Annotated in this window: 79 protein-coding genes and 1 tRNA gene; 55 read left to right on the plus strand and 25 right to left on the minus strand. The window is 60.9% G+C overall.

Annotated elements, in window-relative coordinates:
- Positions 1 to 98: 98 nt before the first annotated feature.
- The 4 genes from HX821_RS30455 to HX821_RS30470 all read right to left on the minus strand — a co-directional run bounded on the left by HX821_RS30455 (position 99) and on the right by HX821_RS30470 (position 5,424).
- Entirely contained in the window at positions 99 to 1,274 is a 1,176-nt protein-coding gene (locus HX821_RS30455) for a PepSY domain-containing protein (RefSeq protein ID WP_177037312.1), read from the minus strand.
- Between the two features lie 71 nt (positions 1,275 to 1,345).
- A complete protein-coding gene (locus HX821_RS30460) occupies positions 1,346 to 3,838 on the minus strand; it encodes a TonB-dependent siderophore receptor (RefSeq protein WP_008433611.1) in 2,493 nt (830 codons plus the stop codon).
- A 105-nt stretch (positions 3,839 to 3,943) separates the two neighbouring features.
- The gene (locus HX821_RS30465) at positions 3,944 to 4,927 is read right to left on the minus strand and encodes a FecR domain-containing protein (RefSeq protein WP_177037314.1); all 984 of its coding nucleotides are present in this window, start codon (positions 4,925 to 4,927) and stop codon (positions 3,944 to 3,946) included.
- The gene (locus HX821_RS30470) at positions 4,924 to 5,424 is read right to left on the minus strand and encodes a sigma-70 family RNA polymerase sigma factor (RefSeq protein ID WP_008433614.1); all 501 of its coding nucleotides are present in this window, start codon (positions 5,422 to 5,424) and stop codon (positions 4,924 to 4,926) included. The genes HX821_RS30465 and HX821_RS30470 overlap by 4 nt, the downstream gene beginning before the upstream one ends.
- Positions 5,425 to 5,703: 279 nt before the next feature.
- On the opposite strand from HX821_RS30470, the gene HX821_RS30475 reads away from it, so the two are divergent.
- Entirely contained in the window at positions 5,704 to 7,584 is a 1,881-nt protein-coding gene (locus HX821_RS30475) for a methyl-accepting chemotaxis protein (RefSeq protein ID WP_177037316.1), read from the plus strand.
- Between the two features lie 42 nt (positions 7,585 to 7,626).
- Here the strand turns inward: HX821_RS30475 and HX821_RS30480 are convergent, their stop codons facing one another.
- The 5 genes from HX821_RS30480 to HX821_RS30500 all read right to left on the minus strand — a co-directional run bounded on the left by HX821_RS30480 (position 7,627) and on the right by HX821_RS30500 (position 14,355).
- Positions 7,627 to 8,076 (minus strand): SRPBCC family protein, encoded by a 450-nt coding sequence (locus HX821_RS30480; RefSeq protein ID WP_177037318.1) that lies wholly within the window; start codon positions 8,074 to 8,076, stop codon positions 7,627 to 7,629.
- Positions 8,077 to 8,103: 27 nt separating this feature from the next.
- A complete protein-coding gene (locus HX821_RS30485) occupies positions 8,104 to 11,487 on the minus strand; it encodes an amino acid adenylation domain-containing protein (RefSeq protein WP_177037320.1) in 3,384 nt (1,127 codons plus the stop codon).
- Positions 11,484 to 12,431, minus strand: a complete 948-nt coding sequence (locus HX821_RS30490; RefSeq protein WP_177037321.1) for a diiron oxygenase — start codon at positions 12,429 to 12,431, stop codon at positions 11,484 to 11,486. Before HX821_RS30490 ends, HX821_RS30485 begins: the two co-directional genes overlap by 4 nt.
- Positions 12,428 to 13,192, minus strand: coding sequence for a DUF3050 domain-containing protein (locus HX821_RS30495; protein WP_177037323.1), 765 nt, complete (start codon positions 13,190 to 13,192; stop codon positions 12,428 to 12,430). Before HX821_RS30495 ends, HX821_RS30490 begins: the two co-directional genes overlap by 4 nt.
- 452 nt (positions 13,193 to 13,644) lie before the next feature.
- Positions 13,645 to 14,355: a GntR family transcriptional regulator gene (locus tag HX821_RS30500; RefSeq protein WP_134325512.1), complete on the minus strand. Its 711-nt coding sequence runs from the start codon at positions 14,353 to 14,355 to the stop codon at positions 13,645 to 13,647.
- Positions 14,356 to 14,653: 298 nt separating this feature from the next.
- On the opposite strand from HX821_RS30500, the gene HX821_RS30505 reads away from it, so the two are divergent.
- The 11 genes from HX821_RS30505 (at position 14,654) to HX821_RS30555 (ending at position 27,791) form a co-directional block, all read left to right on the plus strand.
- A complete protein-coding gene (locus HX821_RS30505) occupies positions 14,654 to 15,547 on the plus strand; it encodes a TauD/TfdA family dioxygenase (RefSeq protein WP_177037324.1) in 894 nt (297 codons plus the stop codon).
- 14 nt (positions 15,548 to 15,561) lie between these two features.
- Positions 15,562 to 16,587 (plus strand): ABC transporter substrate-binding protein, encoded by a 1,026-nt coding sequence (locus HX821_RS30510; RefSeq protein WP_003218229.1) that lies wholly within the window; start codon positions 15,562 to 15,564, stop codon positions 16,585 to 16,587.
- Position 16,588: 1 nt separating this feature from the next.
- Positions 16,589 to 17,440, plus strand: coding sequence for an ABC transporter ATP-binding protein (locus tag HX821_RS30515; RefSeq protein ID WP_177037325.1), 852 nt, complete (start codon positions 16,589 to 16,591; stop codon positions 17,438 to 17,440).
- Positions 17,441 to 17,452: 12 nt separating this feature from the next.
- Complete coding sequence (locus HX821_RS30520; RefSeq protein WP_003218225.1) at positions 17,453 to 18,301, plus strand: ABC transporter permease; 849 nt, start codon at positions 17,453 to 17,455, stop codon at positions 18,299 to 18,301.
- Positions 18,302 to 18,498: 197 nt separating this feature from the next.
- Entirely contained in the window at positions 18,499 to 19,419 is a 921-nt protein-coding gene (locus tag HX821_RS30525) for a LysR family transcriptional regulator (RefSeq protein ID WP_003218223.1), read from the plus strand.
- 229 nt (positions 19,420 to 19,648) lie between these two features.
- Entirely contained in the window at positions 19,649 to 21,184 is a 1,536-nt protein-coding gene (locus HX821_RS30530) for an MFS transporter (RefSeq protein WP_177037326.1), read from the plus strand.
- Positions 21,185 to 21,210: 26 nt separating this feature from the next.
- Positions 21,211 to 22,269, plus strand: a complete 1,059-nt coding sequence (locus tag HX821_RS30535; protein ID WP_003218219.1) for an HlyD family secretion protein — start codon at positions 21,211 to 21,213, stop codon at positions 22,267 to 22,269.
- Entirely contained in the window at positions 22,266 to 23,708 is a 1,443-nt protein-coding gene (locus HX821_RS30540; RefSeq protein WP_177020630.1) for an efflux transporter outer membrane subunit, read from the plus strand. Before HX821_RS30535 ends, HX821_RS30540 begins: the two co-directional genes overlap by 4 nt.
- A gap of 73 nt (positions 23,709 to 23,781) precedes the next feature.
- Positions 23,782 to 24,291: a sigma-70 family RNA polymerase sigma factor gene (locus HX821_RS30545; RefSeq protein ID WP_008433639.1), complete on the plus strand. Its 510-nt coding sequence runs from the start codon at positions 23,782 to 23,784 to the stop codon at positions 24,289 to 24,291.
- Entirely contained in the window at positions 24,288 to 25,244 is a 957-nt protein-coding gene (locus tag HX821_RS30550; protein WP_008433641.1) for a FecR domain-containing protein, read from the plus strand. The genes HX821_RS30545 and HX821_RS30550 overlap by 4 nt, the downstream gene beginning before the upstream one ends.
- Positions 25,245 to 25,337: 93 nt before the next feature.
- The gene (locus tag HX821_RS30555) at positions 25,338 to 27,791 is read left to right on the plus strand and encodes a TonB-dependent siderophore receptor (RefSeq protein WP_177037327.1); all 2,454 of its coding nucleotides are present in this window, start codon (positions 25,338 to 25,340) and stop codon (positions 27,789 to 27,791) included.
- Between the two features lie 62 nt (positions 27,792 to 27,853).
- On the opposite strand, the gene HX821_RS30560 is transcribed toward HX821_RS30555, so the two are convergent.
- Positions 27,854 to 28,558 (minus strand): DUF3142 domain-containing protein, encoded by a 705-nt coding sequence (locus HX821_RS30560; RefSeq protein WP_008433644.1) that lies wholly within the window; start codon positions 28,556 to 28,558, stop codon positions 27,854 to 27,856.
- Between the two features lie 3 nt (positions 28,559 to 28,561).
- Positions 28,562 to 30,724 (minus strand): outer membrane assembly lipoprotein YfiO, encoded by a 2,163-nt coding sequence (locus HX821_RS30565; RefSeq protein ID WP_177037328.1) that lies wholly within the window; start codon positions 30,722 to 30,724, stop codon positions 28,562 to 28,564.
- A gap of 222 nt (positions 30,725 to 30,946) precedes the next feature.
- On the opposite strand from HX821_RS30565, the gene HX821_RS30570 reads away from it, so the two are divergent.
- A complete protein-coding gene (locus HX821_RS30570; protein WP_177037329.1) occupies positions 30,947 to 32,542 on the plus strand; it encodes a glycosyltransferase family 39 protein in 1,596 nt (531 codons plus the stop codon).
- A 75-nt stretch (positions 32,543 to 32,617) separates the two neighbouring features.
- The gene (locus HX821_RS30575) at positions 32,618 to 32,863 is read left to right on the plus strand and encodes a DUF2789 domain-containing protein (protein WP_003218203.1); all 246 of its coding nucleotides are present in this window, start codon (positions 32,618 to 32,620) and stop codon (positions 32,861 to 32,863) included.
- A 4-nt stretch (positions 32,864 to 32,867) separates the two neighbouring features.
- On the opposite strand, the gene HX821_RS30580 is transcribed toward HX821_RS30575, so the two are convergent.
- Together HX821_RS30580 and HX821_RS30585 are read right to left on the minus strand one after the other, a co-directional pair.
- Positions 32,868 to 33,161 (minus strand): type II toxin-antitoxin system RelE/ParE family toxin, encoded by a 294-nt coding sequence (locus tag HX821_RS30580; RefSeq protein WP_177027844.1) that lies wholly within the window; start codon positions 33,159 to 33,161, stop codon positions 32,868 to 32,870.
- A complete protein-coding gene (locus tag HX821_RS30585) occupies positions 33,158 to 33,436 on the minus strand; it encodes an antitoxin of toxin-antitoxin stability system (protein ID WP_177037330.1) in 279 nt (92 codons plus the stop codon). The genes HX821_RS30580 and HX821_RS30585 overlap by 4 nt, the downstream gene beginning before the upstream one ends.
- Positions 33,437 to 33,696: 260 nt before the next feature.
- On the opposite strand from HX821_RS30585, the gene HX821_RS30590 reads away from it, so the two are divergent.
- From HX821_RS30590 to HX821_RS30680, 19 genes are all read left to right on the plus strand, one after another.
- Positions 33,697 to 34,128 (plus strand): MarR family winged helix-turn-helix transcriptional regulator, encoded by a 432-nt coding sequence (locus HX821_RS30590; protein WP_177009336.1) that lies wholly within the window; start codon positions 33,697 to 33,699, stop codon positions 34,126 to 34,128.
- On the plus strand, positions 34,125 to 36,203 hold the full coding sequence (locus HX821_RS30595; RefSeq protein ID WP_102367858.1) for an FUSC family protein: 2,079 nt from the start codon (positions 34,125 to 34,127) through the stop codon (positions 36,201 to 36,203). Before HX821_RS30590 ends, HX821_RS30595 begins: the two co-directional genes overlap by 4 nt.
- Complete coding sequence (locus tag HX821_RS30600) at positions 36,200 to 36,409, plus strand: DUF1656 domain-containing protein (RefSeq protein ID WP_003218193.1); 210 nt, start codon at positions 36,200 to 36,202, stop codon at positions 36,407 to 36,409. The genes HX821_RS30595 and HX821_RS30600 overlap by 4 nt, the downstream gene beginning before the upstream one ends.
- Positions 36,406 to 37,296 (plus strand): efflux RND transporter periplasmic adaptor subunit, encoded by an 891-nt coding sequence (locus HX821_RS30605; protein ID WP_177037331.1) that lies wholly within the window; start codon positions 36,406 to 36,408, stop codon positions 37,294 to 37,296. The genes HX821_RS30600 and HX821_RS30605 overlap by 4 nt, the downstream gene beginning before the upstream one ends.
- Positions 37,293 to 38,735: an efflux transporter outer membrane subunit gene (locus tag HX821_RS30610; protein ID WP_008433656.1), complete on the plus strand. Its 1,443-nt coding sequence runs from the start codon at positions 37,293 to 37,295 to the stop codon at positions 38,733 to 38,735. The genes HX821_RS30605 and HX821_RS30610 overlap by 4 nt, the downstream gene beginning before the upstream one ends.
- An 81-nt stretch (positions 38,736 to 38,816) precedes the next feature.
- Positions 38,817 to 39,449, plus strand: coding sequence for a hypothetical protein (locus HX821_RS30615; protein WP_003218188.1), 633 nt, complete (start codon positions 38,817 to 38,819; stop codon positions 39,447 to 39,449).
- 266 nt (positions 39,450 to 39,715) lie between these two features.
- Entirely contained in the window at positions 39,716 to 41,212 is a 1,497-nt protein-coding gene (locus HX821_RS30620) for a YdgA family protein (RefSeq protein ID WP_177037332.1), read from the plus strand.
- Between the two features lie 181 nt (positions 41,213 to 41,393).
- On the plus strand, positions 41,394 to 43,847 hold the full coding sequence (gene pgaA / locus HX821_RS30625; RefSeq protein WP_177037333.1) for a poly-beta-1,6 N-acetyl-D-glucosamine export porin PgaA: 2,454 nt from the start codon (positions 41,394 to 41,396) through the stop codon (positions 43,845 to 43,847).
- A 12-nt stretch (positions 43,848 to 43,859) separates the two neighbouring features.
- Positions 43,860 to 45,857 carry a poly-beta-1,6-N-acetyl-D-glucosamine N-deacetylase PgaB gene (pgaB, locus tag HX821_RS30630; protein ID WP_008433662.1) on the plus strand — a complete coding sequence of 666 codons (1,998 nt, stop codon included), beginning with the start codon at positions 43,860 to 43,862 and terminating at the stop codon, positions 45,855 to 45,857.
- A 3-nt stretch (positions 45,858 to 45,860) separates the two neighbouring features.
- A complete protein-coding gene (gene pgaC, locus HX821_RS30635) occupies positions 45,861 to 47,207 on the plus strand; it encodes a poly-beta-1,6-N-acetyl-D-glucosamine synthase (RefSeq protein ID WP_003218180.1) in 1,347 nt (448 codons plus the stop codon).
- On the plus strand, positions 47,204 to 47,686 hold the full coding sequence (gene pgaD / locus HX821_RS30640; RefSeq protein ID WP_003218178.1) for a poly-beta-1,6-N-acetyl-D-glucosamine biosynthesis protein PgaD: 483 nt from the start codon (positions 47,204 to 47,206) through the stop codon (positions 47,684 to 47,686). Before pgaC ends, pgaD begins: the two co-directional genes overlap by 4 nt.
- Before the next feature lie 321 nt (positions 47,687 to 48,007).
- The gene (locus HX821_RS30645) at positions 48,008 to 49,729 is read left to right on the plus strand and encodes a ShlB/FhaC/HecB family hemolysin secretion/activation protein (RefSeq protein ID WP_256344278.1); all 1,722 of its coding nucleotides are present in this window, start codon (positions 48,008 to 48,010) and stop codon (positions 49,727 to 49,729) included.
- A 31-nt stretch (positions 49,730 to 49,760) separates the two neighbouring features.
- Positions 49,761 to 58,145, plus strand: coding sequence for a DUF637 domain-containing protein (locus HX821_RS30650; protein WP_177037334.1), 8,385 nt, complete (start codon positions 49,761 to 49,763; stop codon positions 58,143 to 58,145).
- Between the two features lie 6 nt (positions 58,146 to 58,151).
- Positions 58,152 to 58,610 (plus strand): SMI1/KNR4 family protein, encoded by a 459-nt coding sequence (locus HX821_RS30655; RefSeq protein WP_008433668.1) that lies wholly within the window; start codon positions 58,152 to 58,154, stop codon positions 58,608 to 58,610.
- A 135-nt stretch (positions 58,611 to 58,745) separates the two neighbouring features.
- Positions 58,746 to 58,982, plus strand: a complete 237-nt coding sequence (locus HX821_RS30660; RefSeq protein ID WP_256579544.1) for a methyltransferase domain-containing protein — start codon at positions 58,746 to 58,748, stop codon at positions 58,980 to 58,982.
- 136 nt (positions 58,983 to 59,118) lie between these two features.
- Positions 59,119 to 59,280 (plus strand): hypothetical protein, encoded by a 162-nt coding sequence (locus HX821_RS30665; protein ID WP_008433669.1) that lies wholly within the window; start codon positions 59,119 to 59,121, stop codon positions 59,278 to 59,280.
- Between the two features lie 4 nt (positions 59,281 to 59,284).
- The gene (locus tag HX821_RS30670; RefSeq protein ID WP_008433670.1) at positions 59,285 to 60,010 is read left to right on the plus strand and encodes a hypothetical protein; all 726 of its coding nucleotides are present in this window, start codon (positions 59,285 to 59,287) and stop codon (positions 60,008 to 60,010) included.
- 358 nt (positions 60,011 to 60,368) lie between these two features.
- On the plus strand, positions 60,369 to 60,857 hold the full coding sequence (locus HX821_RS30675) for an Imm6 family immunity protein (protein WP_008433671.1): 489 nt from the start codon (positions 60,369 to 60,371) through the stop codon (positions 60,855 to 60,857).
- Positions 60,858 to 61,001: 144 nt separating this feature from the next.
- Positions 61,002 to 61,391 (plus strand): hypothetical protein, encoded by a 390-nt coding sequence (locus HX821_RS30680; RefSeq protein WP_008433672.1) that lies wholly within the window; start codon positions 61,002 to 61,004, stop codon positions 61,389 to 61,391.
- 50 nt (positions 61,392 to 61,441) lie between these two features.
- Here HX821_RS30680 and HX821_RS30685 read toward each other — a convergent pair whose 3' ends face one another.
- Positions 61,442 to 61,699, minus strand: a complete 258-nt coding sequence (locus HX821_RS30685; RefSeq protein WP_008433674.1) for a hypothetical protein — start codon at positions 61,697 to 61,699, stop codon at positions 61,442 to 61,444.
- Positions 61,700 to 62,089: 390 nt separating this feature from the next.
- Here HX821_RS30685 and HX821_RS30690 point away from each other — a divergent pair, with 390 nt between their 5' ends.
- From HX821_RS30690 to HX821_RS30715, 6 genes are all read left to right on the plus strand, one after another.
- Positions 62,090 to 62,782, plus strand: coding sequence for a hypothetical protein (locus HX821_RS30690; protein ID WP_102367864.1), 693 nt, complete (start codon positions 62,090 to 62,092; stop codon positions 62,780 to 62,782).
- A 349-nt stretch (positions 62,783 to 63,131) separates the two neighbouring features.
- Positions 63,132 to 65,720: an autotransporter outer membrane beta-barrel domain-containing protein gene (locus HX821_RS30695; RefSeq protein ID WP_177037335.1), complete on the plus strand. Its 2,589-nt coding sequence runs from the start codon at positions 63,132 to 63,134 to the stop codon at positions 65,718 to 65,720.
- Positions 65,721 to 65,808: 88 nt separating this feature from the next.
- Positions 65,809 to 66,402, plus strand: a complete 594-nt coding sequence (locus HX821_RS30700; protein ID WP_008433680.1) for a hypothetical protein — start codon at positions 65,809 to 65,811, stop codon at positions 66,400 to 66,402.
- 74 nt (positions 66,403 to 66,476) lie between these two features.
- On the plus strand, positions 66,477 to 68,138 hold the full coding sequence (locus tag HX821_RS30705; RefSeq protein WP_177037336.1) for a VWA domain-containing protein: 1,662 nt from the start codon (positions 66,477 to 66,479) through the stop codon (positions 68,136 to 68,138).
- 26 nt (positions 68,139 to 68,164) lie between these two features.
- Positions 68,165 to 68,725: an RNA polymerase sigma factor gene (locus HX821_RS30710; RefSeq protein WP_003218160.1), complete on the plus strand. Its 561-nt coding sequence runs from the start codon at positions 68,165 to 68,167 to the stop codon at positions 68,723 to 68,725.
- On the plus strand, positions 68,722 to 69,321 hold the full coding sequence (locus HX821_RS30715) for a hypothetical protein (protein ID WP_177037337.1): 600 nt from the start codon (positions 68,722 to 68,724) through the stop codon (positions 69,319 to 69,321). The genes HX821_RS30710 and HX821_RS30715 overlap by 4 nt, the downstream gene beginning before the upstream one ends.
- Positions 69,322 to 69,378: 57 nt before the next feature.
- Here the strand turns inward: HX821_RS30715 and HX821_RS30720 are convergent.
- Positions 69,379 to 69,455, minus strand: a tRNA-Arg gene (locus tag HX821_RS30720).
- A gap of 395 nt (positions 69,456 to 69,850) precedes the next feature.
- Here HX821_RS30720 and gabD point away from each other — a divergent pair.
- The 3 genes from gabD (at position 69,851) to HX821_RS30735 (ending at position 74,097) form a co-directional block, all read left to right on the plus strand.
- Positions 69,851 to 71,293, plus strand: coding sequence for an NADP-dependent succinate-semialdehyde dehydrogenase (gabD, locus tag HX821_RS30725; RefSeq protein ID WP_003218155.1), 1,443 nt, complete (start codon positions 69,851 to 69,853; stop codon positions 71,291 to 71,293).
- Positions 71,294 to 71,474: 181 nt separating this feature from the next.
- Positions 71,475 to 72,752 carry a 4-aminobutyrate--2-oxoglutarate transaminase gene (gene gabT, locus HX821_RS30730; protein ID WP_003218153.1) on the plus strand — a complete coding sequence of 426 codons (1,278 nt, stop codon included), beginning with the start codon at positions 71,475 to 71,477 and terminating at the stop codon, positions 72,750 to 72,752.
- A 136-nt stretch (positions 72,753 to 72,888) separates the two neighbouring features.
- Positions 72,889 to 74,097 carry an HDOD domain-containing protein gene (locus tag HX821_RS30735; RefSeq protein ID WP_177037338.1) on the plus strand — a complete coding sequence of 403 codons (1,209 nt, stop codon included), beginning with the start codon at positions 72,889 to 72,891 and terminating at the stop codon, positions 74,095 to 74,097.
- Between the two features lie 120 nt (positions 74,098 to 74,217).
- Here HX821_RS30735 and HX821_RS30740 read toward each other — a convergent pair whose 3' ends face one another.
- Entirely contained in the window at positions 74,218 to 75,216 is a 999-nt protein-coding gene (locus tag HX821_RS30740) for a sensor domain-containing diguanylate cyclase (protein ID WP_003218149.1), read from the minus strand.
- A 441-nt stretch (positions 75,217 to 75,657) separates the two neighbouring features.
- The gene (gene desA, locus HX821_RS30745; RefSeq protein WP_087693634.1) at positions 75,658 to 76,842 is read right to left on the minus strand and encodes a delta-9 fatty acid desaturase DesA; all 1,185 of its coding nucleotides are present in this window, start codon (positions 76,840 to 76,842) and stop codon (positions 75,658 to 75,660) included.
- Positions 76,843 to 77,008: 166 nt separating this feature from the next.
- Between desA and dibA the strand changes: the two genes are divergently transcribed.
- From dibA to HX821_RS30775, 6 genes are all read left to right on the plus strand, one after another.
- Entirely contained in the window at positions 77,009 to 78,919 is a 1,911-nt protein-coding gene (gene dibA / locus HX821_RS30750) for a phosphodiesterase DibA (protein ID WP_008433689.1), read from the plus strand.
- Positions 78,920 to 79,240: 321 nt separating this feature from the next.
- Complete coding sequence (gene oscA / locus HX821_RS30755) at positions 79,241 to 79,423, plus strand: sulfur starvation response protein OscA (protein WP_003170956.1); 183 nt, start codon at positions 79,241 to 79,243, stop codon at positions 79,421 to 79,423.
- Positions 79,424 to 79,499: 76 nt separating this feature from the next.
- Positions 79,500 to 80,510, plus strand: coding sequence for a sulfate ABC transporter substrate-binding protein (locus HX821_RS30760; RefSeq protein ID WP_003218143.1), 1,011 nt, complete (start codon positions 79,500 to 79,502; stop codon positions 80,508 to 80,510).
- 163 nt (positions 80,511 to 80,673) lie between these two features.
- Positions 80,674 to 81,492: a sulfate ABC transporter permease subunit CysT gene (gene cysT / locus HX821_RS30765; protein ID WP_003218141.1), complete on the plus strand. Its 819-nt coding sequence runs from the start codon at positions 80,674 to 80,676 to the stop codon at positions 81,490 to 81,492.
- Between the two features lie 13 nt (positions 81,493 to 81,505).
- Positions 81,506 to 82,378: a sulfate ABC transporter permease subunit CysW gene (gene cysW, locus HX821_RS30770; protein WP_003218139.1), complete on the plus strand. Its 873-nt coding sequence runs from the start codon at positions 81,506 to 81,508 to the stop codon at positions 82,376 to 82,378.
- 3 nt (positions 82,379 to 82,381) lie between these two features.
- Positions 82,382 to 83,362 carry a sulfate/molybdate ABC transporter ATP-binding protein gene (locus HX821_RS30775; RefSeq protein WP_003218138.1) on the plus strand — a complete coding sequence of 327 codons (981 nt, stop codon included), beginning with the start codon at positions 82,382 to 82,384 and terminating at the stop codon, positions 83,360 to 83,362.
- 126 nt (positions 83,363 to 83,488) lie between these two features.
- On the opposite strand, the gene HX821_RS30780 is transcribed toward HX821_RS30775, so the two are convergent.
- Positions 83,489 to 84,013 (minus strand): DUF962 domain-containing protein, encoded by a 525-nt coding sequence (locus HX821_RS30780; RefSeq protein WP_177037339.1) that lies wholly within the window; start codon positions 84,011 to 84,013, stop codon positions 83,489 to 83,491.
- An 83-nt stretch (positions 84,014 to 84,096) separates the two neighbouring features.
- Between HX821_RS30780 and HX821_RS30785 the strand changes: the two genes are divergently transcribed.
- Together HX821_RS30785 and HX821_RS30790 are read left to right on the plus strand one after the other, a co-directional pair.
- Complete coding sequence (locus HX821_RS30785) at positions 84,097 to 84,783, plus strand: Crp/Fnr family transcriptional regulator (RefSeq protein WP_003218134.1); 687 nt, start codon at positions 84,097 to 84,099, stop codon at positions 84,781 to 84,783.
- A gap of 38 nt (positions 84,784 to 84,821) precedes the next feature.
- Positions 84,822 to 85,187, plus strand: a complete 366-nt coding sequence (locus HX821_RS30790) for a response regulator (protein ID WP_003218132.1) — start codon at positions 84,822 to 84,824, stop codon at positions 85,185 to 85,187.
- 73 nt (positions 85,188 to 85,260) lie between these two features.
- On the opposite strand, the gene HX821_RS30795 is transcribed toward HX821_RS30790, so the two are convergent.
- Positions 85,261 to 86,265 carry an AraC family transcriptional regulator gene (locus tag HX821_RS30795; protein ID WP_087693638.1) on the minus strand — a complete coding sequence of 335 codons (1,005 nt, stop codon included), beginning with the start codon at positions 86,263 to 86,265 and terminating at the stop codon, positions 85,261 to 85,263.
- Between the two features lie 101 nt (positions 86,266 to 86,366).
- Between HX821_RS30795 and HX821_RS30800 the strand changes: the two genes are divergently transcribed.
- Complete coding sequence (locus HX821_RS30800) at positions 86,367 to 87,446, plus strand: fatty acid desaturase (protein WP_102367874.1); 1,080 nt, start codon at positions 86,367 to 86,369, stop codon at positions 87,444 to 87,446.
- Between the two features lie 38 nt (positions 87,447 to 87,484).
- On the opposite strand, the gene HX821_RS30805 is transcribed toward HX821_RS30800, so the two are convergent.
- The 6 genes from HX821_RS30805 to HX821_RS30830 form a co-directional block, all read right to left on the minus strand.
- Complete coding sequence (locus HX821_RS30805; RefSeq protein ID WP_003218128.1) at positions 87,485 to 87,796, minus strand: putative quinol monooxygenase; 312 nt, start codon at positions 87,794 to 87,796, stop codon at positions 87,485 to 87,487.
- 292 nt (positions 87,797 to 88,088) lie between these two features.
- Positions 88,089 to 88,970, minus strand: a complete 882-nt coding sequence (locus tag HX821_RS30810; RefSeq protein ID WP_177037340.1) for a LysR family transcriptional regulator — start codon at positions 88,968 to 88,970, stop codon at positions 88,089 to 88,091.
- Positions 88,971 to 88,982: 12 nt separating this feature from the next.
- The gene (locus HX821_RS30815; RefSeq protein WP_177037341.1) at positions 88,983 to 90,155 is read right to left on the minus strand and encodes an L-dopachrome tautomerase-related protein; all 1,173 of its coding nucleotides are present in this window, start codon (positions 90,153 to 90,155) and stop codon (positions 88,983 to 88,985) included.
- A 131-nt stretch (positions 90,156 to 90,286) separates the two neighbouring features.
- On the minus strand, positions 90,287 to 91,219 hold the full coding sequence (locus tag HX821_RS30820) for a LysR family transcriptional regulator (RefSeq protein ID WP_003218124.1): 933 nt from the start codon (positions 91,217 to 91,219) through the stop codon (positions 90,287 to 90,289).
- A gap of 74 nt (positions 91,220 to 91,293) precedes the next feature.
- Positions 91,294 to 92,493, minus strand: coding sequence for a CynX/NimT family MFS transporter (locus HX821_RS30825; protein WP_134325532.1), 1,200 nt, complete (start codon positions 92,491 to 92,493; stop codon positions 91,294 to 91,296).
- Positions 92,480 to 92,941, minus strand: a complete 462-nt coding sequence (locus HX821_RS30830) for a nucleoside deaminase (protein WP_177037342.1) — start codon at positions 92,939 to 92,941, stop codon at positions 92,480 to 92,482. The genes HX821_RS30825 and HX821_RS30830 overlap by 14 nt, the downstream gene beginning before the upstream one ends.
- 105 nt (positions 92,942 to 93,046) lie before the next feature.
- On the opposite strand from HX821_RS30830, the gene HX821_RS30835 reads away from it, so the two are divergent.
- The 4 genes from HX821_RS30835 (at position 93,047) to HX821_RS30850 (ending at position 96,130) form a co-directional block, all read left to right on the plus strand.
- Positions 93,047 to 93,898, plus strand: a complete 852-nt coding sequence (locus HX821_RS30835; RefSeq protein ID WP_008433713.1) for a LysR family transcriptional regulator — start codon at positions 93,047 to 93,049, stop codon at positions 93,896 to 93,898.
- A gap of 240 nt (positions 93,899 to 94,138) precedes the next feature.
- On the plus strand, positions 94,139 to 94,951 hold the full coding sequence (locus tag HX821_RS30840; protein ID WP_003218120.1) for an energy transducer TonB: 813 nt from the start codon (positions 94,139 to 94,141) through the stop codon (positions 94,949 to 94,951).
- 50 nt (positions 94,952 to 95,001) lie between these two features.
- Positions 95,002 to 95,727 carry a MotA/TolQ/ExbB proton channel family protein gene (locus tag HX821_RS30845; RefSeq protein ID WP_085984637.1) on the plus strand — a complete coding sequence of 242 codons (726 nt, stop codon included), beginning with the start codon at positions 95,002 to 95,004 and terminating at the stop codon, positions 95,725 to 95,727.
- A 1-nt stretch (position 95,728) separates the two neighbouring features.
- Positions 95,729 to 96,130 (plus strand): biopolymer transporter ExbD, encoded by a 402-nt coding sequence (locus tag HX821_RS30850; RefSeq protein ID WP_017478080.1) that lies wholly within the window; start codon positions 95,729 to 95,731, stop codon positions 96,128 to 96,130.
- Positions 96,131 to 96,220 lie beyond the last annotated feature (90 nt).

Genomic DNA, 96,220 nt, shown 5'->3' on the forward strand with positions numbered 1-96,220 from the left:
AGAGTAGGTCATCGTCAAGATTGAATTCCGAAACCCCTGTCTGCTAGCGCAGACAGGGGTTTTGTCGTTTAAGGGCTGGGCAAACAACTAGAACCGGCTCACCCTTTGCGTGCCTTACTGCTTCGCCTGGCCATTAACTTGCGCCACCATATATAGATCCCGGTAGCAGACAACATCGCGATCACAGCTCCCAGCAGCGCAATCAGCACCTGACCCGCCACCCCGATGATCCTGCCCCCATGGATCGGCAGTTGCAGCCGATAAAAGCGCTCTCCCAACGTACCTTGCCCTGCTATTTCCTGCCCCAGTAAACGCCCATCCGTCCCGTGGAAAAACATCCAGGATTTCCCATGGGCCTCGGTATCATGTTGTCCAAAACCCGCCCCATAAAAGTTGTACTCAAAGCTGTAGTAAAGCTCTCCAATCGCCGCCGTCAGTCCCAGCCGCGTGCCTTCCTCCAGCGCCCGCTCATAGGCCTGTTGATAACTCAGTTGTGTCACGCCCAATTGCTCGGCGGGTAACCCGCCACGGGCCTCATAGACGCTAGGCTCAACCGGTGAGAACAGCGAGACAGCAGGCTTGAACACCTGGCTCGGCAAATTCATCGCGACGCTGCTGACTGCAATCGGCAGCAACAACAGCCAAAGCCATAACCCGCCTGCACGATGCAGGTCGAAGTTCAGCCGGTAAGCGTGGCCGCCCTTGATCTTCCACGCCTTGGACCACTTCTTCCAGAACGGTTTACCTCTCGGCAGGGTCAGCCACAGCGCGATAAAACAATCGAACACCCATGCTATCGCCACCAGTCCCATCAGCCACAAACCCCAATTACCCGGCAGTGTCAGGTTGTAGTGAAATTCCAGAATGAACGGAATGAAGTTCTCGCGCTGAAAGCAGCAAGCCCCCCAAACACGCCGGCCCATTTCTTCGCCGCTGACCGGATCCAGGTAAAAGACCTGGTTGGGCTCCTCAAAGGGTTTGCCCGTCGCCGGATCGTTTCTCGCAACTGCCGCCAGCATCGCGGTATGACCGGCCTCTTGTGGATACTCCATGTACCAGACTTGCAGTTTGGGATGCTGCCCCTGCAACGTGTCCACCAGTTCACCTGGCGGCAATGCCGAACCTTTGGCCGTTGCTCCATAAAAGCCGGGATTGAGCCATTCATCCAACTCATGGTTAAACGCCAGAAGGCTGCCCGTGAGTCCCGCCATCATCAGAAACAACGCCGTTGCCAACCCGATGTAGCGATGAAGTAAAACCAGCAATGCGCGCATAAAAATTTCCTGCAAAGACGACAAAGCCAGCGCCTGGAATCAGGAACTGGCTTTGTATGAATCGAGAGGGATCAGAACTGGTAGCTCACCGTCGCACTGACGTTGCGCTCTTCACCCAGGTAGCAGAAGTTCAAACTGGCACACGACGCCACGTACGACTCGTTCGTCAGGTTGTTGGCATTCAGGCGTACATCCACACCCTTCAGTCCAACCTTGCCAAGGTCATAACCCATCGAGGCATCAAACAGCGTGTAGGCGGGCACCTTCATGGTGTTCTCCGCATCTGCCCAGCTGTAGCCGACATAACGAACACCGCCACCGAGTCGCAGGCCATCCAGTGCGCCGCTATCGAACTTGTAGTCTGCCCATACCGACGCCATATGACGCGGCGCCTGCGTCGGCGAGTTCCCCTTGTTCTCGATCACGTTGTCTGCGGTACTCAGCGTGCTGACCATCGACTTCGAATACTCGATATCGGTGAAGGTATAGCTGCCCAACAATTTGAGATGGTCGGTCAACTGCATATGCGCCTCCAGCTCCAGGCCCTGGGAGCGCACAGCGCCGACCGCGCGATAGAAGTTTTCCTGCGGCAGTTTGGTCGCCAGGTTTTCCTGGTCGATGCGGAACAGCGAGGCCGTGAACAAATTGTCGGTACCCGGCGGCTGATACTTCAAGCCGACTTCCCACTGGGTGCCGTCGGTAGGTGCAAGGGGATTGCCGGCACTATCCGAATAGGAGTTCGGGTTGAAGGATTCGGAATAGCTGACGTAGGGCGCGAGACCGTTATCAAACAAGTAGAGCGCTCCGGCCCGGCCGGTCAGTTTGGTACGTTTATCACTGATCTCTGTGCCCAGCGGTCGTCCCGCTTCGGCAATGCGATTTTCATCGGAGGTCTCAACCCAGTCCTGACGCAGCCCGAGGGAGAACCGCCACTTGTCCATCTCAATCAGGTCTTGCAGGTAAACGCCGGTCTGCTCGAGCCGGCGCAGATAACTGGTTGGGCTGTAATAGCTGATCTCGGAATTGCCATACACCGGGTTGAACGCATTGATTGGCGCAAGAGAGCCGCTGCTCCAGTCCACGACGGTTTTGCGCCGCTGATAGTCCGCCCCCATCAACACCGTATGCTTGGTCGCGCCGGTAAAAAATTCAGCCTGCAGCATGTTGTCGATGATGAACGCATGCAGCTTTTCGTCACCGCCTGAGTAGTAGCGATTCAGCTCATTACTGGTGGGCGTGGTCCAGCCATAGGCATACACCTGGTCCAGCCGGACCTTGGAGTCCAGATACCGAAAGTTCTGCCGCGCCGTGAAAACATCATTGAAGCGATGCTCGAACTGATAGCCGAACGACTGTTGATCACGCTTGTACCCATCAATGCCCGGTTCGCCTTCGAAGAAGTGATTGGAGATCCGCTGGCCGTTGCGCTGATGCAGCGCGCCATCTGCCGGCATGCCTCCGTGGTAGCCACCGTCGGGGTCATGCTGCAGGTAAGCCTGGAGTGTGAGGGACGTGTCATCGGTAAAGTCGATGCTCAAGGTGGGTGCCAGCGCGTAGCGTTTTTCCTTGGCATGGTCGAATTGCGTGTCGGACTTGTCTGCAAGCCCGGTCAGTCGGTAAGCAATGCGCTTGTCGTCATCCACCGGGCCGCTGAAGTCGAAACCCATGCCTCGCTGCCCTTGGGAACCTATCGTGGCCTGGACCTGATGGTATGGCTCAAACAATGGCTTCTTGCTGGTCAACGCCACCAGCCCACCCGGCGAGCTGCGCCCGTAGAGCACCGATGACGGTCCTTTGAGGATATCTACGCGCTCGAGGAAATACGGGTCCACCTGCATGGTGCTGTAGGTTCCGCTGTCACCCATGGATTTCAAACCGTCCAGGTAGATGTTATCCACCGAACCGTCGTTGAAACCACGCATCGCCACATAGTCATAGCGGTGAGTGGCGCCATAAGGGTTGGTCAGCACGCCAGGGGTGTAACGCATGGCCTGGGCAACGGTTTGCGAGCCTTGGTCGTCCATCTGCTCGCGGGTCACCACTGAAACCGTCTGAGACGTTTCCAGCAGCGCGGTACTGGTCTTGGTGGCGATCTGGCTGTGGGTCGCGTTGTAGCCTTCCATGCTGCCCAGGGCATTACCCAGGGCGAAGCCTTTGATGTCGGTGGTCGGCAAGGTCAGCGCCTCGCTCTCGGGCTGGACCTGCAACACGAAACTCACGTCGTCCTGGGCCTGCGCCTGCAAGCCTGAGCCGTTGAGCAATTGGCTCAGGCCCTGTTCGGCCGAGTACTCCCCGTGCAGCCCGGGAGACTGTCGGCCCTGAGTCTGCGCAGGCGTGCTGGAAAGGGTGATGCCTGCCTGACGGGCAAACTGATTGAGCACATCGCTCAGCGCGCCTGCCGGGATGTCATAGCGCTGGCTGATACGTTCGACCCCGCTATCAGCCGCGACACCGGCCACTGGCAGCAAGCCGATGCCCATCGTGGTCGACAGCAATGCTGCGCGTACGGCTTTGCCGAGCAAAGGGTAGGAAGAGGGAGAGTTGCTGAAAAAACGCACAGTCATTATCGAGATCCGTAGAGGTCGCTGAAGGCAGATTGAATTGCTTACTGTCTAAGCCGGACTCACGGAAAAAAGCCGCCAAAAATAAATCAGGCACGCCAAAAATAATCAGGCCTGATGCTCCAGGCTCACCCACCAGCGGGTGCGATAGCGCAGGCGCACAGGCAGCGTCTGCGGAAGGATCGCCAATAGTTTCTCGGTGTCCTCCAGGCGAAAAACACCAGACAAGCGCAAATCTGCGATATCGCTCGAGCAGCCCAGATAACCATGGCGATAGCGCCCCACCTCCGCCAGGAAGTCGGCAAGACGCATGTTGCGGGTGACGATCAATCCGTCGGCCCAGGCCCCTGTATCCATATCCGAAGGCGGTGCCAGAGCGGCCGCATTCTGACGCACCAGGTAGCTTTCTCCTGCATGCACTTGAGTAAAAAGCCCGTCGGCGGTATGCGGTGAATGAATCGCCACGTTGCCTGACGCGACGCTCAGGCGTGTGCAATCGCTGTCCTGGCGCACCACAAATCGCCCGTCTATTCCTTCGAACAAACCATGGCGGGTGCGAACCAGCAGGGGGGCGGTCGCCGCGGCGCCGCAGGTCACCAGGATTTCCCCGCGCACCAATGTGATCAAGCGTTGTTGCGGGTTGAAGTCGAGGTCCACTGCGCTATCGGTATTGAGCTGCAGGCGCGTGCCATCCGGTAGTTGCACGCTACGGCGTTCGCCAGTGGTGGTAGCCAGGTCAGAGGTCCAACGCTGCCAGCCGGTGAGGTCTCGGCTGACCCAGGCCGCCGAACCCATCAACAGCACGCCGGACAATACCTTCAATGCCTGCCGGCGCCCAAGGCGCTGGGCACTGTTCTCCAGCGCCACATGGGCCCCGGGAATCGCCGCCAACTGGCTGCTTAATTCATGCTGCAGTGCCTGCACGCGTTGCCAGGCCAACTCGTGTTCATGATGAGCCTCGCGCCAGTGCTCGCACTGCGCCTTCAGGCGGACATTGGCGCGATTGTTACGCAGGCGCAGCATCCAACTGATGGCCTGCTTGACCACCTGCGGGTCGATTCCTGCGCGCGCGGTGTTATCCATCGAGGTCATGCCTCATACCGCAGCACATAACAGTGATAAAGCGCCTCGGCGACATAGCGTTCCACCGAACGCAGTGATACACCCATCTGCTGCGCAATCTGCTTGTAAGTCAGGCCGTCGCATTGAGCCAGTAGAAACGCCTTGCGTACCTTGGGCTTGAGTCCGTCCAGAAGCCGGGCGATGGACTCCAGCAATTCCAGAATCAACGCACGTTCTTCAGCACTCGGCGCCAAGGCTTCGGGCAAATGCGCGATGGACTCCAGGTAGGCGCGCTCGATTTCTTCGCGACGCCAATGATCGATCACCAGGCCCCGCGCGATAGTGCGCAGGAAAGCGCGAGGGGCCTTGAGTTCGAAACGTTCGGTTTTTTGCAGCAGCCGCACGAACGTGTCCTGGGCCAGGTCCGCCGCATCCGCTGCGTTACCCAGACGGCTGCGCAGCCAAGTGTTCAGCCAGCCATGATGGTTGCTGTAAAGCGTCTGTACTGCGTACTCGGATGAGGGCATTCACACGGCCTGGCAAAGCGTCACAAATGATAATTAGTCGCATTGTCGACAAGCCTGAAAAATTTTGCAACTCCTGACGTTAGAGCGCTACCACTGGTCGGTTTCTGACATTAAAAGCAGATGCTTCTCACAAATTCCTAAGATTTATCCTGCCTTGGCCGAAAGCCTGACGAGCCATGCGTGCACCGAAATAGAGCAGTCGCAGAGTCTGCCTATACCGTTACATGGAATGTTGCATCCGGCACGCTCACCCCCTTTTGGCAAAAAGAAGTCAATGAAATGAATCTCAAGTTCAGTCATAAAATTCTGTTGGCCGCGTCAGGCGTAGTGGTTCTGGCCTTCGCGTTATTCACGTTCTACAACGACTACTTGCAGCGCAATACCATCCGGCAAAACCTGGAGTCGTCCATTCAGCAATCCGGTGAACTCACCGCCAGCAGCGTGCAGAACTGGCTCAGCGGGCGGGTGCTGGTACTGGAAAGCCTCGCGCAAAACGTGGCCCATCAAGGCAGCTCTGCCGATCTTCCGGGGTTGGTCGACCAGTCGGCATTTACCTCCAACTTCCAGTTCACCTACGTCGGTTCCACCAACGGCGTGTTCACCCAGCGTCCCGACGCCAAAATGCCCGATGGCTACGATCCGCGTCAGCGTCCCTGGTACAAGCAAGCTGTCGCAGCCGACAATACCATGCTCACACCGCCCTACATGGCTGCGGTAGGCGGGCTGATCGTGACCATCGCGATGCCGGTGAAAAAGAATGGCGAACTGCTTGGCGTGGTCGGCGGTGACCTGAGCCTGCAAACCCTGGTGAAGATCATCAACTCGGTGGATTTCGGCGGCATCGGCCATGCATTCCTGGTCAGCGGTGATGGTCAGGTGATTGTCAGCCCGGACCAGGACCAGGTGATGAAGAACCTCAAGGACATCTATCCCGGCACCAACGTGCGCATCGAGAAGCTCAGCCAGGAAGTGGTCTTGAATGGCCAGGAACGGATTTTGTCCTTCACCCCGATCAGCGGGTTGCCGAATGCCGACTGGTACATCGGCCTGTCGATCGACAAAGACAAAGCCTACGCACCGCTGGGTAAGTTCCGTACCTCGGCATTGATCGCCATGTTCATTGCGGTTGCCGCCATTGCCGTGTTCCTGAGCGTCCTGATCCAGGTCTTGATGCGCCCGCTGACCACCATGGGCCGCGCCATGCAGGACATCGCCCAGGGCGAGGGTGACCTGACCCGCCGCCTGACAGTGGAAAGCAAGGACGAGTTCGGTGATTTGGGCAGTGCCTTCAACCAATTCGTCGAGCGTATTCACGCGTCGATTTCCGAAGTTTCCTCGGCGACGCGCCAGGTGCACGACCTGTCCCAGCGAGTAATGGCCTCGTCCAACGCGTCGATCATCGGTTCTGACGAACAAAGCGCGCGCACCAACAGCGTGGCCGCAGCGATCAACGAACTGGGGGCCGCCACGCAGGAAATCGCGCGCAACGCCGCTGATGCTTCGCAACACGCCAGTGGTGCCAGTGAGCAGGCCGATGATGGGCGCAAGGTGGTCGAGAAAACCATCCTGGCGATGTCGGAGCTTTCGCAAAAAATCAGCCTGTCCTGCACGCAGATTGAAACCCTGAACGCCAGCACCGACAACATCGGCCACATCCTGGACGTGATCAAAGGCATCTCCCAGCAAACCAACCTGTTGGCCCTCAACGCCGCGATTGAAGCGGCACGTGCCGGTGAGGCCGGGCGTGGGTTTGCCGTTGTGGCGGATGAAGTACGCAACCTGGCGCACCGCACCCAGGAGTCGGCAGAAGAGATCCACAAAATGATCACCTCGCTGCAGATTGGCTCGCGTGAGGCCGTGACCACGATGAACGCCAGCCAGACCTCCAGCGAAGAAAGCGTCGAGGTCGCCAACCAGGCCGGTGAACGCCTGGTCAGCGTGACGCAGCGGATCGTCGAGATCGACGGGATGAACCAGTCGGTAGCGGCCGCCACCGAGGAACAGACCGCCGTGGTGGAAACTCTCAACGTCGACATCAACCAGATCAACCTGCTGAACCAGCAGGGCGTGGCCAACCTCAACGAAACCTTGAAGGATTGCGACGCCTTGTCTCAACAGGCCAACCGGCTGAAGCAGTTGGTCGACAGTTTCAAAATCTGATCGATGAACACACAGGAGCGAGCCTGCTCGCTCCTGTCTCCTTTAGCCAAACATCGCTCGCACATTCGCCAGCGCACCGTCGGCGAATGCCTGCACAAACGGCTCAAATCCCTCCACGCCAGGTTCAACCGGCTCGGCGATGATCGTCCAGGTCACCCGTGAGGATCCTGCTCCCAACGGTTCGACATCCATGGCGGCCCACAACCGTGCTACGCCCAAGGTGTTGTAGATCGTGGTCCAGGTCATGCGCATGGCCTGCTCGTCGCGGCTGTTGAGTTGCTCCACCACCAGGTGTCCATCGTGGAAGAACTTCTTGCGCAGCGATCCCGCGCCCGCACCAGTGATTTCGATGTGGGACAAGGCGGGGATGAATCGATCAAATCCGCCAAAGTCACCGACCACCGCCCACGCACCGGCGGCATCACAGGCAACCACAACTGAGGACACCACAGGTTTGGCGCAAGGGTTGCGAATCAACGTATCGGGTTTCATAAGGTCTTCCTTCAATTGAGAGCCTGGTCACAGGAAACCGGTGCTGCGCAGGTACTCGCAGCCCTTGCGTAACAGCGCCGGATTTTTTTCGGGGTAGCGTCCGCCCATCTGCTCGACGCCGCGTCGTGCGTTGTCATGGCGGATCATCGAGGTATCGCCGATGTCCTCGCCCACCCCGTTGAGGTAGAAGCCCAGTACGCCGAACAGCGCATTGCGGCTGTCCACTGTGTGCAGGTGACGTTGCCAGTGAGCCACGCTCACCAGCTCGAATGCGTGGCCTGCCTGGCGAAAGGCGTCGACGTAGGTTTCCCAGCTCAGGGGCTGCGGGTTATGCAGGTTGAACACCGTCCCTCCAGCACGGCAGCGGCTGCTGTGGAACGCAATAAACCGGGCGAGAAAGTCCACCGGCATCAGGTCGAAATTCAACTCAAGGTGCGGCACCAGGCCCAGTTGGAGTGAACCTTTGAGCATCAACATCAGGCGATTCTTCTGTGGCTCGCAGACTCCGCTGCGGCTGTTGAAGCTGATGTTCCCCGGGCGATGGATATTGACCCAGGCACCTTGCGCTGCGGCGCGTCCCAGCAAGCGTTCGGCAACCCATTTGGACAGGTTGTAGCCATTCTGGATGTAGAGCGGCGGGGTGGCCGCGGCGGGGTTTTCGAGTACCTGGCCATGTGCGTCGATAGTGCTGGCGGCCGACAGCGTCGAGATAAAATTGAAGACCTTCTTGCACCGGGTTTCACACAGGCGCAGGCATTCCAGCACCGGTTCGACGTTGTCCTTGGCCAGGGTGGCGTAATCCATCACATGATTGACGTGGGCGGCGTTGTGCACCAACACGCCGAACTCCCCGGCGAGGTAGTCATACACCTCACTCGACAGGCCAAGACGCGGCTGGCTGATGTCGGCGGCATACACCTGCACCCGGCTCAGGTCCAGGTGTTCCAGACGGTACTCTCGCAGGGCCTCGGCAAACCTCGCGGTCGCCGAATGTCCGGGCCGTTCGCGCACCAGGCACGCCACTTCAAGTGCACCCTCGGCCAACAGTGCCTCGACGATATGCACCCCGAGAAAACTGTTGGCCCCGGTCACGATCACCCGGCGACGTTCGCCCGCCTGTTCAGCCGGCAATGTCTGCACATGCAGCTCACGCAGCGCATCCCGGGTAGCCTGGCCGGTCGGTGCTTCGGGTGGTGCGTCGTCCCCCATCAGCGTAGCGAGGGTACGAACCGTGGGGGTTTCAAAAAACCGGCTGAGGGAGAGGCTGCGCCCGAACTGCTCGCGGATACGCAGCAGCATCGTCGACAGCAGGATGGAATGGCCGCCAAGATTGAAGAAGCTCTCGTCGGCCGACAGCTGCGTGACCGGCATGCCCAGCAACTCGCTCCACAGGTTGAGCAACTGCACTTGCATGGGCGTGTGCGGTTCGCCGTGAATGATGGCCGGCAGCGTTGGAGTCGGTAACGCCAGCAATGCCTGGCGGTCGACCTTTCCGTTGGGGGTGCACGGCATGCTCGCAAGTTCCGTGCACAGGGTTGGCCGCAAATAGTCCGGCAGTGTTTGCCGGGCATGCTGCGTCAGTGCAGGCAGGGCGTCTTGTGTTTCGGGCTGAGCAACAAAAGCCAGGATTCGCCGCTCACGGTCAATCACCACCGCCACTTGGCGAAACAGCTGACTGCTGCGCAGGCAATGTTCGATCTCTTGCGGTTCGACCCGGAACCCACGGATCTTCACCTGCTGATCCCGGCGCCCGACCAACTCGATGCCGGCAGCGGTCCACTTCGCCAGGTCGCCTGTGCGGTAGGCCCGCAAGGTCTGGCCGTCGGGCAACTCCAGGGGGACGAAATGCTCGGCGGTCTGACGCGGCTGGTTGAGGTAACCCAGGCTGACGCCGGGACCGGCGATGTACAGTTCGCCCAACACCTGCTCATCCACCGGTTGCAGGTGCTCGTCGAGGATCAGTACCTGGCTGTTGGCGATGGGCGTGCCGAGGTTGCGATTGCTGTCGCCCGGCTGCAATGTGTGGCTGGTCACCAGCACGGTGGCTTCGGTGGGCCCGTAGAAATTGTGCAGGCGACACTGGCCTGCCAACTGCTCGATGACATAGGGCTCGCACACGTCGCCTCCGGTCATCAGGTGCGCCAGGCCCAGGGGTTGATCCAGCGGCAGGATGCTCAGCAGCGCCGGCGGCAGGAAGGCGTGGGTGACGCGCTGTTGTCGGATCAACTCCACCAGTTGCTGCGGGTCGCGTCGCTGGTCCTCACTGGGCACGATCAGCTCGGCGCCCGCGATCAGGCTCGGGAAGATATCGATCAGGGACGAGTCAAAACTCAAGGGCGAAAACTGCAAGACCCGGCTGTGTTCGCTCAGCTGCACATGACCCCCGAACCAGGCGCTGAAATGGGCCAGGTTGTGCTGGCTGAGCAGCACGCCCTTGGGGTGGCCGGTAGTGCCCGAGGTGTGGAGCACCATGCAAGGGTCGTCCATGGCGGGGCGCTGGCGCATTGGCAGCGAGGTGTCGGGAGTGTCGACGGCACTCACATCCAATGCACAGAACCCGTCCCGCAGTGGATGCTTGCCATCATCCAGCAGCACCGAGACGCCGGCGTTTTCCAGCATCGCTTGCTGGCGTTGCAGCGGGTGGCCCGGCTCCAGGGGCAGGTACACCGCACCGCAGGCGAGTACCGCGAGAATGCTGGCGTACAGCTCCAGGGATTTGTCCAGGCAGACGCCGATTACCGGCGGTGTGTCGTGGGGCCCAAGCAGAGGTCGCAGACGGTGCTGGATAGCCAGGCTCTGGCGATGCAACTGTCGGTAAGTCAGCCCGCTGCCGGCAATGTTCAACGCCAGCCGGTCGGCGAAGGTTTGCAGACTGTTTTCCAATCGTTCGATCAGGGGTACCTGGGCTTGCTGCTGCAGAACCAAATCGGCCGTCAGGTTAAAACGATGCAGGTACGCCAGGGATGCGAGCGCTTGCAGGCCGTGTTCCGGATCATCAGAGGCGACGGCCGCCTGCGAGAAATAGCCCGGGTCCCGGGAGAACCCACTCACCTGTTGGGCTACCCACTCCACCAGGCTGCTTACTGCGTGTTGACGCAGCCGTTGACCATTGCCACAGGCTTCTCCGGCAACCTCCAGGGTTGTCAGGAGTCGCCGTGAGTGGGCGTAACACCTGAGCTGCAGGGCCGGCAATCCACAGCCGGTCAACGCTCCCATACCCACGCGCAGGCTCATCAAGGCTGTGCACGTCACGCCGGGCGGAACCTCCTCGCTACCGTCATCAATCAGCAGGTCTACTAGGTGGGTGACATCCTGTGCTCGCAGCACCCCATGACCGTATTGCGCCAATGTCTCACCCAGTTCATTCAGCGCCGCGCTGAAGCCCGCCAGCCCAATCTTCAGGTGCCTCATGGGTGCCCTCCTGGTGCCGCAAGAAAGGCATCCAGCGCCCCAACCACACTCGGCGTTTGCAGCAGGCCGCTGTGGTTCAGGAAGCCCATGATATTGCCGATCAACGGGTGCTGGCGGGTAATGGGAAAGCCTATCGCCTGCACTTCAGTGCGCAGCGCAGAGCGCGTGCCGTCACTGACATCCAGGTGCTCGATCAAGTGCAGGTCGAAGTTTTTCTGCAGGTCGTGGGTCAGGTAATGCTGGAGAAAAACCGGCAGGATCCGGGCGATACAGTCGCGGTCCGCGGCGTCTGCAGACTGCCAATAAATACGCACCAGGCGCGTCCAGAAAAGCGCGTGGCGGCCCTCGTCAAACAGGTGGTCGGCCATCAACCCACGGATGGACTGCTTGACACTGTCGTCCTTGGAAAACGCTGCCACGTCATGGGTCACGGTGTTCTCGGCGATGGCCACGGCAATCAGTTCCACGGCATCGCGCAGGTGTTCGGGCGCCAGCGCCAGTGCGGCAGGCAAGGCGCGGCTCAGCTCGATTTGCGCGGGTAGTTCAAGGGGTGGGATCCCGGTCATCTCGATGGTCTGTTGCATGAAATCGAGGGCGACGAGGGCGTGGTAATCCTCGTCTACCACCACGGTCATGGCGTCGTAGCGACAGGCAAGCGGGAAGGGCACCGAAAAGCGATTCTTGGCGATGCTGCGGGCGGTCTTGTCGACGATCTCGGTTTCAAAGATCACCACGTCGTTGATGAACTTGTAGAACGTCTGCAGCAAGACAAAATCACGGCACTGCGGGCATTGGTCGATAAAGGTCGCGCTCAGCACCAGGGGCTGTCGGCTCAGGGGGTAGATCAGTTTCTGATCGTTTTCCAGCCGCCGCCGCGGGCGTGTGCGGATGGTCGCGCGGCGCTCCCAGTCGTCGGCAAATGAGCGGTAGTCGGCAGGGTTCATGCGCTCATCTCCGGCAGGCACCTATGCAACCCATCCCATAAGGCCAGGCGGCTTTCCACGGCGCCGAGGGCGCAACTGTCGGCTTGCTGCTCGCGGCTTGGGTCGCCGAGGGTAAGGCGTTGCAGCAATTGCGTTGCCGCCGGTCCATGCTCCTGGGCGTCGATCTCCATGTGGCGCTTGAGGTAGTAGCAGAAGGTGGGCGCCTGGCGATGGAGCACCTCGCACTCCTCCAGGATGCGCTTGAACATCGCCGGGATGACGCTCTCGCGCCCGTGGAGAAAGGCAGCCGCCACGCAGTGCGTCGGGGCGTCCAGGGCAACCTGCAGGGTACTTCTGACGAACCGGGCCACGGACGGGTGGATATCGATTTTTTGCAGGGCCGTTTCTGCATCGTTGCCGTCACGCTGCAGGCTGACGAACCGCTCGATGTTCGCCGTGCTCGCGCCGACTTCACGCATGGCTTCCAGGTACAACTCGAAGTGGCTGCCGTGCCCATGGCCGGGATACGCGTCCGACTCTTCGCCCAATACGATCTCATTGATCAGGCGAGCCGCTTGCGGGTCCGTTGGCGGTAACCAGGGCAGGCGCATACCGGTGAGGTCATGTTGCAGGCGTTTGGTGAGTGTCATGAAGTCCCACACGGCGAATACGTGGTTTTCCATAAAGTACTGCAACTTTGGAAGAGTATTTATTTGTTTGAATATTGGATGGAGATGTAACTTCTGCTTTTTTTGTTTAAGCAGGTGTGAGTGCTGGAACATGTTGATGCCTATAAGTCGTTGTCTCTTCCCTGATAAAAGCGTTGTGCTTTAGCGACAAATAAACATTGGTTTTCACGGATGCGCGGGTGCCTTGATAACAGGCAGCCCTGTACGAGGCTGACACTGTTACTGGCGAGCAGCATGCTGTGACAAAATACCAAGGCTTTATTTAAAGGAACGCCACGCGCAGTGACGCACCGAGCATGGATTCACGCTGTCGATTGGGAGAATTGGAGTGTTGATAATAATCTGATTAAGTATTCAGGTGTTTTTAGTTTTATAAGTTTTTCGAGTTGGAATATTGCGGTAGTTGGATCGCTCTGCGGAGTGTGTGAAGTTTTCTTTGGGCTTAATGGTTTAACGGGATTAATGGTGGTGCACTGGCCTCCGTCGGCCAGCGTCACTTTGCAGCGCTTTGTGGTCGAGGGAGGCGTTTCAGTTCCACGCGGAATTTACAGCGCAGCGTTCTGTTCAGTCTCTTCAAGACTTTTGAGGTAACCCGTAATTACCTCCATGCCGCGGGTAAGGTGGTTACGCAGGGTCAGGATGCTTTCGTCGACCTTCTTTTGCGCAACGAGGTCGAGCAGTTCGCGGTGATCTTCCTGGGACGTCTTGCCCAGGCCCATGGCCTCGAGGTTGAAGCGCAGGAAACGTTCCTCTTCGTTCAAGCCGTGTTCAACCAGCTTGAGCAACCGCTGATTGCCCGCCTTGCCATACAGCGCCATGTGGAACAGGCGGTTGAGGCGGCCGATTTCGGTGTAGTCGCTTTCCCGTTCCAGCGCGTCGATAAAGGCGCCGGCCTGGGCGATGTCATCGGGCGTGAGCAGGGGAATCGACAAGCGCAGCGCTTCGGATTCGAGGAGTATGCGCAGGGCGTAGGTTTCCGCCGAGTGGTCCTCGATCAGTGGCGCCACCACCGCGCCTTTGTGGGTGACCACATGCAGCAGCGATTGGGCTTCCAGTTGACGCAATGCCTCGCGCACCGGCATCCGGCTGACCCCGAACAAGCTGGCCAGCTCCTGTTGACGCATGGCGGTGCCACAGGGCAAGCGGCCATCCAGGATGGCGTTGCGCAATGTTTCTTCAATCACGGAGCGGGCGAGATGGGCGGGGATAGGCCCGCTGATCTGGATGCTGCTCAAAGGGTTCGGCTTCTGCGTCACGACTACGCTATCCTCCTTTTCAAGGTGAGGTGGCTAATTGGATCCAATGCACACTAGAGATTGTCCACAAGCTTGTCAAACGGGCAAGGTTTCGGCTTGTAAGCGACTCAACAGCGTGTTCTTCGGGCCCACAGCTCCCATTTGTCAGGTCTTACAGGCTAAAGGTCCGTCGTGCACATTTTATTCCCGGGAGTCGGGCCAACAGCGGTATTGCTGCATATCGATATTCACTAACGGTATTTAAAATGCGGTTCTTATGACTATAAAGTCACTCTCCTGACTGCACGGGAGTGAACTCATGTCTGCCACCTCTACTGTTCCAACAGCGACCGACACCACACAAACCTTCGAGATCCGTCCATTTCCCGGCAGCGTCGGCGCCGAAATCATAGGCCTGGACCTGGCCCGCCCGGTCAGCGACCGGGACTTCGCACGCATTCACCGCGCGCATCTGGACCATCACGTCGTGGTCTTCCGCGACCAACGTATCACCCCCGAGCAACAGATCGCCTTCAGCCGCCGTTTCGGCGTGCTGCAAATCCATGTGCTCAAACAATTCCTGCTGGCCAACCACCCGGAAATCCTGATCGTCTCCAACATCATCGAAAACGGCCAATCCATCGGCCTGGGAGACGCCGGCAAGTTCTGGCACTCGGACCTCTCCTATAAGGAGCTGCCGAGCCTGGGCTCGATGCTCCATGCCCAGGAGCTGCCGTCCGAGGGTGGCGACACGTTGTTCGCCGACATGCATAAAGCCTGGGACAACCTGCCCGAGCCCTTGCGCAAGGCGGTCGAAGGCCGCAGCGCCGCGCACTCCTACACCGCACGCTACAGCGAAACCAAATTCGAAGGCAATTGGCGCCCGACCCTCACGCCCGAGCAACTCGCTCAAGTGGCGCAAGTGGTACACCCGATTGTGCGCACCCACCCGGAAAACGGCCGCAAGGCGCTGTTCGTCAGCGAGGGCTTCACCACCCGTATCGTCGGCCTGCCTGAGGATGAAAGCCGCGACCTGCTGGCCCAGCTGTACGCCCACAGCGTGCTGCCGGAAAACATCTACCGCCATCAGTGGCAGCCCCACGACATGGTGTTCTGGGACAACCGCTCGCTGATCCACCTGGCGGCCGGCTGCCCCAGCCACCTGCGGCGCAAGTTGTACCGCACCACCATCCAGGGCGACGCGCCTTTCTGACCCGGAGCATGACCATGTCCAAGAAAACCCCATTTGCGCGCCTGGCCGCGACGGTTGGCCTGGGCGTCAGCCTGCTGGCCGGCAGTCTTGTGGCGCCTGCCGCCGCCCAGGCCGAAGGCGAAATTCGCATCGCCGAGCAGTTTGGCATCGTCTACCTGTTGCTCAACGTGGTGCGCGACCAGAACCTGATCGAAAAATACGGCAAGCAGGAAGGCATCGACATCAAGGTCGACTGGACGCAACTGTCCGGCGGCGCAGCCGTCAATGATGCGCTGCTCTCCGGTTCCATCGACATCGCCGGGGCCGGCGTTGGCCCGCTGCTGACTATCTGGGACCGCACCCACGGCAAGCAGAACGTGAAAGCCGTCGCCTCCCTGGGCAACTTCCCCTACTACCTGGTGAGCAACAATCCCAAGGTCAAGACCATTGCCGACTTCACCGAAAAAGACCGCATTGCCGTACCGGCAGTGGGCGTTTCCGTGCAGTCGCGTTTCCTGCAATACGCTGCCGCCAAGCAATGGGGCGACAAGGAATTCAATCGCCTCGACAAGTACACCGTCGCCGTCCCGCACCCGGATGCCACGGCTGCGCTGATTGCCGGTGGCACCGAGCTGACCGGGCACTTCTCCAACCCGCCGTTCCAGGAGCAGGCCCTGACCAACCCGAACGTGCATGTGGTGCTCAACTCCTATGACATCCTCGGGCCTAACTCGCCGACCGTGCTGTTCGCCACCGAGAAATTCCGCAACGACAACCCGAAAACCTACAAGGCGTTCGTCGAGGCACTGACCGAAGCGGCGCAGTTCGCCCAGAACGACAAAGGCGCCGCCGCCGATACCTACATCCGCGTGACCAAGGCCAAGATCGACCGCGCCGAGCTGCTGAAAATCATCGAAAACCCGCAGTTCGAATTCAGCGTCACACCGAAAAACACCTACCCGCTGGCGGAATTCCTCTACCGCGTCGGCGCGATCAAAAACAAACCCGAATCGTGGAAGGATTACTTCTTCCAGGACGCCAAACCGCTGCAAGGGAGCTGACATGAACGCGCCCTTGCAAGGCCACACGGCCAGCAACCCGACCACCACCGAAGCACTGCTTTCGGTGGATAAAGTCAGCCTTGAATACCGCACGCCCGAACGGGTGGTGCGCGCCACTCACCAGGTCAGTTTCGAGATCGACCCGGCGGACCGCTTTGTCCTGTTGGGGCCTTCGGGCTGCGGCAAATCCACGCTGCTGAAATCCATCGCCGGCTTTATCAAGCCGTGTGAGGGCGAGATCCGTCTGCTCGGGCAAAAAGTCGAGCAGCCAGGGCCGGACCGTATCGTGGTGTTCCAGGAGTTCGACCAACTGCCACCGTGGAAAACCGTCAAGCAGAACGTCATGTTCCCGCTGCTGGCGTCCAAAACCCTCAAGCGTCGCGAGGCCGAAGAGCGGGCGCTGTACTACCTGGAAAAAGTCGGCCTTACGGCCTTTGCCGACGCCTACCCGCACACCCTGTCCGGCGGCATGAAAGCCCGCGTGGCAATCGCCCGGGCGTTGGCCATGCAGCCGAAAATCCTGCTGATGGATGAGCCCTTCGCCGCCCTCGACGCCCTGACCCGGCGCAAGATGCAGGAAGAACTATTGCTGCTCTGGGAAGAGGTGCGTTTCACCCTGCTGTTCGTCACCCACTCCATCGAGGAAGCGCTGGTGGTGGGCAACCGCATCCTGTTGCTGTCGCCGCACCCGGGGCGGGTGCGGGCGGAAATCCACAGCCATCAATACGACCTGCACAGCCTCGGCGGTGTGGAGTTCCAGGCTTCGGCGCGGCGCATTCATCGGCTGTTGTTTGATGAAGCGCCCGAGGTGGAAACCGAACTGGGTTTCGCCGATATCCGCATCGCTTATTGAAGGGCTTGCACCATGCGCCAGGAATATGAAATCACTCTCGAACCGTTGCCCGGTGTACGCGTAGAGCGCGAGTTGCCGTGGCGCCAGCGCCTGTGGCAACAAGGCTGGCTGCGTAAAAGCCTGATCCTGATCGTGCTTGCGATCCTCTGGGAAGCGGCTGCCCGTTATCAGAACAATGACCTGCTGCTGCCGAGCTTCCTGCAGACACTGAGCGCGTTCTACGACGGCATGGCCAGTGGCGAGTTGTTGAGCAAGGTCAGCATCTCGCTGGTGGTGCTGATCAAGGGTTACCTGATCGGCATTGTGCTGGCGTTTGCCCTGACCACGCTTGCGGTGTCGACCCAACTGGGGCGTGACCTGCTGAGCACCCTGACCTCGATGTTCAACCCGTTGCCGGCGATTGCCCTGCTGCCGCTGGCGCTGTTGTGGTTTGGGCTGGGGCAGAACAGCCTGATCTTCGTGCTGGTGCATTCAGTGTTGTGGGCGCTGGCGCTCAACACCTATTCAGGGTTCCTCGGCGTCTCCGAAACCCTGCGCATGGCCGGTCGAAATTATGGCCTCAAGGGTATGCGCTTCGTGTTGTTCATCCTGATCCCGGCTGCGCTGCCGTCGATTCTCGCCGGGTTGAAAATCGGTTGGGCGTTCGCCTGGCGCACGCTGATCGCCGCCGAGTTGGTGTTCGGTGCTACCAGCGGCAAAGGCGGTTTGGGTTGGTACATCTTCCAGAACCGCAACGAGCTGTACACCGACAAAGTGTTTGCCGGCCTGGCGGTGGTGATCCTGATCGGGTTGCTGGTGGAGAACCTGGTGTTCGACACCCTGGAGCGGGTCACCGTGAAGCGCTGGGGCATGCAACGCTGACTGAACACCAACCCTGTGGCGAGGGAGCTTGCTCCCGCTGGGCCGCGAAGCGGCCCCAATAACATCACCGCGTTCTTTCAGAAAAGTCTCGATTGCAAATTTTGGGGCTGCTTCGCAGCCCAGCGGGAGCAAGCTCCCTCGCCACAGTCTGCTACGATTGCGCCAAGTTCACTCATAACCAATCACGAGTGCTTGGCATGCAATTACCGGACATGAACCTGCTGGTCGCCCTCGACGCCTTGCTCGACGAGGGCAGTGTGGTAGGCGCCGCGCGGCGGATGAACCTGAGCCCGGCCGCCATGAGTCGCACCCTCACGCGCATCCGCGAGGCAGTGGGCGATCCGATCCTGGTGCGTGCCGGTCGCGGCCTGGTACCGACGCCCAAGGCCCTGGAGCTACAGGGCCAGGTGCGCAGCGTGGTGGAGCAGGCGGCGCTGCTGTTCCGCTCGGCGGACGAAGTGGACCTGCGCACCCTGCGCCGGCGCTTCAGCGTGCGGGCCAATGACTTTTTCGTCGGAGTGTATGGCGGTCGGCTGTTCGACACCATGGAACGCATGGCGCCGCTGTGCGAACTGCGCTTCGTGCCGGAAGGCGACACCGATGACGAGGCCCTGCGTGAAGGCCGTCTCGACCTGCGGGTGGGCAACACCATGCCGATCACTCCGGAAGTGAAGGTGCAGAACCTGTTCACCACCACCTTCGTCGGCCTGGCACGGGAAGGGCACCCGTTGTTCGATGGAGAAATCACCGCCGAACGGTTTGCCAGCTATTCCCATATCAGCATCTCCCGCCGCGGCATTGCCCGGGGGCCCATCGACACCGCCCTGAACGCCCAGGGCCTGGAACGCCGAGTCGCGATGATCGCCCCGGGGTTTCACGGCGCGATGTTCATGCTGCCGGACTCCGACCTGATCCTGCCGGTGCCCAAGGAAGCGCTCTACAGCGCCAATCGCCTGAAGCTGCCGTTGCGAGCCTTCACCCTGCCAATTTCCCTGCCGACCCTGGTGCTGACCCAAGCCTGGCACCCGCGTTTCGACAAGGACCCGGCCCATAGATGGCTGCGCGAGACCATGCGTGAATGCTGCGAGGCGACGTGGAAGGAAGCGCAGCCCACGTGAGTCGCAAGTGAGCCCGGTCAATGTGGGAGCTGGCTTGCCTGCGATGCGGGCGACACGGCTTTTCAGGCATAGCGAGGTGATGCCATCGCGGGCAAGCCCGGCTCCCACAGAGATCGCCTACATTTTGATCATTGCGTCTGGTGCACTTATAAGCTTCCGATAAGTCACTTTTTGTCATGTCTAAGCCTTATTAAACTGCTCGGGTATTTCCTATTCCGAGTTGTAGTTCATGACGTCCCTCGCTGCTCCCGCACCCCTGGCCGCAGCCAAACCGACCGCCATTACCCCGCCCGTTTTCGGCCCGCGCATCATCATCGGCCTGGTGGGCGTATTGCTTGCGGTACTGGTGTCCGGCCTCAACGAGATGGTGACCAAAGTCGCTCTCGCCGATATTCGTGGTGCGATGTACATCGGCTTCGACGAAAGTACCTGGCTGGTAGCTGCCTACACCGCCACCTCTGTCTCGGCGATGGCCTTTGCACCCTGGTGTTCGGTGACGTTCTCTCTGCGCCGTTTCACCCTCTGCGCCATCGGCCTGTTCACCATACTTGGCGTGCTGTGCCCGTTCGCACCGAACTACGAAAGCCTGCTGATCCTGCGCACCGTGCAAGGCCTGGCCGGTGGCGCCTTGCCGCCGATGCTGATGACCGTGGCCCTGCGGTTCCTGCCGGCCAACGTCAAGCTGTACGGCCTGGCCGGCTATGCTCTCACGGCCACTTTTGGCCCCAGCCTCGGCACACCGCTGGCGGCCATGTGGACCGAATACGTCGGCTGGCAATGGGCGTTCTGGCAGATTGTCGGGCCGTGCCTGCTGGCCATGGCGGCCGTGGCCTACGGCTTGCCCCAGGACCCGCTGCGCCTGGAGCGCTTCAAGCAGTTCAACTGGCGCGGCTTGCTGTTGGGGTTCCCGGCGATCTGCATGCTGGTGATCGGCCTGTTGCAGGGCAATCGGCTGGACTGGTTCGAGTCGCCGCTGATTACCTCATTGTTGATCGGCGGCCTGGTGTTGCTGGTGCTGTTCATGATCAACGAGTGGTCGCACCCGATGCCGTTTTTCAAGTTGCAGATGCTTGGGCTACGCAACCTGTCGTTCGCGCTGATTGTGCTCGCCGGGGTGCTGATCGTGCTGCTGGCGGTGACCATCATTCCGTCCAGCTACCTGGCCCAGGTCCAAGGCTACCGCCCGCTGCAAACTGCACCGGTGATGCTGATCATGGCGCTGCCGCAGTTGATCGCGCTGCCGTTGGTGGCGGCGTTGTGCAACTTGCGCTGGGTCGATTGCCGCTGGGTATTGGGCATTGGCTTGAGCATGTTGATCCTGTCCTGCGTGGGCGGGGCGCAACTCACGTCGGCATGGATTCGCGATGATTTCTACGTGCTGCAACTGCTGCAGATCTTCGGGCAACCGATGGCGGTGTTGCCGCTGCTGATGCTCTCCACCGGCAGCATCACGCCCCAGGACGGGCCTTTCGCCTCGGCGTGGTTCAACACCGTGAAAGGCCTGGCTGCCGTGGTCGCCACCGGCGTGCTCGATGCCCTGACCACACACCGCCTGCATTTCCACTCGACCATGCTGGTGGACAGCCTGGGCAACTCGCCCCTGGCCGACAGCGATGCCGCCGGCCTTGCCCATCGGCTGCACGAGCAGGCCGTGGTGCTCACCTCTTCGGATCTCTACTACGTCATGGCCGGTGTCGCGGCGGCGTTGATCCTGCTGATTTTCTGGATGCCGACGCGGATTTATCCGCCCCGCGCGCCGACTTGATTGCTCACTGAGCCAAAGGGATTGTTATGAAACGCAAAGACAAAATCGCTGTAACCGTCATCACCGTGTTTGCCGTCGGTGTGCTGGTTTACCTGCTGGCGCCGGGTGTGTTCGGCAGCAAACGCCAGAGCACCAACGACGCCTTCGTCGCCGCTGACTACACCCTGGTGGCGCCGCGTGTGGCCGGCTTCATCAAGGAAGTACTGGTGGAAGACAACCAGCGGGTCAAGGCCGGGCAGTTGCTGGCGCTGATCGATGACCGTGACTTCCGCGCCGCTGCCCAGGCGGCCGATGCCGATACGCTGGTGGCCCAGGCGCAGCTGAAAAATGCCACGGCAACCCTGGAGCGCCAAAGCTCGGTGATCGCCCAGGCCCAGGCGACTGTGGCGGCGGATCGCGCCGAAGTGGCGTTTGCCGAACACGAACTGAACCGCTACAACCACCTCGCGGGTGTAGGCGCCGGCACCGTGCAGAACGCCCAGCAAGCCAAGACGCGTATTGACCAGGCCACCGCACGCCTGGCGAATGCCACGGCGGTGCTGGCCGCTGAACGCAAGCAGGTGGAAATCCTCAGCGCCCAGCGTGATGCGGCAGAGGGCGGCCTGAAACGTGCCCAGGCCGCACTGGAAATGGCCAGCTATCAGCTGTCGTACACCCGCATCGTCGCGCCGGTGGACGGCATGGTCGGCGAGCGCGCGGTGCGGGTCGGCGCCTATGTGACGCCGGGCAGCAAGATCCTCGCCGTGGTACCGCTGGCCGAGGCCTACGTGGTGGCCAATTTCCAGGAGACCCAGTTGTCCCACATGCACGCTGGCCAAACGGTGGACGTGAAGGTCGACAGCCTCGACGGCGAAGTGCTCAAGGGCCACCTCGAAAGCCTGGCGCCAGCTACCGGCGTGACATTTGCCTCGGTCAAACCCGACAACGCCACCGGCAACTTCACCAAGGTGGTGCAGCGTATTCCGGTAAAAATCATCCTGGAGCCCGGCCAGGCGTTGACCGAGCGCCTGCGGGTCGGCATGTCGGTGGAAGCCAGCGTCGACACCCACGCCGCCGCCCAGCAACGTGAGGTGGCGCAGCAATGAGACGCCTTGCCTGGTTAACCTTGAGCCTGCTCACCCTGAGTGCCTGCACCGTCGGCCCGGACTTCCAGCGCCCGCAGAATCCCGTCGGCCAATGGACCGAGCCCCATGGCCGGCAAGCCGCCAGTCACGCGGTCAACGACCCGCTGGAAGAGCGCTGGTGGGAAGTGTTCCACGACGCGCAGCTCACCGCGCTTACCCATCGCGCGCTGACCGATAACCTTGACCTGAAACTCGCCAGCAGCCGCCTGCAACAAAGCCGCGCGGCGCGCCAGGTGATCACCGCCGAGCGCTACCCGACCGTCAACGCCACCGGCGATTACCTGCGTCAGCGCAACAGCGCCGATGGCTTGAGCGATGCCTCGGGCAAGAACGGCCGCTCGGCGTTCAACCAGTGGGACATGGGTTTCTCCGCCGCCTGGGAACTGGACTTCTGGGGCCGGGTAAAACGCGAAACCGAAGCCGCCGACGCCACCCTGCAAGTCGCCGAAAACGACCGCCGTGCGGTGCTGTTGTCGGTGCTGGCGGAAACCGCCCAGGACTACATCCAGCTGCGCGGCGTGCAAAACACCCGCGCCGTCACCGAGCAAAACCTCGAGGTGGCGCGCCACAGCCTGAAGCTCTCGCAACTGCGCCTGGCCGACGGTGTCGCCACTGACCTGGACGTAGCCGAAGCCGCTGCTCAAGTGGCCGCCATCGAGGCGCGCCTGCCGGATTTGCAGCAACGCCAGGACCAGTTGATCAACGCCCTGAGCCTGCTGATGGGCGAGCCGCCACAAGCCTTGTACGCCGAACTGTCCAAGGACGCTGCGGTGCCGCAAACCCAACGCCAGGTCGCCATCGGCCTGCCGTCGCAACTGGCCGAGCGCCGCCCGGATATCCGCCAGGCCGAAGCTCGCTTGCATGCGGCCACCGCCTCCATTGGTGTGGCCAAGGGCGACTTCTACCCGCGCATCACCCTGTCTGGCAGCGTGGGCTCCCAGGCGTTGCAGCTGGCGGATTTCGGCTCGTGGAGTTCGCGTGCATTCGCCTTCGGCCCGCAACTGAGCTTGCCGATTTTCAACGGTGGCCGGTTGCAAGGCATGCTCGATCTGCGCGAAGCCCAGCAACAGGAAGCGGCCCTGGCCTACCAGCAGACCGTGCTGCGGGCCTGGCATGAAATCGATGATCAACTGACCCGCTACAACGCCAGCCAACTGCGGCGCGACAGCCTTGCCGAAGCCGTGCGGCAGAACCAGATCGCCCTTGCCACGGCGCAGCATCAATACGTCGAAGGCGTGGTGGATTTCGTCAACGTACTGACCGTGCAAAGTGCGTTGCTGGCGACCCAGGAGCAGTGGGTGGAAAGCTCCACCGGCGTGTCCCTGGCCATGGTCGGGTTGTACAAGGCATTGGGCGGGGGCTGGGAATCGGTGTACCCGTTGCAGACCGCCGGACGCTGAATGACAAAGAACTTTGCCAGCCGTGCAACATGGTGTAATGATAATTGCTCTCAATAACGTATCCGAGCTTTTCATGGACACCGCGACTGACGGCCGGCAACAGCTTCATCTCCTGTATCGCGACCATCATGGCTGGCTGCAAGGCTGGCTGCGCAAACGCCTGGGGGATCGCGAACACGCCGCCGATGTGGCGCAGGACACCTTCCTGCGCTTACTGGTATCGGGGCGCTTTCCCGGTGACAAGGAAAGCCGCAGCTACCTGACGCAGATCGCCCGCAACCTGGTGATTGATCAATGGCGACGCCTGCGCATCGAGCGTGCCTACCTGGAAAGCATTGCCCACCTGCCGGAGCCCGAATCCCCGTCCCTGGAAACCCGCGCACTGATCCTCGAAACCCTGATGCAGATCGACGCCATGCTCGACCGCATGCCCGACAACGTGCGCCGCGCATTTCTGTTGTCGCAGTTCGAAGGGCTGAGCTACGCACAGATTGCCGAGCGCCTGGAGGTCACTGTCAGCTCGGTGCAGAAGTACATGACCCGGGCGATTCTCGCCTGCTACCAGGTCGTCTACGAAGAATGAGAACCCGGCACGAAGCGCCGATTGCCCCGGCCATTGTCGAGCAGGCCAGCGAGTGGTTGATGCTGCAATGGGGTGGCGAGATGGACGGCGATCAGCGCCAGGCCTTCGCGCGCTGGCAGGAGGCCGATCCGGAACACCGGCGCGCCTGGAAGCGCTTGCAGCAGTTACAGCAAACCCTCGGCGGTGTGCCTGTCGACAGTGCCCGTGCGGTGTTACGCGATACACCGGACACCCAACGCCGCGCCGCATTGAAACTGCTCGGGCTGTTGCTGGTGGCCGGTGGCAGCGGCTATCTGGTGCAAAGCAGCCAGCCCTGGCAGGCGGCGTTTGCCGAATACCGCACCGCCACCGGCGAGATTCGTCACCTGACCTTGAGCGATGGCACGCGCCTGGACCTCAACAGCAACAGCGCGGTCGACTTGCGCTTCAGCGCCAGTGAGCGGCGTATCCGCCTGATACGCGGCGAGATCCTGCTGACCAGCGGCCACGATCCGTCCCGGCCATTGATCGTCGAAACCCCGGCCGGAGATGTGCAGGCCTTGGGCACCCGGTTTGCCGTGCGTGAAGTGGACGATGGCAGCCGCGTCGACCTGTATGAAGGACGTGTGCAGGTACGTCCGGTGCGCGGTGCGGCGGTGCAGATGAATGCCGGGGACAGCCTGTGGTTCAGCGCCAGCCGGACTTCGACGCTGGTGCCGGTGGATGCCAATGCCAGCAGTTGGACCGAGAACCGCTTGATCGCCGAGCGCCAGCCGCTGGGGCAGTTCGTTGCCGAGTTGAGCCGTTATCGCCCGGGGCTGTTGCGCTGCGATGCGGCAGTGGCCGGCTTGCTGTTGACCGGCGTGTTTCCGCTGAATGACACCGACGCGATTCTCCACGCGCTTGAGCGTTCGTTGCCGGTGCAGGTACAGGCGGTGACGCGCTATTGGGTCACGATCAAGGCGCGGGGCTAAAAAATTTTTTGCCTACGGCTTGTCGGTTTTCCAACCCCGTCCGGGATACCTCTTGAAAGCCAATCAAGAAGCGTTCTCACGGGGAGCCCTGCAATGTCGCACCACCCAATCCAACCCCTGGCCCGCGCCCTGCGCCGTGGCCTGTTTGTCAGTCTGCTGGCGACGGCGCCTGTGGTGCCGAGCGTGGTCCAGGCCCAGGAGAGTGCTGAAGCCCTGCGCCAATACAACATTGCGGCGGGCAACCTCGACCAGGCCTTGAACCAGTTCGCCAGCGCCTCGGGGATTCTGTTGTCGGTGGACGCCTTGCTGACCCAAGGCAAGCGCAGCGCCGGCTTGCAGGGCCGCTACGCCACCGGGCCAGGGTTGGAGCGTTTGTTGGCCGGCAGCGGATTGGTCGCGGTGCAATCCCAGGGCGGCTGGTCATTGCAGGCCCTGCCCGCGAGTGGCGCGCTGCAACTCGGTGCGACGCAGATCAGTGGTCAACAGGATCAGGAAACGGCCTGGGGCCCGGTTGACGGCATCGTTGCCAAGCGCAGCGCCACTGGGAGCAAGACCGATTCGGCGCTGGTGGAAATCCCCCAGACCATCAACGTCATCACTGCCGCCGAGATCAAGGCGCGGGGCGCGCAAAGCGTTACCCAGGCGTTGCTCTATACACCGGGCATGACGGCCGGCGGTTTTTCCGATCGGGTCAAACTGTTTGATGAGCCTACTTCCCGTGGCTTTACGCCGACGCCGCTGTACCTCGACGGTTTGCACTTGCCCTACGGCGGCGGCAGCACCGGCGGTGCTTTGCAGATCGAGCCCTATTCCCTGGAGCGCATCGAAGTGCTCAAGGGGCCGGCCTCGGTCTTGTACGGGCAGAACCAACCGGGTGGCATCGTCAACATGGTCAGTAAGCGCCCCAGCGAAACCCCGGTGCATCAAGTGGTGCTGGAGGCCGGCACCTACGAGCACAAAAGCGCCGCCATCGACCTCGGAGGACCGCTGGATGAGCAGGGCGAGTTTCTTTATCGCCTCACCGGCCTGGCCAAGGACGAACAGGGCGAGATCAACTACGTCGAGAACAAACGCCAGTTCATCGCTCCCAGCCTGACCTGGCAGCCCAACGACGACACGCGCCTGACCGTGTTCGCCCAGTACCAGAAAGACAAAGGCGTGCCCGAGGCCCAGGGGTTGCCCGCGTCCGGGACGATCTGGGACAACCCCAACGGCAAGATCAAGCGTGATGTGTTCATCGGCGAGCCAGGCGTCAACCAGTACAACCGCGAGCAGTACGTGTTGGGCTATGAGGTGTCCCATCGCCTGAACGACACCTGGACCCTCAAGCAAAACGCTCGCTACGCCGAAGTGGACGACCGCTACACCGCACCGTTGCACGGCTACAGATTTGTGCCCAATCCGGTAACCGGCGTGCAAGACCAACGCTATCTGCAACGCTTCGGTGTGGACTGGTCGCAGCACAACAAAGTATTCGGTGTGGATAGCATCGCCCAGGCGGAGTTCGACACCGGCGCCCTGTCCCACACGTTGATCGTTGGCCTGGATTACTACCACTTCAACTCGCAATTCCACGGTCTGTACGACCGTAATCCGCCGGTGATCGACCTGTTCAAGCCGGTCTATGGCCAGCGGCTGAATTTCGGCCAGCCTTATCGCTGGGACCGCACCGTGACCCAGACCGGCTTGTACGTGCAGGACCAGATCAAATTGGACAAGTGGGCGCTGGTCCTTGGCGGGCGCTACGACTGGGCCAACGTGGTCAACAAGGAGCCACTGGCCGACACCCGCACCAGCAGCAAAGACCAGGCGTTCACCGGCCGGGCCGGTCTGGTGTACCTGTTCGATAATGGCCTGGCGCCGTTTATCAGCTACTCCGAATCCTTCCTGCCGCTGTCGGGCACCGATATCAGCGGCAAACCGTTCGATCCTTCTACCGGCAACCAGTACGAAGTCGGCCTGAAATACCAGCCGCCGGGCCAGAAGAGTTTTGTGCAGGTCTCGGTCTACCAACTCGACCAGGAAAACGTGCTGACCACCAACCCGGTAGACACCACCTTCAGTACCCAGAGCGGTGCCATGCGCTCACGGGGTGTGGAGCTGGAAGCCAAGGCCTCCCTCAGCGATGCCTGGGACGTGGTCGCCTCGGCAGCGCGCAACGACATCAAATACACCAAGGACAACGACGGCCGCCAAGGCCGACACCCGGCAGGCATCTCACCGCTTACCGCTTCGGTCTGGGTCAATTACACCGTCCTTGGCGACACACCCCTGGCCGGTGTCGGCGCAGGCTTGGGCGCGCGTTACGTTCGCAGCAGCTTTGGTGATTACTACGCAGGGGCGTTCAGCATTCCGTCCTATACCGTCTACGACGCCAGCCTGAGCTACGACCTGGGCCGCTCGGCGTTCAAGCTCAAAGGCGTGAAGCTGGCAATGAACGTGCAGAACCTCACCAACAAGACCTACGTGTCGCAATGCACCAGTGACCTGGATTGTTACTACGGGGAAGGGCGCACGGTGGTGTCGAGCTTGACTTATGACTGGTAGATAGCGGTCATTCGCGGGCGTTTTTTAGCCCTGAGTGCCCACAGTCCAAGGACCGTGGGCACTCAGGGATTCTGCAAAAACACCACATACCCGCGAAACCACTCACTCCCCTTCAAATACCCCGGCTCCTCCCATGCCCCACCCTGAATCAACCCAATCTTGAACGGCACCCCCAACCGGTTCATGCGTGGCAGATACGCCGCGTAGTCCGGGATGCTGTGGCGGCCCTGGTAGGTCTGCACCACCACTTCATCAATCACGCCCTTGAGTTGTGCGATGGCGGCCGGGTCAGCGTTGCTGCTCCAGTCCATCAGCCCGGTGATGCTCAGGCGTAGATCCTTGGGCAAGCGTTGGCGCAGGTCGCGCAGGAAATCCGCGTATTCGTCGAGGTATTGCGTGCGCGCATCGAAGTCGATCTGGATGCCCACCACCGGGTTGCCCGCATCCCGCCAGCGTTGCACCTGACCGAGCATCTGGCTGTACACCGACTCGGGCCAGTGCAGGGTGTGGGCGCGGTACACCACCCAGATTTCACCCTGGGTGATGCGCGGCACACTCATGCCCTGGGCGATGAATTGCACGCCACGCCGGGGCGCGCGGCGGGTCGAGTTGATCTGGCCCTGGAGGATGTACAGGGTTTTCGCCTGCTTGAGCACCGGCTGCGGCGCAACGCCGCTCCACAGCCAGAACGCGTCATGGTCGCGGGCGTCCACCGCACCGAAGGCCGGGCTTGCCAGCAGGAGCAGGGCGAGCCAGAAACGCTTCACGGCTTACCAGTAGTACTGCAGCGACTTGCCCCACTGGGTGTCGGCGAACCCGGTTTTCAACTGGCGGAACCAGCCTTTGCGCACGTTCTTGTCGACGTCTTCGCCACCGCAACTGTTGTAGCCCGAAGGTCCGTAGCAGTTGATGGCACGAAACAGCGCGTAGGCCTTGTCGTTTCGCGGTGCCTTGGGATTGCCGATCACCCGCTTGTAGCCTTCGAGCCGCGAGAAGGTTTCGCCCTTGAAGGGCGAGGCGGTACTGCCCAGGCTGCCGGCGGAGCGCGCTTGTTCCAGGGGCATGCCGTCAAGACCGTTACGCAGGACGAATTCACCGAGGCAGTTCAGGCCTTGCGGGTTTTTCGGATCGGCCTGCAGGGTGCTGGCGATTTGCGCGATGCTCGGGCAGGTGTAGCCGGACTCGGCCTTGTCACCGTTCCACTGGAACAGTCTCAACGACTGGCCGCCGCTGTAGACGTAGCCCAGGCTGGTGCCGAGCTTGTCATCGGGAACCGAGGCGGGCAGTTGCTTGAGGTCCTCGGCAAAGGTCTCGAACTGGCCGCGCAGCAGGTCTTTATAGAGCAGCGTGAATTGTGCGGTCTGGCGCTCTACCGGGTCTTCGGCATGGGCAAGCTGTTGGCGCAGCAGGTCGGGACCGGCGACGTTGCGCAGCAGGATATAGCGCACCTGCTTGGCACTGATCGGCGAATCGGCGGCGAATACCTTGGCCAGCTGGCCGCTGCGTTCGTAGTTCATCGCCAATGCCAGCTCCAGCTGGTCACGTTGCAACGGTTGCTTGGTCAGCGGCAGCAGTTGCAGCCACAGCGCTTCGGCGGCTTTCCAGTCTTCCTTGGCTTCCAGCGCGAGGCCACGCAGGGTCTGTTGGCTGAAAGCGAAGTAGTCGAGATTCGACGGCACGTCTTGCGGCAGCAGCTTCAAGGTACGGTCGGGCTGATGCTCGACGTTCAGGGCAAACGCCGCCTGCACGTAGGCATACAGCGCGGGCTCCTGCGCGAACACCGCTTTTTGTGCATCGAGCGCTTCACGCGTGAGCTTCGGCGGCTCGCCGGCACGCATCCACATCAGGTCGTTGAGGGCCAGGATCAGCGGGTTGCCCACAGGTGCCGTGGTGCTGGTCAGCAGCTTGGTGTCGGCTTCCTGCACCAGTTCATCCAGCGACACGTTGCGCTGGGCATCGGTGGCCTGGGTCAGTTGCCAGGCAAAGTCGTCCGCCAGTTTGTCGGGGTTGGGCGCCAGCCAGTGCACCCGGCGCAACAGGCCACGGGCGGAGGCGGCGTATTCGCCCTGTGGATAAGTTTTCAGGTAGTCGTCGAAAGCGCTTTCGGCCCGTTGCAGGGCAGACTTATCCACATGCTCAAGCGACGGCGTGCCGTATTCATCGAAGGCATTTTGCTGGGCGTCGTTCAGCGCGGTGCGGGCGGTCATGTACAGCGCTGTTTCCTTCAGCCAGGGCAGCGAGCTGCTCGTCAGCCCGGCAAAACCTTTTTGCGCATCGCTGAAGCGTCCGCTGTAAAAGTCCCCGGCGGCTTTCAGGTAGGTGAGCAATGCCTGGCCGTCTGCCGATTTGATTTGGTCGGCCTCGCCTGCCGCTACGCCGTCCGAGGAACAACTGCCGAGCATCTGCAGCCGCAGCTTGGCCAGTAACTGGCGCTCGGCCTGCGGTACATCGGCCTTCACCACCTGGCTGATAAACGCGGCGGCGCTGTCATCGGCGTTGCTGCGGCAGCGGCTGCCTTCGCCGGAAAGGAAGGCTTCACCGGCGGTCTTGGCGTCGTCGCGGGTGATGCCCAGCGGGCTGAGCAGTGCATCCAGTTCGGCGGTGCGCGAGTCGTCGGGTTTGTTGTCGGGCTCATCCGCAGCCGGCATAAGCCGATACACCGGAAAGGGCACCGGGCCAAATCCTTCGGACACGTCCTGCTCGCCCAAGGCATTCGGCGCCAGCGGCATGACGTTTTTGTCCGCCAGCAACAGCCGCAGGTTGACCCGGCTGTCATTGCCGGGGCTCAGGAAGGGCAGGTTGCTGCACACGTCCAGGCTGTTGCGCGACACCCGCCAATCCGGGTAGCAAGAGTCATCGCCGCTGGCGTGGGCCTGGAGGGGAAGGGTGGCGAGCAATGCCAGTGCCAGGGGTGACAGAAGACCGATGCGCATGAAATGTCCTTGATCCTGAATCCATGGAAGGCAGCAATCATAGCGTGATCCGATGAAAGCGTCGGAGACGTCCTGCGCAAAATTCAGATTTGTCCGATTGGCGGATGGTTGGTCAAATCCATGCAAAACAGCGGGCGAATCAAGGCCTTTTGACCTAGAGTGGCGGGTGTTCGCGCAAGCGCAGGTTCAGTAGTGGGTGAGGAAGTAGAGGTGCGACGCTCTGTGGCGGAACAAGACAACAAGGCCGGGGCATTGCCCGTGCTCAATCCTGGCCTTTGGGAGAATGCCGGCTGGCTGGCTCGGTTGCGGTGGGTACCGCTGGTGGCGTTGGCCATGGCCGTGCGTTTCTATGGCCTGACCGCCTCCGCCATCTGGGGCGATGAAGGTTCAAGCCTGCTGCTCGCTGAGTATTCCCTGGAAGACCTGTGGTTTCACGCCGCACATGACGTTCATCCGCCGCTGTATTTCTTCATGCTGCGCGGCTGGATCGAGGTGTTCGGCGACAGCATTTTCTCCCTGCGCAGCATGAGTGCGATCCCCGGTGTGGTCGCAGTCGGCCTGGGAATCTGGCTGACAAGGCTGATCGCGACCCGTCGCGCGGCGGTGCTGGCCGGGATTCTGTTGGCGTTGCTGCCCACGGCAGTGCGCTACAGCCAGGAAGTGCGGATGTATTCGCTGCTGGGCGTATGGCTGCTGGCCGCCACCCTGGCCTTGGTGTATTGGGTCCGCCAGCCTGAGCGCAAGCGCTATCTGGTGGCCTATGCGCTGTTGATGACGGCAGCCTTCTACACCCACTATTTCACCGCGTTGTGCGTACTGGTGCATTGGTCATGGCTGCTGTTGCTGCGCCAGCCACGGGCCGGCGGCTTGCGCCTGGTCACGCGCGCGGGCTGGTGGTTGGCCAACGTTGCCATTGTGTTGCTGTACTTGCCCTGGCTCCCGAATCTGCTGGGCCTGGTGCAGCACACCGAAGAACTCAAGGTGGGCGGTGATATTGGCTGGGAAGACCCGGTCAACCTGTATTCCGTGCCGTCGATGGTGTGGCAGTTCCTCATTCAGGACCCGGGCGACCACTTGTGGCGACCGCTCTTTGTGGTGTTTCCGTTATTGCTGATGGCGCTGGTCGGTGTGACTGCCTGGCGCGATCAAAGCCGCTACCGCTTCGGTTGGCTGCTGGGGCTTTTTTTCATGCTGCCGGTGCTGCTGGTCTATGGGGTTTCGTTTATTTCCCCGGTGTTTATCGAGCGTTATCTGACCGCCTACGCGATGAGTTTGCCGATCATCGTGGCGTTGGCCGTCGACCGTCTGTCGCCGCGCCTGCCGCTCGCAGCGGCGGCAGTCTTCGTGTTGTTTGTCGGGGTCGAGCTGGTGGGCGTGAAAACCAACTCCACCGTCGATGAGCATGATCAATTCAACGTGGTGGTGGAGTTCGTCAATCGCAACTACCAGGAAGATGACCGCATCGTCATCAGCGACATGCTGTGGTACCTGCCCTACGTCTATTACGACGAGACCGACGCCCAGTTGCAGCTTTTCACACCGCCGACCGCCGCCGGCAAGTCCACCCGGCCTAATGCCTATGGTTTTGGCACCCTGGTGGACCAGGATGGCGGGCGCATCTACCTTGATCGCTTGTCGGCGTTACCCGCCGAGATCCAGCGTGTATGGCTGATCAGCGCCGCGGAGCCGCCGGATGAGTTTGCCCCGTTGCCGGCCGGATGGCGTCAGCTCAGCCAGCAGGACGGCGGCGGCGCGCGGGCCCGGCTGTTCGTGCTGTGTAACGCGCCAGCGGGCGTGCACCGTGAGGGCTGCGATTAATCCGCGCAACACCTGAGAGGTTTATGTTCGCCTGGGGGGCTAGACTCAGGTGAACCGACTCTCCAGGAACGCCTTATGGAATCCCCAGTCCACAACTTGCCATCGTTGTTCAAACAGCTCGGTTTGCCCGATGACCCGGTCAGCATCGAGCGGTTCATCGCGGTCCACTCCCCACTCAAGCCCGAATTGCATCTGGCGGAAGCGTTTTTCTGGACGCCGGCCCAGCGGGCGTTTTTGCGTGAAGAGATTCTGGAGGACGCGGATTGGGCGGAGGTGGTGGATGAGTTGAATTTGCGGTTGAGAGAGGGGCGAGGAGTCTAGGCCGTCAAGAGGCGGTTGCTTTCTCTGGTGGCCATTGGCGAGCGGTGTGCACAAGCGCCACGACCCTTTCTACGTCGGGCTCAAGTTGGTAAGCAAGGCGGTAGCTTGGATGAGGAATGACTTCGCGTGTGCCTGTGATCCTGCCGAGTGGGCCGATTTCTGGGTGTTTTGCCAGCCCCAGCACTGCACTGCTGAAGCGTCGATCCATATCGGCTGCGGCTTGTGGGTTTTTCTCAAATAAAAAGTCCCAGATATCCCTACGGTCCTGCGCCGCTTCCGGCGTCCAGGCAACCCTCATTCCTGATTATCTACGTGAGCACGTTTCGCAGAAAACTCAGCTTCCAAATCCTCATTGGAAATCTCTCTGCCTACCTGTATCGAGGCGCGAGAGGCGTCTACTTTACGCTGCAAGAACGCGTCGTACTCCCGTGATTCCTGCTGGGCCTGGACAAACTGACGCATCATATCTCGCACGATTTGCGATGCAGGACGGTGGGTAGCCTCGCACTCGGCCATGAATTGGTCGCGTAGTTCCGACTCAAGCTTCAAGGTGAAAACGGCTAGTTTTGACATAAATGAATGCTCTGGATTGGTATATACGAAGTATATACAACGTGCATACCTGACGACGCATGTGAGCTGAGTGAGGCGACTGACGGTTGCTGACGGCGAAACACCTTTCCCCAAACCAGCTTTACTTGGCCCAAGGGCCATCCACCCATCCGCAAGTTTGTATCAAAACTTGACTGCCTGGGATCCATCGACCATATTGATAGTTAGCAAACTAACTGTATGCGAATAATCCAGTGTCCCAGACCCTCGAACAACTCCAGATGAACATCAGCAGCAGCATGGTGGTAGGTGCCAGGACCTGGCGCAAAATCTGCCAGACCACGCTCGTCAGCTATGGCATCTCCGAAGCCTGCGCCGTGCCGCTGCTGATGATCGGCCGCCTCGGCGACGGTGTGCACCAGGTGAAGGTAGCCCAGGCCGCCGGGATGGAAAGCCCGTCCCTGGTGCGCCTGTTGGACCAGCTGTGCAGTTCCGGCTATGTGTGCCGCACCGAAGACATCCACGACCGCCGCGCCAAGGCCTTGAGCCTCACCGAGCGTGGCCGCGAGCTGGTGCAGGCAGTGGAGCAGCAACTGGTGCGCCTGCGCCGCGAGGTGCTGGCGACAATCGACCCCGATGACCTGGAAGCTGCTTTGCGTGTACTGCGGGCCTTCGAAGGTGCCAATCAACATCCCATGGTTGTGAGTTCTTGAACGGATTTTTTACCGGCATGCCGCCGGCCAGGGATTGGTTTTATGGCGTAAGGACATTCGCCGCTTCAATGATCGCGTTGTACATCGCCATGCTGATGCAAATGCCGCGTCCGTATTGGGCGATGGCCACGGTGTATATCGTGTCCAGCCCGTTTGTCGGCCCTACCAGCTCCAAGGCGCTGTACCGGGCGGTCGGTACCTTCATGGGGGCGGCCGCAGCGGTGTTTTTTGTGCCGATGTTTGTGCAGACGCCTTACTTGCTGGTGGTGGTGATCGCGCTGTGGACCGGGATTCTGCTGTTCCTGTCCCTGCACCTGCGCACCGCCAACAGCTATGCGCTGATGCTGGCCGGCTACACCTTGCCGCTGATCGCCCTGCCGGTGGTGGATAACCCGCTGGCGGTGTGGGATGTGGCCGAAGCGCGGACCGAAGAGATCTTCCTCGGCATCGCCGTGGCGGCGGTGGTGGGGGCGATGTTCTGGCCGCGACGCCTGGCGCCGGTGTTCGATGACTCGGTGAGCAAGTGGTTTGCCGACGCCCAGGTCTACAGCCAGCGCTTCCTCAGCCGCAACGTGCAACCCGAGGAAATCAGCACCCTGCGCGGCGGCATGGTCGCTACCTTCAACACCCTGGAATTGATGATCGGCCAACTGCCCCACGAGGGCTCCCGGCCGCAAACGGTGCGCAATACAAAGGAGCTGCGCGGGCGGATGATCCACCTGCTGCCGGTGATCGACGCACTGGACGACGCTGTGTACGCCCTGGAACACCGCGCGCCGGAATTGCTCGAGCGCTTCACGCCGCTGCTGACCGCGGCCAACGAGTGGCTGGCCAGCACGCAAAAGGATGCGCCCCTCGAACGCTGGCGTGTCCTGCGTGACCAGATCGAAGCCCTGCAACCCGATGCCGACGCCCTGGATGACCGCCATCAGTTGCTGTTCTCCAACGCCCTGTATCGCCTGGGCGAGTGGGTGGATCTGTGGCAAGACTGCCGCAGCCTGCAAGCCGCCATCCAGTGCGAAAGCCAGGACAGCTGGCGCGCAGTTTACCGCCACTGGCGCCTGGGCCGGCTGACGCCATTCCTCGACCGTGGCCTGATGTTCTACTCGGCGTTTTCCACCGTCACCGCGATCATCGTCGCCTCGGTGTTGTGGATCCTGCTGGGCTGGACCGACGGTGGCAGCGCGGTGATCCTCGCGGCGGTGGCCTGCAGCTTCTTCGCCTCGATGGACGACCCGGCGCCGCAGATCTACCGGTTCTTTTTCTGGACCGCGATGTCGGTGCTGTTCGCCAGCCTCTACCTGTTTCTGGTGCTGCCCAACCTGCACGATTTCCCGATGCTGGTGCTGGCGTTTTCGGTGCCCTTTATCTGCATCGGTACACTGACGGTACAGCCGCGTTTCTACCTCGGCATGCTGCTGACGCTGGTCAACACCTCGTCGTTCATCAGCATCCAGGGTGCCTACGACGCGGACTTCCTGGCCTTTGCCAACTCCAACCTGGCGGGCCCGGTGGGCCTGTTGTTCGCCTTTGTCTGGACCCTGATTGCCCGGCCGTTCGGCGCTGAGCTTGCGGCCAAGCGCCTGACCCGTTTCAGCTGGCGCGACATCGTCACCCTGACCGAGCCTGCGACCCTGGCCGAACACCGCAAGATGGGCGTGCAAATGCTCGACCGCCTGATGCAACACCTGCCGCGCCTGGCCATGACCGGCCAGGACACCGGCATCGCCCTGCGGGAAGTGCGGGTGGCGCTGAACCTGCTGGACCTGCTGGCGTACTCGCCGCGCATCCTCGGGGTGCCGCGGGTGTTGTTGAACCAGGTGGTGGAAGGCGTCGGCGGTTACTTCAAGGCCTGCCTCAAGGCCGGTGAACGTCTGCCGGCCCCCAGCGGTCTGCTGATGACCCTCGACCGTACCCGCCGCGCCCTCAACGGCCAGGGCCTGCAAGGCGAGGACGAAACCCGCCTGCATTTGTTGCACGCCCTCAGCGGCTTGCGCCTGGCGCTGTTGCCCGGCGTGGAATTTCTTGGCGGCACAGAGATGGAAGCGCCGTTACCCGATGGAGCGCCTTTATGATCGGTGATCTGGATATCAGCGGGGTGTTCCTGCCCACGTTGCTGGTGCTGATGGGCATTACGTATGTGTTGTACCTGGTGGTGCACGGGCTGTTGACCCGCGTCCACTTCTATCGCCTGGTCTGGCACCGGGCATTGTTCAATGTGGGTCTCTACGCTCTGTTGCTGGGCGCAGTGGATTCACTCAGTCGATACCTCATGACATGAAAAAACCTTTTTTGACCATTGGCCGTGTAGTCCTGACGTTACTGGTGGTGACCTTCGCCTGCGTCGTGGTGTGGCGCATGGTGATGTACTACATGTTCGCGCCGTGGACCCGTGACGGCCACATCCGTGCCGACATCGTGCAGATCGCCCCGGACGTGTCCGGGCTGATCCAGCAAGTGGACGTGAGCGATAACCAGTTGGTGGTGCGCGGCCAGGTGCTGTTCTCCGTCGACCAGGACCGCTTCAAGCTGGCCCTGCGCCAGGCCCAGGCCGCCGTGGCCGACCGTCAGGAAACCCTGGCCCAGGCCGTGCGCGAGAACAAGCGTAACCGTGGCCTCGGCAACCTGGTGGCCAGCGAGCAACTGGAAGAAAGCCAGTCCCGCGTCGCCCGTGCCCAATCGGCCCTGGCCGAGTCGCAAGTGGCGGTGGATGCCGCGCAACTCAACCTGGACCGCTCGGTGATCCGCAGCCCCGTGGACGGCTACATCAACGACCGTGCGCCGCGTAACCAGGAGTTCGTGACCGCCGGGCGTCCGGTGTTGTCGGTGGTGGACAGCAACTCCTTCCACATCGACGGCTACTTTGAAGAGACCAAGCTCGACGGCATTCACGTCGGCCAGAGCGTCGACATCCGCGTGATCGGCGACAACGCTCGCCTGCGCGGGCATGTGCAGAGCATCGTCGCCGGTATCGAAGACCGTGACCGCACCAGCGGCTCCAACCTGCTGCCCAACGTCAACCCGGCGTTCAGCTGGGTGCGCCTGGCCCAGCGGATTCCGGTGCGCATCGCGTTTGACGATGTGCCGGCGGACTTCCGCATGATTGCCGGGCGCACCGCCACCGTGTCGATCATCGACGACCAACCCAAGTCGGAGAACAAGCCATGAAACGGCTTTTAGCAACCGCCGGGCTGGGGTTGTTGCTGTCGGCCTGCCAAGTGGTGGGGCCCGATTACAAACTGCCGGACAAGGCGGCCGTGAACCGCGGTGACCTTCAGGGCCAGTTGGCCGGGGAGGGCAGCAATGTGGTGTCGGCGCCGGTGCCGGCGGACTGGTGGAAGCTCTACCAGGACCCGCGCCTGGATAAGCTGGTGGAGCAGGCCATGGCCTCCAACACCGACCTGCGGGTGGCTGCGGCCAACTTGCAGCGCTCGCGCTATCAGGTGCAGCAAGCCGAATCGGCCGGCGGCTGGAGTGCCGGCGCCAAGGCCGAAGCCCAGCGCCTGCAAGAATCGGGTGAGGCCTATTTGCTGACGGAAAAAGTCCCGGTGGCGAATATCGGCAGCGCCAGTATCAGCACCTCCTATCAATTCGATTTGTTCGGCACCTTGCAGCGCGGCATTGAAAGCTCCCAGGCCACTGCCGATGCGGCCCAGGCGGCGTCCGATATCGCCCGTATCACCCTGGTGGCGGACGTGGTGCGCTCCTACACCCAGGTGTGTGCGGCCAACGAAGAGCTGGCGATCGCCAACGAGTCCCTCGACCTGCAAGCCCAGAGCACGCACCTGACCCAGCGCCTGCGGGATGCCGGGCGCGGTGATGAAACCCAGGTCACCCGTTCGCAAACCCAATACAAATCCTTGCGCGCCGAAATGCCGCGCTACGAAGCACTGCGCCAGGCCGGGCTGTTCCGCCTGTCGATGTTGCTGGCCAGGCCGCTGGATCAACTGCCGGCCGGCACTGCCCAATGCGCCGAGCTGCCGCACATCGCGCAGTTGTTGCCGGTGGGCGATGGCGCCACGCTGCTCAAGCGTCGCCCTGACGTGCGCCAGGCCGAACGCCAACTGGCGGCGGCCACCGCGCGCATCGGTGTGGCCACCGGCGCGCTGTACCCGGACATCAGCATCGGCGCCACCGTGGGCACCGTCGGCATCCTGGATGACCTCGGCACCCCGGCCACCAACCGTTGGGGCTTTGGCCCGCTGATCAGCTGGACGCTGCCGACCAACGGCGCCCGCGCCCGCATCCACGAAGCCGAAGCCGCGACCCAGGGCGCCCTGGCGCACTTCGACGGGGTGGTGCTCAACGCTATCCGTGAAACCCAGACGGGCCTGGCGCAATACACCGCGCAACTGCAACGCCGCGATGCCCTGGCGGATGCCGGCGCGTCGGCCAAAGAGGCGGCGGAGCAGACGCACCGGTTCTTCCAGGCCGGCCGCGCGTCGTTCCTGGCCGACCTGCAAGCTACCCGCACCTACACCGACGTGCGGGCGCAACTGGCCGCGGCGAACACCCAGGTTGCCATGAGCCAGATCGATTTGTTCCTGGCCCTGGGCGGCGGCTGGGAAAGTGGACGAACGCAAGCCACACAAGCCAGCAAACCCTGAGCTGATTGCTATGCTTTGACAGGCGGACTTACGTGATGGTCCGCTGGTCACTGCTCGCGTTTGCTCATGGGGATTCCAATAATGAAAAACCCTTATGCTCCCGCTTTCTGGTGCGTGTTCTTCGCACTGGTGTTGCTATCGGCGACTTACTTCTACGGCATCATGCTGGCCCATCAAATCGACAAGGCCATGGTGTTCCTCGACAGCGCCAGCGCGCTGATCGCGGTGCTGTCCATCGGCGTGGTGGCCTGGGCCTCCTACCAGGGCCAGCGAATCAAGCGAAGACTACTCGAACAAGGCAAGACCCGCGTGGCGATCTGGGACACCAAGGTTGCCCTGCGTCGGGTCGAGACAGTGTTCGACCGCTACTTCTGGGGCAGCTACTGGCAACCGGGGCGCACCTTCCAGGAAGTCATGGGCGAACTGACCGGCACACCGCTGGAAAAAAGCCTCGAAGCCCTGAAAAAACAATGCGTGATGCTTGATCGGCAAGTCGCCGACGGACGGCATTGGCTGAATAACGCCCGGGAATTATCCGACGTGGCCACCGCGATGGCGCGAGAGCGTTACCAGCTGGATTTTTATGATCCCAAGTCGGATACGCCGGGCAATGCGGTGATTCACCGTGAGTTTGAGGTGCTGGTGTATACGTGGACGGCGCGCCTGAAAAGCTTCGACCATCAACTCGATGAGATCGAAACCGAGTATTCCTGAAATCTGTGGTGTCTGTACTGACGCCTTCGCGAGCAAGCCCGCTCCCACATTCGATCGAGTTCCATCTTTGGAATGCAGTCGAATGTGGGAGCGGGCTTGCTCGCGAAGGCACTTTACCGTTCAGCGCTGAAGTCTGCGCCTATTGAAAAATTGGGCTGCATACGCCAGCCAATGCTAATCTTCCCCGGATTTCGGCGGGCTTGAGCCGACACCCTTCGGGGTTCAGGGAAGACAGCCCACTTCACAGGATTTGATCAGGTCACTACATGAATAAGCCAGCAGTCGTTCTCTTGGGTGTCGTCGTCGCCATTGGTGCAATCAGCGCAGGCGGTGCCTGGTACACCGGCAAGCAACTGGAGCCGGTGCTGCAAACCGCCATCCAGGACGCCAACAAGGAACTGCAGACCTCCATGGCCGGTGTCGACGGCACTGTGACCCTCGAACTGGTCTCCCTCGACCGTCAGCTGTTCAGCAGCACCGCCCACTATCGCCTCAAGGCCCAGGGCGCGGTGTTCGGCGAAAATCATCAGGACACCGAACTGCTGTTCGTCGACCATATCGAACACGGCCCGCTGCCGTTCTCGCGCCTGGTGTCGCTGAAGTGGCTGCCGGTCATGGCCACCAGTCACTACGAACTCGAGAAAAACCCCACCACCGAAAAATGGTTCGCTGCCAGCAAGGACGTGTCGCCCCTCAAGGGCGTGGCCAACATCGGTTATGACCGCTCGGTGACCGGCAACGTTGAACTGCTGCCCCTGGAACTCAAGGACGACAAGTCGGCCGTGAGCTTCTCCGGCGCCAACCTCGACTTCGACTCCACCGCCGAAGGCAAGAAGGTCAAGGCCAGCGGCTACATGGACAGCCTCAAGGTCTCGGTTGTCGATGCCAACAACGCCAAGCTGGATGCGGAGCTGAGCGGCCTGACCATCGCCAGCAACCTGGAAAAAACCACCTTCGGTTTCTACACCGGGCAAAACACCGTCGAGCTGACCAACACCAAGGTCACCTTCGGCCCGCAGCAAGCAGTGCTGACTCTCAAGAACTTTGAGCAGAAAGACAGCAGCGAAACCAAGGACAACAACCTGGCCGGCCGCGTCGACTACAAGATCGACGAGATCGGTTACCAGGGCAAGCCCGTGGGCTCGGCGGCCATGGCCGTCAGCATGAAGAACGTCGACATCCCGTCGATGCTGGTACTGACCAAGCTCTACCAGGAAAAAGTACAGCCGGCCCAGGCCGCTGCCGCTGCTGGCCAGCCCGTGCCTGAGTTGCAATTGACCGAAGCCGAGCAGACCCTGGCCCAGGCCAACGTCGACCAACTGCTGGCTGCCAAGCCGCAAGTGGCGGTAGAAAACCTGTCGCTGAAAACCACCAATGGCGAGAGCCGCTTCAACCTGGTGGCGGACTTCGCCAAGCCGTCGAGCATGGACCTGCCGCCGGTTGAACTGGGCAAGCAAATCGTTGCGCTGCTGGACGCCAACCTGACCCTGTCCAAGCCGATGATCCAGGACGTTGCCGGCCTGCAGGCGCAGATCGGTGGTGTGACCGACCCGAAAGCCATCGAGCAGCAATCCCAGATGGCCAGCGAGATGATCAGCGGCATGGCCGTGGGTACTCAACTGGCGACCCTGGTGGGTACCGATATCGTGTCCAAGCTGCACTACGCCAACAATGAAGTGACCTTCAACGGCCAGAAAATGACCGTCGAGCAATTCATTGGTTTTGTGCTGGGCAAGTTCGGCGCGGTCAGCGGCGCTCAATAAGACTCGGCTCAAAGTGATGTAGGCCAATTCTGAACAATTGTTCTGAATTGGCCTTTTTTGTACCCCCCTCAAGGATATTGCGCCCCGGGAAAGCTTGGCCGCGTCATCAGATGCCGGCCGCCTGGAGTGTCGTGCAGGTGAACTTATCGCTACAGCTTTCCCTGGTGAGGAAGCTGACGACATGTCGCGTAATATTCATCCGTTTATCCGCCTGGCCCTGTGCAGCCAACTGCTCTGGCCCGTCGTGGCATCGGCCGATGCGGCCTATGATTCGCTGATCAACCAGGCCCGCAGTGGCAACTATGGTCCGGCCCTCAACCTGTTGCGCCAAATGCCCGCCGAGCGCCAGACGCCGGGGCAGGTCAGCGATCACCTGTTGATTGCCAGCTGGGCGCGCCAGGACGCCGAGGTGCTGACGGTCTACGAGGCCCAGGGCCGCTCACGCACCCTCACCACCCAGGCGCTGGCCACCGTCGCCCGCACCTATCGCAACCAGCAGCGTTGGGAACCGGCAATTGCCGTGTATCGCCAGGCGTTGCTGCGCGAGCCGAATAACCCGGACCTGCAACTCGGCCTGGCCCTGACCCAGGCGGACGCCGGCCAGACCGCTGAAGCGGTGCAGCGCACCCGCGCCCTGGTGGCCGCCAAGCCCGACGACGCCGACCGCCGCATGGCCCTGGGTTACGCACTGACCCGTGCCGGCTCTACCTATGACGCGCTGTTCGAATTCGACCAGGCATTCATTCGTGCCGGCAACAAACCTGAAGTCGCCCGCGAATACATCGTCGCCCTGCAACGTGCGCGCCTGCCGGAACCGGCCCTGCGCCTCGCTGCCCGGCGCCCTGGCCTGTTGGACCCGGTCACCCAACGCCGCCTCGAAGGCGACCTGGCCGCCGAGCGCGTGCGCATGGCCGAGTTCGCGACCCGCAGTGAAAAAGAGCGCTACGTCATCGCCGACCGTGCCCTCAAGGATTACGACCAACTGCTCACCACCTGGACACCGGATGCCAACGCCCATGATGACGTGGTGCGCTGGCGCATCGACCGTCTGGGCGCGCTGAAAGCCCGGGCGCGCACCGCCGAGGTGATCCGCGATTACGAAGTCTTGAAGGGCGAAGGCGTGCAACTGCCGACCTACGCCCTGCGCTGGGTCGCTGCCGCCTACCTCGACCAGCGCCAGCCGGAAAAGGCCGCGCCGCTGTATCGCCAGGCCCTGGCGGCAAGCGATGCGGACGCCGGCGATCACGTCGAAGACAGCACCGCGCTGTTCTACGCCCTGCTCGAAAACGATCAAGTGGTGGAAGCTCGCGAAGTCGCCGACAACCTGGCGAGCACCCAGAAACCCCGGGTCGAGCTCAAGGGCTTGCCCATCGGCAACCCCAACGACGCCTGGATGGACGCCCAACAATTGGCCGCCCAGGCCGGCACCTATGGCGCCGACCTGCCCGCCAGCGAAAAAGGCCTGGAAGCCCTGGTGCAACAGGCCCCGGGCAATATCGGCCTGCGCCTGGCCCAGGCCGATATGTACCGTGCCCGCGACTGGCCACGGCGCGCCGAAAACACCCTCAAGGAAACCGAAGCCCAGGCCCCGCGCGACATCGGCCTGGAGGTTTCCCAAGGCCACACTGCCCTCGATCTGCAGGAATGGCGTCAGCTCGATGCACTCACCGATGACGTGGTCGACCGCGCCCCGGACAACCGCCAGGTACAGCGCCTCAGCCGCCTGCGGGATGTGCACGACATGGCCGAATTGCGCGTCGAGGCCTACACCGGCAAAAGCAACGGCGGCGGCGATAACGGCGCGGGCGCGGTGTCCGGCAGCCGCGATTTCGGCATCGAAACCTTGCTCTACAGCCCGCCCATCGATGAAGACTGGCGCGTGTTTGGCGGGGCCGGCTACGCCACCGCCGATTTCGAAGAAGGCACCGGCCAACACCGTTGGCAGCGCCTCGGTGTAGAGCGGCGCACCCGCGACATGACCCTCGAAGCCGAGGTCTCCAACCACTCCTACGGCTTTGGCGACAAGCAGGGCGCACGCATCGCGATTGCCCGCGACATCAATGACCAATGGCAGTACGGCGGCAGTCTCGATTACCTCTCCGCGAGCACCCCGCTGCGGGCACTGAATGCCGACATTACTGCCAACGGCGGCAGCGGGTTTATCCGCTGGCGCGCCAACGAAAGCCGCGAATGGAAACTGGCCCTGAGCCCGTCCCACTTCAGCGACGGCAACAACCGCCTTGAAGCGCTGCTCACCGGTCGCCAGGGCGTGTACAGCTCGCCGGGGGTGCAAGTCGACCTGGGCCTGGAAGTCGGCACCAGCCGCAACACCAAGGAAGACACGCCGTACTTCAACCCGCGCTCGGACTTCAGCGTGCTGCCCACGGCCACCGTCAACCACGTGCTCTACCACCGCTACGAAACCCAGTGGAGCCAGCAGTTCCAGGTGGGGGCGGGCACCTACAGCCAGCGCGACTACGGTACCGGCGGCGTTGCACTGGTGGGCTACGGCCAGCGGTTTCGCTGGAACGACGTGCTCGAAACCGGCGCCAACCTCAGCTGGATCAGCCGACCTTATGACGGTGAGCGCGAAAGCGACCTGCGCCTGATCGTCGACCTCACCTACCGCTTCTAGAAGAGTCCGATCATGCCCGTCTTGTCCCGTTGCCTGTTGGCCCTGGGGTTAATGCTGAGCAGCGCTTGCGCCCAGCAACCCGCACCTTTCACTCCACCCGCCGAGCGGCTCAAGCCTGCCAGCGAAGCGGCGTGGCCGAAGAACCATTTCCTCGGTATCGCCTACCACGACATCGAGGACCGCGACCCCGATCAGGCCGTCGTGGCCGTGCGCACCGAACGTTTGATCGAGCAGTTGGCGTGGCTGCGGGAAAACGGCTACCAGCCCGTCACCGTCGACCAGATTTTGGCGGCCCGCAACGGCGGCCCGGAGTTGCCGGCGAAGGCGATCATGCTCAGCTTCGATGACGGCTACGCGAGCTTCTACACCCGTGTGATGCCGATCCTGCGCAGCTACAACTGGCACGCGCTGCTGGCGCCGGTGGGTTCGTGGGTGGATACGCCGCTGAACCAGCCGGTGGACTTCGCCGGTACACCACGCCCGCGTTCGGACTTCCTGACCTGGCAGCAGGTGCGCGAAATCGCCCAGTCCGGCCTGGTGGAAATCGCCGCGCACACCGACGCCAACCACAAGGGCGTGCTGGCCAACCCACAAGGCAACCTGCAACCGGCCGCCACCACCCGACGCTTTGACCCGGCGACCCATCGCTACGAAACCGAAGCCCAGTTCCAGGCGCGGATGCGCACCGACGTGACGGCGATCTCCAACAAGATCCGCGCCGTCACCGGCAAGGCGCCGCGCGTGTGGGTGTGGCCTTACGGCGCTGCCGATGGCACCTCGCTGGCGGTGGTGGGCGAGCAGGGTTACCAGATGGCCCTGACCCTGGAAGACGGTCTCGACAGCCTCGGCAACCTGATGAGCAGCCCGCGCTTCCTGGTGGCCTCCGACCCGGACGGCGAACACTACGCCAACGCCATCGTCGCGACCCAGACTGAAGCCCCGCTGCGGGTGCTGCATGTGGACCTGGACAACGTCTACGACCCGGACCCGGAACAGCAGGTGCGCAACCTCGACAAACTGATCCAGCGCGTGGTCGACATGGGTGCCAGCACCGTGTTCCTGCAGGCTTTCGCCGACCCCAAGGGCGATGGCCTGGTGCGTTCGCTGTACTTCCCCAACCGCCATTTGCCGGTGCGCGCCGACCTGTTCAACCGCGTCACCTGGCAACTGCGCACCCGGGCCCACGTGAACGTATTTGCCTGGATGCCGGTGCTCAGTTTCGCCCTCGATTCGAAGCTGCCCCGCGTTACCCGTTGGGACCCGCAAACCGGCAAGGTCGCCATCGACCCGGACCAGTACCAGCGCCTGTCGCCGTTCGATCCGAAAGTGCGGCAGGTCATCGGTGAGATCTACGAAGACCTGGCGCGCACCAGTGCCATCGACGGCGTGCTGTTCCACGACGACGCGGTGCTGTCGGACTTCGAAGACGCCAGCCCGCTGGCGCTCAAGGCCTACGCCGCCAATGGCCTGCCGGACACCATCGAAGCCCTGCGCGCCGACCCTGCGGTGATGCAGCGCTGGACGCGTTTCAAGAGCCGCTACCTGATCGACTTCACCCATGAGCTGACGGCCAAGGTCCGCAAGCTGCGCGGCCCGCAGGTGCAGACCGCACGCAATATCTTCGCCGAACCGATGCTCAACCCGGGCAGCGAAGCCTGGTTCGCGCAGAACCTTGACGACTTCCTCACCAGCTACGACTGGACTGCGCCGATGGCCATGCCGCTGATGGAAGGCCAGGACCTCAAGGGCTCCAACGCCTGGCTGGAAAAACTCGTGGCCACCGTCAAGGCCCGCCCCGGCGCGCTGCAACGCACAGTCTTCGAGTTGCAAGCCAAGGACTGGCGTACCTCGGCCGCCCCCGATCTGGACGGTGCACAAATGGCCGAGTGGATGGGCGTGCTCAAGCGTCAGGGCGTGACCAGTTTTGGCTACTACCCCGACAACTTCCTGGAGAATTCGCCGGATCTGAAAACCGTGCGTCCGGCCCTTTCCAACCAGTGGAATCCTTGACTCATGTTCGACAGAATCCTCGCGCTTATCGTGTTGTCGCTGGTATTGGGTGTGCCCCTGGGCCTGATCTTTCTGGTCACCGGGCAGTTCCTGATGGACTTCGTCTTCTTCTATCCACTGTTCATGTCCGGCTTGTGGATCGCCGGCGGCCTGTACTTCTGGCTGCACTGGGAGCGCCACTGGCCGTGGGCGGATGACACCCCGGCGCCGGTACTCGCCGGCGAGCCACTGATCTCGATCCTGATCCCTTGCTACAACGAAGGCGACAACGCCGCCGAAACCATCGGCGCCGCGTTGGCCCAGCAATACCGCAACATCGAAGTGATCGCGATCAACGATGGCTCCAGCGACAACACCGCCGCCGTGCTCGATGCGTTGGCCCTGAAAGAGCCGCGCCTGCGGGTGCTGCACCTGGCGCAAAACCAGGGCAAGGCCGTGGCCCTGCGCATGGGCGCAGTGGCGGCGCGCAGCGAATACCTGGTGTGCATCGACGGCGATGCGTTGCTCTCGCCGAACACCGCGGCGTACCTGGTGGCGCCGATGCTCGACAACCCGCGCCTGGGGGCGGTCACCGGCAACCCGCGGATTCGAACGCGCTCCACCTTGATCGGCCGGGTGCAGGTGGGCGAGTTCTCTTCGATCATCGGCTTGATCAAGCGCACCCAGCGGGTCTTCGGGCGGATCTTCACCGTCTCCGGCGTGGTGGTGGCGTTTCGGCGGGCGGCCCTGGACCGGGTCGACTACTGGAGCACCGACATGATCACCGAAGACATCGACGTGAGCTGGAAGCTGCAACTGGACCACTGGAGCATCTTCTACGAGCCTCGCGCGCTGTGCTGGATCCTGATGCCGGAAACCCTCGGCGGCCTGTGGAAGCAACGCCTGCGCTGGGCCCAGGGCGGCGCTGAAGTGCTGTTCAAAAATATTCGTGGCATCTGGCAATGGCGCCATCGCTACCTGTGGCCGCTGCTGTTCGAGTACTGCCTGTCCACCGGTTGGGCCTTCACCTTTTTGCTCTCGGTGATTTTCTGGGCCGTGGGCAAGGTGGTGACGCTGCCTGCCGCCATCGCCGTCGACTCGCTGATGCCGCCGGCCTTCACCGGCCTGCTGCTGGCGGTGGTGTGCCTGGTGCAGTTCGCGGTGAGCATCATGATCGACCGGCGCTATGAAAAGGGCCTGTGGAAAACCCTGTTCTGGACCGTCTGGTACCCGTTGGTGTTCTGGCTGGTGAGCCTGTTCACCACCCTGGTCAGCTTCCCCAAAGTGTTGTTCCGCCAACACCAGAAACGCGCGCGCTGGGTCAGCCCGGATCGCGGTATCAAAGCCCCCACTACGGATGTGCAGCCATGAACCTGATCCGAACCCAACAGCGCCCGGTGATGTGGGCCATCGACGTATTCCTGACCCTGCTGGCCTGGGCCGGGCTGATTATCCTGCTGGTGCGCGGGCTGGTGCCGATGCTCGACAGCCACGGCGGCCCGCGGATCGATGCGCCGATTTTCGCGGCGCTGGATACCTTGCAGATCTACCTGTGGATTGCCGTGTTCAACGCAGTCGTGCTGATCAGTTGGGCACGCTACCAGCAGCGACGTGGCAAGCACTTTGCCCAGCGGCGCTCGGCGGCCAAGGCCTTGAGCGACCAGCATTTGAGCGACAGCTTCAGCCTGGGGGAAGGTGACCTGGAGCAACTGCGCCGCCCGGGTGTGCTGGTGATTCATAACGACCACGAAGGGGGTGTGCAGGAAGTGACAGCCCATGTGTCCCGGCATGTGGAGCGGCCAGGGTTGAAGTTGGTGGCGGGGCAGGAGCGGACCAAGGAGGTTGGTTAACCGGGATATCGAAAAATGGGATCCAATTCACAAAATAACCGCGAACTTTTCTCATCTTTTGGCTACTAACCAGTCTTGATACCGCATTGCTGGCCAAGTAATGGCAATTGTAAGCGCCACCATTGGAGGTGTATCAAAACTGTTACCGCTTGTCGGAATAAAAATTCCAATTGCAAGCAATTAAACGTTGCATGATTTATTTATTGTTAATAATCAGCAACTTATATGCCTGTTAAACATAACTTCCCACTAAGCCAGAATCTTGGCCCACCGGAAGTTCGATGTTAGTTTGCCGGCCCCCGCTTTTTCGACGGATCGAACATGTCTTTATTATTGCCACGGACTCGGCTGCTGCTGGGCGTTTGCCTGCTGACTTGCTTCGCACTCAATAGTGCGACGGCTGCGCCCACGCCTGGCGATCAGGACCTGATCCGCGACCGGCAAAACCGTCTGCTGGAAGAACAGCGCCGGCGCCTTGAAGACCTCAAGGAACTGCCCGGCAAAGAAGCCAAGCCCCAAGCGCCTGCCACCCCGGCCGACACCCGTTGCTTCCCGATCAAAGACATCGAACTCAAGGGTGCCGACAGCCTGCCTGCACCGGACCGCGAGCGCCTGCTCAAGCCGTATATCGGCCAGTGCCTGGGCGTCTCCCAGCTCAACCAAGTGCTCAAGTCGATCACCGACTACTACATCGACAAAGGCATGGTTACCAGCCGTGCTTACTTGCCGCAGCAGGACCTTTCCACCGGCCACCTCCAGGTGTTGGTGGTGGAAGGCAAGCTCGAAGGCTTGAAGGGCGCCGACGGCAGCAACCTGTCCCCGCGCGAGCTGGCCATGGCCTTTCCCGGCAAGGTCGGCGAGCAGCTCAACCTGCGGGAAATCGAGCAGTTGGTGGACCAGTTGAATCGCTTGCCGTCCAAGCAGGCGCAAATGGAACTGACCCCCGGCAGCCAGGTGGGCGGCAGTGAAGTGCAGGTCAGGAATGTCCCGCAGAAGCCCTGGCGCGCCAGCCTGTCGCGCAATAACGACGGGCAGAAAAGCACCGGCGAACAACAGTGGGGCGCCGGCCTTGAGTGGGACAGCCCCCTGGGCCTGGCCGACCAGCTTGTGTTGCGCGGCGGCCACGATGCCGTCAGCGACCACCAGAAAACCTCGAAAAACACCATGCTCTACTACAACGTGCCGTGGGGCTGGTGGAACTTCAGCTACACCTACAGCGAGAGTGATTACCGCACCTTTGGCGTAACCAACGACTTTAAATTCAAGCAGAACGGCGACAACGAAAACCACCAACTGCGCGCCGAGCGCGTGATCCATCGCGACGACGTCAGCAAGACCTCGGTCAACGTCGGCCTGGCCCACCTGCGCACTAACAACTACATCAACGACGCTCACCTCGAAACCAGCAGCAACCGCCTCAGTGAACTGCAACTGGGCATCAACCACGGTCGCCGCATCGGCAATGCCTTCGTCAACCTCGACCTGGGCATGCAGAACGGTATCGGCGCCTTCGATGCCCAAGCTGAAAACGAGCGCGATCAGTACGGCAATCGCCTGCCCAACGCGCGCTACCGCAAATACACCGCCACCGTCAGCTACTTGCAGCCATTCACGCTATGGGGTGAGTCGTTCAGTTTCTCCAGCCTGGCCACCGGCCAACGCAGTGAAGACATTCTGTTCAGCCCCCAGCGCATGAGCCTCGGCGGCTCGGCCTCGGTGCGCGGTTTCAAAGACCAGCAGCTCACCGGCGACAGCGGCGGCTACTGGCGCAACGACGTGCGCTGGGCGCGCCCGGTGACCTGGGACTGGATGCGCCCGGCCTTTGCCGAATACGGCGCCAGCGTCGGCTACGACCAGGGTGTGATCAGCAATGGCCGCTACAACGACAACGTGCACGGCCGGGTCTCGAGCAACTCGCTGGAGTTGTTCGCCCGTGGCAAATACGTCAGCACCAGCGTGACCTTTGCCCATTCCCTGGAACGCCCGGCAGTGATGAGCGAGCGCGAAGCGCCGATCTACTTCCGCATGGATTTCTTCCTGTAATTCAACGCCCCGTTACATCGAGAATATGACAATGGATGTTCGCCACTTTGCCTTCCTGGCCCGCCAACCTTCTGCTGCGCTGAAACCGCGAGACTCGTTCTTCGGCCTGCCCAAGCGCGGTTTGGTGCTGATCCTGGCCAACGCGCTGTTCTGGCAGCCGCTGCTGGCCCAGGCCGAAGGCATTGTGGTCAGCGCGCCGGGCACCACCGTCGGCCAGGCCGGCAATGGCGTACCGGTGGTGAACATCGCCACCCCCAATGGCAGTGGCTTGTCCCATAACCAATTCAAGGACTACAACGTCGGCCCCAACGGCGTGATCCTCAACAACGCCAACGGCCCCATGACGAACACCCAGCTGGGTGGCTACATCGTCGGCAACCCCAACCTCAAGGGCGGCGCGGCCAGCGTCATCCTCAACGAAGTCAACGGCGGCAGCCCCAGCCAGTTGCGCGGCTACACCGAAGTGGCGGGCCAGTCGGCCAAGGTCATCGTCGCCAACCCGTACGGCGTCACGTGCAGCGGTTGCGGCTTTATCAACACCCCCAACGTGACCCTCACCACCGGCAAACCGGTGCTCGACGCCAGCGGCCAGTTGCAGCGCTACCAGGTTGACGGCGGCGCCGTGACCATTGACGGCGAAGGCTTGAATGCCAGCAACGTCGACCGCTTCGAAATCATCACCCGCTCGGCCAAGATCAATGCGCAGATCAACGCACGAGAATTGACCGTCATTGCCGGGCGTAACGACGTCGATGCCAAAAGCCTGAAAGCCACCGCGCGCGCCGATGACGGCAGCGCAAAGCCCGAGCTGGCCATCGATTCCTCGGCATTGGGCGGCATGTACGCCGGTGCGATCAAACTGGTGGGCACCGAGGCCGGCGTAGGGGTGAAACTCGACGGTACGCTGGCCGCCAGTGGCGGCGATATCCAGCTGGATGCCAACGGGCGCCTGAGCATGGCGCAGACGGCGACCACCGGTAACCTCAAGGTCACCGCGCAGAACGTGAACCTGACCGACAAGGTCTACGCCGCCGGCAATGTGCAGGTGAGCAGTGCTGAAGAACTGGTCAACCAGAAGAGCCTGGCCGCTGGCCAACGCATCGAACTCAACGCCACCACCGTCACCAACCCGGGCATCATCGAAGCAGGCGTGCAGGCCGATAACAGCCGCAATGCTACCGGCGATGTGGTGGTGAATACGCAAACCCTGAACACCAGCGGCAACGTCCTGGCCAGCCGCTCGCTGAGCGCCACGGCCACCCGGGAACTGAACAACCAGGGCGCAGTGATCCAGGGTAAAACCGTCACGCTGAACAGTGCCAGACTGACCAACCAGGGCGCCACCGCGCGGGTGTATGGCGAGCAAGCGCTGGCGATCAACGCGCCGGCCATCGTCAACCTCGGCGGGCTGATTCGCTTCGGTGCCGATCAGGCGGCAACGCTGCAAACCGATTCGCTGGATAACCGCCAGGGCCATATCCAGGTCGCGGGCGGCAGCTTGACGCTCAACAGCGGCTCACTGAATAACACCGGCGGGCAGATTGTCGCGGGCAACCTCGGTGTGACAGCGGACACGATCAACAACCAGAACGGTTTCCTGGTTGCCGACGCCGTGACGGTCAACGCCGCCCGCCTCGACAACAGTGCCAAGGGCTTGATCAGTGCCGAGAAAGGCGCGCTCAACCTCACCGTCACCAACACCTTCAACAACAGCCAGGGTCATGCCCAGGCTGGCACTGACTTGCACCTGCGCGCCGGTGACGTCGCCAACCAGGACGGCAAGCTGGTGGGTGGGCAGCTCACCGCTACCCTCGGCAGCCTCAGCAACAACGACGCAGGTGTACTCAGCGCGGATGCCGGCAAGTTGACCTTGACCGTCGCCCAACAGCTGAACAACGCCAAAGGTCACTTGCAGGCCGCCCAGGGCGACATCGAGCTGCACGCCGCGAGCCTGGATAACCAGGGCGGCGCCATCATCGGCAAGCAGTTGCTGCTGGATGCGCGAAGCGGGCAGATCGACAACCGCGCCGGGCGTATCGTCGGTGACCAACTGGACGTCCGCGCCGGCAGCCTCGACAACCGCAGTGCCGGGTTGCTGGCCGGTGGTGTGCCGGGTGTGAGCGTGGTGCTGAACGACCAATTGCTCAACACCCAGGGCCGTATTCAAAGTGAGGGTGACCTGCTGCTGACCGGCAAGCGCCTGGGCAACAGCGCCGGGATCCTGCTCGGCAAGGCCCTCACTGTCACCGCGCAAGACCTCGACAACAGCAGCAAGGGCGCGCTGGTCAGCAATGACGGCGACATCACCCTCAACATCAGCAACCTGCTGACCAACACCAACGGCGTGATCGACGCCGCCGAACGCAGTGTGCTGGTCAAGGCCTTGACCACCCTCGACAACCAGGGCGGCACCTTGCGGGGCAAGCGCCTGGATATCGCGGCGCAAACCCTCGACAACGACCAGGGCCAACTCCTGGCCGGCAATCAGGGCGTGAGCTACCGCGGCCAGGACCTGAGCAATCGCCAGGGCATGATCCTCAGCGGTGGTGCGGCGGTCGACCTGACGCTGGGCACCTTGAACAACCAGGGCGGCACCGTGCAAGGCGACAGCTTGACGGTGACAGCCGACAGCGTCGACAACAGCCAAGACGGTACCAAGGCCGGCGCGTTGACCGCCTTGAAGAGCGACCTGCAACTGACGGTCGAGGCCTTGACCAACCGGGGCGGCAAACTGTTCGGCAAGGAGCACGTCACCGTCTCCGGCGCCACCCTGGACAACAGCGCCAACGGCCAGATCAGCGGCAATCAGCTCAGCCTGACCTCGCGTACCCAACTGACCAACCAAGGCGGCCTGATTGAGTCCAACCAGGGCCTGACCTTCAATGGCGGCAACCTCGACAACAGCGCGGGCGGCCAACTGCGGGCGATGGAAGGCGCCAGCAGCACGCTGACGGTCACCGACCAACTGAATAACCAGAACGGCATTCTTGAATTCGGCAGCCAGGCCTTCAGCCTCAGCGCCGGGCATCTGAATAACCAGGCCGGGCAACTGCAGCACGCTGGCACCGGCGTGTTCAGCCTCAATACCAGCAGCCTCAGCGGCAGCCAGGGCAGCATCAATGGCCTGGGCACCGCCGACTGGTCGTTCGGCCGGGTCGATGGCCTCGGCCGTGTGCAACTCAATGAAGCCTTGCACTACACCAGCACCCAGGGCCTGAGCCTCAAGGCCGGCGACCGCCTGGCCAGCGCCAAGGGTCTGACCCTGGATATCGCCAGCCTGGATAACGCGGGCGAGTTGCTCAGCGACGGTGACCTGAGTGTCAACCTGACCGGCGACATGACCAACAGTGGCCGCCTTTCGGCCCAGCAAAAACTGAGCGTGGTCGCCAACAACCTCAGCCAGAACGGCGGGCGTTTGGCCGGCGGCACCACCACCCGCATCACCCTGGGCGGTACGCTGGATAACCTCGGCTACCTCACCGCACGCCAGCAACTCGACATTGCCGCCGCACACATCAACAACCGCGGCACCCTCGGTTCACAAGGCAACGTCAACCTCAGCGCCAGCAATGGCATCAGCAATAGCGCGGACACGCTGCTGTTCAGCGGCGGCGATCTGACCCTGCGCGGGAACAGCTTCAGCAACCTGTACGGCGACGTCTACAGCAAGGGCAACCTGAGTTTCGCGGCGCTCGATGGCGGCATGGCGGCGGGCTTCAGCAACCTTTCCGGTACGGTTGAAAGCGAAGGCAATATCGGCATCAGTGCGCGGAATGTGGAAAACGCCAAGGCTGAATTCGAGTTGGGCCAGACCATCACCACCGGCAGCCTCAATTGGCAGTGCGGCCAGCACTGCGGCGGGCACGACTCGTTCAAGCGCGGTCAAATCACCATCAACCAGACCTACCTTGAATCCGCGATCAAGGACTCGGCCTCTGCGCGCCTGGTGGCGGGCAAAGACCTGCTGATCCAGGGCGACAACGTCCAGAACCGCTATAGCCTGCTGGCGGCGAATGGCAACCTGAGCATCACCGCCAACGACCTGCTCAACCAGGGCGCCGCGACTCGCACCGGGCAGAACACCATCGTCATCGGCACCCCGCAGCGCATCGACACCGATGAGTGGGACCGGATGGAATACATCGACGTACCCGCCTTCAACGCAGCAGTGGCAGCGGGTAATTTCGATGAAGCACGCTTTGAGGTGCTCAAGGCCCGGTCGAGCGACTGGCGTTTCTCCGAGCAAAGCAACGTCACCACCTGGACCGACAACGGCGGCCCAGGCTACACCGCGACGATACAGGCCGGTGGCGCGGTCAACCTCAACGTTGCGCGCACCCTGCAAAATGGCACGTTGCACACCAACACCCTGGAGCAACTGACCGGCACCCTCGGTGACGACCAGACCGGCATCCCCGTCGGCGGCATCAACATCAACCTGAGCAAGCACGTCAACGACGCCACCGCCCAGGCGCCGAGCAGCGTATTGCCGGTGACCAGCATCGCGCCCGACGGCCGCTACGTACCCGTGGACTACACCGGCGAGTCCTTCACCCCGGTCGACCCCACCACCGCGCCCGGCTTCCAGTTGCCCAAGGGCGACTACGGCCTGTTCATCAAAAACGCCGACCCCACCAGTCACTACCTGATCGAGACCAACCCGAACCTCACCACTGTGGCGGGCTTCTTCAGCTCCGACTACATGCTCGGCAAGCTCGGCTACAGCCCCGACAACGCCTGGCGTCGCCTGGGTGACGGGCAATACGAGTCACGGCTGATCCGCGATGCGGTGCTGGCGCAAACCGGGCAACGCTTCCTCGCCGGTGGCCTGACCAGCGACTACGACCAGTTCCGCTACCTGATGGACAACGCCCTGGCCAGCAAGGACGCCTTGCGCCTGAGCGTCGGCGTATCCCTCACTGACCAGCAAGTCGGCGCCCTGACCCACGACATCGTGTGGATGGAAAACCGCGTGGTCGACGGCCAGACCGTGCTCGTGCCGGTGCTCTACCTGGCCCAGGCCGACTCCCGCAACGTGCGCGGCAACAGCCTGATCCAGGGCCGCGACCTCAACCTGATGACCGGCGGCGACCTGATCAACGTCGGCACCCTGCGCGCCAGCAACAACCTCTCAGTGGCCAGCAGCGGCAGCCTCTACACCGGCGGCCTGATCGAGGCCGGCAACAACCTCAGCCTGCTGGCCCAGGACAGCATCCGCAATTCCATGGCTGGCGAGATACGCGGCACCCAGGTCAGCCTCACCACCCTGAAGGGCGACATCACCAACGACAACACCGCCATCCAGGTGCGCCAGGGTGCCGGCATGCGCACCCTCACCGACAGCAGCGCCGGCACCATCACCGCCCGCGAAAACCTGGCCATCGACGCTGGCCGCGACCTCACCAACCACGGTGCACTCACCGCCGGCGGCGATGCCGACCTGAAAGCCGGGCGCGACCTCAACCTGATCGCCGTCAGCGACACCAGCGAGATCCACGCCTTCAGCGACGGCGGGCACAAATCCAGCATCACCACCGACGTGAAAAACCAAGCGGCCACGGTCACGGCCGGTGGCAACCTGAGCATGGTGGCGGGGCAAGACGTCAACATCATCGGCAGCAACGCCACCGCGGGTAAGGACCTGAACATTCAGGCCGGGCGCGATTTCAACGTGGCGTCTGTCAGCGATGTGCACAACGTCGAAGGCAAGGAAAAAGACGGCAAGAAACGCATTAAGACCGCGGATGAGCAGACCACGCAGTTAGCCAGTGTGCTGACGGCGGGCAGGGACTTTACGAGCCAGGCCGGGCGCGACACCACGCTGGTGGCGAGCAAGATCAGTGCGGGGAATGAGGCTTATCTGTATAGCGGGGATAAGTTGAATTTGCTGGCGGCGCAGAACAGTACTCATACGTTGTATGACATGAAGGAGAACGGTGGCTGGGGCGCGAAGAAAGAGCAGCGAGACGAAGTAACCCGCACCACGAACGTTGGGACCGAGATCAAGACTGGCGGCAACCTCACGTTGATCAGCGAAGGTGACCAGCGTTACCAGGTCGCGAAGCTTGATAGTGGTAATGACATCATTCTTAACAGTGGCGGGGCCATCGTCTTTGAAGGCGTCAAAGACCTTCATGACGAGAGCCATACCAAGAGCAAGGGTGACCTCGCTTGGTTCAGCGCCAAAGGTAAAGGCAACACTGACGAAACGCTGCGCCAGAGTGAAATGATCGCTCAAGGGCAGGTCGTTATCAAAGCTGTCGACGGATTGAAGATTGATGTCAGGCAGATCGATCAGCAAACCGTTAGTCAGACCATCGATACCATGGTCAAAGCCGATCCGAATCTGGCTTGGCTCAAGGATGCTGAAAAGCGCGGTGACGTGGACTGGCGCCAAGTCAAAGAGATCCACGATAGCTTCAAATACAGTAACTCCGGTTTAGGTGCGGGCTCGCAGATTGTAATAGCAATTCTGATGGCCGCATTTGTCGGGCCGTTGGCAATGACTGCGGCTGCAGGTGCTGGAGCAGGCGTCGCTGTCGCGGCAGGTGCGGGAGCCGTAGCGGCAGGCGCTGCGACCAATGCGACGGTTAGTGTCGTTAATAATCGTGGCAACTTAGGGGCGGTGTTCAAGGATGTCACCTCTTCGGATGCTTTGAAGGGGTATACGATTTCCGGTGTGACCGCTGGATTGACCGCAGCTTATTTTGATGGCTGGACCGGAACTCATACTGATCAGGCGACTAAGCAAATAACGGGGCCACAGCTCAACACATGGACTGGTGTAGGGCAGTTTGCCGCGAACCAGACATTGCAAGGCGGTACTTCAACGCTGTTGAGTAAAGCATTGGGGCAGGGCGGCAGTGGGAGTGAGGCGCTGAAAACTGCGCTATTCAATACCCTGGCAGCGGCCAGCTTCAATGCCGTCGGCGACTACACGAAAAAGTGGAACATCGAAAACGGTTCAATTCCCAAGATCGCGATTCATGCGATGGTCGGTGGCCTCTTGGCCGAAGCAACGGGTGGAGATTTCCGTACAGGCGCATTGGCAGCCGGCGCCAATGAGGCACTGGTCGTACAGCTTAACGACATCGTGAAGGGCGACAAGACATTGTTGTCCATGAGTTCTCAACTGGTCGGTGTTTTAGCTGCGGCCACACAAAAAGATGCAGATGCTAGCAAATTGGAGAAGGGTGGCTGGGTGGCGAAAAATGCCACGCAGTACAACCACCAGCTTCACAAGTCTCAAGCCGATGCGTTGGATGAACAGCGACGGTTCCATCCGGAAAAGGCTGATCGTTTGAATGCGGCGGCCTGCGCTTTGGTTAGTTGCGCAGAGTCGATCCCGACCAACGATGAAACCTATAAGGACTTCAAGGCACTTCAGGATCGCGGCGCCACTTTTAGTGAGGAGATCGCGTTACTTGAGGCGACCGGCCAGTTTGGTGGCCGTAGTTGGCAGGATTGGAGCGACGATACGCTCAATGCTCACGGCAAGGCGGTGCAGGTCGTTGGAGCAAGCAAAGACACTGCCCTTGGCCTAGTCGGAGGGGCTACTGCATATACCGGGATGGTGATGTCGTCACCCGCATGTGTTGGCGTTGTTACCTGTGCCTTACCCATCGGCTTAGGAGCGCTTGGCACCACCTCGATGGTGGGGGCATGGGATTCTGCTAGCCGGATTACGGCGGATTTTAAATCCAATGAGCCCGACCGAGTGCTAGCTTCTTTCTTTCCGGAAACCTTTCCAGGAGAGTCGAGCGTAACGTCTGACCTGGCATGGAGCACGGCGAAATCCGCAGCTCAGGCGGCTCTGTTTGGCGGCGCGAGTAAATACTTTAATGGTAAGTTAGCTGGAGAGCTTGCCAGTGGTGCAAAAGGGCTAGGTTCTGCTGGTACGGGCACGACGGCGGGTAGTAATGTTGCAAGTACGACGCCTAAAGTTGATGTTTTTTGGAATAAAACAACAGTTCTAGATAGGACTGTTTATCAACGTAACGACCTCTTTGACCCAGAGGCCCTATCGACCTGGAGAGTACGAGGTAAAACTGTTGAAGGCTCAAACCTTGAGAGGATGGCCTCGGGTCGAGCACCAATTGGGTATGATGGGAAATCAGTTGAGTTACATCATCTCTCGCAAACTGAAGTTAATGGATTCGCTGGTACTCGTGGTTCACTTGCAGAAGTTGGTTCTGTTTTCCATAGCCAGAATAGCAGTGTTCTTCATGTCCCATCCAATGCCGCTCAAAGCTTTAGGTATACTCGTTACAAAGACTCTGCAGAATACAGAAACCCTACGACTGACTATGTTTCAGTTCCTACGGATTTGAATGCAAAAACATTGACAAAGCAGGCTAAAGAGTTTAACTCTTATCAGTCGGATTATTGGAAGTTGCGGGCTCGGAGCGGGGAGTAATTAGGCGTGGATTATTCGAGAATAATTAATCTTATTAAAGAGTCGGATTACGTTGAGTTTGCTGATTATGGTGACGGGATTGCTGATGAGTGGATTTATAAAGCTGAAGCTCGTCTTGGGTTGAAGTTGCCTGATAGCTATAAATGGTGGCTGAAGTGTTATTCTGGCGGGGAAATATCTGGGGAGGAGATTTATAGTATCTACGAAATGGATTTTGATAGTGTAAGGGGGGGGGATATCGTTTATATGTCAATCGTTAACGGTCGAAATGGGTTGTGTGGGAAGGAGAGGCTATTTATCTGCGAACCGCCGGGTGCAGGGGAATCATTTTATTTTGCCACGGACGATGGTCTTAATGATGGAGAGTATCCTGTTTATAGGCTTGAACTTTCTGATCAAACTTCTAGTTTGTATGCGAAAAACTTTATCGATTTCTTAGAAAAAAGAATAATGTCTTTCAGTTGAATAACGATTCTGCGTTTAAAAAATGGTTGAGAAAGGCTCGGTGCAAAAGCGACAGGAGAATTAGCTAGTTCTGGTGGGAAACCCACTGTTGAGTTATTTGGTGGGAAGAATGCTCAAACTCCTGGTGCTATAAACGTGGATGTCCGAGCAGATATTCAGTCTGGTATTCGAGCGGACGCAACGAAACTTCCTTTCAAGGATAGTTCGGTGGGAGAGATTGTTGCTAGTAACCCATTCATTCCCAAGAGTGCAGGTGGTACTAACTCAATGATGGATTTTCTTCCGGAAGCTACTCGCGTGGTTGAGCCTGGTGGAAAGATATTTGTCAACGCAAATGCTGCGAACCCTTACGGAAAAATACCAAGTGCGTAAAGGGGACGGATTTATTTAAATATTTAAAAATCCAGATGAGTTGATTAAATAAATCCGTCCCCTTTGACCCAATGTGGTGAGTTTGAAAACGATTGATACCCGAGGTAAAGGGTGGTCTTATGACATGAGAACCCATATGGACACCTTGCAAAGTTCAAAAATTACCGTGGATGGCGTACCGGCAACGAAAATTTTGGACATCCGAGTTCAACCGGGCGGAATGGCTGACGCGAGCAAGCTTATAGAGTATGGAAAGCAACGTAATATTACTGTGATTATTAAAGAGTTCGGTGGCTAATCATATGGCTGAAATTGAAATTGTCTTTAGCGAGAGGCTACATGATGGCGCTTCAGTTGTATGGGGGCGGCTAATACAACAGCTCAAAAACTTTAATGAGGATACCGTCATTGATGGCTTTACCGGCAAGAAAATAGGGTTGGCGGACGTTTCGAATTACTTGGAGAAAAACAAGTGTCAGAGTTTTTTTATTGAGCTGGCAAACGGTTCTGTCGAGTTTTCGTATGTGGCAGATAAAGCGTTTTATCGGCTTGATATGAAACACCTGGCGAATTCGATTGAAGTTGCACAGACCTTGATTGAAGCTTTAATCGATGAGCCCGGCTTTGTTCAGGCTCGAATTTACGACGCCGAGTATGATCGATGGCAAAATGCCGAGAGTCTTACGCTCTTTGAAGTTGAGCGCGTCGAACACGCTCATCTGCCCAAGAAAAGTAATGGGCTGCCTTTTCCGCTGACCCAAGAGGTCGTAGATATATCAAAAAATCCTGGGCGTTGGGTTTTAAGAAACGGCTACATTGAGGCGGTTGGCGCTTTCATGTGGGTAAGCAAATCCTTGCTTCAGTTAGTGGGTGTCGACGAAAAGAAGTTAATGGATATCGACTGCTTTGCAGTAGAAGATTTGGGCGGCGTTTTGAAGATTGCTGCCTATAATCAGTGCTTCACTGCAGCCGTAGGGGCTCAGGCAGAGAGGCAGGACTTGCTGAGAGAAGTTTTGTTTAACGCGTGAATTAGAGCGAGAATCGGGCGCGGGAAATAGGGTTCAGGCCACGGTTTTCTAATTAAAGTATTAATAGTGGTCTGACCCCCTATTTCTCGGTCGATGATATAACAGCGTAAAGGGGGCGGATTTATTTAAATATTAAAAATTTCTTATGAGTTAATTAAATAAATCCGTCCCCTTTAACCAAATGCAAGTGGTATCTGTAATAAGTGTAGTGCAGGTTTGACGGGTAATAGTGACCTGAATGGGGTGGTTAAACAATTCAGTCAGCGCTATCCTACTCTTCTGCTAAGAGTTACCGCTGAGGGAGGGGCAGCAATGCCAAATCGTCTAACAGTCCTAGTTAAAGATGGGAGAATAGTTAATGGACAATGAAGAAGCGCTTAAAGTCATTGACAGTATGATGTGGGTAAAGAAAGCCTCAATTTTCCTTCTGTTGCTTGATTATGCTCTACGTAACCTTGACTCGGCGAGTGATACGCAAAAAAAATGTCAGGAGGCAGTTGATAAGTGTTGGCGATGGTTGTCTGATCGAGGGCTCAGTGCTGATGAATTAGCATATTATCTAGACTCCGATGATATGCAGAGCGGACCGCTGGCAGAAGGAAATTTTGCATCTGAAAGCGTAGAACAAAATAGTTTAATTTTAATATTGTTGGTGATCGGTTTTTTTGCCAATAAGGCCTATAAGATTGTAGGGCTACAAGAGCAAATGTCTGAGCCGGTATGTGAGGCGGACGAGAGCTCTGCTGTATATATTGTTGCTTATATTGAACGGATAGGCTTGTCTGATAAGTTGAGTGTTTATCTATCTGCACACGTTTTGGAAAATAGGGGGCAATCCACGTTTTAATGCTGGCAGAGTTGCTCTTTAACGTAAAGGGCAAGGATTTATTTAGGACGTAAAAGTGACGGATTTGTTTAAATATTAGATTTAAAAACTCCAGCTAGGTCAATTAAATAAATCCGTCCCCTTTGCCCAGAGTGAGTATAAAAAATGGAAAACTTGGAACTCTCCGAGTTAAAATTTCCGAGTATGAGAGAGGAGCTGGTTTCCTATCTGGCAGGTTTGTCGGACTCAGATTACCAGTTCCGTGCCTGGGTAGAACGTTCATCGCCGAATTTAGCTTATGATGAACTTGATTACACAATACATTTTTTATATGACGATACAGGGCTCGCTGAAAATGCATACACTTGGATAGGGCTAGTTTTGAAAAATGATCAGGAAGCTAGAGCCATCGAGGACGTGGTTCAAGCTATTGACGCGCTTTTTGATAAGTATGGTCCTGATCTTTCTGATAAAGAGTATTTGGAAAAAGAAGAGTGGGCACGCATAGTGTGCGTTTCTAAAGATGCTTTAAAAGTTTTGCTTCATGGTAAGTGAGGTTGTTTAACCGAGTTAAAGGGGCGGCACCCAGGCCGCCCGGCTTTTACTCAGGATGGATCGGTATTGAGTCTGCGACTGATGACATCCAGCAAATCACACCCATCGCGCAGCGGAATCGCCAGCAATTGGGCGAAGTCTTGAAGCACCACAGCATCGCTGCTGAGTTGGTCGCGGAAGGCCAGGTTTTCCAGCAGTTGGGTGACGGCGCGAATCCGGTACACGGCGGCGTCGTGGAGGACATCGAGGGGCGCATGGGTGTCGATAAGCAGGGCGGGGACGGTGCAGTCGTGGCCCGTGAGGGGCATGTATCGATTCATTGTCAGTACTCTGTTGGTGGATTAAGCCACCACTCATTCGTCGCCAAACGAATGGGTGGCGGCCGTACGCAGGTTGGCGAACCGGCAACAGAGAAAACCGGCAGACCCGAAGGTCTCCCGCGCACAGCCGCCATATCATGCACAGCTTTGCGGGTGCAAAAACACCTGCATAGAAGCGGGATGCTTTTGCGCTCTGTTGTCAGGTCGCCAAACCTGAATCGCCATGTGGGCGACGGCCCGGACTATAAGCCCGCACCCAAACCCACGCAAGGCAGCAAAGTACTGGCCCACTCCCAATGCCTCATGTCTTCACCCCCATTGCCGACACCCTGGCGATGATTAAACGCATCCACCCACCACCAACATTAAAGGACTGATGTGAAAAACCTTCTCCTGATTCTCCTCTCCACCCTCATCCTCGGCGGCTGCGTCAGCCAGCCCCTCACGCCCGAGCATCGTGCGCAGGTCAAGACGGTCAAAGTGCTGCCCGTAAAGTGGGAAAAGAACATGGTCTACATGGGCCGTGAACAAGCCTGGGGTGCGGCCCTGGGCGCCGGGCTTGGCGCGGGCGTCGGCATGGCCAGCGGCGCGTCCAAGTTGGGCACGGCGGCCTTGAGCGGCGCGGGGTTTGCCGCCGGCATGAAGGCGGGGCAACTGGCCGAGATGTCGACGCCGGCGGCGATCCTCACGGTGATGGACGCCGAAAATATCGACTTGGGTGTGTTGCTCAAGCAGGCCTTCATTGATGCCTTGGGTAAGACGTCATCGCTCAAAGTGGTGGGTGACGACGAGCCGGCCGATGCGCAGATTCAACTGACGGTAGGCGAGTGGGGCTTTCGCCTGACCCAGGGTTTCAGCAGCGTGGTCTACCCGACGCTCACCGTGGTGGCGCGCATGGACCGTGGCGACGAGATGCTCTGGCGCACGGTGGAGTCGATCACGCCGTTCAATGGCCAGAATGTCTACGGCTACACGCCGCTCACATATCGCACTGATCCTGAGGCGTTGCGCCGCGCGTTGACGGGTATCACGCAGATCTCCGGGAGTTATTTGGTGAAGGAGCTCAAGTAGACCAGCGAGAGGTCGCCGCGTGGCTTGCGGTGGCTGATCCTGACGCGAGCAGTTTGATAGAACCCGCCGAGCACCTTGAACATTTTGTATATCCCATTGTCTTTACCCCGCCCACCCGCAACCGGTCGGGCTGCATGGACTGCAGCGTTTTCAAATGACATTAAGGATTAATGTGAACCTCGCCCCCCAAGCCTCTTTTCTGTCACCGCCCGCTGTGGTGCACAGGCGCGCGCCTGCGTTTCAGGAAGGCACCCTGGGGGAATGCATTCGGATCAATTGATCCCTCGCTTAGCACACCTACTGCCGCCGGGCCTATTGGCGGCTTTTAATGTAGTTCATGGAGTTTGAAATGAAGCGTAAGCAGTTCCAGAAAAGCCTGTTGGCACTCATGGTCGGCGCAATCAGTACGCAAGCGCTGGCGGTGGAATTCGACTTGGGGCAGGGCAAGAACATTTGGGTCGGCGAGACCTTTAATGAGTCATTGATTATCAACGGGACGTTCTCCGAAGTAGTGGTGCCGACCACCACCAACCCTGCCGGACTGGGTGTGGCCAACACCACTATCCAGGGTTCGTTGATCAACCGTGCCGACATCACTCTGGATTCCCAGGGCGCCGCCATCCGTGCGATTGCCCTGGATCCGCTGTTCTGGTCGGGCCCGCAGAACCTGAGCCCGGGAACTGTCACCGGGGACGTGGTCCAGGCGGGCAACATTCTTATGAAAAATGGGGGTTACGAGGGCCTTGAGATCGGCGCGACGACCATCGGTGGAAGTGTCATCAACTCTGGCACCATCCGTTCCACGCTGCCCCTGACGCCGCCGGCTTCACCTTCCTACGTGGATGGCGGCGAAGGCATTTACCTGCATGGCACCACCATCGCCGGCGACGTCTCGAACACCGGTGTGATCGACATGAAAGGTGATTACGCCATCGGCCTGATCCTCGACCGCCAGAACAATCTGGGTACCACCGTCGGCGGCAAAATCCTCAACGCCGGCACGCTCAAGGCGACGGGCGAGGGCGCCTGGGGCATCGAGGTGGAAACCGACACCAACCCTCTGCGCATCGAAAACAGCGGCCTGCTTTCTGCCAACGGCAATGACGCCAAGACGGTGATGTTTCTAAACGGTACGGTCGACTACATCCTCAACACCGGCACCGTCGAGGCCACGGGCACCAACGCCAATGCCTTCGAGTTTGCCGGGGCAACCTTTGCCCAGAACAGCGCGACCGGCGCGCGCGGCATCGTTAACCGCGGCACGATCAGCGCCGATGGTACAGCCATTCATGTAGATGCCACGGACCAGACCTCGGCGTTCGAGATCAACCAGCAAGCCGGCGAAATCCGCAGTAACGCCGGCATCGCCATCGACGCGGCAAACCTGGCCACCTTGAACTGGACGGGCGGCAAGATCATCGGCGACGTGCTCAACGTCAACGCCGTGAATATCGCCGGCCAGGCCGATTTCACCGGCAGCCGCATCATCGCGCCGGTATCGGTCAACTCGGGCTCGCTGAACCTGTCGGCGCCCGGTACTGCGATCACTGGCAACCTCAACGTTGCTAGCGGCGCAGGTATTGATATGCACCTGGCCGACAGCGTAGTGCCGACCACGCCGTACCTGACTGTCAACGGTGCAGCGAATTTCGCCCAGGCTTCGAAGCTGACCGTGAGCGCCAAGCCGGGCGACTTCGCCAGCACCAACAACGGCACTCAGTACACCCTGTTGCAAGCCACCAGCGTGCAAGACAATGGCCTGTCTGTGGCCAGCTCGTCCTCTCTGCTGAACGTGCTGAGCTACTCGGCCGACGCGCAAACGGTCAAGGCCGTAGTGGCGGTTAAAGACAACCAGCAAGTGCAGCAGGAGCTCGCCGCGGTGGGCGCCGGCGCTGCGTCAGCGACGGCGGTGAACACCTTTAAAAACGACGTACTGAGCGGACTCAATCAGAACGACCCAGTGTTCCAAACCCTGGCTGACGCCGGCACAGCACAGCAGCTTGCTCAGGTCAGCGAACAACTCAAGCCGGACGTCAATCGCGGCGCCCTGGACGTGGCGTTGTCGGGCCAGACCGTGGTCAACGGCGCGATCTTCAACCGCCTCACCGACCAGCGCGAAAGCCATCAAACCGGCGGCGTGTGGGTGCAGGGCCTGAGCAGCAACATGGACCAGGACGGGCGTGGCGGCAACAACGGCTACTCGGCCAACAGCAGCGGCATGGCCGTGGGTGTGGACGGGCGCTTGAACGACACCACCACGTTGGGCGTGGCGTACAGCTACCTTAACTCCAACATCCATTCCGACCTCGGCAACAAGACCGATGTGGAGGGCCATGCGCTGTCGCTGTACGGCAACTGGTCGCTGCAAAACTGGTTTGTCGACGGCAGCCTCAGCTATGGCCATAACGACAACGACAGCAAACGCCATATCGCCGGCACCACAGCCAAGGGCAGTTACGACAGCAATGTGCTGTCTGCCAGTGTGATCGGCGGCTACAGCTTCAAGCCGTCGCAGGCCGTGGTGATCGAGCCGCGCGTGGCAGCGCGTTACGCCAACGTGCGCATGGACGGTTTCAACGAGAAGGGCTCCTCGGCCGCGCTGAGCACCCAGTCGCAACGCTATGAAGTGGGCGAGCTGGGCGCTGGTGTGCGCTTGGCGGGCAACTTGCCCATGGGTGCCGGTAGCTTGCAGCCGGAAGCAACCTTGATGGCGTATCACGACCTGATGGGTGATCGCGTCGCACAAACCTCCAGCTATGTGCTCGGCGGTTCTGCGTTCACCGTCACCGGCGCTTCGGTGGCGCGTGACAGCTATGAAGCCAGTGTCGGCGTGAACTACCAGGTGTCGGACTTTACCGTGGGTGCCAGCTACACCCGCCAGGCCCGCAGTGGTTTTGATGCCGATGGGGTCATGCTCAAGGCGCGGTACGCGTTTTAAGTATTACGGCCGATAGAAAACGGCATCGGGCTGCGGTTCTCCCACGTAGCCCGAGCCAGACTTTTAAATGTGCTCAAGGAAGTAACCCATGAAAAAGACCTCACTCTTAATCCTCGCCCTGGTCTTGGCCGGCTGCCACTCCACTGCCAGGAACTCCTCGCCAAGCCTGCTGACGGACGGCGTCCAGTTGCAGCAGAAAAAGGTCGAGGTGGACGCCGAACACGCCAAGGTCATCATGAAGGCAACCGGTTTTACCTATCCGGTGCAGTTCTCCGTACGCCGTAGTTCCGATGCAGACCAGCGACCGGAAATCCTCGGGACGGTGGTGGATTCCGGCCGTGGCAAGGTATTCGGCTGGATCGCCAAGATGAACGAAGTGGGCAACAGCGCCGTCGCCAAACGCTTCCCGCAGTTGGAAGTGCAGGCTGACCCGGGGCAGCCCTTTGAAGTGATCGGCGAGTCACGGGTCTACAACGCCAACTATGTCGGCCTCGTCAAAACCTATGTGTATGAGTGCGGCCCCATGAGTTCGACCTTCAAGCCTGAGAAGCAAAAGGTTTACCTGGTGGAATTCGTGATTATCGGGAAGGGCTGTGAGCAGCATGTGTATGACGTAACTGCGCCTAATGAGCGTGTCCCGGTGGCGACTGTGGCGGCGACAGGAAATATTCCGTCGCTCTAAGTTGCTTTAACCCGAATCGCCAGCCCCTTGCGTCTGACCTTGTGAACGGATCATTCATTCACGAGGTTCAGCCCATGTCCCGTCCTCTTCTGCTGTTGCGTCCTGCCGCCCAAGGCTTCACCGTGACCCTGCTGGTGGCGCTTGCCGGGTGTGGGCTCTCTTCATCCCGTGACGTGGCCAAGCCCGCTGAGTCGGCGCCTGTCGTGGAGGTGCAAAGTGAGCCCGCCAGCGTCCAGGGGGCCATGGTCAAGCGGATGGTTGCGCCTGCACCGATGGCGTCGCGATTGGTCATGAACGACTCGATCGCCATGCAATACCAGACCGAGCCTCGGGAGCACTATCAGAACCTCCCGGACAACCCGATTCGCAGCGTTGCCGAAACACCGGTCTCCACCTTCAGCGTCGATGTCGACACCGGCAGCTATGCCAACGTACGACGTTTCCTTAATCAAGGCAGCCTGCCGCCCGAAGGTGCTGTGCGACTTGAGGAGATGGTCAATTACTTCCCTTATGACTACGCCTTGCCCACCGACGGCTCGCCCTTTGGCGTGACCACTGAAGTAGCACCGTCACCCTGGAACCCCCACACCCGACTGTTGCGCATCGGCATCAAGGCCTCGGACCGCGCGGTGGCAGACCTGGCACCGGCCAACCTGGTGTTCCTGGTGGACGTATCCGGCTCGATGAATCGCCGCGAAGGCCTGCCTCTGGTCAAGAGCACCCTGAAATTGCTGGTGGACCAACTGCGCGACCAGGACCGCGTCTCGCTGGTGGTCTACGCCGGCGAATCGCGGGTGGTGCTCAAGCCCACCTCGGGCCGCGACAAAACCACGATCCGCAATGCCATCGACCAACTTACCGCCGGCGGCTCCACCGCAGGCGCGTCGGGGATCGAAATGGCCTACCAAATGGCCCGCGAAGGGTTTATCGACAAAGGCATCAACCGCATCCTGCTGGCCACCGATGGCGACTTCAACGTGGGCGTCAGTGACTTCGACAGCCTCAAGCAAATGGCCGTCGACCAGCGCAAAAGCGGCGTGTCCCTGACCACCCTCGGCTTCGGTGTGGATAACTACAACGAACACCTGATGGAACAACTGGCCGATGCCGGTGATGGCAACTACGCCTATATCGACAACCTGCGCGAAGCCCGCAAAGTGCTGGTGGACCAGCTCAGCTCAACCCTCGCCGTGGTGGCCCGGGATGTGAAACTGCAAGTGGAATTCAATCCGGCGCAGGTCAGTGAATACCGATTGCTGGGTTATGAAAACCGCGCCCTGAAGCGTGAGGATTTCAACAACGACAAGGTCGACGCCGGCGAAATCGGTGCAGGGCATACGGTGACCGCGTTGTATGAGATTGTCCCGAAGGGTGAACAGGGTTGGCTGGAGTCCCTGCGCTACGCATCGGCGGCCAAGGCTGACGGTAAAACTGATGAGTTGGCGATGTTGCGGGTACGCTACAAACCAGCGGAAGGCGGCGATAGCCGACTGATCGAACACCCGATCAGCAACCAGCAGAGCGGCAAACCCAGCGACGACCTGCGTTTCTCTGCCGCCGTGGCCGCCTTCGCCCAGCAACTCAAGGGTGATGGCCGCTACACTGGCTCCATGAGTTTCAAGGACACGGCGGCACTGGCCCGCTCCGCCCGGGGCGACGACCCCTTCGGCTTACGCAGCGAGTTTGTGCAACTGGTCGAATTGGCCCAGAGCCTCCAGGCCCCGGCCAAACACTGATCCACCTCAAAGGAGTGCGCCACCTGATGGATTCACCCAGCGACGAAGCCCTGCTGTCCCGCTACCGCAGCGGCGACGGTGCAGCGTTCGAGGCCCTGTATGCGCGGCATCGACAGGGCCTGTACCGTTTTCTCGTGTCCTTGAGCAACAAGGCCGAACTGGCCGAGGAAGTGTTCCAGGACACCTGGCTCAGCCTGATCCGCAGCACCAGCGAGCCACAGGGGCGGGCGAGTTTTCGCACCTGGCTGTTCCAGATTGCCCGCAACCGCCTGATCGACCACTGGCGCAAGCACGGCATCCACAACCCGCTGCACGACAGCTACGATGAGCAGCTTCACGGCCAGCCCGACGACAGCGCCGGGCCTGAGCAACTGCTGAGCCTGAGCCGTGATCAGGCGCGCCTGGACAGCGCACTGCAAGACTTGCCCGAAGACCAGCGCGAAGTGTTCCTGCTGCGCCTGCATGGCGAGCTGGAAGTGCCACAAATCGCCGCGCTCACCGGCGCCCCACTGGAAACGGTAAAGAGCCGCTTGCGTTACGCCCAGCAGAAACTGCGCCGACTGCTGGCCGAGGAGGTACCCGCATGACTGACCCCCGACATACCCAGGACTCGAACGACGAGCTGCTGATCGAGCATTTCCGTCAACACACCAGCGGCGAGCCGCCGGCTTCCCTGGACGCCTTCATCCTGGCCACCGCCCACCGTGAAGCACCGGTGCGGCAACCCGGCCTGTGGCAGCGTTGGTTACAGGCCTGCCAACGGCCGCGCTGGCAGATGGCGTTTGCTACCGTAGCGGGTGTGGCCCTGATGATTGGTTTGGTCACGCGCTCGCCGGTGCCGCAGCCGGAGTTATCCACAGGGACTTACGCGGCCGCTCCGCAAGACCTGGCCCGTCCGGCCCCGGCAGCCGCGCCGATGGCTCGATTCTCCGTGGCTCCGCAGGCCGATAGCGCACCGCAGGTGCAGGCAGAAGTCGCGGGTTCGCTGGCGGATGAGCCGGTGGCGAAGATGAGCAAGCGCTCGGCTGTTGTGCTGCCGTCATTGGAGCAAGGGCTGCAGGAAATCCTGCGGTTGCGGCAGGCGGGAGAGGCGAAGGCGGCGGATGAGAAGCTGCTGGAGTTGCATAAGCGCTTTCCCAAGGAAGACTTGCCGGCGCGGTTGGAGGCGTTGCAGAAACCCTGAATCGACGCCCACAAAAAAGCCCCAGGCCTTTCGACCTGGGGCTTTTTCATCTGTATCTGGTGCACCCGGCGGGATTCGAACCCACGACCCCTGCCTTCGGAGGGCAGTACTCTATCCAGCTGAGCTACGGATGCTTGTGCGGGCGACATCATACCCATGTCGACCTTGGGCGTCCATGCCGCTTTTCGGCCTGCTGCCAGTAGGATTAGGCGCTGCCGAAGCCCTGTACCGGGCATCTCGACGAATTGCGGTTGAACTCGCCCGAAACACGCTGATCAGAAAAATCGAGCAAATGCGCCGTTTTCGTTCTTTTTTTCGAACAGACTATTGCCCTGCACCCCCATTGATCCTAGGATTCGTTTGAGATTTCAAACGCTCCTGCCTGGGTGCTGAACCGCACATTTGTCCTTTCGTGCGCTATTTACGTGCTTGCGCCCAGTGAATGATTTCCCTGACGGCAGCCCTCAAGGCGCCTTTCAACAACTCTAATTCGCTCCGCGCGTGCGCGGTGCTGTTAAGGAAAGCCGACATGCAGCTCAAAGACACCCAGTTGTTCCGCCAGCAAGCCTTTATTGATGGCGCTTGGGTCGATGCGGACAACGGTCAAACGATCAAGGTCAACAACCCCGCTACCGGCGAAATCCTCGGTACCGTGCCAAAAATGGGCGCCGCCGAAACCCGTCGCGCCATTGAAGCAGCTGACAAGGCCCTGCCGGCCTGGCGTGCACTTACCGCCAAGGACCGCGCCAACAAGCTGCGCCGCTGGTTCGAGCTGATCATCGAGAACCAGGATGACCTGGCTCGCCTGATGACCCTGGAACAAGGCAAGCCGCTGGCCGAAGCCAAGGGCGAAATCGTCTATGCCGCCTCGTTCATCGAGTGGTTCGCCGAAGAAGCCAAGCGCGTCTACGGTGATGTGATTCCCGGCCACCAGCCGGACAAGCGCCTGATCGTGATCAAGCAACCAATCGGCGTTACCGCTGCCATCACGCCGTGGAACTTCCCGGCCGCGATGATCACCCGTAAAGCCGGCCCGGCCCTGGCTGCCGGTTGCACCATGGTGCTCAAGCCTGCGTCGCAAACCCCGTTCTCCGCGTTCGCCCTGGCCGAGCTGGCCCAGCGTGCCGGGATTCCGAAAGGCGTGTTCAGCGTGGTCTCCGGCAGCGCCGGCGATATCGGCAGCGAGCTGACCAGCAACCCAATCGTGCGTAAGTTGTCCTTCACCGGCTCCACCGAAATCGGTCGCCAGCTGATGGCCGAATGCGCCAAGGACATCAAGAAGGTTTCCCTGGAACTGGGCGGCAACGCGCCGTTCATCGTGTTCGACGACGCAGACCTGGATAAGGCCGTCGAAGGCGCGATCATTTCCAAGTACCGCAACAACGGCCAGACCTGCGTCTGCGCCAACCGCCTGTACATCCAGGATTCGGTGTACGACGCGTTCGCCGAGAAACTGAAAGTGGCAGTGGCCAAGCTGAAGATCGGCAATGGTCTGGAAGAGGGCACCACCACCGGCCCGCTGATCGACGAGAAGGCCGTGGCCAAGGTTCAGGAGCACATCGCTGATGCCCTGAGCAAAGGCGCGACCCTGTTGGCTGGCGGCAAGGTGATGGAAGGCAACTTCTTCGAGCCGACCATCCTGGTCAACGTGCCGAAAGATGCTGCCGTGGCCAAGGAAGAAACCTTCGGCCCACTGGCGCCGCTGTTCCGCTTCAAAGACGAAGCTGAAGTGATCGCGATGTCCAACGACACCGAATTCGGCCTGGCTTCCTACTTCTATGCCCGCGACCTGGGCCGTGTGTTCCGTGTGGCTGAAGCCCTGGAATACGGCATGGTCGGCGTCAACACCGGGTTGATCTCCAACGAAGTGGCGCCGTTCGGCGGCATCAAGGCTTCGGGCCTGGGCCGTGAAGGCTCCAAGTACGGGATCGAGGACTACCTGGAAATCAAATACCTCTGCCTGGGCATCTAAGCCCGGCAAGGCATTGTTGCAAACGCAAAGGGCACGAGAGCGCTGTCCCTTTGCGTGTTTCACCCGTTATTCGTAGTGGCCGGGAAAGCTGTGGCAGTCGATCATCGCATGCTGCCGTAGTTGCCTCCCCGCCACGTATTCCTTGGACCACGCCACCCGATGAGTGGCGAATGAGGACTTTATGAGCAAGACCAACGCATCCCTGATGAAACGCCGCGAAGCCGCTGTACCACGCGGTGTTGGCCAGATTCACCCGATCTTCGCCGAGTCGGCGAAGAACGCCACCGTGACCGACGTTGAAGGTCGCGAATTCATCGACTTCGCCGGCGGTATCGCCGTGCTGAACACCGGCCACGTGCACCCGAAAATCATCGCCGCCGTGACCGAACAGCTGAACAAGCTGACTCACACCTGCTTCCAGGTACTGGCCTACGAGCCGTACGTTGAGCTGTGCGAAAAAGTTAACGCCAAGGTGCCGGGTGATTTCGCCAAGAAAACCCTGCTGGTCACCACCGGTTCCGAAGCGGTAGAGAACGCCGTGAAGATCGCCCGTGCCGCCACTGGCCGTGCCGGCGTGATCGCGTTCACCGGCGCCTACCACGGTCGCACCATGATGACCCTGGGCCTCACCGGCAAAGTGGTGCCGTACTCGGCCGGCATGGGCCTGATGCCAGGCGGCGTGTTCCGCGCGCTGTTCCCGAACGAGCTGCACGGTGTGAGCGATGACGACTCTATCGCCAGCATCGAACGCATCTTCAAGAACGATGCCGAGCCGCGTGATATCGCTGCCATCATCATCGAGCCGGTGCAGGGCGAAGGCGGTTTCTACGTCGCGCCTAAATCCTTCATGAAGCGCCTGCGCGAACTGTGCGACAAGCACGGCATCCTGCTGATCGCCGACGAAGTGCAAACCGGTGCCGGCCGTACCGGTACTTTCTTCGCCATGGAACAGATGGGCGTTGCCGCCGACCTGACCACCTTCGCCAAATCCATCGCAGGCGGCTTCCCGCTGGCCGGTGTATGCGGCAAGGCTGAATACATGGACGCCATCGCTCCGGGCGGCCTGGGCGGCACCTACGCCGGCAGCCCGATCGCTTGCGCCGCGGCCCTGGCCGTGATGGAAGTGTTCGAAGAAGAGCACCTGCTGGACCGCTGCAAGGCTGTGGGCGAGCGCCTGGTGACCGGTCTGAAAGCTATCCAGGCCAAGTACCCGGTGATCGGTGAAGTGCGTGCCCTGGGCGCGATGATTGCGGTCGAGCTGTTCGAAGATGGCGACAGCCATAAGCCGAACGCCGCTGCTGTCGCTTCCGTGGTGGCCAAGGCGCGTGACAAGGGCTTGATCCTGCTGTCCTGCGGCACCTACGGCAACGTGTTGCGCGTGCTGGTTCCGCTGACTTCGCCGGACGAGCAGTTGGACAAAGGCCTGGCGATCATCGAAGAGTGCTTCTCCGAGCTGTGATCAAAAGTTGACCTGATCGACAAAAAACCCGCTTAGGCGGGTTTTTTGTGCCCGATGAACGGTATTCAGCCGTTGTTCATTGTACGCAGGCGGCTCCTTTGTCTAAGGTGCTGGTATTGCCGATGGAGCGTGCTGGATGACTGCTGTTGATTTACCGGCTGTACCCCGTGTGTTGATTGCCGAGGCCGACCCTTGGTCCCGAGATCTGCTCAAGCAGGTGTTGCTGAATGTGCGCTGTGACGCACGGCTGGATGTGTGTGCCGATGGCCAGCGGGCCACCGAGTTGCTGCGTGACAAACCCTATGACCTGATCATTGCCGATTGGGAGCTGCCCGGCGTCGATGGCCTGAGCCTGCTGCGCAGCGTGCGCCTGCAACGGCGTACGCCGCTATTGCCGTTTATCCTGCTGAGTACCCGCAACGACAGCGCCAGTGTGCGCGAAGCCTTGCCCCTGGCACCGACCGCGTACCTGACCAAACCCCTGAACATGGAAAGCCTGACCCAGCGCCTGCAGGACTTGCTGCTGAACGAAGGTGAGACGGTTTATTGCGAAGTCCCGTCCCTGGCGCCGGGCATGACCTTGCCGGTGTTTCTGGAGCGCCGCCGGGAAGCCTCCGACGGCGCGCCGCTGCGGGTCGACGTGCAGGCTGCGGTGCAACATAGCCTGGAGCCGGAGGGCCTGGACCTCAAGCGCCTGGAAGAGCAGGTGCGCATGGACCCTCAGATTACTGCCGTGTTGATCGCCGCCGCCAACAGCGCCGGCCATCACGGTTCGCCGGTACAGACCCTGGGCATGGCCCTGCATAAGCTGGCGGCGGGGCAGAGCATGAACCTGATCCTGGGGCTCGCCCTCAAGCACAACGTGGTACTGAGCGACCCGAGCCTTGTGGATTACGCCGAGCGTCATTGGCAGCTGTCCCAGCGTACCGCCGACTACGCCCGCAGCCTGGCGCGCATGCTCGACCTGGATCACGAGCGCTGCTACAGCGCCGGCATCCTCCATCGCCTTGGCGACCTGGCCTTGCTGCGGTGCCTGCAAGACTGGCTGCTGGGCGGTGGCGAACTGGATGATGAAGCGATTGGCGAGTCCCTCTACACCTTCGGTGCGGCCTATGGCTCGGCACTGCGCACACGCTGGCGCCTGCCGCTGGAGTTGCGCCAGTTGATCGCGGCGATTTATTCGCTGGAGGGCGGGGTGTATTCCCGCGAAGCGCTGGTGATGAACCTGGCGGCGCAACTGGCGCGGCTGACCGAGCATGAAGGCGTCGAGGCATTGGCGAAAGGCAAGACGGCACGCTTGCTCAAGGTGGGTTTGCCGGAGTTGACGCGTATGCGCAAAACCTAGCAGGCGATGCGGGCCAGTGTGGGAGCTGGCTTGCCTGCGATAGCATCATCCCGGTACAACCGACATACCGAGGTGCCTGCATCGCGGGCAAGCCCGGCTCCCACAGGTCATCGTGTAGCGTCAGCCGGGGAGCACGCGGTTTTTGCCCTGGCGCTTGGCCTCGTACATGGCCGCGTCGGCGCGGGCAAACAGGCTGTCCACATTGGCGTCCTCGGCGGTCAGGCTGGCCAGGCCCTGGCTGACGGTGACCGCGAAGCTCTCACCGTCGTGGCTGAAACTCAGCTGCGCAATCTCGTGCCCCAGGCGTTCGGCCACCTGCATTGCCATCTCCGGGGCACAACCGGGCAGTATGGCGGCGAATTCTTCGCCGCCAATGCGCCCGAACAGGTCGCCACGGCGCAGAACTCCCCGACCGCTCTCGGCGATACGCTGCAACACCTGATCGCCTTCCAGGTGGCCGTAGGTGTCGTTCACCACCTTGAAGTCATCGATGTCCAGCAACAGGAACGCCAGGGGCGTGCCTTGCAGGCAGGCGCGTTCAAACTCGTGGTGGGCGCACTCGAAGAAATGCCGGCGGTTGCTGCTGCGGGTCAGTACATCGGTGGTGGCCAGGCGGTGCAGCTCGAGCTCCAGCTGCTTCTTTTCAGTGATGTCTTCGGCTATGCCTACCACGATCACCGGCTGGCCGGGCTCGGCCTGCTGGTTGATGTAACACTTGTCGCTGAGCCAGCGGATCTGCCCGTCGGCGGTGATGATGCGGTACTCGCGGTCTTCCACGGCGCCGCTGTGCAGCACCTGGGCCAGGCTGTGCTCGGCGTAGTCGAGGTCTTCGGGGTGGATGCTGTTGCGCCATTCCCGATAGTCGGTCAACAACATGCCCGCCGTACGTCCGAAAACCCGCTCATAGGCCGGGCTGACGTACAGCACGCGGCGAGTGTCCCACTCGATTGCCCAGAGCACGGCATTCACACTGACCAACAGCGAACTCAGCAGTTGCTCGCGTTCACTCAGCCGTTCCACTTCGCCCTGGGCATGCATCAGGGCCAGCAACGTAGCGGCGGCTGCCGGTCGTGGGTGTTCGAGGACGGGGGTGTCGGTGAAGGTCTTTTCGTGGACCATCGGCACAACTCTCTCTGGGCAGGCCGCGGGGTTGGGCAGCGGTCACAACAAGGGCCGCCGGGATGGCGAAGTGTTGATTGAGAGGGGGAATTTGCTGCGAAGTTCCGTTATCAGCGCCGATTAGAGGCGACCAAGAAATGGCGCCAGAAACATGTAGGAGCGAGTTTGTTGGGGGGAGGGGCTTGCTGTGGGGAAGGAGTTGCGGTGGGGAGGGGGCTGCTGTGGGGAAGGAGCTGCGGTGGGGAAGGAGCTGCTGTGGGGAAGGAGCTGCTGTGGGGAAGGAGCTGCTATGGGGAGGGAGCTTGTTGTGGCGAGGGAGCTTGCTCCGGCTGGGCTGCGTAGCGGCCCCAAAATCTTGGGAGCGCTGCGCACTCCAGCGGGAGCAAGCTCCCTCGCCACAGAAGCTCCCCTGCCACAAAAAATCGGCTCGCTACAGCCGTATCAGGCCGCGGCAGGCCGCAGCGAATAGGTCTTCAGCTGATGGGCAAAGTCCCGCAGGGATTGAATCCCGCTCGCCTCGGCCTCGTGCACCCATTCCTTGATCGCCGCCAGCATGTCGTGGCCGTTGGTGCTGGTTTTCAGCCAGATCTGTTGCAGCGCCAGGCGCTTCTCGTAGATCACTTTCAGGGCCTGGCTGTGTTCCAGCATGCTCTGGATGCGCACGTGGTGGCGGTCATCCAGCAGGCTGGTCTCCCGCGACAACAGGCGCTTGGCGCGATGGAATTGGTGGCGCACCGAGTGATCGACCTTTTCCAGTTCCTGCTTGACCAGCGGGCCAATCACCAACTTGCGGTACTGGGCCATGATCTGGAAGCGGTTGTTGAGGATCGCCATCGCGGTGTCCATGTCCAGGCTGCCCTTGCCTTCGACCCGGTGAGCGATCGGCGCGACCCGTTGCACCTTGGCCAGGCGCAGGAAGCTGAACACTTTGATCCAGGCCCAGCCCAGGTCGAACTCCCACTTCTTCACCGACAGCTTGGCGGAGTTGGGGTAGGTGTGGTGGTTGTTATGCAGCTCTTCGCCACCCACGATGATGCCCCAGGGAATCAGGTTGGTGGCCGCATCGCGGCATTCGAAGTTGCGGTAGCCGATGGCATGACCCAGGCCGTTGATTACGCCGGCAGCCCAGAACGGGATCCACATCATCTGGATGGCCCAGATGGTGATGCCGATGGTGCCGAACAGCAGCAGGTCGATCACGCCCATGATCGCCACGCCCAGCAGCGGGTACGGGGTGTAGAGCTTGCGCTCGATCCAGTCTTCCGGGCAGTTCTTGCCGTAGATGCGCAGGGTCTCGGGGTTCTCGGCTTCGGCGCGATACAGCTCGGCGCCTTTGCGCAGCACGGTGGACAGGCCCTTGATCACCGGGCTGTGGGGATCGTCGACGGTTTCGCACTTGGCGTGGTGTTTGCGGTGGATAGCGGTCCACTCGCGGGTGTTCTGCGCCGTGGTGAGCCACAGCCAGAAGCGGAAGAAGTGTTTCAGGCCAGCATTGAGCTCCAGGGAGCGGTGGGCTGAATAGCGGTGCAGATAGACCGTGACCCCGACAATGGTCACGTGGGTCATCAACAGAGTGACTGCCACCAGTTGCCAGGCCGACAAGTCAAGAAAACCGTTGTACCACATAGGCTGTATGGCCCTCAGATAAAGAAAAAACCAGCTTGCGCATTATCACTAAGCCTACAGATAAAACCAGCCGCCCTTTCAGATAGGAGTGACTGGATGTTTCTTATTCTATAATCCGTAACCTTTGTAGGGCGAATCTGGTTTTTTAGTAAGGATTACTGAACATATGCTGTTTTCATACCGAGGTGCCCTGCGTGCCGGGCTGATGTACCTGCTGGTTTCGATTGTGTGGATTCAGCTCAGCCATCAGGTATTGATCAACTTTATCGATGAACCCGTGGAGCTGGGCCGCTGGCTTCAGATACGCGGTTACCTGTGGGTCAGCCTCAGTGCCCTGGCGATCTACCTGCTCTGCGCGCACTTTGCCCGGGCGAACCTGATCCAGCAGCCACTGAAGGAAAACCGCGAGCGCCTGCGCCAGGCCGCCGCCGTGTTCGATTGCACCCGCGAAGGGGTGCTGGTCACCGATGCCCTGGGGCTGATTGTTCACGTCAACCGGGCCTTTATCGAAATCACCGGCTACCAGTGCGAAGACGTGCTGGGGCACCAGCCGAGCCTGTTCAAGTCCGGGCGCCACTCGGCCAGTTTCTACCAGGCGATGTTCGAGACGCTGGAACGTGACGGTGAATGGAGCGGTGAAATCTGGAACCGCCGTAAAAGCGGCGAAATCTATCCACAGTGGCAGACCATCCGGGTGATCCGTGATGAGCAGGGCCATATCAGCCACTACGTCGCGGTGTTCTCCGATATCAGCGCCATCAAGCACTCCGAGAGCGAGTTGGCGCACCTGGCCCATCACGACCCGCTGACCGACCTGCCCAACCGCCTGCTGTTCACCGACCGTGCCGAACAGGCCCTGGCCTCCGCGCAGATCCATAAACGTGGCTGCGCCTTGCTGCTGCTCGACCTCGACCATTTCAAGATCATCAACGACAGCCTCGGCCATAACGTCGGCGACCAGTTGCTCAAGGCCGTCGGCGAGCGCCTGCAAGGCCTGTTCGGCCCCGGCGTGACCCTGGCGCGCCTGGGCGGTGACGAGTTCGCGGTGCTGGCGGAAAGTTGTCCACAGGTGGGCCAGGCCGCCGCCCTGGCGCAACGTATTCTCGACGCGATGAAAGAACCGGTCATCTTCGACGGCCATCAACTGTTTATCAGCGTGAGCATCGGGATCAGCCTGTTCCCCAGCGACGCGCTGAGCGCCGAGCAACTGCTGCGCAACGCCGACTCCGCGTTGTTCAAGGCCAAGAGCGCCGGCCGCGAAGGCTACGCCTTGTACACCGAAGAGCTTACTGCCCACGCCCAGCACCGCGTGGAAATGGCCGGTGAACTGCGCCGCGCCCTGGATCAGCAGGAGCTGCGGGTTTACTACCAGCCAGTGCACGACCTGCAAGACAGCCGAATGATCGGCGTCGAAGCCCTGGTGCGCTGGCAGCACCCGGAGCGCGGGCTGGTGCCGCCGGGGGAATTCATCCCGATTGCCGAGCGCACCGGGCTGATTGCCGACATCGACGCCTGGGTCATGGACCAGGCCTGCCGCCAGATGTGCCAGTGGCTGGCAGACGGTGCACCGTTGACGTTTCTCGCGGTGAATGTGTCCAGCCGCCTGTTTGCCCGGCGAGAGCTGTATGAGCAAGTGGCCAAGGTGCTGCACGACACGGGGCTGGATCCGGCGCTTTTAGAGCTGGAAGTCACCGAAAGCGCGGTGATGGAGGACCCGGAAGTCGCCCTTGAGCAAATGCATCGCCTGCGTGAGCTCGGCTTACGCCTGGCTATCGACGACTTTGGCACCGGTTATTCATCGCTGCTGCGGCTCAAGCGCTTGCCGGTGCAGAAGCTCAAGATCGACCAGGGTTTTGTCGCCGGGTTGCCATGGGATGAGGACGATGCGGCGATTGTGCGGGTAGTGATCGCGTTGGCGCAGAGCATGGGCATGCAGGTGCATGCCGAGGGCATCGAGCAGGTTGAGCAGGCGCGGTTTCTATTGGAACAGCGCTGTGACCTGGGCCAGGGGTACTGGTTTGGTCGGCCGATGCCGGCCAGTGAGCTGGATTGGGCGAGGGCGCCGACCATTCGTTAACCACCGCCTGTCCTGATTTCAAACAGGGCCAAAATGTGGGAGCGGGCTTGCTCGCGAAGGCGGTGGGTCAGTCAGCAAATCTGTCACTGACCCACCGCCTTCGCGAGCAAGCCCGCTCCCACATTTGGATCTCCACACGGCTTTATTTCACGGGTCGTCCCGCAAAACCCCTCGCAACCCCTCGTCCCACCAGAAAATTCTTTCTGGTTATATAAACATTCTTAAATAGTATTTTTAAGAATATCCGCGCTTATCTACTATCGCCTCACGCCGCAAGCAGTGCCGCCACTGCGAGGCACTTCTCATTTCAGGAGCACGACCATGAGCGCATCTCTACGTAGCGTTGACGGCCAGGACGAAGCAGCCATTTTGCGCGAGATCCAGAGCGCCCTGCGCGATCTGCGGTTTGGCGCGGTGGAAATCACTGTGCACAACGCCCAGGTAGTACAAATCGAACGCAAAGAGAAATTCCGTTTGCAGAACCCGGGCAACAAACCGAGCTGAGCAACACCGGCGATTCGATTGCAAGACCCGCAACTATAAGAAAAAAGCCAACACCCAAGAATTTCAGGAGCCTTCTATGTCGTCGATTCGCCGTTATGCCCTGGCAGCACTGGCCAGTGCCGTGTTTGCCGGTTCCGCTGTTGCCAAGGATTACGAACTGCTCAACGTGTCTTACGACCCCACCCGCGAGCTCTACCAGGACTACAACGCTGAATTCACCAGCTTCTGGAAGCAGTCGCACCCGGGTGACAACGTCAAGATCCAGCAATCCCACGGTGGTTCGGGCAAGCAGGGCCGCGCGGTAATCGACGGCCTGCGCGCCGACGTCGTGACCCTGGCCCTGGCCGGCGACATCGACGAAATCGCAAAACTGGGCAAGACCCTGCCGGAAAACTGGCAAACCCGCCTGCCGGACGCCAGCACCCCGTACACCTCGACCATCGTGTTCCTGGTACGCAAGGGCAACCCTAAAGGCATCAAGGATTGGGGCGACCTGATCAAGAAAGACGTGTCGGTGATCACCCCGAACCCGAAAACCTCCGGCGGCGCCCGCTGGAACTTCCTAGCCGCCTGGGCCTACGGCCTGAAAGCCGGTGGCAGCGAAGCCAAGGCCCAGGAATACGTGAAAGAGCTGTTCAAGCACGTGCCGATCCTCGACACCGGCGCGCGCGGTTCGACCATCACCTTCGTCAACAACGGTCAGGGTGACGTGTTGCTGGCCTGGGAAAACGAAGCCTTCCTGGCCCTGAAGGAAGACGGCGGCGCCGACAAGTTCGACATCGTTGTACCTTCACTGTCGATCCTCGCCGAGCCGCCAGTGGCCGTGGTCGACAAGAACGCCGAGAAAAAGGGCAATACCGAGATCGCCACCGAGTACCTCAAGCACCTGTACAGCCCGGCTGGCCAGGAGATTGCGGCGAAGAACTTCTACCGCCCACGCGATGAGAAAGTCGCCGCCAAATACGCCCAGCAGTTCCCGAAACTGGACCTGGTGACTATCGACAAAGACTTCGGCGGCTGGAAAACTGCCCAACCGAAATTCTTCAATGACGGTGGCGTGTTCGACCAGATCTACTCGGCGCAGTAAGCAAAATCAAACTGTAGGAGCCAGCTTTCTGTGGGAGCCGGGCTTGCCCGCGATAGCATCACCTCGGTGTAACTGATACACCGAGGTGCCGGCATCGCAGGCAAGCCAGCTCCCACAGAAGCTCGCTCCTACAGTGGTATCTACCCGCTAACCAAGGACTCTTATGTCGCGTCGTATCTCCCCCGTCATACCCGGCTTCGGGCTGACGCTGGGCTACACCGTGGTGTACCTCAGCCTGATCGTACTCATCCCCCTTGCGGCGATGTTTGTACATGCCGCTCAACTCACCTGGGATCAGTTCTGGAACATCATCTCCGCACCGCGTGTGCTGGCGGCGTTGAAACTGAGCTTCGGCACTGCGTTGTATGCCGCGATCATCAACGGCGTGATCGGTACCCTGCTGGCATGGGTACTGGTGCGCTACACCTTCCCCGGGCGCAAGATCATCGATGCGATGATCGACTTGCCGTTCGCCCTGCCCACCGCCGTCGCCGGTATTGCACTCACCGCGCTGTACACGCCCACTGGCCTGGTAGGCCAGTTCGCCGCCGACCTGGGCTTCAAGATCGCCTACACCCCCCTGGGCATCACTCTCGCGCTGACCTTCGTCACGCTGCCATTCGTGGTGCGTACCGTGCAGCCGGTGTTGGCCGATATCCCCCGGGAAATCGAAGAAGCCGCCGCCTGTCTCGGCGCCAAGCCCCTGCAAGTGTTCCGCTACATCCTGGTACCGGCGCTGCTGCCTGCCTGGTTGACCGGCTTCGCCTTGGCGTTTGCACGAGGTGTCGGTGAGTACGGCTCGGTGATCTTCATCGCCGGCAACATGCCGATGAAAACCGAGATCCTGCCGCTGCTGATCATGGTCAAGCTCGACCAATACGACTACCACGGCGCCACGTCCATCGGTGTGCTGATGCTGGTGGTTTCCTTTGTCCTGCTGCTGCTGATCAACTTGCTGCAGCGGCGCATCGAACACCCATAAGGAGGCGCGGAACATGTCCCAATCGTCTATTTCCGCCGCGTCCTCGGCAAACGCTGCCCGTCGTGGCAGTGCGGTGTCCCGACGCATCCTGATCAGCCTTGGCTGGCTGGTGTTCTTCCTGTTTTTGTTGCTGCCGCTGTTTATCGTGGTGTCCCAGGGCCTGAAGAATGGCCTGGGTGCGTTCTTCACCGCGATCCTTGAGCCGGACGCGCTGTCGGCATTGAAACTCACGGTGATCGCCGTGGTGATTTCGGTACCGCTCAACGTGGTGTTCGGCGTCAGCGCCGCCTGGTGCGTGAGCAAGTACTCGTTCCGTGGCAAAAGTATCCTGGTGACCCTGATCGACCTGCCGTTCTCGGTATCGCCGGTGATCGCCGGCCTGGTCTACGTGTTGATGTTCGGCGCCCAGGGCTTCTTTGGCCCGTGGCTGCAAGACCATGACATCCAGATCGTGTTCGCCTTGCCGGGCATCGTGCTGGCGACCATCTTCGTCACCGTGCCGTTCGTGGCGCGTGAGCTGATCCCGCTGATGCAGGAGCAGGGCACCCAGGAAGAAGAGGCCGCGCGCCTGCTGGGCGCCAATGGTTGGCAGATGTTCTGGCATGTCACCGTGCCGAACATCAAGTGGGGCCTGATCTACGGCGTGGTGCTGTGTACCGCGCGGGCCATGGGTGAGTTCGGTGCGGTGTCGGTGGTGTCCGGCCACATTCGCGGCGTGACCAACACCTTGCCGCTGCACGTCGAGATCCTCTACAACGAATACAACCACGTCGCCGCGTTTGCCGTCGCGAGCCTGTTGCTGATCCTGGCGCTCTTCATCCTGCTGCTCAAGCAGTGGAGCGAGAACCGTATCAACCGCCTGCGCAAAAGTGCTGGTGAGGAATAAGTCATGTCGATCGAAGTCCGTAATGTCAGCAAGAATTTCAACGCCTTCAAGGCCCTGAACAGCATCAATCTGGACATCCAGAGTGGCGAGCTGGTGGCGTTGCTGGGCCCGTCCGGCTGCGGCAAGACCACCCTGCTGCGGATCATCGCCGGTCTCGAAACCCCGGATGCCGGCAACATCGTATTCCATGGTGAAGACGTCTCCGGCCACGACGTGCGTGATCGCAACGTCGGCTTTGTGTTCCAGCACTACGCGCTGTTCCGCCACATGACCGTGTTCGACAACGTCGCGTTCGGCCTGCGGATGAAACCGAAAAACCAGCGCCCCACCGAAAGCCAGATCGCCGTGAAAGTCCACGAGCTGCTGAACATGGTGCAGCTCGATTGGCTGTCGGATCGCTACCCGGAACAACTCTCCGGCGGCCAGCGCCAGCGTATCGCCCTGGCGCGCGCCCTGGCGGTAGAGCCGAAAGTGCTGCTGCTGGATGAACCCTTCGGCGCCCTGGATGCCAAGGTTCGTAAAGAACTGCGCCGCTGGCTGGCGCGCCTGCACGAAGACATCAACCTGACCTCGGTGTTCGTGACCCACGACCAGGAAGAAGCCATGGAAGTGGCGGACCGCATCGTGGTGATGAACAAGGGCGTGATCGAGCAGATTGGCTCACCGGGCGAAGTCTACGAAAACCCGGCCAGTGATTTTGTTTATCACTTCCTCGGCGACTCCAACCGCCTGCATTTGGGGGAAGACAAGCACGTGCTGTTCCGCCCGCATGAAGTGTCGCTGTCGCGCCATGAACTGGAAGACCACCACGCGGCTGAAGTGCGTGATATTCGCCCGCTTGGCGCGACCACCCGGGTGACCCTGAAGGTCGAAGGCCAGAGCGAGTTGATTGAGGCTGAAGTGGTGAAAGACCACGACAGCCTGACCGGCCTGGCGCGGGGCGAGACGTTGTTCTTCAAGCCCAAGGTCTGGCAAAAAGCCTAAAAGCGCCGCAAAACCCATGTGGGAGCGGGCTTGCTCGCGAATGCGGTGGTTCAGTCGGTACATCCGGTGACTGACACTCCGCTTTCGCGAGCAAGCCCGCTCCCACATTTGGATCTCCAGTGTTGCTCAGGCCGTGGCGTTCTTGTGCCGCACGGCCACGGGCCCTGAGCGCTCTTCAATCTGCCGCTTCAGCTCATGCCGCAGCCCCACCAGGAACGCCAACTCCGCCACCACAAACAACGGCCCCACGATCAACCCGGACACGTCATCGACAAACGCCGGTTTGCGCCCCTCGTAGTAATGCCCCACAAACTGGATCACCCAGCCCACCACGAACATGCCGATGCCGCTGCTCAGCCACACCAGCGTGCTTTGTGCCGCCAGCACATGCCCGGCCCACACCGACAGGCCCATCAGCACCGTCATCAGCATGCCGAGCGCCAGTTCCAGGCGCAGGTAGAACCATGCCGAAAGCAGCGCCACTACCACCGCGGGCGACAGCCACAGCCCGGCCACCGTCCATTCGGGGCGTGACAGCAGCACGGCCACCGCCACCACAATCAGCGGGATGCCGATAAAGTGGCTGGCGATATTGCGCGGGTCGCGGTGGTAGGCGGCGTATTGACTGAGGTGGTCGACGAGGCTTTTCATTGTTGTTCCTCCTGTAGGATGTTTGATCATGCCCTGTAGGCCCACGACACACTGTCAACTGGCCGACAATCTTCGGAGTTCGCATGGATGTAGAGAAATGGCACCCACGGCTGGCCACCGGTCACTGGTACAGCCATCTGCCTGCTGATCTACAGAATAGCTTGCTGGCCAGCGCCCGGTTGCGGCAGCTGACGGCGGGGCAATATCTGTTCAAACGCGGCGATCCGCCGTGTGGGTTGTACGCGGTGCTGGAGGGCTCCCTGCGTATCAGCGCGGTGAACGAGCAGGGCAAGGAGGCAGTGTTGAGCCTGGCGGAGTTGCCATACTGGTTCGGCGAAATCTCATTGTTCGACGGGTTGCCCCGCACCCACGATGCCTGCGCCGTCGGGCCGTGTACGTTGCTGCAGGTACCGCAGCCGGCGTTGCTGCACATTCTTGAACAGACTCCGCGTTACTGGCGCGACATGGCCCTGTTGATGAGCCAGAAACTGCGCCTGACCTTTATCAATATCGAGCAATTGAGCCTGATGCCGGCGTCGGTGCGAGTGGCGCACCGCCTGCTGATGATCGCCGAGGGCTATGGCGACATCGAGCAGGCCCGGCAGGTGCTGCAACTGCCCCAGGAAGACTTGGCCGCGATGCTGAGCCTGTCGCGCCAGACCACCAATGCGTTGCTCAAGGACCTGCAAGGCCAGGGCATCGTGCGCCTGGGCTATGGCGAGATCGAAATCCTCGACCCGCAACGTTTGCGCGAGGCGGCGCATGCCTGAGGGTGGTAGCCTGCGTTCACGATTATTCGAGGTGTGTTATGCGCGTCCTGCTAGTGGAACACGAGTCAGAGGCGGCCGAGGCGATGGGCCGCAGTCTTGAAGAGGCCAGCTACACGGTGGAGGTGGCGGCCAATGGCATGGCGGCCCTGCGCTTTGTGGAAAGCACCGAATACGACCTGGTGATCCTGGATGTGATGCTGCCGGGGCTGAATGCCTGGAAGCTGCAGCAGGCGATCCGGTTGAAGGGTGAGACGCCGATGTTGTTTTTGACCACGCCTGACGGGATTGAAGATCGGCTGCGTGGGCTGGAATTGCATGAGGATGATTATTTGCTCAAGCCGTTTGAAGCCCGGGCGTTGGTGGCGCGGGTGAAGAAAGTGTTGCGGCGGGATCGCGGGCGCTGACTGCCACTGGCTTTTGTGGTGTTTGATCGACCGCTTGCTCGCGAAGAGGCCCTCGCAGCCGCCGCAACTCCAGCTACCTCAACCCATCCCGAAACTGCCCCGGCGTGATCCCTGTCCAGCGCTTGAACGCCCGGTTGAAGCTGCTGGTATCGGCAAACCCCAGCAAATGACTGATCTCCGCCAGCGAACACTCGGGATCCCGCAGATGCAGCAGCGCGAGGTTCTCCCGGCATTCGTTCAGCAGCGCATCAAACCGGCAGCCCTCATCCGCCAGATGCCGCTGCAAGCTGCGCAAACTCAGATGCAACGCCTGGGCGATGCGCTCGGCGCTCGGCTCACCGTCAGGCAACTGCGCTTCGATGGCCGAACGCACCTTGCGTTCCCAGGTCAGCGGCCGCAGTTGCGCCAGGGTGCGCTTGAGCACGGTTTCATTGTGCTCGGCCAACTCGGGGTTGGCATCGTCCAGGTGGCTGTCAAAGTCCCGGGCCGCAAATTCCAGACGGTCTTCCTCGGCGGCAAAAAACACCGGCGCGCGAAATACCGTGTGCCACGGCTTGGGATCAGCCGGCTCGGGCCGCCGCAGGTACACCGCCAGCGGCGCGTACTCCCGGCCCAGGCGATTGCGGCAGGTGCGCACGTAAATCGCGGCGAACGCATCAATCGCCTCAAACGCGGGTGCGGGTGTACCGGCGGGCTGTTGCAGGCGAAAGCGGTAACGTTCGCCCTCCCGGCTAAGCTCCAGGCTCAGTGCGTCGCTGACCACCTGGTGATAGCGCACGATCCGCTCGAACACTTCCCGCAGGCTGCCGCTGGCCACCAGCGCATAACCCAGCGCGTGAAAGGTGGTGGGGCTGACAAACCGCGACACCCGCAAGCCAATCGCCGGGTCGCCGCTGGCCTGTACCGCCAGTTCCCACAGGCGCGTGGTGGCCGATAGCGGGTAGCGCGCGTTCGGATCTTCCATCAACTGCGGGTCGAGCCCGGCCTGGGCGCACAGCGCGGCGCTGTCGAGGCCCAGGGCGTCGAGCTGCTTGCGCAGGGCGCGGGTCCAGCTGGCGAGAGAGGTCGGTTCGGTCATGTTGATTGGCGCTTGCGGTCAACAGGTTGGCGTGTGGGGCTAGCGTCCCGCCAGATCGCATAGGGCAGGATGTACGCATCAATAAGACAGAGGATGGAAGCATGGACGGTACTTCTGCAAGCCCCCGGCAGATGAACGCACAACAGCGTTCAGCGCATATTCGTGAAGTGGTGCTGGCCGAGGGGCTGTTATTGCGCCAGCGCCACCCCTGGCTGCTGCATCAGGATGCGTTGGGCGCGGGCATCCTGGCCTTTGCCCTGGTGGGCATGCTGGGTTCGGCGGCGCTGTATATCACCGGGCACATGGCGTGGTGGGTGTGCCTGCTGCTCAACGCATTCCTCGCGTCATTGACCCACGAACTGGAACACGACCTGATCCACAGCATGTACTTTCGCAAGCAGCGCCTGCCCCACAACCTGATGATGGGCCTGGTGTGGCTGGCGCGGCCCAGCACCATCAACCCTTGGGTACGGCGCCATATCCACCTCAATCACCACAAGGTTTCCGGCAGCGAAACCGACATCGAAGAGCGCGCGATCACCAACGGTGAACCGTGGGGCCTGGCACGTTTGCTGATGGTCGGCGACAACATCATGTCGGCACTGATCCGGGTGCTGCGGGCACCGTCCTGGAAGCACAAGCTGGGCATTCTCAAGCGCACGGCGCTGGTCTACGCACCGCTGGCGCTGCTGCATTGGGGCGCGTGGTATGTGTTCCTCGGCTTCCATGCCGCGAATGGCATCGCCAGCCTGCTGGGCGCGCCAATCGACTGGTCAGCCAACACCTTGGCAGTGATGCACATCATCGACATCGCCGCCGTGGTGATCATCGGGCCCAACGTGCTGCGCACCTTCTGCCTGCATTTTGTCAGCTCCAACATGCACTACTACGGCGACATCGAGCCGGGCAATGTGATCCAGCAAACCCAGGTGCTCAACCCATGGTGGTTGTGGCCGTTGCAGGCGTTCTGCTTCAATTTCGGCAGTACCCACGGGATTCATCACTTTGTGGTCAAGGAGCCGTTCTACATCCGCCAGATGACGGTGAAAACGGCGCACAAGGTGATGGCGGAGATGGGCGTGCGCTTCAACGATTTTGGCACGTTTGCCCGGGCCAATCGGTTTGCGCGCCAGGAGGGACGGCTGAGCGAACTCAACCCGGTGGAAAGGACAGCGAGCTGAGCAAGCGTCCCGGTCACCCTGGGGTGACCGGGTGCGATTTACTGAATGGCCTGGTAGAAGTTCACCTGTGCTTCATCCAGGTACGCGAGGATTTTCGCCGGCAGACGCTCGGTGGGTTTCGCCGGGCCGAAGGCTTTGTAGAGCGTTTCGAAATGCGCGTGCAGGTCCGCGACGCTTTCCCACTGTTCGTTGAGAAAGAACCGGTTGGGGTTCTCTTCATCCTTATGCCATTGATAGACCACGGCCTTGTCGTGCTGGTGGGTGAGCTTTTGTGAAACGGCCGCTACATCACGATAGAACTCGGCCTGTTTGCCTTCTTTGATGGTGCCGCTGAAAACCAGGTAGAGCATGTTGGAATCCTCGGTTTGGGGAGATTGCAGAACATCTGCATCGCCAAACTAGCCTCAGTGAGCAGACCCTTGTAGCCAGCCTGCCGCGAATTCAGAATTCGTAAAAGGCCTCGGAATCGAACGGCCGTCTTTGTCCGGTCAGGCCCATGCGTTGCAACACCAGCGCTACCACCGCAGCGGTAACCCGATGGAACGACAAGTCTGTCACCCCTAGTCGAACGACGCGTGGGCCGCTCGCGAGATTTGTTCTGCCTGCAGCTTGGTGAGTCACCGTCATGATTTTTTCCCTATGCTAAAAATCGCCCTGGAACTCGGCGATCATGAACTCGACGAAAGCCCGAGCCTTGGATGAGATCAACCGCGCGCTGGGGTAGATCGCCCAGATATCCCGGGTTTGCTCCAGGACACAGGACGGCATGATTTCCACCAATGCGCCGCTTTCCAGTGAGGGCCTGACGTTCCACTGTGAAACAGAGACGATGCCGAGCCCACCCTCCGCGGCAAGCCGTGCGCTTTCGCCGCAATTGACTCTGAGCGAACCACTGATTGCCGTGACTTTGTGTGAATGGGCACCCACGAAACGCCAATGGTCCTCGTCGCCCAGCAGGATGCAGGAATGATTGGCCAGCTCCGCAGGTGAAGTCGGTTCGCCATGCGCCTGGAGGTAGGCGGGTGCCGCACACAGGATGCGTCTGTCGCAGCCGAGCTTGCGCGCCACCAGGGATGAGTCCTTCAGGGCGGCGATGCGGATTGCCACATCAATCCCGATCTCGGTCAGGTCCTGCATTTGATCGGACAGTATCAGGTCGATCTTCAGCTTCGGGTTGGCGTGCAGGAACCGGGCAATGGCCGGCATCAGGCACATCCGCGCGAAGGACCCGGGGGCGGATACTCTTAACACCCGCTTGGCCACGTCCTTGCCTTTCACCGCGACCAGATAGGCCTCGTCCACGGCTGCCAGCACCCGGATTGCATGGGGCAGAAACAGCGCACCGTCTTCGGTCAGGCTGACCTGGCGGGTGGTGCGATGCAGCAGGCGCATGCCCAGGTATTCTTCAAGCTTCGCCAGTTTGTGGCTGGCCACCGAGGGCGCGAGTCCCAGCTCCCTGCCGGCTGCGGTGATATTGCCCAGCTCTGTTGATCGCATGAACAGGTTCAACGCATCAATATTCATGCTTCGGCGCCGCTAGTGTGTGGGCGCCGGCGCGGCATCGATCTTCACGCGCAGCAGGCTGTAGGGTTTCTGGCGCAAGTCTTTGCCTGCGTGAAAGATGCTTTGGCGGTGCAGCTGATTGGCGATGAAGTACAGGTAGCCATCGGGACCGATTGACAGTGTGTCGGGCCAAAGCACACGCGGATCATGGACGATGGTCTGCCATTGCCCGTTCGCCAGCCGTTTGCGCACGCTGTTGTTTTCGTAGTCGCCGGCATACACGGCCCCCGAGGCGTCGGCTTCAAGCCCGTCCGAGGCGCCTTTTTCCCCGAGGTCTTTGACCGCCATTTCGAGCCGTGCTTCGCTGACTGTCTCGTCACGCAGCAGTGTCGTGGGGATGGCGTACAGGTGCCGACTCGACAGCGGGCAGAAATACAAGGTCTGCCCATCAGCCGACAGGGCGATGCCGTCCGAAGCCACGGCAAAAGGTTGGGTGCCGCCTTTGGCATCCCGCACTTTCAGGACCTGGCCTTCGACCGTGGGTACGAAGTTCGGGTCGACCGAGGTCGAGGGTGCACCACTGAGCCGGCGTATGGCCGTGCCACTGGCGATGTCCATGACGATGATCGCGCCCGGGCCGGTAAGTGAAGAGTCGGTGATATAGATCACGCCTTGGTCACCCACGCGAAAATCAAAGCGCATGTCGTTGACGTAGGTGCCGGGCAGCATGACGTTTTTCGGGAATACGAGGGTCTTGACCACCTTGTTGGTGGCGAGCTCAACTGCGACGAGCTTGGCACCACCTGGCTGTGGAGGCGAGAAGCCAGGCGCCGCGGTGTCCAGTATCCAGAGGCGTCCGCGCCCGTCGGCCACCACGCTTTGTACGCTGATAAACCCTTTGGCCGGGTCTTTGGGGTTGGCCTGGTTTATCGCCTGGTCAGGGTAGGGTACGACTTTGCCGTCGCGCAATTCTGCGACGGTAAACGGCACCTCGTCGCCCCAGCGAGGAAAGTTGACAAAGATGCGTCCGGTCTCGGTAACGCTCACGCCGGTGGGCATGGCATCGTGGAAGGCGTGCACCTGCTCGATGGCGCCAACGCTCTGATCGGCGGGCAGGTTCGCCGGCATGGAAGCCTGGGCGGCGGTGCCGGTGAGGGCCGCTGCCAAGGCAAGGGCAGTCCAACTGATTGGGTATTTCAGGTACATGGCAGGGCTCCAGGTTTTTCTGTTCTGGAGCCAATAGTGTCGGTTCCCGGCAGGCGAAAAAAACCCGCTGATTGCCGATAACAGTTTCATTGAAATCAAGAGAATGGGCTGTCGCGCGCAAGCCTGGTTTTTTAATTGCGGGCGAGCAAGCTTGCTTCAGCAGAGGGGGTATCCACGGTGATCAGGGTTTCGATCATCGCCTTCGCCGCCGGCGACAAGCGAAACCCGGTACGGCTGATGATCCCGCAGCGGTTGTTCAAACTGTCGAGGCTGTGAGGCACGTTGCGCCAGTGCAACACCGTCAGTGCGCCACGGGCAAAGTCTTCGGCAAACGCATCCTCGGCACCCAGGCCAATCGCGTTGGACTGGTGCACGATGGCTGCCAGCGCCGCAAACTGCTCCAGTTCGATAGCGGGAGAAAAGTCGACACGCCCGCTCAGGTTGGCCAGTAGCTTGCGTACCCCGGGAGCGATCAGCGGTGTGGCCAGCGGGTAGTCAAACAGGTCGTTGGTCGAGAGGCTGTCCTTGGCCAGTAACGGGTGCCCGGCGCGGCAGAAAAATACATTGCGCCGGGGTGTCAGGGCCTGGGTCTGGAAATTCGGATCGGCCTCGAAGTGGCGCACATCGGCGATGAAGAATTCGATCTCTTCGCGACTCAAACTGCGTCCGAGTTTTTCCCAGTTATCCACATGCAAACCGCTGCGTACTCGTGGATGAGCGCCGACAAACCGTGCGATCGCTCCAGGCACCAGGTTCACCGCCGCCACGGCATCGCAGCCAAAGCGCAATTCGCCGGCGTCGAGCTTGGTCATGCGGGTGACTTCGTGGCTCAGCCGCGCCGCCCCCTGAACGAGCGACAAGGCATGTTGCAACACCACCTGGCCCTCGGGAGTGGGGCGCAGGTCTTTGTGGGCGCGGTCCACCAGCACACAGCCAAACTCCTGTTCCAGGCTTTGGATGCTGCGGCTGAACGCCGGCTGGGTAATGCCCATGGCGTCGGCGGCGCGCACAAAACTGCGGTACTCGTTCAGAGCAATGAAGTAGCGCAGTTGGCGAAGGTCCATGGAGTTTTCCGGCGTCCTGAAGGAAACCGCGATTCTAATCGCCTCGCTTATTCCGCAAAAGAATGTTCATTGTTTTATCTAGATTCAAATTGCATATCCATAGAGCCTGTGCGGTAGGTGCCCGGGCTGAACACCCGGGTGAGTATCAGCATCGCCACCACCGTCAGCGTCAGCACCATCCAGGCGCTGACGAAACTGCCAGTCAATTCCCGCAGCCAGCCGGTCAGCCACGGTGATACGGCGTTGATCAAAAAGCCCACGCCCTGGACGAACGCCGCCAGTTGGCCGGCCTCCCGAGGGTCGCGGCGGTGATCCAGGGTCAACAACAGGCTCAGGGCGAAACACGCTCCCAGGCCGAAACCGATCAACGCCACCCACACGTGGGGGAATTCCAGCGGCGCCGTCAGCAGGCCGATATAGCCCACGGTCTGGGCCAGCAGGCTGATGCTCAGTAACGGTCGACGATCAATGCCACGTTGCGCCAGTGCCGGCATCAGCAGCGCGGCGATTACCTGGAAGATCGTCATGAACGCCAGCAGCGAACCACTGGGCAGTACGCCCCAACCCAACTGCTGATAGTAGGCCGGCAGCCACGCGACCATGCTCATGTAGCCGCAATTCACCAGGCCGAAATACAGCGCCAGCAACCACGCCCGACGGTTGCGCAGGCCCTGGAACGGCGCCGTCACCTGCGGGTTTTTCGCCGCACCCAATGGCAGCCACGCCCACAACAATAGTGCGCCCAGGGCCGGTAGCAGCCAGATCCCGAGCCCCGCCTGCCACTGCTGGAAATGCCCCGCCACCAACGGGCTGAGCAGGGCGGCCAAGCCACCGCCGCCCATCAGCGAGGCCGAGTAAACCCCCATCGCCAACGGCACGCGCTGGTGAAACTGGCGCTTGATCATCGCCGGCACCAGCGCCTGGATCAGCGCCACACCCGCACCGCCGAACAATGCCGTGGCCAGCAGCGCCGGCGCCTGGCCAAACAGCCAGCGCGCGAGGCACGCCAGCAGAATCATCATCAAGCCCAGGGCGATTCCGCGACGCTCCCCCAGCTTCGCCTCCAGGCGCACCCCCACCAACGCCACCAGGCCCATGCAGATCACCGGCAGGCTGGTGAGCAGGGCGCTGCTCTGGAAACTCAGGCCGGTGGCCAGACGGATTTCCCCCAGCAACGGGCTGATGGAACTGAGGATGGGCCGCAGGTTCAGGCCGAGCACCACCAGCAAACCCCAACCGGCGAGCTTGCCGGCGAACGAATTATTCAGCGTCATGCAGGGCCTGCCACTCGCGGTAAAGGGCTTGCATCGCTGCCTGCGGCAGGTGCTGCACGGGCAATTTTTGCTCCGCCAGCGGCAGCGCCAGTTGCTGGTAGATCGCTGCTGTGGACAAACCAAAGGGCGCCGCCACGTCATTGCTGGCGGCGAATACCACGCGGGATATGCCGCACAGGTGCATTGCACTCAGGCACATCGGGCAGGGCTGGCCGCTGGCGTAGATCACACAACCGTCGAGGCGTGGGCCGAGTTGTTGGCTGGCGGCACGGATGGCGAGCATCTCGGCGTGGGCGGTGGGGTTCTGGCTCAAGTGGATTTCGTTGACCGCCTCCACCAGCACCTCGCCGTCACGCACCAGCACGGCACCAAACGGGCGGCCACCGGCAGCTACGTTGGCCTTGGCCAGTTGCACGGCGTGATGCAGATGCTGTTGATCGTCAGTCATGGAAAACCCCTCGTGCGCAATGAGGCGTGAAGTATGGGCAGCCGCAGGGGTATTCTGAAATTAAATATAACCATGCCAATCAGTGGCAAATGGAATGGTGAGCCCATGTTCGATCCTGTGTTGTTGCGCAGCTTTGTTGCCGTCGTCGATTGCGGCAATTTCACCCGCGCGGCCGAGCGGCTGCACTTGACCCAGTCCACGGTCAGCCAACAGATCCGCCGCCTGGAAGATGCACTGGGTAGCCAGGTGCTCGACCGGGATCAGCGCCGCGTGGTGGCCACGGTGGAGGGCGAGCGCTTGCTGGCGTATGCGCGGCGCATCCTGGCGCTGCACGAAGAGGCGGCCGACGTGCTGATCAATCAGCAGAGTGATGGCGTGTTGCGCCTGGCGGTGCCCGAGGACTTTGCGGCCGAGCGCCTGATGCCGTTGCTGTCGGCGTTTGTGCAGGCTTATCCCCGGGTGCGCCTGGAGGTCACCAGCGGCTTGGGGCCGGAATTGTTGCGGGATTATCGCGGCGGTGAATTCGACGTGCTGCTGGTCAAGCAAATGGGTGACAGCGATGACTGCCTGGTGTCCTGGCCGGAGCCGTTGTGTTGGGTCGACAGCCGCAGTTCGCCGTCCCTGGGACGTGATCCGCTGCCGCTGGTGGCGTTTCCCGCCGGCGGCCTGTACCGCAATGAAATGCTGCATCACCTGGAGGTGGGCGGCTGGCGCTGGCGCATCGGTTATTCCAGCGCCAGCTTGGCCAGCGTGTGTTCGGCGGTGGCGGCGGGGCTGGGGATCAGCCTGTTGCCGGTGCGGGTGGTGCAGCCCGGGCACGTGGTGTTGGGCGCGGACAGCGGTTTGCCTGCGGTGCAGGGCGTGCGGCTGGCGCTGTATGGCCGTAACGGCCTTGGTGCGGCAGGGCAGGCGTTGCTACGCCAATTGCAGGATTTGTGTGCCGGTAATCCACGCTGAGCCATGCCTTCAGTGAATATTTTGTATGCCTCAAAAGCATTGAGATTTTCCCCCTCGGCGCCAGGCCGCGCAGGACGTGGCTTCGGCGTATCCGGATGTTTCGGTTATTCAATTTAGATCTATCTATAACTTTAAAGATTACTTTAAGAGATAAGCGTCTGCCCCCGATGATTCAGCCCTCGACGGCCGCCAAGGCAGGCCCGTCGGTTTTTTTGCTTAAGACCGCAGGGGAGTTAATCAATGGGCAATGTCCAGACCGCCGCCAGTGCACAAGAGGCGCAGTGGCGCCACGCACCGGGTGGTGAGTTGGTCGACCTTGGCCGGCCGCATCGCGCGCCGTTGGGGCAGTTGCGTACGCAGAAAACCCCGAAGGGTGTGTTGAGTCGGCGTGAAGCGATCCTGTTGGGGATTCTCGCGCTGGCCTTGCATGGCGCGGTGATCTATTGGGTCAGCCAGAAGCCAACCCCGGTGCTGCCGATTGTGCCGCCGGAAATCCCGCCGATGACGATCGAATTTTCCCAGCCGGCTCCGCCGGTTGTGGAGCCGCCGCCGCCTGTACCGCCACCGCCGCCGCCACCGGTTGTCGAGCCACCGCCGCCGGTGGTTGATGAATTGGCCGCCAAGCCGGCGCCGAAAAAGATTCCGAAACCCAAGCCGGTGCCAAAGCCTGTGCCCAAGCCCGCACCGAAACCGGTAGCCGAGCAGCCGCCCGCGCCGCCTGTACCCGCGCCACCGGCTCCAGCACCGCCGGCACCGCCTGCGCCCGCGCCGGTCACACCGGCCTCGGCCAACGCCGCGTACCTGAAGAACCCGGCGCCGGAATACCCGTCACTGGCCCAGCGCCGGGGTTGGGAAGGCACGGTGCTGTTGCGGGTGCATGTATTGGCCACCGGCAAGCCGGGTGAGATCCAGATTCAGAAAAGCAGTGGTCGCCAGCAACTCGACGAAGCCGCACTGGCTGCCGTGAAGCGCTGGAGTTTTGTACCGGCCAAGCAGGGTGATGTGGCCCAGGACGGCTGGGTCAGCGTACCGATCGATTTCAAGATTCATTAATTATTGGATGCGGTGTGTTGGACACATCGCGACCTGCACAGAGGGAAAACATCATGGCATTAGCATCTCCAACTGAATCCATCGAAAGCGCGGTGATCTGGCTGCTGGTGGTCTTTTCGGTCGCTACCTGGGGCCTGGCCCTGCTCAAGGGCGTCCAGTTCGGCCGCCTCAAGTCCCAGGATCGCAAGTTCCACAAACAGTTCTGGGCGGCATCCAGCCTGGACTCGGCCGCTGAGTTGGCCGAAACCAAACCCGGCGCCGCCGCTCGTGTGGCCCAGGCCGGTTACGCCGCGATCCAGGTGGGTGAGGCGCCACACGCTGCTGACCTGAGCCAGGCGATCAACCATCAGGACCGTCTTGAACGCGCTTTGCGCCAACAGATCGTGCGTGAGCGCCGCTCCCTGGAAACCGGCCTGGCCGTGGTTGCGAGTATCGGCAGCACCTCGCCGTTTATCGGCCTGTTCGGCACTGTGTGGGGGATCATGGAAGCCCTGAAAGGCATCAGCGCCGCCGGTTCCGCCAGCCTCGAAACCGTGGCCGGGCCGATCGGTGCGGCACTGGTTGCCACGGGTGTGGGTATTGCCGTCGCGGTGCCGGCGGTGCTGGTCTACAACTACTTCCTGCGTCGCCTGAAGCTCACGGCTGCTGACCTGGACGACTTCGCCCACGACTTCTACAGCCTGGCGCAGAAGAACTCGTTCCGCGTGCTGCTGCACCCGACGCTGAGCAAGGCCGGTGCCCAGGGTGGCGCGCAAAAAGTGAAGGAGGCGTCCTGAGATGGCCTTCTCCACGCAAGACAGTGATGAGGTGCTGAGCGAGATCAACGTTACGCCGCTGGTGGACGTGATGCTGGTGCTGCTGGTGGTGTTTATCGTCACGGCGCCGTTGTTGACCAATGCGATTCCGATCAACTTGCCCAAGACCGAGGCCGTGGCCCCGGTGGAGCAGAAGGACCCGCTGGTGGTGAGCATTGATGCGGCCGGGAAACTGTTTATCAACAAGGATGAAATCCAGCCGGATTTGCTGGAGTTCAACTTGCAGTCGGCCAAGGCCAAGGACCCGGAGGTGCGGGTGCAACTGCAGGCTGATGATGGAGTGAACTACGGCGAAGTGGCGCGAGCCATGGCGTCGATCGAGCGCGCGGGGATTACCAAGCTGTCGGTGATTACTGCACGTTAGTTTCAAATGCCTCGACAATTTTTTTGGCCGTCTCCTTGGCAGGGTGCGGCCTTTTTTTGCTTTGGGGGGAGTACATATCCGTTATTTAGG

This window comes from Pseudomonas sp. B6001 (assembly GCF_013386015.1).
Classification (GTDB): Bacteria; Pseudomonadota; Gammaproteobacteria; order Pseudomonadales; family Pseudomonadaceae; genus Aquipseudomonas.

Coding starts and splice junctions, on each gene's coding strand:
- HX821_RS30805 (WP_003218128.1), bottom strand. CDS start 87,796: ATGCTCTACCTGGTTTTCAGCGGCACCATCAAAGAAGGCAAACAGGCC.
- gabT (WP_003218153.1), top strand. CDS start 71,475: ATGAGCAAGACCAACGCATCCCTGATGAAACGCCGCGAAGCCGCTGTA.
- HX821_RS30470 (WP_008433614.1), bottom strand. CDS start 5,424: ATGCCCTCATCCGAGTACGCAGTACAGACGCTTTACAGCAACCATCAT.
- HX821_RS30605 (WP_177037331.1), top strand. CDS start 36,406: ATGAAAAAACCTTTTTTGACCATTGGCCGTGTAGTCCTGACGTTACTG.
- HX821_RS30820 (WP_003218124.1), bottom strand. CDS start 91,219: ATGGACCTTCGCCAACTGCGCTACTTCATTGCTCTGAACGAGTACCGC.
- HX821_RS30800 (WP_102367874.1), top strand. CDS start 86,367: ATGGACGGTACTTCTGCAAGCCCCCGGCAGATGAACGCACAACAGCGT.
- HX821_RS30610 (WP_008433656.1), top strand. CDS start 37,293: ATGAAACGGCTTTTAGCAACCGCCGGGCTGGGGTTGTTGCTGTCGGCC.
- HX821_RS30530 (WP_177037326.1), top strand. CDS start 19,649: ATGACGTCCCTCGCTGCTCCCGCACCCCTGGCCGCAGCCAAACCGACC.
- HX821_RS30740 (WP_003218149.1), bottom strand. CDS start 75,216: ATGGTCCACGAAAAGACCTTCACCGACACCCCCGTCCTCGAACACCCA.
- HX821_RS30515 (WP_177037325.1), top strand. CDS start 16,589: ATGAACGCGCCCTTGCAAGGCCACACGGCCAGCAACCCGACCACCACC.
- HX821_RS30780 (WP_177037339.1), bottom strand. CDS start 84,013: ATGAAAAGCCTCGTCGACCACCTCAGTCAATACGCCGCCTACCACCGC.
- HX821_RS30650 (WP_177037334.1), top strand. CDS start 49,761: ATGGATGTTCGCCACTTTGCCTTCCTGGCCCGCCAACCTTCTGCTGCG.
- HX821_RS30480 (WP_177037318.1), bottom strand. CDS start 8,076: ATGAAACCCGATACGTTGATTCGCAACCCTTGCGCCAAACCTGTGGTG.
- HX821_RS30840 (WP_003218120.1), top strand. CDS start 94,139: ATGGGCAATGTCCAGACCGCCGCCAGTGCACAAGAGGCGCAGTGGCGC.
- dibA (WP_008433689.1), top strand. CDS start 77,009: ATGCTGTTTTCATACCGAGGTGCCCTGCGTGCCGGGCTGATGTACCTG.
- HX821_RS30535 (WP_003218219.1), top strand. CDS start 21,211: ATGAAACGCAAAGACAAAATCGCTGTAACCGTCATCACCGTGTTTGCC.
- HX821_RS30600 (WP_003218193.1), top strand. CDS start 36,200: ATGATCGGTGATCTGGATATCAGCGGGGTGTTCCTGCCCACGTTGCTG.
- HX821_RS30705 (WP_177037336.1), top strand. CDS start 66,477: ATGTCCCGTCCTCTTCTGCTGTTGCGTCCTGCCGCCCAAGGCTTCACC.
- HX821_RS30700 (WP_008433680.1), top strand. CDS start 65,809: ATGAAAAAGACCTCACTCTTAATCCTCGCCCTGGTCTTGGCCGGCTGC.
- HX821_RS30715 (WP_177037337.1), top strand. CDS start 68,722: ATGACTGACCCCCGACATACCCAGGACTCGAACGACGAGCTGCTGATC.
- HX821_RS30835 (WP_008433713.1), top strand. CDS start 93,047: ATGTTCGATCCTGTGTTGTTGCGCAGCTTTGTTGCCGTCGTCGATTGC.
- HX821_RS30695 (WP_177037335.1), top strand. CDS start 63,132: ATGAAGCGTAAGCAGTTCCAGAAAAGCCTGTTGGCACTCATGGTCGGC.
- HX821_RS30775 (WP_003218138.1), top strand. CDS start 82,382: ATGTCGATCGAAGTCCGTAATGTCAGCAAGAATTTCAACGCCTTCAAG.
- HX821_RS30850 (WP_017478080.1), top strand. CDS start 95,729: ATGGCCTTCTCCACGCAAGACAGTGATGAGGTGCTGAGCGAGATCAAC.
- cysW (WP_003218139.1), top strand. CDS start 81,506: ATGTCCCAATCGTCTATTTCCGCCGCGTCCTCGGCAAACGCTGCCCGT.
- HX821_RS30525 (WP_003218223.1), top strand. CDS start 18,499: ATGCAATTACCGGACATGAACCTGCTGGTCGCCCTCGACGCCTTGCTC.
- cysT (WP_003218141.1), top strand. CDS start 80,674: ATGTCGCGTCGTATCTCCCCCGTCATACCCGGCTTCGGGCTGACGCTG.
- HX821_RS30550 (WP_008433641.1), top strand. CDS start 24,288: ATGAGAACCCGGCACGAAGCGCCGATTGCCCCGGCCATTGTCGAGCAG.
- HX821_RS30735 (WP_177037338.1), top strand. CDS start 72,889: ATGACTGCTGTTGATTTACCGGCTGTACCCCGTGTGTTGATTGCCGAG.
- HX821_RS30680 (WP_008433672.1), top strand. CDS start 61,002: ATGGAAAACTTGGAACTCTCCGAGTTAAAATTTCCGAGTATGAGAGAG.
- pgaB (WP_008433662.1), top strand. CDS start 43,860: ATGCCCGTCTTGTCCCGTTGCCTGTTGGCCCTGGGGTTAATGCTGAGC.
- HX821_RS30675 (WP_008433671.1), top strand. CDS start 60,369: ATGGACAATGAAGAAGCGCTTAAAGTCATTGACAGTATGATGTGGGTA.
- HX821_RS30465 (WP_177037314.1), bottom strand. CDS start 4,927: ATGACCTCGATGGATAACACCGCGCGCGCAGGAATCGACCCGCAGGTG.
- HX821_RS30510 (WP_003218229.1), top strand. CDS start 15,562: ATGTCCAAGAAAACCCCATTTGCGCGCCTGGCCGCGACGGTTGGCCTG.
- HX821_RS30565 (WP_177037328.1), bottom strand. CDS start 30,724: ATGCGCATCGGTCTTCTGTCACCCCTGGCACTGGCATTGCTCGCCACC.
- gabD (WP_003218155.1), top strand. CDS start 69,851: ATGCAGCTCAAAGACACCCAGTTGTTCCGCCAGCAAGCCTTTATTGAT.
- HX821_RS30615 (WP_003218188.1), top strand. CDS start 38,817: ATGAAAAACCCTTATGCTCCCGCTTTCTGGTGCGTGTTCTTCGCACTG.
- pgaA (WP_177037333.1), top strand. CDS start 41,394: ATGTCGCGTAATATTCATCCGTTTATCCGCCTGGCCCTGTGCAGCCAA.
- HX821_RS30475 (WP_177037316.1), top strand. CDS start 5,704: ATGAATCTCAAGTTCAGTCATAAAATTCTGTTGGCCGCGTCAGGCGTA.
- HX821_RS30825 (WP_134325532.1), bottom strand. CDS start 92,493: ATGACGCTGAATAATTCGTTCGCCGGCAAGCTCGCCGGTTGGGGTTTG.
- HX821_RS30555 (WP_177037327.1), top strand. CDS start 25,338: ATGTCGCACCACCCAATCCAACCCCTGGCCCGCGCCCTGCGCCGTGGC.
- HX821_RS30580 (WP_177027844.1), bottom strand. CDS start 33,161: ATGAGGGTTGCCTGGACGCCGGAAGCGGCGCAGGACCGTAGGGATATC.
- pgaD (WP_003218178.1), top strand. CDS start 47,204: ATGAACCTGATCCGAACCCAACAGCGCCCGGTGATGTGGGCCATCGAC.
- HX821_RS30620 (WP_177037332.1), top strand. CDS start 39,716: ATGAATAAGCCAGCAGTCGTTCTCTTGGGTGTCGTCGTCGCCATTGGT.
- HX821_RS30685 (WP_008433674.1), bottom strand. CDS start 61,699: ATGCCCCTCACGGGCCACGACTGCACCGTCCCCGCCCTGCTTATCGAC.
- HX821_RS30590 (WP_177009336.1), top strand. CDS start 33,697: ATGAACATCAGCAGCAGCATGGTGGTAGGTGCCAGGACCTGGCGCAAA.
- HX821_RS30460 (WP_008433611.1), bottom strand. CDS start 3,838: ATGACTGTGCGTTTTTTCAGCAACTCTCCCTCTTCCTACCCTTTGCTC.
- HX821_RS30785 (WP_003218134.1), top strand. CDS start 84,097: ATGGATGTAGAGAAATGGCACCCACGGCTGGCCACCGGTCACTGGTAC.
- HX821_RS30710 (WP_003218160.1), top strand. CDS start 68,165: ATGGATTCACCCAGCGACGAAGCCCTGCTGTCCCGCTACCGCAGCGGC.
- desA (WP_087693634.1), bottom strand. CDS start 76,842: ATGTGGTACAACGGTTTTCTTGACTTGTCGGCCTGGCAACTGGTGGCA.
- HX821_RS30665 (WP_008433669.1), top strand. CDS start 59,119: ATGGACACCTTGCAAAGTTCAAAAATTACCGTGGATGGCGTACCGGCA.
- HX821_RS30795 (WP_087693638.1), bottom strand. CDS start 86,265: ATGACCGAACCGACCTCTCTCGCCAGCTGGACCCGCGCCCTGCGCAAG.
- HX821_RS30490 (WP_177037321.1), bottom strand. CDS start 12,431: ATGAACCCTGCCGACTACCGCTCATTTGCCGACGACTGGGAGCGCCGC.
- HX821_RS30575 (WP_003218203.1), top strand. CDS start 32,618: ATGGAATCCCCAGTCCACAACTTGCCATCGTTGTTCAAACAGCTCGGT.
- HX821_RS30810 (WP_177037340.1), bottom strand. CDS start 88,970: ATGAATATTGATGCGTTGAACCTGTTCATGCGATCAACAGAGCTGGGC.
- HX821_RS30545 (WP_008433639.1), top strand. CDS start 23,782: ATGGACACCGCGACTGACGGCCGGCAACAGCTTCATCTCCTGTATCGC.
- pgaC (WP_003218180.1), top strand. CDS start 45,861: ATGTTCGACAGAATCCTCGCGCTTATCGTGTTGTCGCTGGTATTGGGT.
- HX821_RS30455 (WP_177037312.1), bottom strand. CDS start 1,274: ATGCGCGCATTGCTGGTTTTACTTCATCGCTACATCGGGTTGGCAACG.
- HX821_RS30540 (WP_177020630.1), top strand. CDS start 22,266: ATGAGACGCCTTGCCTGGTTAACCTTGAGCCTGCTCACCCTGAGTGCC.
- HX821_RS30485 (WP_177037320.1), bottom strand. CDS start 11,487: ATGAGGCACCTGAAGATTGGGCTGGCGGGCTTCAGCGCGGCGCTGAAT.
- HX821_RS30520 (WP_003218225.1), top strand. CDS start 17,453: ATGCGCCAGGAATATGAAATCACTCTCGAACCGTTGCCCGGTGTACGC.
- HX821_RS30790 (WP_003218132.1), top strand. CDS start 84,822: ATGCGCGTCCTGCTAGTGGAACACGAGTCAGAGGCGGCCGAGGCGATG.
- HX821_RS30585 (WP_177037330.1), bottom strand. CDS start 33,436: ATGTCAAAACTAGCCGTTTTCACCTTGAAGCTTGAGTCGGAACTACGC.
- HX821_RS30495 (WP_177037323.1), bottom strand. CDS start 13,192: ATGTTCCAGCACTCACACCTGCTTAAACAAAAAAAGCAGAAGTTACAT.
- HX821_RS30760 (WP_003218143.1), top strand. CDS start 79,500: ATGTCGTCGATTCGCCGTTATGCCCTGGCAGCACTGGCCAGTGCCGTG.
- HX821_RS30645 (WP_256344278.1), top strand. CDS start 48,008: ATGTCTTTATTATTGCCACGGACTCGGCTGCTGCTGGGCGTTTGCCTG.
- HX821_RS30815 (WP_177037341.1), bottom strand. CDS start 90,155: ATGTACCTGAAATACCCAATCAGTTGGACTGCCCTTGCCTTGGCAGCG.
- oscA (WP_003170956.1), top strand. CDS start 79,241: ATGAGCGCATCTCTACGTAGCGTTGACGGCCAGGACGAAGCAGCCATT.
- HX821_RS30670 (WP_008433670.1), top strand. CDS start 59,285: ATGGCTGAAATTGAAATTGTCTTTAGCGAGAGGCTACATGATGGCGCT.
- HX821_RS30505 (WP_177037324.1), top strand. CDS start 14,654: ATGTCTGCCACCTCTACTGTTCCAACAGCGACCGACACCACACAAACC.
- HX821_RS30830 (WP_177037342.1), bottom strand. CDS start 92,941: ATGACTGACGATCAACAGCATCTGCATCACGCCGTGCAACTGGCCAAG.